The 115,343-nt window shown below is 38.3% G+C and carries 117 protein-coding genes, 1 other RNA gene, 1 pseudogene and 2 other annotated features (2 of these 121 only partly in view); of the genes and pseudogenes, 103 read left to right on the plus strand and 16 right to left on the minus strand.

Annotated elements, in window-relative coordinates:
- The 3 genes from FI644_RS16130 to FI644_RS16140 form a co-directional block, all read left to right on the plus strand.
- Positions 1-1,115, plus strand: partial view of a valine--tRNA ligase gene (locus FI644_RS16130; RefSeq protein ID WP_053477185.1) — the 3' end only. The gene continues 1,531 nt to the left of window position 1, outside the view; the window shows 1,115 of its 2,646 coding nt (coding positions 1,532-2,646); its start codon lies off the left edge, out of view; it ends in the stop codon at positions 1,113-1,115.
- 69 nt (positions 1,116-1,184) lie between these two features.
- Positions 1,185-2,492 carry a bifunctional folylpolyglutamate synthase/dihydrofolate synthase gene (locus FI644_RS16135; RefSeq protein ID WP_053477184.1) on the plus strand — a complete coding sequence of 436 codons (1,308 nt, stop codon included), beginning with the start codon at positions 1,185-1,187 and terminating at the stop codon, positions 2,490-2,492.
- Between the two features lie 99 nt (positions 2,493-2,591).
- Complete coding sequence (locus tag FI644_RS16140) at positions 2,592-4,307, plus strand: sensor domain-containing diguanylate cyclase (RefSeq protein ID WP_082620694.1); 1,716 nt, start codon at positions 2,592-2,594, stop codon at positions 4,305-4,307.
- Between the two features lie 294 nt (positions 4,308-4,601).
- Here the strand turns inward: FI644_RS16140 and FI644_RS16145 are convergent, their stop codons facing one another.
- From FI644_RS16145 to FI644_RS16155, 3 genes are read right to left on the minus strand one after another with little or no spacing between them, the layout of a single operon-like run.
- Positions 4,602-5,870 (minus strand): type II secretion system protein, encoded by a 1,269-nt coding sequence (locus FI644_RS16145; RefSeq protein ID WP_053477183.1) that lies wholly within the window; start codon positions 5,868-5,870, stop codon positions 4,602-4,604.
- A 3-nt stretch (positions 5,871-5,873) separates the two neighbouring features.
- On the minus strand, positions 5,874-6,308 hold the full coding sequence (locus tag FI644_RS16150) for a prepilin-type N-terminal cleavage/methylation domain-containing protein (protein ID WP_053477182.1): 435 nt from the start codon (positions 6,306-6,308) through the stop codon (positions 5,874-5,876).
- 10 nt (positions 6,309-6,318) lie between these two features.
- Complete coding sequence (locus FI644_RS16155) at positions 6,319-6,747, minus strand: type IV pilus modification PilV family protein (protein ID WP_053477181.1); 429 nt, start codon at positions 6,745-6,747, stop codon at positions 6,319-6,321.
- A gap of 273 nt (positions 6,748-7,020) precedes the next feature.
- Here FI644_RS16155 and FI644_RS16160 point away from each other — a divergent pair, with 273 nt between their 5' ends.
- The 28 genes from FI644_RS16160 (at position 7,021) to pheA (ending at position 32,745) form a co-directional block, all read left to right on the plus strand.
- Positions 7,021-7,992: a hypothetical protein gene (locus FI644_RS16160; RefSeq protein ID WP_142108605.1), complete on the plus strand. Its 972-nt coding sequence runs from the start codon at positions 7,021-7,023 to the stop codon at positions 7,990-7,992.
- A 5-nt stretch (positions 7,993-7,997) separates the two neighbouring features.
- Positions 7,998-9,338: a G5 domain-containing protein gene (locus FI644_RS16165; RefSeq protein ID WP_053477179.1), complete on the plus strand. Its 1,341-nt coding sequence runs from the start codon at positions 7,998-8,000 to the stop codon at positions 9,336-9,338.
- A 26-nt stretch (positions 9,339-9,364) separates the two neighbouring features.
- A complete protein-coding gene (locus FI644_RS16170) occupies positions 9,365-11,026 on the plus strand; it encodes a GspE/PulE family protein (protein WP_142109051.1) in 1,662 nt (553 codons plus the stop codon).
- 11 nt (positions 11,027-11,037) lie between these two features.
- Complete coding sequence (locus tag FI644_RS16175) at positions 11,038-12,078, plus strand: type IV pilus twitching motility protein PilT (protein ID WP_053477178.1); 1,041 nt, start codon at positions 11,038-11,040, stop codon at positions 12,076-12,078.
- A gap of 1 nt (position 12,079) precedes the next feature.
- Positions 12,080-13,285, plus strand: a complete 1,206-nt coding sequence (locus FI644_RS16180) for a type II secretion system F family protein (RefSeq protein ID WP_053477177.1) — start codon at positions 12,080-12,082, stop codon at positions 13,283-13,285.
- Positions 13,286-13,415: 130 nt separating this feature from the next.
- On the plus strand, positions 13,416-13,883 hold the full coding sequence (locus tag FI644_RS16185) for a type II secretion system protein (protein WP_053477176.1): 468 nt from the start codon (positions 13,416-13,418) through the stop codon (positions 13,881-13,883).
- Positions 13,884-13,946: 63 nt separating this feature from the next.
- A complete protein-coding gene (locus FI644_RS16190; protein WP_053477175.1) occupies positions 13,947-14,708 on the plus strand; it encodes a prepilin peptidase in 762 nt (253 codons plus the stop codon).
- Positions 14,709-14,722: 14 nt separating this feature from the next.
- On the plus strand, positions 14,723-15,712 hold the full coding sequence (gene pilM / locus FI644_RS16195; protein WP_053477174.1) for a type IV pilus biogenesis protein PilM: 990 nt from the start codon (positions 14,723-14,725) through the stop codon (positions 15,710-15,712).
- A gap of 2 nt (positions 15,713-15,714) precedes the next feature.
- Complete coding sequence (locus FI644_RS16200; protein ID WP_053477173.1) at positions 15,715-16,365, plus strand: PilN domain-containing protein; 651 nt, start codon at positions 15,715-15,717, stop codon at positions 16,363-16,365.
- Positions 16,365-17,393 (plus strand): LysM peptidoglycan-binding domain-containing protein, encoded by a 1,029-nt coding sequence (locus tag FI644_RS16205; RefSeq protein ID WP_053477172.1) that lies wholly within the window; start codon positions 16,365-16,367, stop codon positions 17,391-17,393. The genes FI644_RS16200 and FI644_RS16205 overlap by 1 nt, the downstream gene beginning before the upstream one ends.
- Positions 17,394-17,532: 139 nt before the next feature.
- Entirely contained in the window at positions 17,533-18,630 is a 1,098-nt protein-coding gene (locus tag FI644_RS16210; protein ID WP_053477171.1) for an SPOR domain-containing protein, read from the plus strand.
- Between the two features lie 293 nt (positions 18,631-18,923).
- A complete protein-coding gene (locus FI644_RS16215) occupies positions 18,924-19,496 on the plus strand; it encodes a Maf family protein (protein ID WP_053477170.1) in 573 nt (190 codons plus the stop codon).
- A gap of 52 nt (positions 19,497-19,548) precedes the next feature.
- On the plus strand, positions 19,549-20,238 hold the full coding sequence (gene radC / locus FI644_RS16220) for a RadC family protein (protein WP_053477169.1): 690 nt from the start codon (positions 19,549-19,551) through the stop codon (positions 20,236-20,238).
- 144 nt (positions 20,239-20,382) lie between these two features.
- On the plus strand, positions 20,383-21,399 hold the full coding sequence (locus tag FI644_RS16225) for a rod shape-determining protein (protein WP_053477168.1): 1,017 nt from the start codon (positions 20,383-20,385) through the stop codon (positions 21,397-21,399).
- Between the two features lie 119 nt (positions 21,400-21,518).
- Positions 21,519-22,403 (plus strand): rod shape-determining protein MreC, encoded by an 885-nt coding sequence (gene mreC / locus FI644_RS16230; protein ID WP_053477167.1) that lies wholly within the window; start codon positions 21,519-21,521, stop codon positions 22,401-22,403.
- A complete protein-coding gene (gene mreD, locus FI644_RS16235; protein ID WP_053477166.1) occupies positions 22,400-22,915 on the plus strand; it encodes a rod shape-determining protein MreD in 516 nt (171 codons plus the stop codon). The genes mreC and mreD overlap by 4 nt, the downstream gene beginning before the upstream one ends.
- 306 nt (positions 22,916-23,221) lie before the next feature.
- Positions 23,222-23,899 (plus strand): septum site-determining protein MinC, encoded by a 678-nt coding sequence (gene minC / locus FI644_RS16240; RefSeq protein WP_142108606.1) that lies wholly within the window; start codon positions 23,222-23,224, stop codon positions 23,897-23,899.
- Position 23,900: 1 nt separating this feature from the next.
- A complete protein-coding gene (gene minD / locus FI644_RS16245) occupies positions 23,901-24,704 on the plus strand; it encodes a septum site-determining protein MinD (protein ID WP_053477164.1) in 804 nt (267 codons plus the stop codon).
- A 282-nt stretch (positions 24,705-24,986) separates the two neighbouring features.
- Positions 24,987-25,769, plus strand: a complete 783-nt coding sequence (locus FI644_RS16250) for a M23 family metallopeptidase (RefSeq protein WP_053477163.1) — start codon at positions 24,987-24,989, stop codon at positions 25,767-25,769.
- Entirely contained in the window at positions 25,762-26,628 is an 867-nt protein-coding gene (locus FI644_RS16255; protein ID WP_053477162.1) for a M50 family metallopeptidase, read from the plus strand. Before FI644_RS16250 ends, FI644_RS16255 begins: the two co-directional genes overlap by 8 nt.
- Positions 26,629-26,648: 20 nt before the next feature.
- The gene (locus FI644_RS16260) at positions 26,649-28,085 is read left to right on the plus strand and encodes an Rne/Rng family ribonuclease (RefSeq protein ID WP_053477161.1); all 1,437 of its coding nucleotides are present in this window, start codon (positions 26,649-26,651) and stop codon (positions 28,083-28,085) included.
- 70 nt (positions 28,086-28,155) lie between these two features.
- Positions 28,156-28,251 (plus strand) — a sequence feature (ribosomal protein L21 leader region).
- Positions 28,252-28,264: 13 nt separating this feature from the next.
- Positions 28,265-28,573, plus strand: a complete 309-nt coding sequence (gene rplU, locus FI644_RS16265; protein ID WP_053477160.1) for a 50S ribosomal protein L21 — start codon at positions 28,265-28,267, stop codon at positions 28,571-28,573.
- Positions 28,574-28,581: 8 nt separating this feature from the next.
- Positions 28,582-28,926 carry a ribosomal-processing cysteine protease Prp gene (locus FI644_RS16270; protein ID WP_053477597.1) on the plus strand — a complete coding sequence of 115 codons (345 nt, stop codon included), beginning with the start codon at positions 28,582-28,584 and terminating at the stop codon, positions 28,924-28,926.
- Entirely contained in the window at positions 28,927-29,220 is a 294-nt protein-coding gene (gene rpmA, locus FI644_RS16275) for a 50S ribosomal protein L27 (protein WP_053477159.1), read from the plus strand.
- A 165-nt stretch (positions 29,221-29,385) separates the two neighbouring features.
- Entirely contained in the window at positions 29,386-29,919 is a 534-nt protein-coding gene (locus tag FI644_RS16280; RefSeq protein ID WP_053477158.1) for a sporulation initiation phosphotransferase B, read from the plus strand.
- Positions 29,920-29,976: 57 nt separating this feature from the next.
- Positions 29,977-31,266: a GTPase ObgE gene (obgE, locus tag FI644_RS16285; protein WP_053477157.1), complete on the plus strand. Its 1,290-nt coding sequence runs from the start codon at positions 29,977-29,979 to the stop codon at positions 31,264-31,266.
- Between the two features lie 26 nt (positions 31,267-31,292).
- Positions 31,293-31,748 carry a transcriptional regulator ThrR gene (gene thrR / locus FI644_RS16290; protein WP_053477156.1) on the plus strand — a complete coding sequence of 152 codons (456 nt, stop codon included), beginning with the start codon at positions 31,293-31,295 and terminating at the stop codon, positions 31,746-31,748.
- A gap of 115 nt (positions 31,749-31,863) precedes the next feature.
- Positions 31,864-32,745 carry a prephenate dehydratase gene (gene pheA, locus FI644_RS16295; protein ID WP_053477155.1) on the plus strand — a complete coding sequence of 294 codons (882 nt, stop codon included), beginning with the start codon at positions 31,864-31,866 and terminating at the stop codon, positions 32,743-32,745.
- Between the two features lie 115 nt (positions 32,746-32,860).
- Here the strand turns inward: pheA and FI644_RS16300 are convergent, their stop codons facing one another.
- Entirely contained in the window at positions 32,861-33,400 is a 540-nt protein-coding gene (locus tag FI644_RS16300; protein WP_053477154.1) for a transcription repressor NadR, read from the minus strand.
- A gap of 410 nt (positions 33,401-33,810) precedes the next feature.
- Between FI644_RS16300 and safA the strand changes: the two genes are divergently transcribed.
- The 4 genes from safA (at position 33,811) to FI644_RS16325 (ending at position 37,829) form a co-directional block, all read left to right on the plus strand.
- Complete coding sequence (safA, locus tag FI644_RS27250) at positions 33,811-35,301, plus strand: SafA/ExsA family spore coat assembly protein (RefSeq protein ID WP_142108607.1); 1,491 nt, start codon at positions 33,811-33,813, stop codon at positions 35,299-35,301.
- The gene (locus FI644_RS16315) at positions 35,255-36,268 is read left to right on the plus strand and encodes a phosphotransferase (RefSeq protein ID WP_245637801.1); all 1,014 of its coding nucleotides are present in this window, start codon (positions 35,255-35,257) and stop codon (positions 36,266-36,268) included. Before safA ends, FI644_RS16315 begins: the two co-directional genes overlap by 47 nt.
- 104 nt (positions 36,269-36,372) lie before the next feature.
- A complete protein-coding gene (locus tag FI644_RS16320; protein WP_053477152.1) occupies positions 36,373-37,083 on the plus strand; it encodes a YhcN/YlaJ family sporulation lipoprotein in 711 nt (236 codons plus the stop codon).
- Positions 37,084-37,235: 152 nt separating this feature from the next.
- Positions 37,236-37,829, plus strand: coding sequence for an intercompartmental signaling factor BofC (locus tag FI644_RS16325; RefSeq protein ID WP_053477151.1), 594 nt, complete (start codon positions 37,236-37,238; stop codon positions 37,827-37,829).
- 51 nt (positions 37,830-37,880) lie between these two features.
- On the opposite strand, the gene FI644_RS16330 is transcribed toward FI644_RS16325, so the two are convergent.
- On the minus strand, positions 37,881-38,396 hold the full coding sequence (locus FI644_RS16330) for a hypothetical protein (RefSeq protein ID WP_053477150.1): 516 nt from the start codon (positions 38,394-38,396) through the stop codon (positions 37,881-37,883).
- Positions 38,397-38,532: 136 nt separating this feature from the next.
- Here FI644_RS16330 and ruvA point away from each other — a divergent pair, with 136 nt between their 5' ends.
- The 5 genes from ruvA to yajC all read left to right on the plus strand — a co-directional run bounded on the left by ruvA (position 38,533) and on the right by yajC (position 42,774).
- Complete coding sequence (ruvA, locus tag FI644_RS16335; RefSeq protein WP_053477149.1) at positions 38,533-39,144, plus strand: Holliday junction branch migration protein RuvA; 612 nt, start codon at positions 38,533-38,535, stop codon at positions 39,142-39,144.
- A 34-nt stretch (positions 39,145-39,178) separates the two neighbouring features.
- Entirely contained in the window at positions 39,179-40,183 is a 1,005-nt protein-coding gene (ruvB, locus tag FI644_RS16340; RefSeq protein WP_053477148.1) for a Holliday junction branch migration DNA helicase RuvB, read from the plus strand.
- Between the two features lie 18 nt (positions 40,184-40,201).
- Positions 40,202-41,230, plus strand: coding sequence for a tRNA preQ1(34) S-adenosylmethionine ribosyltransferase-isomerase QueA (gene queA / locus FI644_RS16345; RefSeq protein WP_142108608.1), 1,029 nt, complete (start codon positions 40,202-40,204; stop codon positions 41,228-41,230).
- Between the two features lie 35 nt (positions 41,231-41,265).
- On the plus strand, positions 41,266-42,405 hold the full coding sequence (gene tgt / locus FI644_RS16350; RefSeq protein WP_053477146.1) for a tRNA guanosine(34) transglycosylase Tgt: 1,140 nt from the start codon (positions 41,266-41,268) through the stop codon (positions 42,403-42,405).
- Between the two features lie 78 nt (positions 42,406-42,483).
- Entirely contained in the window at positions 42,484-42,774 is a 291-nt protein-coding gene (yajC, locus tag FI644_RS16355; RefSeq protein WP_053477145.1) for a preprotein translocase subunit YajC, read from the plus strand.
- Between the two features lie 347 nt (positions 42,775-43,121).
- On the opposite strand, the gene FI644_RS16360 is transcribed toward yajC, so the two are convergent.
- A complete protein-coding gene (locus FI644_RS16360; RefSeq protein WP_053477144.1) occupies positions 43,122-43,514 on the minus strand; it encodes a TIGR04086 family membrane protein in 393 nt (130 codons plus the stop codon).
- A gap of 200 nt (positions 43,515-43,714) precedes the next feature.
- Here FI644_RS16360 and FI644_RS16365 point away from each other — a divergent pair, with 200 nt between their 5' ends.
- On the plus strand, positions 43,715-44,365 hold the full coding sequence (locus FI644_RS16365) for a DUF421 domain-containing protein (protein ID WP_053477143.1): 651 nt from the start codon (positions 43,715-43,717) through the stop codon (positions 44,363-44,365).
- 41 nt (positions 44,366-44,406) lie between these two features.
- Here FI644_RS16365 and spoVB read toward each other — a convergent pair whose 3' ends face one another.
- The gene (spoVB, locus tag FI644_RS16370; protein ID WP_142108609.1) at positions 44,407-45,969 is read right to left on the minus strand and encodes a stage V sporulation protein B; all 1,563 of its coding nucleotides are present in this window, start codon (positions 45,967-45,969) and stop codon (positions 44,407-44,409) included.
- Between the two features lie 168 nt (positions 45,970-46,137).
- On the opposite strand from spoVB, the gene FI644_RS16375 reads away from it, so the two are divergent.
- The 7 genes from FI644_RS16375 (at position 46,138) to dtd (ending at position 55,968) form a co-directional block, all read left to right on the plus strand.
- Entirely contained in the window at positions 46,138-46,434 is a 297-nt protein-coding gene (locus FI644_RS16375) for a post-transcriptional regulator (protein WP_053477141.1), read from the plus strand.
- A gap of 219 nt (positions 46,435-46,653) precedes the next feature.
- The gene (gene secDF, locus FI644_RS16380; RefSeq protein ID WP_142108610.1) at positions 46,654-48,915 is read left to right on the plus strand and encodes a protein translocase subunit SecDF; all 2,262 of its coding nucleotides are present in this window, start codon (positions 46,654-46,656) and stop codon (positions 48,913-48,915) included.
- 124 nt (positions 48,916-49,039) lie between these two features.
- A complete protein-coding gene (locus FI644_RS16385; protein WP_142108611.1) occupies positions 49,040-49,939 on the plus strand; it encodes a cation diffusion facilitator family transporter in 900 nt (299 codons plus the stop codon).
- A 275-nt stretch (positions 49,940-50,214) separates the two neighbouring features.
- Complete coding sequence (recJ, locus tag FI644_RS16390) at positions 50,215-52,581, plus strand: single-stranded-DNA-specific exonuclease RecJ (RefSeq protein ID WP_142108612.1); 2,367 nt, start codon at positions 50,215-50,217, stop codon at positions 52,579-52,581.
- On the plus strand, positions 52,572-53,084 hold the full coding sequence (locus FI644_RS16395) for an adenine phosphoribosyltransferase (RefSeq protein ID WP_053477137.1): 513 nt from the start codon (positions 52,572-52,574) through the stop codon (positions 53,082-53,084). Before recJ ends, FI644_RS16395 begins: the two co-directional genes overlap by 10 nt.
- Before the next feature lie 232 nt (positions 53,085-53,316).
- Positions 53,317-55,515 carry a RelA/SpoT family protein gene (locus FI644_RS16400; RefSeq protein WP_053477136.1) on the plus strand — a complete coding sequence of 733 codons (2,199 nt, stop codon included), beginning with the start codon at positions 53,317-53,319 and terminating at the stop codon, positions 55,513-55,515.
- A gap of 12 nt (positions 55,516-55,527) precedes the next feature.
- On the plus strand, positions 55,528-55,968 hold the full coding sequence (gene dtd / locus FI644_RS16405; protein ID WP_142108613.1) for a D-aminoacyl-tRNA deacylase: 441 nt from the start codon (positions 55,528-55,530) through the stop codon (positions 55,966-55,968).
- Positions 55,969-56,098: 130 nt separating this feature from the next.
- Here dtd and FI644_RS16410 read toward each other — a convergent pair whose 3' ends face one another.
- Positions 56,099-57,868, minus strand: a complete 1,770-nt coding sequence (locus tag FI644_RS16410) for an N-acetylmuramoyl-L-alanine amidase family protein (RefSeq protein ID WP_142108614.1) — start codon at positions 57,866-57,868, stop codon at positions 56,099-56,101.
- A gap of 223 nt (positions 57,869-58,091) precedes the next feature.
- Between FI644_RS16410 and FI644_RS26385 the strand changes: the two genes are divergently transcribed.
- The 4 genes from FI644_RS26385 (at position 58,092) to ssrS (ending at position 62,148) form a co-directional block, all read left to right on the plus strand.
- Positions 58,092-58,268, plus strand: a complete 177-nt coding sequence (locus FI644_RS26385) for a hypothetical protein (RefSeq protein WP_053477133.1) — start codon at positions 58,092-58,094, stop codon at positions 58,266-58,268.
- Between the two features lie 91 nt (positions 58,269-58,359).
- Positions 58,360-58,607: a binding site (T-box leader), on the plus strand.
- Positions 58,608-58,687: 80 nt separating this feature from the next.
- Complete coding sequence (gene hisS / locus FI644_RS16415; protein WP_056685867.1) at positions 58,688-59,956, plus strand: histidine--tRNA ligase; 1,269 nt, start codon at positions 58,688-58,690, stop codon at positions 59,954-59,956.
- Between the two features lie 170 nt (positions 59,957-60,126).
- Positions 60,127-61,896 carry an aspartate--tRNA ligase gene (gene aspS / locus FI644_RS16420; RefSeq protein WP_056685864.1) on the plus strand — a complete coding sequence of 590 codons (1,770 nt, stop codon included), beginning with the start codon at positions 60,127-60,129 and terminating at the stop codon, positions 61,894-61,896.
- A 67-nt stretch (positions 61,897-61,963) separates the two neighbouring features.
- A non-coding RNA gene (ssrS, locus tag FI644_RS16425) (6S RNA) lies at positions 61,964-62,148 on the plus strand.
- Between the two features lie 55 nt (positions 62,149-62,203).
- On the opposite strand, the gene FI644_RS16430 is transcribed toward ssrS, so the two are convergent.
- Positions 62,204-63,157 (minus strand): NAD(P)H-dependent flavin oxidoreductase, encoded by a 954-nt coding sequence (locus FI644_RS16430; protein ID WP_053477130.1) that lies wholly within the window; start codon positions 63,155-63,157, stop codon positions 62,204-62,206.
- Positions 63,158-63,371: 214 nt separating this feature from the next.
- Here FI644_RS16430 and FI644_RS16435 point away from each other — a divergent pair, with 214 nt between their 5' ends.
- From FI644_RS16435 to FI644_RS16460, 6 genes are all read left to right on the plus strand, one after another.
- The gene (locus tag FI644_RS16435) at positions 63,372-64,133 is read left to right on the plus strand and encodes a tRNA threonylcarbamoyladenosine dehydratase (protein ID WP_053477129.1); all 762 of its coding nucleotides are present in this window, start codon (positions 63,372-63,374) and stop codon (positions 64,131-64,133) included.
- A 165-nt stretch (positions 64,134-64,298) separates the two neighbouring features.
- Positions 64,299-65,084: a hypothetical protein gene (locus FI644_RS16440; RefSeq protein ID WP_142108615.1), complete on the plus strand. Its 786-nt coding sequence runs from the start codon at positions 64,299-64,301 to the stop codon at positions 65,082-65,084.
- A 4-nt stretch (positions 65,085-65,088) separates the two neighbouring features.
- Positions 65,089-65,463: a GntR family transcriptional regulator gene (locus FI644_RS16445; protein ID WP_053477127.1), complete on the plus strand. Its 375-nt coding sequence runs from the start codon at positions 65,089-65,091 to the stop codon at positions 65,461-65,463.
- A 1-nt stretch (position 65,464) separates the two neighbouring features.
- Positions 65,465-66,157 (plus strand): ABC transporter ATP-binding protein, encoded by a 693-nt coding sequence (locus tag FI644_RS16450; RefSeq protein ID WP_056685857.1) that lies wholly within the window; start codon positions 65,465-65,467, stop codon positions 66,155-66,157.
- Between the two features lie 14 nt (positions 66,158-66,171).
- Positions 66,172-67,098 (plus strand): ABC transporter ATP-binding protein, encoded by a 927-nt coding sequence (locus FI644_RS16455; RefSeq protein WP_142108616.1) that lies wholly within the window; start codon positions 66,172-66,174, stop codon positions 67,096-67,098.
- Positions 67,091-68,050, plus strand: coding sequence for an ABC transporter permease (locus FI644_RS16460; RefSeq protein ID WP_056685854.1), 960 nt, complete (start codon positions 67,091-67,093; stop codon positions 68,048-68,050). Before FI644_RS16455 ends, FI644_RS16460 begins: the two co-directional genes overlap by 8 nt.
- Positions 68,051-68,079: 29 nt before the next feature.
- Here FI644_RS16460 and FI644_RS16465 read toward each other — a convergent pair whose 3' ends face one another.
- Complete coding sequence (locus FI644_RS16465; protein ID WP_142108617.1) at positions 68,080-69,345, minus strand: replication-associated recombination protein A; 1,266 nt, start codon at positions 69,343-69,345, stop codon at positions 68,080-68,082.
- A 151-nt stretch (positions 69,346-69,496) separates the two neighbouring features.
- Here FI644_RS16465 and FI644_RS16470 point away from each other — a divergent pair, with 151 nt between their 5' ends.
- The 23 genes from FI644_RS16470 (at position 69,497) to FI644_RS16575 (ending at position 91,782) form a co-directional block, all read left to right on the plus strand.
- A complete protein-coding gene (locus FI644_RS16470) occupies positions 69,497-70,177 on the plus strand; it encodes a YczE/YyaS/YitT family protein (protein ID WP_142108618.1) in 681 nt (226 codons plus the stop codon).
- On the plus strand, positions 70,177-70,596 hold the full coding sequence (gene cymR, locus FI644_RS16475; RefSeq protein WP_053477122.1) for a cysteine metabolism transcriptional regulator CymR: 420 nt from the start codon (positions 70,177-70,179) through the stop codon (positions 70,594-70,596). The genes FI644_RS16470 and cymR overlap by 1 nt, the downstream gene beginning before the upstream one ends.
- 154 nt (positions 70,597-70,750) lie before the next feature.
- Positions 70,751-71,893, plus strand: a complete 1,143-nt coding sequence (locus FI644_RS16480) for a cysteine desulfurase family protein (protein WP_053477121.1) — start codon at positions 70,751-70,753, stop codon at positions 71,891-71,893.
- A gap of 31 nt (positions 71,894-71,924) precedes the next feature.
- The gene (gene mnmA, locus FI644_RS16485) at positions 71,925-73,040 is read left to right on the plus strand and encodes a tRNA 2-thiouridine(34) synthase MnmA (protein ID WP_053477120.1); all 1,116 of its coding nucleotides are present in this window, start codon (positions 71,925-71,927) and stop codon (positions 73,038-73,040) included.
- A 390-nt stretch (positions 73,041-73,430) separates the two neighbouring features.
- Positions 73,431-74,093 carry a tetratricopeptide repeat protein gene (locus FI644_RS16490; protein WP_053477119.1) on the plus strand — a complete coding sequence of 221 codons (663 nt, stop codon included), beginning with the start codon at positions 73,431-73,433 and terminating at the stop codon, positions 74,091-74,093.
- Between the two features lie 37 nt (positions 74,094-74,130).
- Complete coding sequence (recD2, locus tag FI644_RS16495; protein ID WP_053477118.1) at positions 74,131-76,539, plus strand: SF1B family DNA helicase RecD2; 2,409 nt, start codon at positions 74,131-74,133, stop codon at positions 76,537-76,539.
- Between the two features lie 50 nt (positions 76,540-76,589).
- Positions 76,590-76,757, plus strand: a complete 168-nt coding sequence (locus FI644_RS26390) for a hypothetical protein (RefSeq protein WP_172797662.1) — start codon at positions 76,590-76,592, stop codon at positions 76,755-76,757.
- A 95-nt stretch (positions 76,758-76,852) separates the two neighbouring features.
- On the plus strand, positions 76,853-77,326 hold the full coding sequence (locus tag FI644_RS16500) for a PRC-barrel domain-containing protein (protein ID WP_142108619.1): 474 nt from the start codon (positions 76,853-76,855) through the stop codon (positions 77,324-77,326).
- A 12-nt stretch (positions 77,327-77,338) separates the two neighbouring features.
- Positions 77,339-77,530: a YrzR-like zinc ribbon domain gene (locus FI644_RS16505; protein WP_053477116.1), complete on the plus strand. Its 192-nt coding sequence runs from the start codon at positions 77,339-77,341 to the stop codon at positions 77,528-77,530.
- Positions 77,531-77,555: 25 nt separating this feature from the next.
- Positions 77,556-77,690, plus strand: coding sequence for a YrzQ family protein (locus FI644_RS16510; RefSeq protein ID WP_075209195.1), 135 nt, complete (start codon positions 77,556-77,558; stop codon positions 77,688-77,690).
- Between the two features lie 85 nt (positions 77,691-77,775).
- On the plus strand, positions 77,776-78,858 hold the full coding sequence (locus FI644_RS16515; RefSeq protein WP_053477115.1) for an AI-2E family transporter: 1,083 nt from the start codon (positions 77,776-77,778) through the stop codon (positions 78,856-78,858).
- A gap of 325 nt (positions 78,859-79,183) precedes the next feature.
- Complete coding sequence (alaS, locus tag FI644_RS16520; RefSeq protein WP_142108620.1) at positions 79,184-81,817, plus strand: alanine--tRNA ligase; 2,634 nt, start codon at positions 79,184-79,186, stop codon at positions 81,815-81,817.
- A gap of 216 nt (positions 81,818-82,033) precedes the next feature.
- Positions 82,034-82,300: an IreB family regulatory phosphoprotein gene (locus tag FI644_RS16525; RefSeq protein ID WP_053477113.1), complete on the plus strand. Its 267-nt coding sequence runs from the start codon at positions 82,034-82,036 to the stop codon at positions 82,298-82,300.
- A gap of 3 nt (positions 82,301-82,303) precedes the next feature.
- Complete coding sequence (gene ruvX, locus FI644_RS16530; protein WP_053477112.1) at positions 82,304-82,720, plus strand: Holliday junction resolvase RuvX; 417 nt, start codon at positions 82,304-82,306, stop codon at positions 82,718-82,720.
- Positions 82,721-82,733: 13 nt separating this feature from the next.
- Positions 82,734-83,027 carry a DUF1292 domain-containing protein gene (locus tag FI644_RS16535; RefSeq protein WP_053477111.1) on the plus strand — a complete coding sequence of 98 codons (294 nt, stop codon included), beginning with the start codon at positions 82,734-82,736 and terminating at the stop codon, positions 83,025-83,027.
- A 183-nt stretch (positions 83,028-83,210) separates the two neighbouring features.
- Positions 83,211-84,338 carry an endolytic transglycosylase MltG gene (mltG, locus tag FI644_RS16540; protein ID WP_142108621.1) on the plus strand — a complete coding sequence of 376 codons (1,128 nt, stop codon included), beginning with the start codon at positions 83,211-83,213 and terminating at the stop codon, positions 84,336-84,338.
- Positions 84,339-84,555: 217 nt separating this feature from the next.
- Complete coding sequence (locus tag FI644_RS16545; protein WP_053477109.1) at positions 84,556-85,194, plus strand: O-methyltransferase; 639 nt, start codon at positions 84,556-84,558, stop codon at positions 85,192-85,194.
- Between the two features lie 5 nt (positions 85,195-85,199).
- The gene (locus FI644_RS16550) at positions 85,200-86,129 is read left to right on the plus strand and encodes a peptidase U32 family protein (protein ID WP_053477108.1); all 930 of its coding nucleotides are present in this window, start codon (positions 85,200-85,202) and stop codon (positions 86,127-86,129) included.
- A gap of 203 nt (positions 86,130-86,332) precedes the next feature.
- A complete protein-coding gene (locus FI644_RS16555) occupies positions 86,333-87,601 on the plus strand; it encodes a peptidase U32 family protein (protein WP_142108622.1) in 1,269 nt (422 codons plus the stop codon).
- A gap of 5 nt (positions 87,602-87,606) precedes the next feature.
- Positions 87,607-88,242 (plus strand): uridine kinase, encoded by a 636-nt coding sequence (udk, locus tag FI644_RS16560; protein WP_053477106.1) that lies wholly within the window; start codon positions 87,607-87,609, stop codon positions 88,240-88,242.
- 155 nt (positions 88,243-88,397) lie between these two features.
- Complete coding sequence (gene greA / locus FI644_RS16565; protein ID WP_053477105.1) at positions 88,398-88,874, plus strand: transcription elongation factor GreA; 477 nt, start codon at positions 88,398-88,400, stop codon at positions 88,872-88,874.
- Positions 88,875-89,119: 245 nt separating this feature from the next.
- Positions 89,120-90,883: a peptidoglycan D,D-transpeptidase FtsI family protein gene (locus FI644_RS16570; RefSeq protein WP_056685825.1), complete on the plus strand. Its 1,764-nt coding sequence runs from the start codon at positions 89,120-89,122 to the stop codon at positions 90,881-90,883.
- Between the two features lie 194 nt (positions 90,884-91,077).
- A complete protein-coding gene (locus FI644_RS16575; protein ID WP_142108623.1) occupies positions 91,078-91,782 on the plus strand; it encodes a YrrS family protein in 705 nt (234 codons plus the stop codon).
- Between the two features lie 48 nt (positions 91,783-91,830).
- Here the strand turns inward: FI644_RS16575 and FI644_RS16580 are convergent, their stop codons facing one another.
- Positions 91,831-92,037 carry a YrzA family protein gene (locus tag FI644_RS16580; protein WP_053477102.1) on the minus strand — a complete coding sequence of 69 codons (207 nt, stop codon included), beginning with the start codon at positions 92,035-92,037 and terminating at the stop codon, positions 91,831-91,833.
- A gap of 154 nt (positions 92,038-92,191) precedes the next feature.
- On the opposite strand from FI644_RS16580, the gene FI644_RS16585 reads away from it, so the two are divergent.
- The 7 genes from FI644_RS16585 (at position 92,192) to FI644_RS16615 (ending at position 98,116) form a co-directional block, all read left to right on the plus strand.
- Positions 92,192-93,058, plus strand: coding sequence for an ABC transporter permease subunit (locus FI644_RS16585; RefSeq protein WP_142108624.1), 867 nt, complete (start codon positions 92,192-92,194; stop codon positions 93,056-93,058).
- Positions 93,055-93,978 (plus strand): ABC transporter permease, encoded by a 924-nt coding sequence (locus FI644_RS16590; protein WP_142108625.1) that lies wholly within the window; start codon positions 93,055-93,057, stop codon positions 93,976-93,978. The genes FI644_RS16585 and FI644_RS16590 overlap by 4 nt, the downstream gene beginning before the upstream one ends.
- A 174-nt stretch (positions 93,979-94,152) precedes the next feature.
- A complete protein-coding gene (locus FI644_RS16595; protein WP_053477099.1) occupies positions 94,153-94,791 on the plus strand; it encodes a class I SAM-dependent methyltransferase in 639 nt (212 codons plus the stop codon).
- A gap of 16 nt (positions 94,792-94,807) precedes the next feature.
- A complete protein-coding gene (gene mtnN, locus FI644_RS16600) occupies positions 94,808-95,506 on the plus strand; it encodes a 5'-methylthioadenosine/S-adenosylhomocysteine nucleosidase (protein WP_142108626.1) in 699 nt (232 codons plus the stop codon).
- Positions 95,507-95,529: 23 nt separating this feature from the next.
- Positions 95,530-96,453, plus strand: coding sequence for a PLP-dependent cysteine synthase family protein (locus FI644_RS16605; RefSeq protein WP_142108627.1), 924 nt, complete (start codon positions 95,530-95,532; stop codon positions 96,451-96,453).
- Positions 96,454-97,590, plus strand: coding sequence for a bifunctional cystathionine gamma-lyase/homocysteine desulfhydrase (locus FI644_RS16610; protein WP_142108628.1), 1,137 nt, complete (start codon positions 96,454-96,456; stop codon positions 97,588-97,590).
- A 385-nt stretch (positions 97,591-97,975) separates the two neighbouring features.
- Positions 97,976-98,116: a YrzI family small protein gene (locus tag FI644_RS16615; RefSeq protein ID WP_142108629.1), complete on the plus strand. Its 141-nt coding sequence runs from the start codon at positions 97,976-97,978 to the stop codon at positions 98,114-98,116.
- 687 nt (positions 98,117-98,803) lie between these two features.
- On the opposite strand, the gene FI644_RS26395 is transcribed toward FI644_RS16615, so the two are convergent.
- Positions 98,804-98,965, minus strand: a complete 162-nt coding sequence (locus FI644_RS26395) for a hypothetical protein (RefSeq protein WP_156319137.1) — start codon at positions 98,963-98,965, stop codon at positions 98,804-98,806.
- 179 nt (positions 98,966-99,144) lie between these two features.
- Here FI644_RS26395 and sigK point away from each other — a divergent pair, with 179 nt between their 5' ends.
- Complete coding sequence (gene sigK, locus FI644_RS16620) at positions 99,145-99,861, plus strand: RNA polymerase sporulation sigma factor SigK (protein ID WP_053477095.1); 717 nt, start codon at positions 99,145-99,147, stop codon at positions 99,859-99,861.
- A gap of 86 nt (positions 99,862-99,947) precedes the next feature.
- Positions 99,948-100,277 carry an antibiotic biosynthesis monooxygenase family protein gene (locus FI644_RS16625; RefSeq protein WP_053477094.1) on the plus strand — a complete coding sequence of 110 codons (330 nt, stop codon included), beginning with the start codon at positions 99,948-99,950 and terminating at the stop codon, positions 100,275-100,277.
- A gap of 40 nt (positions 100,278-100,317) precedes the next feature.
- Here the strand turns inward: FI644_RS16625 and FI644_RS16630 are convergent, their stop codons facing one another.
- A complete protein-coding gene (locus FI644_RS16630) occupies positions 100,318-101,289 on the minus strand; it encodes a F510_1955 family glycosylhydrolase (RefSeq protein WP_245637800.1) in 972 nt (323 codons plus the stop codon).
- Positions 101,290-101,868: 579 nt separating this feature from the next.
- Here FI644_RS16630 and FI644_RS16635 point away from each other — a divergent pair.
- Positions 101,869-103,668 (plus strand): M3 family oligoendopeptidase, encoded by a 1,800-nt coding sequence (locus tag FI644_RS16635; RefSeq protein WP_142108630.1) that lies wholly within the window; start codon positions 101,869-101,871, stop codon positions 103,666-103,668.
- 199 nt (positions 103,669-103,867) lie between these two features.
- On the opposite strand, the gene pssA is transcribed toward FI644_RS16635, so the two are convergent.
- Positions 103,868-104,407 carry a CDP-diacylglycerol--serine O-phosphatidyltransferase gene (pssA, locus tag FI644_RS16640; protein ID WP_053477092.1) on the minus strand — a complete coding sequence of 180 codons (540 nt, stop codon included), beginning with the start codon at positions 104,405-104,407 and terminating at the stop codon, positions 103,868-103,870.
- Between the two features lie 152 nt (positions 104,408-104,559).
- Here pssA and FI644_RS16645 point away from each other — a divergent pair, with 152 nt between their 5' ends.
- The gene (locus FI644_RS16645; RefSeq protein ID WP_053477091.1) at positions 104,560-105,357 is read left to right on the plus strand and encodes a phosphatidylserine decarboxylase; all 798 of its coding nucleotides are present in this window, start codon (positions 104,560-104,562) and stop codon (positions 105,355-105,357) included.
- Between the two features lie 223 nt (positions 105,358-105,580).
- Here the strand turns inward: FI644_RS16645 and FI644_RS16650 are convergent, their stop codons facing one another.
- Complete coding sequence (locus FI644_RS16650) at positions 105,581-105,721, minus strand: sporulation histidine kinase inhibitor Sda (RefSeq protein WP_053477090.1); 141 nt, start codon at positions 105,719-105,721, stop codon at positions 105,581-105,583.
- Between the two features lie 641 nt (positions 105,722-106,362).
- Here FI644_RS16650 and FI644_RS16655 point away from each other — a divergent pair.
- The 8 genes from FI644_RS16655 to FI644_RS16690 all read left to right on the plus strand — a co-directional run bounded on the left by FI644_RS16655 (position 106,363) and on the right by FI644_RS16690 (position 111,444).
- On the plus strand, positions 106,363-106,878 hold the full coding sequence (locus tag FI644_RS16655; RefSeq protein ID WP_142108631.1) for a YqeG family HAD IIIA-type phosphatase: 516 nt from the start codon (positions 106,363-106,365) through the stop codon (positions 106,876-106,878).
- Between the two features lie 3 nt (positions 106,879-106,881).
- Entirely contained in the window at positions 106,882-107,985 is a 1,104-nt protein-coding gene (gene yqeH, locus FI644_RS16660; protein ID WP_142108632.1) for a ribosome biogenesis GTPase YqeH, read from the plus strand.
- Positions 107,986-108,058: 73 nt separating this feature from the next.
- Positions 108,059-108,889 carry a shikimate dehydrogenase gene (aroE, locus tag FI644_RS16665; protein ID WP_142108633.1) on the plus strand — a complete coding sequence of 277 codons (831 nt, stop codon included), beginning with the start codon at positions 108,059-108,061 and terminating at the stop codon, positions 108,887-108,889.
- Between the two features lie 5 nt (positions 108,890-108,894).
- The gene (gene yhbY, locus FI644_RS16670; protein ID WP_053477086.1) at positions 108,895-109,191 is read left to right on the plus strand and encodes a ribosome assembly RNA-binding protein YhbY; all 297 of its coding nucleotides are present in this window, start codon (positions 108,895-108,897) and stop codon (positions 109,189-109,191) included.
- A gap of 23 nt (positions 109,192-109,214) precedes the next feature.
- Entirely contained in the window at positions 109,215-109,784 is a 570-nt protein-coding gene (locus tag FI644_RS16675) for a nicotinate-nucleotide adenylyltransferase (protein WP_142108634.1), read from the plus strand.
- Positions 109,774-110,340, plus strand: coding sequence for a bis(5'-nucleosyl)-tetraphosphatase (symmetrical) YqeK (gene yqeK, locus FI644_RS16680; RefSeq protein WP_053477084.1), 567 nt, complete (start codon positions 109,774-109,776; stop codon positions 110,338-110,340). Before FI644_RS16675 ends, yqeK begins: the two co-directional genes overlap by 11 nt.
- 4 nt (positions 110,341-110,344) lie before the next feature.
- The gene (rsfS, locus tag FI644_RS16685; RefSeq protein WP_053477083.1) at positions 110,345-110,701 is read left to right on the plus strand and encodes a ribosome silencing factor; all 357 of its coding nucleotides are present in this window, start codon (positions 110,345-110,347) and stop codon (positions 110,699-110,701) included.
- Positions 110,698-111,444 carry a class I SAM-dependent DNA methyltransferase gene (locus FI644_RS16690; RefSeq protein WP_142108635.1) on the plus strand — a complete coding sequence of 249 codons (747 nt, stop codon included), beginning with the start codon at positions 110,698-110,700 and terminating at the stop codon, positions 111,442-111,444. The genes rsfS and FI644_RS16690 overlap by 4 nt, the downstream gene beginning before the upstream one ends.
- Positions 111,445-111,537: 93 nt before the next feature.
- Here the strand turns inward: FI644_RS16690 and comER are convergent, their stop codons facing one another.
- Complete coding sequence (gene comER, locus FI644_RS16695) at positions 111,538-112,362, minus strand: late competence protein ComER (RefSeq protein WP_053477081.1); 825 nt, start codon at positions 112,360-112,362, stop codon at positions 111,538-111,540.
- Between the two features lie 87 nt (positions 112,363-112,449).
- On the opposite strand from comER, the gene FI644_RS16700 reads away from it, so the two are divergent.
- The 3 genes and pseudogenes from FI644_RS16700 to FI644_RS16710 all read left to right on the plus strand — a co-directional run.
- Complete coding sequence (locus FI644_RS16700; RefSeq protein WP_053477080.1) at positions 112,450-113,070, plus strand: helix-hairpin-helix domain-containing protein; 621 nt, start codon at positions 112,450-112,452, stop codon at positions 113,068-113,070.
- Between the two features lie 97 nt (positions 113,071-113,167).
- Positions 113,168-113,620 (plus strand): annotated as a pseudogene (locus FI644_RS16705) (ComE operon protein 2); the annotation flags it as partial.
- Between the two features lie 93 nt (positions 113,621-113,713).
- A protein-coding gene (locus FI644_RS16710) for a DNA internalization-related competence protein ComEC/Rec2 (RefSeq protein ID WP_053477079.1) crosses the window boundary here: on the plus strand, positions 113,714-115,343 show its 5' portion. It continues 695 nt past the right edge of the window; 1,630 of the gene's 2,325 nt are visible here — the first part of the coding sequence; the start codon lies at positions 113,714-113,716; its stop codon lies off the right edge, out of view.

Below are 115,343 nucleotides of genomic sequence, written 5' to 3' on the forward strand. Positions count from 1 at the left end.
ATGTACTCATCCATGGCTTAGTTCGTGATGCAGAAGGCCGCAAAATGAGTAAGTCGCTCGGAAATGGTGTCGATCCAATGGATGTTATTGATAAATATGGAGCAGATTCTTTACGATACTTCTTATCAACAGGAAGCTCACCAGGGCAAGATTTACGATTCAGCATGGAGAAGGTTGAAGCGACATGGAACTTTGCGAATAAGATTTGGAATGCATCCCGTTTTGCGTTAATGAATATGAACGGCTTAACCTATGACGAAATTGATCTAAGCGGAGAAAAATCAGTAGCTGATAAATGGATTTTAACTCGTTTGAATGAAACAATTGAAACCGTAACGAGACTATCAGACCGCTATGAGTTCGGTGAAGTTGGCCGTATTCTTTATAACTTCATTTGGGACGATTTCTGTGACTGGTATATTGAAATGGCTAAGCTTCCTCTATACGGAGAAGACGAAGCAGCGAAGAAAACGACTCGTTCTATTTTGGCTTATGTACTAGACAATACAATGAGATTGCTGCATCCGTTTATGCCATTCATTACCGAGGAAATTTGGCAGAACCTTCCTCATTCAGGTGAATCAATTACAACAGCTTCATGGCCAGAAGTGAATCCTGAATTCACGGATGAGAAGGCTGCTGATGAAATGAAGCTATTAGTTGAAATCATCCGTTCAGTTCGCAATAGCCGTGCGGAAGTGAACACACCAATGAGTAAAAAGATTAAGATGATTTTAAAAGCAAAGGATGAAGCGATTCTGAGCACATTAGAAAGCAATCGTGGCTATATTGAGCGTTTCTGTAATCCGGAGGAACTGATCCTTGCAACGGATGTTGAAACCCCTGAAAAAGCGATGACAGCGGTTGTAACTGGTGCAGAAATCATCTTGCCGCTTGAGGGCTTAATTAATATTGAAGAGGAAATTACCCGATTAGAAAAAGAATGGGATAAACTCAACAAAGAAGTTGAGCGTGTTCAGAAGAAATTGTGCAATGAGGGCTTTGTTAAAAAGGCACCGGAAAAAGTAATAGAAGAAGAAAAAGCAAAAGAGCTTGATTATAGTGAGAAGCGAGCGGCTGTCGAAGCGCGTATTAGAGAATTAAAAGGCGAATAACAAAGTAATTTGAAGGCGAATCCAACTATATTGGATTCGTCTTCCTATGTGTAGTTAGGAGGGACTAGCATGTTTAATACATATGAAGAAGCAGTTACTTGGATACACTCTCGCTTAAGACTTGGAGTGAAGCCTGGGTTGAAAAGAATGGAATGGATGATGGAGAAGCTGGGTCATCCTGAAAGAAGAATGAAATCAATCCATATCGGTGGAACAAATGGAAAGGGTTCAACATTAACATATCTTCGCCATATTCTTCAGGAATCTGGCTGTTCAGCAGGGACTTTTACCTCTCCCTATTTCGAGCAATTTAATGAAAGAATTGCATTGAATGGTGTTCCGATTCAAGATGAGGATATTGTTCGGCTGGCAAATGATATTTACCCGCTTTCCGTGGAACTGGAAGCGACTGATCTCGGCGGTCCGACTGAATTTGAAATCATCACAGCGATGGCGATGCAATATTTTGGTCATGTACAGCCAGTGGATATTGTTCTATTTGAGGTTGGACTTGGCGGAAGGTTCGATTCCACTAATATTATCTTTCCGATTTTATCCATTATTACAAATATCGGTTTGGATCATACAGGCATACTCGGATCTACCCATGCAGAAATTGCTTTTGAAAAAGCCGGTATTATTAAACCGGGAACGAGCATCATTACGGCAGTAAAACAAGAAGAGGCTAAGAAGGTTATTGAAAATAAAGCACTTGAAATGAAGGCACCCTTGTATTCTCTTGGCAGCCAGTTTTCAATTGAAGGCCATCACTCAACAACGATCGGGGAAATATTTTCGCAAGTAACACCTTTTCGTAAATGGAGTCATTTAGAAATTTCTATGGCAGGCAGCCACCAAACAGAAAATGCCTCATTAGCGCTAATGGCCGTGGAGCTATTAAATAAATACTATTCTTTCTTAATTGAAGACGAGCATATATACTCAGGTCTGAAAAAGGCATACTGGCCTGGCCGGTTTGAAACGATTTCAATGGATCCATTGATTATTATTGATGGGGCTCATAATGAAGAAGGAATCACAGCATTAGTAAATGAATTGAATAAGCGCTATTCTGAAAAGAAAATCAGAATCATCTTTACAGCTCTTTCTGATAAAAAATTGGATAAGATGATCCTAAATTTAGATGCGGCTGCAGATAAAATCACCTTTGTAAGCTTTGATTTTCCAAGAGCAGCAAGTGCAGAATCTTTATTCAGCATAAGTCAAAATGAAAATAAGCATTACGCAACGAATTGGAAAGCAGCAATAGATGAGGAAATCCATTCTCTTCGAAGCGATGAAGTCCTCGTTATTACAGGATCTCTATACTTCCTATCCGAGGCGAAGCCATATCTGTCTGAAGCTGTAAACAGGTAAAATGAAGAAGGATTCGTGTGACATCATTTTGAAAATTTGGTAAGATAGTCATATTGTATGACAAATGACCTATAAATGTTTTGAGGAAGGGGGATATAAATGGTGAGTTTGCTTAAGAAAAGGATTACTTGGATTATTTGGTTACTAGTATTTCCGTTAGGTCTATGGGTAACTTACCAAAATTATCCTCCTCAAATCTCTGGTCTCGAATTAGATGTATTGCTATTCTTATTGCTTGCTTCATTTGTAGCAGCTACACCAATGATTATAAATAGATCTCCTGTATTTTTAATCCAATGGGTTTCCTGGGCGGTCTTTTTATCATTTGGTCTGTTTGTTGAATTAGTAATCATCCAAGTTGCACTCATTGTTTTACTTATCCGCGTTAAGCTTCCTAGTAATGAATTTTTTCGAGTTCCGTTAAACTCTCTCATGTTCTTTCTTGTTTCTCTATTGAGTGGTATTTTTTATTACTCACTTGGTGGGAAAACGGGAATCCATATAGGTGAGTTACATGATTCTTTTTGGCTTATCGTAATCTATCCTATTACTAATTACCTTTTGAATCATTTCATCATCATTATTATAAATCTACTAGTTTATAATGGTCGTAAAAATATTTTTGGAAAAGACTTTGTTTGGGAGACGGTTGCAACATTGATAACCTTTCCAATCGGTTTTGTCCTATACACGCTCTATATAGAAATCGGACTTATTGCTGTTTTGTTCGTTGGTGTACCATTTTCTAGTCTATCGATTATTTTGAATCTTTATTATTCAAGCGATAAAATTAATGGTTTTTTACAAAAGGCCACTGAAATCGGACACCAGCTAGCAGAAAAATTAATCGTAAATGAAGTTCTCGACTTATTTATTGAGAAGATAACAGAGATGCTTACCGTCGATAGCGCATACATCCTTGATGTGGTAGATGAAAAGGAATTACAGATTCTTCGTTATATAGAAAAAGGTGAAGTAATATCATCATATGCTGGCTCGCTTACAAAGAAAGAAGGAATAAGTGGACTAGTTTGGGATCAGCGTAAGCCGATGTTATTTCATAAGAAGGAAGAATGGAGCCATCTTTCCAAAGGCTATTTGCCTGATACGATTGAGAGTGTCTTAAGTGTTCCAGTGATTCGAAATAATCAAGTAACAGGGGTTTTGGTACTTGCCTCGACACAAAAAAGAGCATATGAGAAGTCCCAGCTAATGATTATCGATATCCTTTGTTCACATTTTGCAGTAGCAATCGAGAATGCTAGACATTACGAGGAAACAAAGGCACAAAGCGAGCGCTGTGCGTTAACACAGCTTTATAATTACCGTTATTTTGATAATCTATTAAGCAGAGAATTTGATCGACTTGAAACCTTTGAAAGAGAACAGTTATCACTGATTATTCTAGACATCGATCACTTTAAATCAATAAATGATACATACGGTCATCAAAGCGGCAATGAAATTCTTTGCCAGCTTGCCGATAAATTAGGGCAATTAATAGGTGATAGAGGAACGGTCGCTAGGTATGGAGGAGAGGAATTTATTATCCTTCTTCCAGATGTGACAAAAGAAGATGCACTTATAACAGCAGAAACCATCAGGCAAACGATTGCCTTACATACCTTCACACTGACACAGCATATGGAGTGGGATGGGAACCCGCTTGGTGTAAATATCACAGCCTCAATTGGTGTTGCAGCTGCCCCACATGATGCAGAAGATTCCCTTTCTCTCATCCGTCACGCTGATCGAGCTTTATATGTTGGCGCGAAGAGAGCTGGACGGAATCGGGTGGCGGAGTATGTGAGATGAAGATCCCAGTGAGCAGGGGTCTTTTTTATGGTAGAAAACCCTAGGCTATGCCCAGGGTTTAAAAAAGTTTTCAGCATGGAATTAAAAGCTCATTGTAATGTTAAATTAAATGAGGTTCGTTAAAAAGTATTAGTTTATATATCAAAACATGTGAGTAAATACAGATTAGAATTATTAATATTACACTTCTTTACGGACTACAAATTTTCTTGAATGTTACCGTTAGTCACTATAGCACGTCTAAGGTTAATGTATTTTGTAAGTCCCATTAAATAAGTGGTAGTTGATACATTATTAATATTTATAATTATAATCTGCAGTTATTGAAGGATCACCCCAAGAAATGGATGGGCCAGTATTTCTGGAGCATGCACCACCATCTTTAAATGCTTCATCACCTTTAATTACATTATTGTTGTTACTGTTCTTAGCATAAACTTTACTATTAGAGTTATTATTAAAATTATTTTCAATTTTTAAGTATCCATTGATACAGATAATAGAATTAGATCCTATATCTAATCCTTTTATTACAGCATCTGAATTAACAAAAATCTTGGAATCATTCATTCCATTTATTTGCCCGAAATTTGCTTTATATTTATCTACATAAATGGTAGATCTTAAAAGTTTCATATTATCAAAGCTGGCATTTCCTCCGATTTCTATTATTGAATCAGTTAGTCCATTTCCATTAAAATGGCCGAAATTTGCTGCTCCATTTACATGTATTTTTGACTTATTTAGGCTATTCATATTTCCAGTTGTCATACTTCCTAGTATATATAGTGTTGAATTATTCATATCCTTGTTATTCATATTCTGAAAGTGTAATGCCCCAGTAACTTTAAAAATTGATTGGTCAAACTCTAATTTATCATTTTGATAAAAGGTTTTACTTCCATTTATTTGACACACTGTATTTGTAAAGTCAGTCTGACTATTACTGCAGATTTTTAAATTTCCTGGATCAGCAATTTCATTCCCGGAGGGTAATTTTAATTCTTGGTCTCCATTATTTTCTTCACCTTTGCCATCTGATGACATTAAATTACTAAAGTCAATCGTCATTGTTGTGCCTATTGTGGTACTTTTGTCGTTCTCAGTACCTACACTATTAAAAGTAATCCTGATATCCTTTCCATTTGAATGGATATCATTTTCACTATATTGAATATTAAATTTTGCGTTTGGTTTCCCATCAATAGAAATTGATGTTTGCTTTAATTTAGATTTAAATTGTTCTATCATTAAGACTATTGCATACTGTATATATTCATCATCTGGTTTAAATATTCCATCCTTTATATCTCTGTTGCGTGCCTCTTTTACTTGGGCGATAATTGATTGGTGATTAGATTTAAAAACATTTTGAACTGCTAGTTGAAAATACGTAACACCCATTTCGGCAAGCGCAACAGACTGTGATTTGGTTTCAATAACTTTATTCTGCTTTACATTATTTGCTGCTTGTCCCATAAATGAAAAAGCAAGAATCATAAATATAGTCATTGTTAATAGAACAGCAACTAGTGCATATCCCTTTTCATTAGAAACCCGCATGGATTATCCCCCACCTTTCAAGCGGTATAGAACGGTATCTATAGAAATAGTATTATTTGAATTTTTTTCGTTAACAGTGATAGTTAATGGAGTATCATTTTTATTTGGTATTACATTATTAATAGATTGTGTAAAAAAATCTAAATGGCTATCGTCAAAAGTAATTTTATGTGTCGACCCCTTTTTATCTTCATAGTCAACAATTATGATTCCACCATTTGAATGAATGGAATAGATTTCTGCGGTTTGATGAATTTTTGTTAATTTGGAAATGATAATATTTGCCTCTTGCTGCATTTGATTTTTGGTTACAGCTATATTAGAATATTTTGTTCCTTGAAAAAAAACACCCCAAATAATTACTCCGATAATTGAAAGAATGGCTATTGCTGCTAATAATTCAACTAAAGTAATTCCGCGTTGATTTTGATTTAACATTGCTAACCTCCTAGTTAACAATAATATATCCATAAGTTTCACTGATTGTTGTTTCTCGATCGTTTTTAAGTTTAATATGAACTAAATATGCTTTTGAAGGGGTAGTATTTAAGTCAGGAGTCTTTTTAATTTTAATTTCAACATCTAATTTTCCTTTTTTATTTTTAAAATAATAGTAATTAGCATCATTATGGTAATAACCAGATAAGGCACCACTCGATGGATCTGCAAGGAATGTTTTTAAATTATCCCCTTTTTTTTGCCAATCAATTAATAATTCTTTTACATCATTCACTGCTTGCTGTTTGGTCCCATTCTGGTTGTTCAACATTCCCATCTGGGGGAAAAACTTCATTGCTGTTACAAGGATAATCGTAAGAATTACTATAGATAAAAGAATTTCTATTAGTGTCATTCCTTTTTGATTACGTAGAAGCATTATATATTTCTCCTTTATCCTCTATTTTATTAAAGAGAAAATAGAAATTCTTTGAAGATAATAAGTTTTGATTAATCCTTCATTTTTCTTCCTCTTCCCAACTTGCTAACTCTATTATACAATAACTAGTATACTAAATTTGTGAAAAATAGGATAAAAGTTATATTTTTTTGGAAAATTGCCACAATTTGTATGTGTATCAATAATTTAAAATTATATACTCTTTATATGTTTAATCAAATATAAGATTGTACATCTTTTAGGGAGGAAAAAATGGAGAATTTATTACTAGCAGTAATATCTTTAGTTATTCTAGTCCCTATTATTTATTTTTTGCCGCTCGGTCTTTCATCGAAAGGAAAAATACTCGTTATTATCATTTCCTTTTTTCTGGCAAATTTAGGGCTACTAGCTCAATTATCCTTTCCATTGTGGCAGACTAGTTTAGTTCTGTTGGTTCTAGTTTTTTTGTCTTCGATTGTGATTGATTCAAGACTGAAAAAGGTTATATATCCACCACTTTCAAAGAAAAAGGATCTTCAATTAGAAGATGTTATGACTCAAGATGTAATAGAGCGTGAGAGAGTTTTTTTTGACAATGAATTGTTTGATTCACAAAATGGATCAAAGGCTTCTAGCAGGAAAACATCGAACCTTGTTAAAATAATAGCTTCTCCTTCTGAAATGAGAACAGATGATTATCGAGAAGATGTATTAATAGATGAAATTACACCTGAAGTAAAAATAGAATCTCTAAAAAAAGAAGTTTTTCAAAAGCAATTATCATTCGAAAAAGATAATTTACCAGAAGAAGTAAAGTTAATTGAAGATAGTGGCGAAGACTTTGAAGAGGATATCTCCTTCTTATTTAATAGAGAGGAGCTATTTAAAGAAAGTTTTAATGGGTATACCCATCAAACTCAAGTGAAGGAAGAAGATTTAGGGTATATGTCGGAGATTGAAAGAATGATAGCAGAAACCGATAGCAGTGGACAAACTGAAAATATTGAACTTAATCTATTAAATTATCAGCTCGAGGAAGTTGCAGCAACAAAAGAAATTAATAATGAAACTAGTAATATAACATCACTTGATAATGACGAAATCCAAGTGTTAAAGCTCGAAAAAATAGAACCAAGACTGGAGACAGCAGATTCTATAGAAGATGATGAACCGGTTATTTGGGAAGATGTAATTGAACCAATTAAGATATTTAAAATAAATAACAGCAATCAGGGAGGGTAGTTCATATGGGAAATAAGCAGACAGTTAGATTGTTTCTTGTTATGATCTTCTCTACCGCCTATATTTTCAGTTTCTCCCATTTTGGTGTCTCAGCTTACGATGCCATAATGAATAAAAGCAATTCATTTGATAATGGTACGTTTATTGGAACGGTAGATGTCTCAGGGAAAACAAAGTCTGAAGCGATGAGAATGGTTGATGAACAATTAACGAAGTGGCTAAATGGGACCACTATTTTTCTTCATTTTAAAGAAAAGATGATTGAGTTTAACGTTCACGATATCAGCTTTGATATTGAGAAAACTGTCAATAATGCTCAGCAAGGGAAAAAAAATAAGCTAATGGTTACTACCGATGAAGTAGGGGTATTATTAGAAGAACTTTCACCAACCATTACAGCTGATGAATATAATATTGAAAAAATTAATAGTGAAATTTTAAATATAGCTAGTTCATTACAAATAGAGCAATTTAATTTTAAAATAGAAGATTTTCTCTTGGATACAGCCTCTCAAAATAAACAAGTAATTAATCAGGTAACATTGGACTTGAATACGATTGATTTTGATGAGAAATTTATGGAGCAACTGAAAGATTTTGATATTGAACCATCTTCTCAATTTTCCCTTCTTTCTCAAATGGATGAATTAGGATTAGGCGATGCCTCAATTGAAACGATGAATATCTTAGCTTCAAGTATTTATGAACTGATATTGCCAACAAACTTCTTAGTTATTGAAAGACATATCAGTGAAAACCTGCCAGCATATGCAAAACTGGGATATGAAGCTAAGGTGAATCCTGAAATGGATATGGATTTCATTTTTATGAATGAGAATGCTGGACCCTATAAAGTCTATTTTGAAAAGACGAACTCAAATTTAGTTATTTCGTTAATAGGTCCTAGTTTTTTAAATCAGTATAAAATCTTTGAGAAGGATGAGAAAACCTTTAAGCCAAAAACGATTGTTCAATTTAATCCACAACTAAGCCCAATTGAAAAGAGTGTCAAAACCAAAGGGAAAGAGGGGCGTTTCGTACGGATATATCGCGAGACATATGATGAAAAGGGCGAAAGGTTAAAGGAAGAGAAGGTATCTGAAGATTTCTATCCGCCAGTCCATCAGGTTGAGGTTCGCGGATTAATAAAAGATGAGAATACTTCCAGTACCGATAACAGTGATACAAATGGTGAATTAGAAAACCAGACAAGTCAAGCAACGAATGATGATGCGGATTTAAATCAAACAAATAATGAGGAGGAATCTGCTCATCAAGGAACACAAGAAATAAATTCTAATGATGATAATGATCTTTGGGGAAAGCCTAATGAGACATTTAAATAATGATCGTCGAAAAGCGTGGTGATAGCATGCAGCAAACCCGAAAACGGCTTGGGGATTTACTTGTTGAATCCGGCCTGTTGACCGAAAATCAATTGCAAACAACATTAAAAGAAAAAAGCCAGGGACAAAAACTTGGAGATGCATTGTTACAAAGAGGCTATATTACAGAGCAGCAATTAATTGAGGTATTAGAGTTTCAGCTCGGTATCCCTCATATTAGCTTATATCGCTATCCGTTCGATACTAAACTTTTCAATCTGGTACCAAAGGAAATAGCAAAAAGAAATCAATTAATTCCATTAAAAAAAGAAGGGGACAAGCTTTTTGTTGCAATGGCTGACCCGATGGACTTTTTTGCTATTGATGATTTACGTCTTTCGACAGGATTTCAAATTGAGACAGCGATTGCCACAAAGGATGATATTTTAAGGGCAATCAATAAGTATTACGATATTGATGAGGGCTTTGAAGAATTAATGGGAACCCTTCCTGAAACAAGATCTACTCAGGAAGAAAAAATCAACGATCAGGACTCTCCGATTGTTCGTCTAGTCAATCAGCTTCTATCTAATGCTGTAGTATTGAAAGCAAGTGATGTGCATATTGATCCGCAGGAAACTAAAGTCGTCATTCGCTATCGTATTGATGGGATTCTTAGAACGGAAAGGGTATTGCCAAAGCATATGCAAAGTTTGCTTATTGCTAGAATAAAAATTATGTCCAATCTTGACATAACAGAGCACCGGATCCCACAGGATGGCAGAATTAAGGTTAATCTAGATTTCCACCCCATTGATCTCCGTGTATCTTCTTTACCGACTGTTTTCGGTGAAAAAATAGTTATGCGGATACTAGATTTAGGAAGCTCCTTAAATGATATAAACAAACTAGGATTTAATAAATTGAATTTAAATCGATTTATGAAAATGATCGAAAAACCAACAGGGATTGTCCTCATTACTGGTCCAACAGGGTCAGGGAAATCTTCTACCTTGTATGCTGCTTTAAATAAGCTTAATAGTGAAGAAGTAAATATTATTACTGTTGAAGATCCAGTCGAATACCAAGTAGAAGGGGTTAATCAAATCCAAGTAAATCCTAACGTCGGGATGACATTTGCAACAGGGCTTCGCTCCATTCTCCGCCAAGACCCCAATATTATTATGGTCGGGGAAATTCGCGATAAAGAAACGGTGGAAGTAGCCATCCGCGCATCACTGACTGGGCATTTAGTGTTGAGTACAATTCATACAAACGACTCATTAAGTACAGTGACAAGACTCGTTGATATGGGAGTAGAACCATTCCTAGTTGCTTCCTCGTTAAGTGGGATTGTCGCACAGCGGTTAATACGGAGAGTGTGCAGAGACTGTGCTGAAGAACAGGTTCCTTCAAAGCGTGAGGTTGAAATATTTGCAAAACGTGGAATGAGAATTGATAAAATCAATCGTGGCAGAGGGTGTTCTTCCTGCAGTATGACTGGTTATAAAGGTCGGATTGCCATCCATGAGGTACTTGTCATTAATGATGAAATGAAACAAGTAATTATGAATGGAGAATCCTTTACGAAACTTCGAGAGTTAGCCATCAAAAATAAAATGATTTTTCTTATTGATGATGGTTTATTAAAGGTAAAACAAGGATTAACAACTACTGAAGAAGTATTAAGAGTGGCAATACCTGAATAGAGGTGCAAATGATGAAAGAAATGATTGACCATTTGCTTCATGCAGCCTTTGAGCTGAAAGCATCAGATATTCATTTAACGGTGGGGGTACCGCCGATTATGAGGATAAATGGGGATTTGAAGAAATATGGGAAGGAATCGCTGAAGCCGGAAGATACGGAAGGAATGGCAAGAGCGATCATTCCTGATCATATGTGGGAGCAATTTAAAGAAAAAGGTGAATTAGATTTTTCCTATGGGATTCCGAAAGTATCCAGATTTCGCGTGAATACGTATTTCCAGCGGTCATGTATTGCCCTGGCAATTAGAATCGTTCCGACAAGAATACCGACAATAGAGGAATTGGAATTGCCGAATGTATTAAAGCGAATTGCTGAAAAACCACAAGGGCTTGTGTTGGTAACAGGCCCAACCGGGAGCGGAAAATCAACAACCTTGGCATCTATGATTCAATATATGAACCATCATATGAGAAAGCATATTATTACGCTGGAAGATCCAATTGAGTATCTTCATAAACATGGAAATTCAATTATCGATCAGCGAGAAGTTGGTTTTGATACGAATAATTTTGCCAATGGACTTAGAGCATCCTTAAGACAAGATCCTGATGTCATACTTGTTGGGGAAATGAGAGATTTAGAGACGATCCAGACGGCGATCACTGCAGCCGAAACGGGGCATTTAGTTTTTGGAACCTTGCATACGTCAAGTGCGCCAGCAACAATCAACCGAATTATTGATGTTTTTCCGCCGTCTCAGCAGGCACAGGTTAGAATTCAATTGGCTTCTGTACTTGTATCCGTTATTTCGCAGCGCTTATTTCCAACGATTGATAAAAAAGGGCGGAGAGCTGCAACTGAGATTTTGATTAACAACTCGGCTGTTGCTAATTTGATTCGCAATGAAAAAATCTATCAGATTGTTAATATTATGCAGACTTCAAGGGCATCTGGCATGCATACGCTTGAAACAAGCATCAAAGAACTTGTTCAATTAGGAGTTATTTCAAAAGAAGCAGCAGAACCATTCATACAGGAGATGCTGAGTTAAAATGGCAAGATTTAAATATACTGGACGGGACAGGAAAGGAAAGCTACAAGGGGTAATAACAGCTTCTTCGAAGAGAGATGCCATGCAAAAGCTTGGGAAAAACGGGATTAAAGTATTGGAAATGGTTGAAGTTCAAGAGTCTATTTTGACAAAGGAAATTTCTATCGGTTCTCCAGTGAAGCTTGAGCATATGGTCATTTACTTGCGACAGTTTTCTACACTTCTTAAAGCAGGTGTTTCTGTTGTTGATTCAACCAATATTCTTGCAGCACAAACGGAAAGTAAAGGCTTAAAGAAAGCACTTCTCGATATTGAGCTAGAATTACGTGAAGGGAAGCCGTTATCAGATTCTGCAGCCAAGCATAGAAAAATATTTTCTTCGATGTTTGTTAATATGGTACGTGCCGGTGAAGCGGGAGGAAGTATGGATGAAACACTTGAACGTTTAGCCATTCACTACGAAAAGCAGCATACGACAAGGTCGAAAATTAAATCGGCACTTGCCTATCCGATAGTAGTCGGGATAATCGCAATAGCCGTTGTTATTTTTCTTCTTGTATCGGTTGTTCCGACATTTGTGGACATGTTTGCTGATTTCGGCGGAGAGCTCCCAGCTATTACTCAATTTGTCTTAAATGCCAGCGAATTTATGCAGCGCTTTTGGTGGCTGGTCATACTCTTGGTTGGCGGCTTAATTGGAGGGATAATTTTTATTCAACAGAATAAAAAGACAAAATATTATCTCGATTATTTCGTCCTGCGAATTCCAATATTCGGGAAAATGATGCAAAAAGCAGTATTGGCTCGGATGACGAGAACATTAAGTTCGTTGTTTACAAGTTCTGTCCCCATCCTTCAAGCGATGTCCATAGTTGAAAATGTCGTCGGAAACGAAGTCATTTCCCGAGTAATCCGTGCGTCACGGGATTCATTGGAAAGAGGAGAGTCCTTAACAGATCCAATGAGAAAGCACTGGGCATTTCCTCCACTTGTTACACAAATGATAGCGATTGGAGAAGAAACAGGCTCCTTAGATGCCATGCTTGGAAAAGTAGCTGATTTCTATGAAAGAGAAGTAGACACGAGCACAGATCGGATAAAATCTCTAATAGAACCATTAATGATTGTTGTATTAGCTGGCGTGGTTGGTGTAATTGTCTTGGCGATCATGGTACCGATGTTTGAAATTTTCAATCAAGTAGGATAGTAGATTTAGTAAATGAAAAATGCCAAAAAAAAGTAATAATTTTACTGGGGATAATGTGATATTCTTCATAGAAATATGATACAGTAAAATTGAAATAGTAAAATATAACTAGTAAAAGGGAGAGGAAAGTATGTTAAAGAATCTGAAGAAACGTTTAAAAGATCAGCGTGGATTAACATTAGTAGAATTACTTGCAGTTATTGTTATTTTGGGGATTATTGCGGCAATTGCGGTGCCAAGTATTGGGAATATTATTGCTAAATCAAAATATGATGCAGCAAAGGCGGATGCAATTCAAGTTTTAAATGCCACTAATTTGTACATTGCTTCTAGTGGCGTTAAAACAGATACAATAAAATCAACAGATTCTGTTGACACTCATAAATTAGCTGATTATCTAGAGAACGTAACACCTGATGGTCTTGAATCTTATACCGTAACTATTACTAATGGAAAAGCAACCATATCAGCAATATCTAAACATCCTGCAAAGAAGGTAGATGCCCCTACATTTAACGGTGGAATTTCCGATATTAATAAGTTAACATATGATAGCCCAGGGACTACACCAGATCCTGATTCTAACCCAAGTTCATAATAGAATATAAGATTGAATTGGATTTACTTAATTGAGTAACTTATATATTTGGGAGTGTTAGACTTGAATATCTTATTAATATTAATCCTAATTTATGGTCTGGCACTCGGCTCCTTCTACAACGTAGTCGGCCTTCGAGTCCCTGTCAAAAAATCAATCGTCAAACCACGCTCATCCTGTCCAAACTGCAATCATCAGTTAACAGTAATTGAGCTCATCCCTGTGCTATCCTATATGATTCAAAGGGGAAAATGCCGCCAATGCAAGGCGCGCATTTCTCCTATTTATCCAATGATGGAACTGATAACAGGGCTACTATTTGTTTCAGCACCGCTCGTGATAGGCTGGACTGCAGAGCTAGTTGTGGCATGGACGCTCATTTCATTATTGATTATTATTTTTGTTACTGATATTACTTATATGTTGATCCCTGATAAAATTTTAGCAGTGTTTGCAGGGATTTTTTTAATAGAGAGACTGCTGATTCCTCTCTCCCCGTGGTGGGATTCCCTTTTAGGTGCAGCAATTGGTTTTACCCTGCTGCTTGTCATAGCCATCATTAGTAAAGGTGGCATGGGTGGAGGGGATATTAAACTATTTGCTCTTATTGGTTTTATTATCGGTACAAAGGCGATGTTGCTAACTTTTTTTCTTGCTACTTTATATGGTGCCCTTTTTGGAATTGTAGGGTTATTATTGAAGAAAGTAAAAAGAGGAAAGCCAATTCCTTTTGGCCCATTTATTGCTGCAGGTACTTTAACAGCTTATTACTATTACGATGCGATAATTGAAGCGTATCTGCAATATTTATCATCAGGATTTTAATGAGGGGTTTTACTATGTCTCCTAACTTCTTTTCTCCCAAAAAACGTGTTATAAATATCATCATTAACGATCATTCCATTCGTTTTTTAGAGCTAAAGCAAGCAAATCCCCCGATTCCTTCTAAATGGGGAGAACGCTACCTACCGGCTGGGATTATTAACAATGGGAAAATTAATGATTATGAAACTCTTTCCACGATTTTAGAAGAGTGTATAAATGATTGGAAGCTTCGGAATCGACAAGTCCGTTTTTTAATCCCTGAATCATTTGTTATCATTCGAAAAGTCACCATCCCTGCTGATGTGAAGGATGACGAAATCAAAGGCCATCTATATTTAGAGCTAGGTACGAGCATCCATCTTCCATTTGATGAGCCTGTTTTCGATGCAGTTGTTTTATCTGAGGACAAAGAGAAAAAGGAAATACTAATTTTTGCTGCTCAAGAGGAAAGTGTTAAAGAATATTCTAATCTACTATCAGACAACAAATTAAAGCCAATCGAAGCTGAAATTTCACCGCTTTCGATCTATCGTCTTTTCTATCATCTAAACCAAGCAAAGAAGAATGAAGATTTACTTGTTGTTCAATTTGATTTAAACAACGTCAATATTTCTATATTTGAAAATCAATTTCCAATTTTTATGCATCATATGCCAATTGAATTTAATGATTCAAAATGGGAAAAACAGCTGAATCGGAGCGGAACATATGAAATGACTTATAATGGTGAACCGGACGATTTGGTTTATCAATTTGATGATATCTACAAAGAAATTAGCCGTCTGATGGATTTTTACCGTTATTCCTTACACAAAGGACAAAAACAAGTTTCAAGGATTTTATTAAATGGGGATTATCCATTGCTAGCAAAGATAAAAATGGACTTGGAAAATCGTTTTGAAGTTCCATTAGAAACTTTTGCTTATGATGAACTTGTACCTTTGGAACAAAAACTGCCTCCAACACATTACCTAGCACTGGGGCTCGCATTAAAAGGGGTGTAAACATGTTAGTAGAAATTAACTTATTGCCTCAAAAAGAGGAGAAAAATAAATCCCTTTTACTGCTTGTTATTATTTCCGTCATCCTCCTCCTTATTGGCGGATTTTTTGCATACTGGGTCAATCGTTCCAATAACATCAAATTAAATACATTAGATCAGCAAATTGCTGCAAATGAAGAGTTAGTAGCATATGAACAGGAAAAGAGTAAGTCCGATGAGTCTTCTACCTCTTATACAAAGCTAGAAAATACTGTAAAATGGGCGGAGGAATATCCGGCCAAAACGGTTCCGGTGCTGCAAAAATTGACTGCACTTTTACCAGAACGAGGATTTATTCAAACTTTTAATTATGTAGAGACTGGGATCATTCAAGTAGGTATTCAATTTGAATCAAGCCGAGAAGCCGCATACTATTTAAATTCCTTACAGGAATCTAATTGGGTAGAGGATTCAAAACTCCTTTCAGTGGATGCAATTACTAGTTTCTATGATAAAAAGTTTGGTGAGTCTGAAGATGAAATCGATAAAAGTAAATTGAAAAATGAAACATACCTCCCGCGATATTTAAGTCAATTTGAAATTAGCTTGGACAGAGATGTAATGAAGAACGAAGCAAATAATCATTCCTCCAATGAATTAGGAGGAGATGAATAATGAATAGACCCTTGCAAAAAAATAATATTTTGTTGATTATCTTATCGATTTTTTTATTAACTGCTTTTTTTGTAGGTATATACTTTTTCTTACTTTATCCTAAAATGGAAAAAATCAAGCTGAAGGAAATGGAATTACAATCACAGGAACAGCTTTTAGCAACTCTCAAAAATAAAGGGGAAAATACGGAAAAACATCCTGTTGAAAGCACAATCCACCTGCAAGAGCAGGTTCCTGTTAAACCAATGGCACAGCAGTTGTTGCTGGATATAGAAAAAGCTGAAGTTGTTTCAGGAAGCTTTGTAGCCAATATGACCTTCCAAGATGGCGGAGTAATTGAATTGGATGACAATAAAAACGTGGACGCTGAGAATTCTGAGGAAGCTGAAACGGATGGGACAGCAGAAGAGGAAAGTTCAACTCCACTTCCGGAAGGCGTTGAAAAGACTACTGTGAATCTAACAATAGAATCACCAAGTTATTTTGACTTCGAATCCTTTTTGCAGATACTAGAAAACTTAAATCGGATAGTTGTAGTAGAAGCTATTGATTTTACTGCAAACGAGGAAATTATCGAAGAAAGTCAAGAGAATACACCTATAACCTATCAGGTGACACTTTCCGCTTTTTATATGCCAACATTATCAGATTTAATTGATCAACTGCCAAAGATTGAGACACCAAAGCCAGCAAATAAGAAAAATCCTTTTAGCAGCTTTGGAGAATATACAAATGAAAAAGTGCAAAACAATCAATCGAAATCAATAAACTCATCGAACAATTCAAATGTTGAAATTGAAAATGGAGAAGTAGAAATAACAGATTCAAATGGTGAAAACGATATTGTAAATGATCGCGAAAATACAACTAATCATGTTGTAAAGCCTGGAGACACAATTTATAAACTAGCAATAAAATATTATAATTCAAACAATGGGATAGAGATTATTAGAGAAGCGAATCATTTAAAGGATAATAAAATTATCACTGGCCAAGTTTTAATCATTCCTCTTGCCAAAAATGAATAACCCAATATCCTTAATCTCACTAGTAAAAAATTTGACGAAAATCCCAAGTAACAAGACGACAAAAGTCTTGTTATTTTTTTTTGCCATTATGATAGGATGGAACAAAATTAGCAATTGATAGGAAAGAGAGGAGGAGGAAATGGTGGACAGACGAGAGAAGGGAAAAACCATTACAATTAAAATAAATGGCAAAAACCATACGTTCCTTGAAACGGCGAGAAAAGAGAATGAAAGATTGAAAATGGAAGATAAAAGTGAGAGATTGATAGAAGAGACTATTCAAAACAACAAGTATGACTATTCCTCTGCGATTGAAGCGGCTGCCTCAAAAGAAGCAGCGGATGAAGAAAATTTTGACTGGATTTTGCCGGATGAATCATCGGATGTAGATATGGATGTGCAGGAATACAAAATTGCCAAACAGCCAAAAAAGCAAAATCAAAAAGGCATCGGGGCGATTAGTAAAAATTTCAAGAAGAATAATCGCAATGGTTTGCTTTCTTCTGTGTTTTTGACGGTGTTTTTTGCTATTCTCTTAGGGACAAGTTTTGGCTTGCTTTTGTTAAAGCTAGTGATTACTGAAAATGAAATTCCTGTTGATCAGCCAGTGATTGCCGAACCAACCCCAGAAAAAACGGAGGATACATCTGCTAGAGAGACAGGGTCAATCGCTCTTGACCCATTATCTACATTTATTGTACAAGGCGGTGTGTTCTCGAATAAAGAGGCAGCAGATCAAATGAAGGAAGGGGCCATTCAATTGGGAGCTCCTGCACAAGTAGTAGAAATGAACGGACAAGCTATTTTATATGTAAGTGCAGCAGACAGTATCGAACATGCGAAGGAAATCGGTGCACAGTTAAAAACCAAAGGAATAGAAGTATTTGCAAAACCAATTACTCTTGAGGGCAAAACGATTAAAGACCTTCAAAAAGAAGAGAAAAAGGTAATGGAGGCAGCTGGAGTAATTTATCAATCATTAGCTGCTGGTGCTTCAGAAGCTGCTGTAAGTCAAACGATTTCTGCATCAACAATTGAAGATATTGAAAAACAAGGTTCGATCCTGAAGGATATTACTGAAGATAAGCTTAAACATGAAGGGGTTATTGCAATAAAAGCAGAGCTTGATCAAGCAATTGAGCAGCTTAGCGCGTATAAACAAAAACCAGAACCATCTATCCAAACAAAGCTTCAACAGCATTTGCTTGGTTTTCTTGCTGTTTATCAATCTCTATAGATCATTTTTTCTATAAATGACAAATCCTTTCATTTTTCGAATATTTTCTGGGAAATAACACATGTTATTGAAGTCTGTTCGATGATTTTCGACAGGCTTCTTTTCGATTGGCTAACATATTAGGGTAAGGGGAACGTTAACCAAATGAGTATTCGATGATTGCAGGCATATTCTGGCAGTATGTAAGAACTTTTTCGCTATTTGTCGGTTTAAAAATTGTTTGTCCTGCTGAATTTTGGTACGATGATGATGTATCTCCCAAATCGATACAAAAATTAAGGTAAGGTGATGAAATGCAAAACCTCATTTTAGCCTCTTCTTCTCCACGACGAAAAGAACTTCTTGAAAACCTTCATTTAACATTTGAAGTTTCCAGCAGTGATGTTGATGAAAGCTTTAATCCCGAACTAGCACCGGGAGAGATTGTCATGGAGCTTAGCAGTAGAAAAGCAAAAGCGGTGAGCAAGAAATACCCAGGCTCATATGTAATTGGAGCCGATACCGTTGTAGTTTTAGATGGGACGATATTAGGCAAGCCGCAAGATAAAGCAGAAGCATTCTCAATGCTGAGAGCTTTAGCCGGAAGAACACATGCAGTTTATACAGGGGTATCAATTATCGCTCCTGGAAAGGATAATAATTTTTACGTGAAAACGGATGTGGTGTTTTGGGAGCTTACAGATGATGAAATCAATGCTTACATTAACACCGGTGAACCGTTTGACAAAGCAGGCGCATATGGCATTCAAGGCCAAGGCAGTGTACTCGTCAAAGAAATAACAGGAGATTATTTTTCTGTTGTTGGTCTGCCTGTTTCAAGAACTGTTCGAGAATTAAGGAATTTAGAGTTTGAGATTCCTATCTGATTTTTTCTTATCTTCAGATCCCTTACGCCCGGAATAGGGAGGAATACTCTTCATGCAAACTGAATCCTTGATGATTAAGAATTTTCCACAGGATGAGCGTCCAAGGGAACGCTTTATCCAAAATGGTCCACAAAGTTTATCCACTCATGAACTTGTGGCGATTCTGCTTAGGACAGGAACGAAGGATGAATCTGTGCTGCAATTATCTAACAGGCTTATCAATCATTTTGAAGGCCTTAGGTTATTAAAGGATGCATCCTTAGATGAAATAACAGCGATAAAAGGAATTGGGAAAGCTAAGGCTATTCAGCTACTTGCTGCAGTTGAAATTGGCAGAAGAATCTCGAATCTTTCTTTTGATGATCGCTATGTCATCCGCTCACCAGAGGATGGAGCGAAATATGTAATGAATGACATGAGATTTCTTTCGCAGGAGCATTTCGTATGCCTATATTTAAATACGAAAAACCAAGTCCTGCACAAACAGACCATTTTTATTGGCAGTCTAAATTCCTCCATTGTACATCCGAGAGAGGTATTCAAAGAGGCATTTAGACGCTCAGCAGCATCAATTATTTGCCTTCATAACCACCCGAGCGGAGACCCAACACCGAGCAGAGAGGATATTGACGTAACGAAACGACTTTCTGAGTGTGGGAAAATTATTGGAATTGAAGTGCTCGATCATCTGATTATCGGGGATAATAAATTTGTGAGCCTGAAGGAAAAAGGGTATTTATAACACTTTAGTTTTGTCCGCTGATAAGCTATAATATTATCTATGCTTTTTTACGTTTAATTAAATAAAGTTAGCGTTTTTAGCTTAAAAAAAAATGGCATTTTATCTTAATTTATTGCATTTCGTATCAGAAAGGGAGATACACTTATGTTTGGAACAAAGGACCTAGGAATCGATTTGGGGACTGCTAATACACTCGTTTATATTAAAGGAAAAGGTATCGTAGTAAGGGAACCATCAGTAGTTGCTTTACAAACAGATACGAAAAATATTGTTGCTGTCGGTAATGATGCCAAAAATATGATCGGCCGAACACCAGGGAATATTGTTGCGCTTCGTCCGATGAAAGATGGCGTTATCGCTGATTATGAAACAACAGCTGTGATGATGAAATATTATATTAATCAAGCGATAAAAAATAAAGGATTATTCTCTGGAAAGCCATATGTAATGGTTTGTGTTCCTTCGGGGATTACTGCTGTTGAGCAGCGTGCAGTTATCGATGCAACACGCCAAGCTGGGGCAAGAGATGCTTATCCGATTGAAGAGCCATTTGCTGCAGCAATTGGAGCGAACCTTCCTGTGTGGGAGCCAACTGGCAGTATGGTCGTTGATATTGGCGGCGGAACGACTGAGGTTGCCATTATTTCATTAGGAGGAATTGTAACAAGTCAATCTGTCAGAGTTGCAGGGAATGAAATGGATGACGCGATTATTAATTATATTAGAAAGCACTATAACCTTTTAATCGGGGATAGAACAGCAGAAATTATTAAAATGGAGATCGGTTCTGCTGGGGAGCCTGAAGGAATTGATAATTTCGAAATCCGCGGGCGTGACCTTTTAACTGGACTTCCGAAGACGATTGAAATCACGGCAGAAGAAATTTCTCGTGCCTTACATGATACAGTGTACTCCATTGTAGAGGCGGTTAAAGTAACACTTGAAAAAACACCGCCAGAATTAGCGGCAGACATTATGGATCGAGGAATTGTACTTACTGGCGGCGGTGCATTGCTCCGTAACTTAGATCGAGTGATCAGTGAAGAAACAAGTATGCCTGTTCTGATTGCAGAAAATCCGTTAGATTGTGTTGCGATCGGTACAGGAAAGGCGCTAGATCATATTGATTTATTTAAAAACAAAGCGAAAGACTCTCGTTAATTTAAAAAATACAAATGTATGAACAAGAAGAGTATGCTCGTCCACGCAGATTTTGTGGCGAGCGCCTTTCTTGTGAATTGATATACTTAAGAGAGAAAAAATATATCGAGGTGTAGGGAATGCCACAGTTCTTTTTGAATAAACGCCTGATTATTTTGCTTGTCAGTATCATTATTCTAGTGGCATTGATTGGGTTTTCTTTAAGTGGGCGTTCAAAATTAAGCTGGCCTGAACAATTTATTAAAGATACAACCGGCTGGGTTCAAACAGCCGTTTCACGCCCAACTCATTATGTTGCGAACTTTTTTGAAAATCTGAAAGACTTGCAAAATACATATACGGAAAATAAAGAATTGAAATCAAGGTTAGATGAGCTCGCGCGGCTTGAATCAGAGGTACAAAAATTAAAGAAAGACAATGCTGAGCTTCAAGAGATTCTAGATATAAAGGATTCATTAAGTGCTTTTGAGCCAAAACAAGCAACTGTTATTGGGAGAAATCCAGATAAATGGACGGAATTGCTTATTATTAATAAAGGAACAAATGACGGAATCGAGAAAAATATGCCTGTTATTACGGCGAATGGCTTAATTGGAAAAGTGAAAAGTAGCCAGTCCTTTACTTCAACTGTTCAGTTGCTTAGTTCAATGGACCCTACGAACCGGATATCTGCAGAAATTCAAGCGGGTGGAGAAAGTATTTTTGGGTTTATTGAGGGATATGACGATGAAAAAGGTCTTCTCATGATGAAACGAATCCCATCGGATGCAAAGGTTAAGAAGGGTCAGACTGTCATTAGTTCTGGTAAAGGAGGCGTATTCCCGAAAGGTCTTCTTATTGGGAAAGTAGTGGAGGTTGCGCCGGCAGAGTATGGCCTTACACAGACAGCCTACATTGAACCAGGTGCAAATTTCGATGATATCGAGCATGTCATGGTGGCAAAAAGAGGTTCGATACAGCCTGAATTAGAAGATATGATTGATGATAAGGAGGAGGAACTGTGAGAAAATTCCTTCTTCCTATTCTATTAATGGTTTTTTTCATTGTTGAAAGTATCTTTGTCGAGTTAATGCCTCCTAAGGTGTTTGGAAATGAGTATATCCTTGTTCCGCATTTTTTAATGATTGCGATTATTTTGCTTACAGTGTATGGGCCGAAAAACTATGGAGTTCTCTATGGTTTTCTTTTTGGATTATTGTTCGATATTGTCTACACAGAAATTATGGGTATTTATTTATGTCTGTTTCCATTAGTGGCGTATATATGTTACAAATTAATGAAAATCTTACAAACGAATATTGTAATGGTGACGTTCATTTCAATTGTAGGTGTCGCTCTATTAGAGCTTGGAGCATATGAAATGAATGTATTAATTAATCGTACAGATATGACCTTTGTTTCTTATAGTATGGATCGCTTAATACCAACACTTACCCTCAATTTAATTTTTATTATTCTTACTGTTTATCCGTTTAAAAGGCATTATGAGAAGTTAGCTTTGAGCTTGGATGCATAAAAATAGTTACTAAACATTGTATTAGAGTAAACTTGCAAAAGATTCATTGATTTTATTTACGATTGGCCAAATTTTTTTGTGCAAAAAAGGATTTTTTAACGTCCATGTCGAATTGTAGTAAAATAAAGTTTAGGAGCAAGGTTATATTTAGAAACGGCTCACTGCAGCTGATTTCTATAACGAACGTTAGCCTCCTCCTTCTGAAAAAACGCGCTGCGTTTTTTCTTAGTGTTTAGCTAAAGCGTCCCACTCCTTTAAATGGGTGGCAAGACGTTTACGCATTTGCTCTGAGGTGAACAGCTTGTTATGAAGAAATTCCAAAATGTAACGATTAAAGGGACAAAAGATGGGTTGACTCTTCATCTTGACGACTCCTGTTCCTATGTAGAATTAAAGGAAGAATTAGATCGAAAGCTTTCGGAAAGCTCTCAGTCTCGTGAGGACCGGTTAATCTCTGTCCATGTTCAGGTTGGTAATAGATATTTAACAGCTGAGCAGGAAGAGGAAGTAAAAGACTTAGTGCGGCAAAAGAAAAATCTTATCGTCGATTCAATTAGCTCCAACGTAATGACGAAAGATGAAGCAGAGAAGATAAAGAGAGAAAATGAAATTGTACCTGTTGCTAGAATCGTTCGATCGGGACAGGTTCTTCAAGTGCCTGGTGATTTGCTCCTTGTTGGAGACGTGAATCCGGGAGGTACGGTTATTGCAGGCGGAAACATTTTTATAATGGGGGCATTAAAAGGAACTGCTCATGCAGGTTTTAACGGAGATAAGCAAGCGATTATCGCAGCATCCATTATGAAGCCTTCTCAAATCCGAATTAGTGATTGTATTACAAGAGCTCCTGACCATTATCAGGATGATGAAAAAAGAGAAATGGAATGTGCTTACATAAATGATTTGGATCAAATAACTGTTGATAGATTACAAGTTTTAATGCATATTAGACCGAATATTACTAGATTGGAAGGGGGATTCTAGAATGGGAGAAGCCATTGTGATTACATCCGGTAAGGGAGGGGTCGGTAAAACGACGACAAGTGCGAATGTAGGAACGGCCCTTGCTTTACAAGGGAAAAAAGTTTGCCTTGTAGATACAGATATCGGCCTTCGTAATTTAGATGTTGTCATGGGACTTGAAAATCGGATTATTTATGATCTTGTCGATGTTTTGGAAGGTCGATGCAAAATTCACCAGGCACTTGTAAAAGATAAGAGATTTGAAGATCTTTTATATCTATTGCCTGCCGCACAAACAAGTGATAAAACAGCCGTCACACCGGAGCAAATGAAGATACTAATCGATGAATTGAAGCAAGATTATGATTATGTCATCATTGATTGCCCTGCAGGGATTGAACACGGTTACAGAAATGCAGTGGCTGGTGCTGATAAAGCCATTGTTGTGACGACCCCAGAAGTTTCAGCTGTTAGAGATGCGGACCGTATTATTGGTTTGCTGGAAAAAGAGGAAAATGTAGAGTCGCCTAGACTCATAATCAACCGCATTCGTAACCAAATGATGAAAAATGGGGATATGCTTGACGTAGATGAAATTGCTACCCACTTATCGATAGATTTAATCGGTATCGTAGCTGATGATGATGAAGTCATTAGAGCTTCTAATCACGGCGAGCCAATAGCGTTAAATCCGAACAGCAAGGCATCCATTGCTTACCGAAATATTGCCCGCCGAATTTTAGGCGAGTCCATTCCCCTACAGTCGCTTGAAGAGGATAATCCAGGTGTCTTTTCAAAGCTGAAAAAGTTTTTTGGTGTGAAATAGAAAAATCAAAAAGTCAGGGATCCCCTGGCTTTTTTTCTATCCAGCCCGTCTTATGCTTGTCGGGGCTGAACAGTCGCCTCCGCTTTTCAGTGATGTCTAGCTGCAGCGGCTAGGGGCTCGAGGTCTTAAGCCATTCCGGCAAAAAGGTAAAGATCAACCTTTCTGCCGGCCTGTCTTAAGCTTGTCGCCCCTGTGCAAGCCACCTCCGCTTTTCTTTGTTGTCATACTCTTTTCGGACATGTCATAGACTTGTACAAAAGATAAGTAGGGGAATGGTGAGGGATGAGCAATAGAGCGGAGGATATTCGGAAACGGGTTGCACGAAGAAAACGTGAACGTGAAAGAATGACAAAAAATATTGATAATCGTGTTCTTTGGGCAGAAGATGAAGAACGCTATGGCTTTGATAAGCTATCTTCCTATGATGGAGGCAGTGGAGAAGGAAATCATCCTTTATTTCGAAAGGAATGGTTTTTATTTAAGCTGCTAGCTTCAGCCTGTTTATTTTTGATCGTAGCAATTATGTTTAAAAATAATGCCGTAACCTTTGATTCTGCTAGAAATTTTGTTAAAACATCGATGGAAAAGGACTTTCAGTTTGTTGCAGTTTCCAACTGGTATGAGGAGCAATTCGGAAAGCCGTTAGCTTTATTGCCTTTTAAAGAGCAAAAAAATGATGAAGGCAAAAAGAGTACCGCTTCAAATACAGAATATGCCTTACCAGCTTCTGCAAAAATTCTTGAGGAATTTAGTGTGAATGGTCAAAGAATAACGATTGAAACAGGAAAAGGCACTGCCGTTCAAGCGATGAGTGAAGGGCTAGTCAGTTTTGCTGGGAAAAAGGATGGCTTTGGAAAAACAGTGATCATCAAGCATGCGGATAATAGTGAATCATGGTATGGAAATTTGGAGGAAATAAGTGTGGAATTCATGGAATATATCGAAAGTGGAACGGAAGTAGGGATACCGACTGCAACCGAGGACGGCAACAAAGGGTCTTTTTACTTCGCGATCAAGCAGGGGGATGACTTCATCGACCCGATCCAGGTGATTCCATTTGATTAAATTGGCAGGATTGATAAAATATATTCATATTCATCCGCTCTTATGGGTAGTGATCGGTTTAGCGATTATGACTGCTCATTTTATTGAGCTATCGCTGTTTCTATTTATTATCCTTGTACATGAACTGGGACATGCAGGTGCAGCGTCTTTTTTTTCGTGGAGGATTAAAAGAATTGCTCTTTTGCCATTTGGTGGGGTTGCAGAAATGGAGGAGCATGGGAATCGGCCATTAAAAGAAGAAATGATTGTGATTTTGGCAGGGCCCTTTCAGCATCTTTGGATGATGGGGATGGGCTATATTCTATTTCAGTTTTCATTGCTGCCTGACATGATTTATCAGCATTTTATTCAATTCAACCTAATGGTACTATTATTTAATCTTCTTCCGATTTGGCCGCTTGATGGGGGGAAGCTTATATTCCTCTGGCTGTCGCTTTATCATCCATTCCCTGATGCCCATCGGAAATGTTTATTGTTTTCGGTTGGGAGCATAGCTGTTTTTATCATGATCACCTTGTTCATTTCCCCATTTAATTTAAATATATGGGTGGTTGTTTCATTTTTGCTGTTTGCTCTTTATCATGAATGGAAGCAGGGCAGATATGTGTTTATCCGCTTTCTCCTCGAACGGTACTATGGGAAGAACCGAGCTTTCCGTACATTAAAGCCGCTTGTTGTCAAAGAGGAGGAAATGGTGATTCATGTGCTCGAGAAGTTTCAGAGAGGGTATAAGCATCCAATTATTATTGAAAAAGACGGACAAGAAAAAGGATCCTTAGATGAAAATGAGCTATTGCATGCTTATTTTGCGGAAAAGATTGTGACCGCACGCATTGGGGATCTGCTATACGTGTATTAATCAAGAAGTGAGGAAGTATATTGAAGACAATAATTGTTAACCATCTTAATCGCGAAAAGCGTTACGCTGTTTTGAATGATCATGTAGTTGAAAAGCTAATTATTGATCAGCCAAAACAGCATTCTTCTGTAGGAAATATTTATTTAGGAATCGTAGAAAAGGTGCTTCCGGGAATGAATGCAGCATTTGTATCCATTGGGGAAGAAAAAAGCGGGTTTTTACATAGAGATAAGCTAGCTTCTTTTGTACAATCGGATGATGAAATGTCTGTAAAAGCTGCACGCAGCATCTCTGCCTTTGTTCATCAAGGAGAAAAAATTCTTGTTCAAGTTGAAAAGGATGCAGCTGGAACGAAGGGCCCAAGATTAACAGGCATTATTGAACTCCCTGGCAATCACCTCATCTATATGCCGCAAGGACGCTATGTGGCAGTGTCAAAGAAATTTGCAGATGAACGAATCAGAGAGGATTGGCGCAGATTTGGCCAACGAATGAAAGAAGCTGAAGAAGGACTTGTTTTTCGTACATCCTGTGAAAAACAAACAGAAGAAGAACTAATAAATGAATTGCAGAATTTACGTCTTGAATACAAAGAATTGGTAACAAAGTCTGGGCAGCTAAAGAGAGCGGGGAAGGTGCTTGAACGCAACTCTTTTGCTGAAGAGATTATGGAAGAATTAAAGAAACTTGATTCAGGTGAAGTAATTATTGACGATCTAGAAATGAAGAAGCTGTTTCAAAGTAACAGCCATCTCTCAGTCAAACATTATATAGGCAAAGAAAATATTTTTTCAGCTTATCGGTTAGAACATGAAATTGAAAAAGCTTTGAAACGAATTGTTTGGCTTGATAATGGGGCTTATTTAATTATTGATGAAGCAGAAGCTTTAACAGTTATCGATGTAAATACAGGGAAATTTGCCGGAAAGACGGATCAGCGTGAAACCATTTTAAAGACAAATAAAGCGGCAGCTGAGGAAGCGGCAAGGCAAATTCGCCTCCGTGATATCGGCGGGATGATTTTGGTTGATTTTATTGACATGAAAGAAGATAGAGATAGAAGAGCTGTTTTGAATATAATGGAAGCTGCATTGAAAAAGGATGAGCGCCGGACCAATTTGATTGGTTTTTCGCCACTCGGCATTTTACAAATGACAAGAAAGAAAACGAAGCCGGCGATCTCTGAAGCTCTGACGGTGAAATGTCCTTCGTGTGAAGGGACGGGAAGGGTTTTAAGCTCAGAAACCATTGCTTTCCGTCTAGAAAGAGAGCTTTGGGAGCATCGTGGAGCCGATTATGAGGCTGTTCACATTTATACAACTGAAGAAGTGGAAAAGATTTTTTCAGGGGAACGGGAGATACATAAAAAGCGGATAGAGGAACTGCTAGGAATGAAAATTGTTTTTACCGTGATCAATAACGAAAAACCTTTTTATGAAATTGGTCAGTTGCAATAGTTGATAGGAAAAGTATATTGACATAACTGAATATCTTATGTTAGTATTTTCATGTTATGTTTGTAGCGCACCCGTGCTACAACCGCACAGAACAGGTAATAAGATTTTGCTCGAGGCCACGTGCATGCGAGTGAAGCGCCTGAGGATGGCGAGTCTTAGTCTAAGAGGAGGTGCAGTTCATGTACGCGATTATTGAAACTGGTGGTAAGCAAGTAAAGGTAGAAGAAGGTCAAACAATCTACATTGAAAAGCTAAACGCAGAAGCAGGCGAAACAGTTACTTTTGATAAAGTTCTTTTCGTTGGCGGAGATAGTGTGAAAGTAGGAAGCCCTGTTGTTGCAGGTGCTACTGTTACAGCTAAAGTTGAAAAGCAAGGTCGTCAAAAGAAGATCATTGTTTTCAAGTATAAAGCGAAGAAAAACTATCACAAAAAGCAAGGTCATCGTCAGCCTTACACTAAAGTTGTGATTGAAAAAATCAACGCTTAAGGCATCCGATGATTGATGTTACGGTTATTCGTAATAAATCCGATAAGATTCAATCATTTGTAATAAGCGGCCATGCCTTTTTTGCCAAGCGGGGCAAGGATATCGTCTGTGCAGGCGTATCTGCTGTATCGGTTGGCGCAATTAATGCGGTGCATGCCTTAACAGGGGTGACCCCTTTGATTGAGCAGAAGGATGATGGATTTCTCAGCTGTGAGATTCCGGGCAATCTTCCGGAAGATACAATGGAGAAGATTCAGCTTCTTCTAGAAGGAATGGTTGTCTCATTGCGGACAATTGAAGAAGAATACGGACAGCATATAAAAATTACCTTCAAAAAGCAGGAGGTGGAATAAATGTTACTAAAATTAGATCTTCAGTTATTTGCTTCTAAAAAAGGAGTAGGTTCTACAAAGAACGGTCGTGATTCAATCTCTAAGCGTCTTGGCGCTAAGCGTGCGGATGGACAATTCGTAACTGGCGGTTCTATCCTTTACCGTCAGCGTGGAACAAAAATCTACCCTGGAGTAAACGTAGGTAGAGGCGGCGACGATACACTTTTCGCAAAAGTTGACGGCGTTGTTAAATTTGAACGTCTTGGCCGTGACCGTAAGCAAGTGAGCGTATACCCTGCAGCTCAAGAAGCATAAGCAATTGATGGGAAAACTCTAGCCATTAAGGTTAGAGTTTTCTTTTTGGATTTAAATAGGGAGTGAAAGTTTTCAATATTTCCTAATAAATGCTTACGATTTCTCATCTTTTTGGTATACTTACAGCAGGCAGTCTTCACAAAAAAATCGTGTAGGAGTGCATGTATGAATAAGGACTGGAATATGATCGAGGTGCTGCGCTATGCACGCCACGACTGGCTAAATAAAATCCAATTAATAAAAGGCAATCTTGCGCTTAATAAAATTGATCGGGCAAAAGAAATTATCGACGAGATCGTCGCCTGCGCCCAACAGGAAGCAAAGCTTTCTAATTTGAAAATTCCTCAATTCGCCTCGCTGATTCTTACATATAATTGGGAAAATCATATGTTTCAATTGGAATACGATGTGTTGGATGGTTCGAAATGTGATTATTTGGATGATGAATGGCTTGTTAGCTGGACAGGATCATTTTTTGATTGTTTAAATTCATCCATTAAGCAGTATTATGACAACCATTTATCTGTGACAATTGAGCCTCAAATAGAAGGTACTCGTTTCTTTTTCGATTTTAGAGGAATAATAACAAATAAGGAACAGATTGAACGTTTCTTTGAAAGAACGGTTACTGCTCCAAAAATTAATTTTCATCTTTTAACAGAACAAGAACTCTCGCTTGAATTTTTTCTACATAAGTGAAAACAATCAGTTCTTGCTGTCTTTTAGGATAAAGACAGCCAAGACAGGAGGAATAATATGTTTGTCGATCAGGTCAAAATTTATATAAAGGGCGGAGATGGAGGCAATGGAATGGTTGCCTTCCGCCGTGAAAAATATGTTCCAAATGGCGGTCCTGCAGGTGGGGATGGCGGAAAAGGAGCAGATGTTGTTTTTGAAGTGAATGAAGGCTTAAGAACATTAATGGATTTCCGCTATCAGCGTCATTTCAAAGCCCCTCGTGGGGAGCATGGAATGTCCAAGAACATGCATGGCAAAAATTCTAAGGATATGATAGTTAAAGTTCCCCCTGGTACGGTGGTCACTGATGCAGAAACACATGAAGTGATTGCTGACCTTGTTGAGCATGGACAAAGAGCGGTCATTGCTAAGGGTGGTCGAGGCGGCAGAGGAAACACTCGATTTGCCACACCTGCGAATCCAGCACCAGAATTATCTGAGCATGGGGAGCCAGGGGTTGAACGGGAAGTTATTCTTGAACTGAAGCTATTGGCTGATGCCGGGCTAGTAGGTTTCCCGAGTGTTGGAAAATCAACGCTTTTATCTGTTGTCTCTTCAGCAAGACCGAAAATTGCGGAATATCATTTCACGACCATTGCTCCAAATTTAGGAATGGTGGAAACTGAAGATGGCCGTAGCTTTGTATTGGCGGACTTGCCAGGTTTAATTGAAGGTGCCCACTCAGGAGTAGGGTTAGGTCATCAGTTTTTAAGACATATTGAACGTACAAGAGTCATTGTTCATGTAATTGATATGGCAGCAATGGAAGGCAGAGATCCATACGAGGACTATCTAACGATTAATAAAGAATTGAAAGAGTATAACTTGCGACTGACAGAAAGACCGCAAGTCATTGTTGCGAATAAAATGGAAATGCCTGGTGCGGAAGAGAATCTGGAGAAATTTAAAGAGCAGCTGGTAGACGATCACCCTATTTTTCCAATATCAGCAGTTACGCGTCAAGGGTTAAGGGATTTATTGTTTGCCATAGCTAATAAAATTGAAGAAACTCCTGAATTCCCGCTCATCCAAGAGGAAGAGGAAACAGGTGTTCATCGTGTTCTTTATAAGCACGAAGCAGAACAAACAGAATTTGTCATTACTAGAGATTCCGCAGGAGACTTCATTGTTTCAGGAGATGCGATTGAAAAGCTCTTTAAGATGACAGATTTCTCAAGAGATGAATCGGTCAGACGTTTTGCAAGACAGCTTCGTGGGATGGGTGTTGATGATGCTCTTCGCCAAAAAGGGGCAAAAGACGGCGATATCGTCAAGCTGCTTGATTATGAATTCGAGTTTATTGAGTAACCACTAGGGGCAGGTGGAGTGGAGAAATGAGACATGAGAAACTGGATAAAAAATTTTTCTTAGTCCGAGAAGATGTTTTACCAGAAGCAATGAAAAAAACATTAGATGCGAAAGAAATGATTGAAAGAGGGAAAGCAGAATCTGTTTGGGATGCAGCTCAAAAGGTAGATTTAAGCCGCAGTGCTTTTTATAAATATAGAGATACGGTCTTTCCTTTTCATACGGTCGTAAAAGAACGGTTAATTACATTATTTTTTTATTTAGAAGATCGGTCAGGTACATTATCCCATTTATTAGGTGAAGTAGCATCGTCAGGCTGCAATGTGTTGACGATTCATCAAACAATTCCACTCATGGGAAGGGCAAACGTTACGCTTTCCTTAAATACAGCAGGAATGCAAATTGAAATTGAAGAATTATTAATTAGGCTAAGAAAATTAGAGTTTGTTGAAAGAGTTGAGGTGCTTGGTTCAGGTGCATGATTAATCGTGCACCTGTGCCTATCACCTTTTTTTATTTTTACTTATGCCATGTAAAGTGGTAAAGTGTTAGTAATCAATTATACATATCGTGCTTTTTAAGGGGAGAGAAGATACTGTGAAAATAGGTTTTTTAGGTCCGAAAGCAACTTTTACAGACATTGCCGTTCGTGAAATGTTTCCTAAAGAAGAATCTGTTCCATATGCAACAATTCCAGATTGTTTTGATGCATTAAGCGAGGATGAAATTGAACTAGCAGTTGTACCTTTAGAGAATGCACTTGAAGGGTCTGTAAATATTACACTTGATTATTTAGTTCACGAAGTAAATTTACCGATTATTGCAGAGCTTACTTCCCCCATTCGCCAGCATTTTATGGTGCATCCAGACAATAAAGACAGCTGGAAGGAGACTGAAAGGATTTATAGCCACTCCCATGCCATTGCACAATGCCACAAGTTTTTACATAAAGAATTGAAAGGAGTTCCTTATACGAATACAACCTCCACAGCAGCGGCAGCACAATTTATTAAGGAACATCCGGATATGAAAGCTGGAGCGATTGCCAATGAGCTGGCAGCAAAGGAATATGGCCTTTCGATTGTTCGGAAAGATGTGCATGATATCCATTATAATCATACTCGTTTTATCGTTCTTTCAAAAAATGAAATGCCGTTATGTGAGGATGGTTCTGCGTTTAAAGGATACAAAACAACGGTGATGATCACATTGCCATCCGATCGTGCAGGTGCACTTCACCAGGTTTTATCCGCATTTGCTTGGAGAAGATTGAATCTTTCTAAAATTGAATCCAGGCCGATGAAAACTGGCTTGGGTAATTATTTTTTTATCATTGATATTGATATGAAACAGGATGATGTATTAATTCCAGGAGTTGTTGCGGAGTTAGAGGCGCTTGATTGTAAAGTAAAGATCTTAGGGAGCTATCCTTATTATCAGCTAGGTTTAGAGACTTCTAAATCGAATACTTACCTGTAAACAGAAAAGGAGCACAAATGTGTGCTCTTTTTTCATTTGAAAGAAAATATATCATTTAATGTTATATATAATCTTTGTAATGAGGCTGTCTATGTCTAGCTCCATAAGTTGTTCTTTACTCAACTAAAAAATTTGCATCCTTTAATGCTTTTTCAGCTTCATCTAGCTTTTCCTTAGTTGCTGCTGAAATTGTATGAAGATGAATGCCGCCTGTAAGCTCAGATAAATAGGAGGCATTCGTTGATTTGATTTTTTTCATAAATTGACTGACTTCTTTTCGACTAGAAACCATAACAGATGCCGTTAAATCTCCATAGACAGGATGTTCAATGCGAACATCCTTTACCGTGACCCCATAATCAACAAGTAAATTAAGTTCTTCTTCTGTTCTTTCAGGTGTATGGTTGCTAGCAATGATACGCTCTACTATGGGGGCCTGACTGCCATTTTGAATTAGAAACATATAGCCTTGGCTTGTGGCTATAATTGGTTCACCCTTTGCTTTTAAAAGGGTAATGTCGCCGACAATGACTTGTCTGCTTACGTTTGTGATCGATGCAAGCTCACTGCCTGTTATCGGCTCTCCCTTATCCTTCAAAAGCTGGAGCAGCATCTCTCTTCTCTCTTCACCGAGCACCTTTCGTTGATTCTTCATTATATAAACTCCCTCACATCCCAATAATAACTAATTTTATCATAATTATGGGCTGAAATTAACTGAATTAGCTTTGGAATGATTTTAACAAAGTGTAAGAGTGCCTGATAAATCAAATTTTTATCACCAAGGGGATCAGAGATATGAATATATTTCAAACAGTCGATCGTAAATTAATTTAATCAGCAGCAAAGAATTTTATTCTTACCTAATCAGCATTTAGAAAGAATGCTAGCATATGTCTAAAACCGCCTTCATTATGGGAGGTTTTTTTCTTCTAAAAAAACCTTTGTAACTAGTTACTCAAACATATTTCTCATAATAAAAGCATAAGTTTTTATGTAAAGTAATAGCAATTTGCCCATTTTGTCATACACTATATGGACTTATGACTAGTAGGAGGGATCAGAGTGAAGATCCATATCGTACAAAAAGGGGATACTCTTTGGAAGATCGCCAAAAAGTACGGCGTGAATTTTGAAGAGCTGAAAAAGATGAATACACAGCTCAGCAACCCTGATATGATTATGCCCGGTATGAAAATAAAAGTTCCTGGAGCAGGAGGATCAGTGAAGAAGGAAGCTCCTATTGGAGGCATGCCGGACACAAAAATTAATATGGGTGCTAAAAAAGAAATGCCAAAAGCGGAACACCCTTTAGCAAAAGAGAAACCGAAGACAATGCCTGTTGTAGAAGCGCCTAAGGAAGTGCCAGTCGCACCTGCACCGCCTAAAAAAGAAGTACCGAAAGTAACGGCACCACAGGTTGAGATACCGAAAGAAGTCCCTAAGAAACCATTTATTCCGAAAATGCCAAAACCAATTATGCCGGAAATCGATATAAATAATTATTATATGATGAATATGGCTAATCTATCTGTTCAGCAGCCGGCACCGCAATTGCCGCCAAAGCCAGTCAATATACTCCCGGAAGTAAAGCCGATAGAAAAAAAACCAATCGAATCCAAACCGATTAAACCCGTTAAACCAATAGCTGAAAAAACACCAAAGCCAAAAGCAGTTGAAAGTGAGCTATTTGCAGAAACACAACAAGGAGGTTTCGAACAGCCGATGTATCCATATTATCCAAGTCATCTTTATCCTGTTTCTCCAGTCATGCCTGGACCTGGTTTTCAAGGGGGGTATCCTCAGCAAATGGGCTTTCCACAAGTTCAAGGAGCTGCGATGCCAATGCATCAAATGCCTCAAATGCCTCACCAAAATTATGGTTTAGCAGGAGTAGAAAGTCCAGGTCATTATGAGGAATCCTCTCCATTCATGCCGATGCATCAAATGCCGCATATGAATCCGGAATATACCATGCCATCTCATGCACAGAATCCTGCACCTGTGATGGGTGCCCAGGACATTGGGCAACAACAATTGCCGCTTCAGCCAACATACACAGCTCCGGTCATGCAGCCAAATTATGGCTATCCGTGCCCGCCAAATCCGTGTCCGCCGTATCCAACTCATTTAATCCCAGTGTCTCCAGTCATGCCTGGATCTGGCTTTTGTGGTCCCGTACCATACGGCCAAATGCCATTTGGATTTCCACAAATGACTCCACAGGTGCAAGGGGTCATGGAGGAAACACCTAATATGGCACAAATGCCATTAATGCCAGCGCAAAGTCAAATGCCAATAATGCCTCCACAAAGTCAAATGCCATTAATGCCGACTGAACATGTGAAAGAAGCAGATTGTGGATGTGGAGGAGGTGCGCCACAAATGTCTCCTTATGGATTCGGTCAAGGTTTTGTTCCAGGCGTACAGCCATACGGACAGCAAATGGGATTCGCACAGCCATTCCCAATGAACCCTTATGGGCAGGGGCAAGTGGGTGGGCAAGCGTTTGGAATGCCGCGAAACTATGATGAGAGCAGTGAATTTGACGTTTAAAGGTGAAAGAGACGATTTATATCAAAATCGTCTCTTCTCCTATTTACAGAAACAACTCCATGTGCCAATTAAGGAAATATCGCAAATAAGGAAGCAAGTGTATAAAGTAAAAGCAGAAGAGTTAGATTTTATCCTAAAAGGCTTTTCTTCATATCATCAGTTCAATTTACAGAAGGATTTTTTAACAGCGTTAAAACAAGTGGGATTTCAAAAAACCTATTCATTTTACCCATTAGAGAAAGAACTCCCTCTATTATTTGAACAAACGTACTATGGATGCATTGAATGGATCGAGACATCTAAAACCGAATTTACCTTTTACAAGCAGCAAGATCGTTTAAAAGGCTTAAAGCTTCTCTCACATTTTCATGATAGGAATGAAAAATTAGTTGAACAATATACAGGGAGTATTTCAAGCTTTAACCAGGTTGAAAAATGGCAGGAAAGAACCGTTTCATTTTTGAAAAATCTCCCGGTTATCCGCTATTTTGTCCAGAAAGAAATAATTAATGAAATGCTTATTTGGGCGGATTGGTCATTAAAAGGAATAGAAAAAGAATCAGGTGTATTTGAAAACGGTAAGAAGGTTATTCTGCACGGAGATGTAGCTCATCATAATTTTTTACGAGCGAAGAATAAAGATATTTATTTAATTGACTTTGATTTAATAAGTATAGGCACCCCTCGTTCTGACTACCTGCAATATGCTAATCGCATTCTTCCATTTCTCCAATGGTCATTCCGAGATTTAGCAAATTATAAGGAAATCGCAGCTTATTTGAATGAAAAAGGATTTATATACGCCCTTGCATTTCCTACGGATATCTTCAGGGAGTGGAATCGGGCGATTCGTGAACAAACCTACTTACAGCCAATAAAAATCCAGCATTTAGTAGAAATGACTGTTGGACAATTTCACAAAAGACAAAACTTTATAAAAGAATTGAAACGGTTTCTTGTATTGTAAATTGGCGGTGCTGGTAATCATTTAAAGAATGAATCCCTTCCTTTTTTGGCAACCTACTGATGAGCATAATGCTCATTGGTTGATTAGCGAAGGAGGGTTTTCGCTTGGAAAAGAAATTACTTGTACTTCCGTTTACAGTATTGATGTCATTAGGGTTAACAGGCTGCGGTGCAAATGATGAATCTGCTGGTCAGCAGCGTTATAAGGATGGTGCTCAGCCAATTGGCTATTATTCAAATGAAAACCATCAGAATAAGGGTGGAAATGTTCAATTTCTTGATGGGGCCGATAATGATGGAGCACTAACTGAGATGATGGACCATACACTTGGTGGGGAAGGCCAAAATGGAAGAAACAATCTCCAAAACAGGAATGCAAATGAACCTGCACCCCAAAGGGTAAGTGATAATGGGGAACCCTACCTTTTTAGGCGTGATGATGCCAATTTCCATGGTCATTTGGGCTATGATAAAAGAGCAAGCAACTCCTATTATGAGGCCTATAATGGGGCTATGGTTGAAAGGATAAACCAAGCTGCAGCAGCTGTTACCAATGTAAATGATGTTCAATCAGTCGTAAATGGGAATTACGTCATCATAGCAGCGGACATTAATGATGCTGCACGAAAAAAAGCAACAATAGCAGACATTAAACAGGCCGTTCAGCCTTATTTAAATGGAAAAACAAGTAAGGTTGTTACAGATGAAAGTACATTCAACCGCTTGAAAGTGATTGATAATGATTTACGGGATGGAGGTCCAAGAGACCAGCTTTATTTAGATGTCAAAAATCTGTTCCGAAACATGACTGATTAAGTGTAAGTGAAAAGAGGCAGGGCATTAATGTCCTGTCTTTTTCTGTTCGATTAAAAACTTTAATAATTTATCCGGATAAGCTTGAAAAAAATGGTCACACTAGATACTGATATTAAACTTAGATGTCCCATTTATTTAAGAGGTGACCAAACATGAGAACCAATTGGTGGGCTTCTGGCCTCCTTTGTTTATCTGGCTTTTTATTTATTTTTTTTCAGAATAGTCTTTTATATAAAATGCACGCAGAAAATATAGTATACGCAAATAATGAGGTAACGAATCCGATCCAAAGGAATGTCGTACTGGAAAGAGTATATGTAGATGGAGAGATTAGTCAAGAATCAGTAAAAGAAACGATTGTGAATATGGAAGACTTTTGGGCTAAATATAGCGGATGGCAGCTTATTCACATGGATAATAGAAAAATTGTATTTCGAATGCAGATGGATGATATTTCGCCTTTGTTGAAAGCAAATGGATATTTTGGCATCACAGAAGAAGGGGTGCTGACCATTTTTAACGGCAGACCTCAAAAGACAAATATTATTCAATCCTTTTTTCAAATTGATTTAGGAAAACTTGAAAGCAAGACATGTGAGGAATTGAAAAAGGGGATTCCAATAAAGACGAAAGAAAACTTTGTTGAAGTGCTTGAAACGTTTAAAACTTATTCAAAAGGAGATAAAATGGAACTTCAATCAGCTAGGGTCTTACAGCCCGTTATCTATAATAAACAAGCAAAATAAAATCAAAAGCTCCAGCAACTAGAAAGAATAGGTTGCGGAGCTTTTGATTTTTTATTTTTCAATATTAGTAATTACGTATTGTCCATCCTTTAATTCCATTTGGTAAGTAACATTTTCAGTGGTTTTGAGTGTTGCCTTATTTTCGTCACCTTCAATCGTTACATCTTCTTGATTTATTTCAAGGAAGGATGGGGTGAAATAGGGTTCAGCATTGATAATCATTTGTCCTTCAGCTGTTTTTTCCTCTGAAGCATAGTGTGAATAAATGTCCTTTGCTAATTCCTTGCTATAGTATTTGGATAGGAATTCAACTGACTTCTCTTCATCTGCAAAATTAGCATTAATGACAGGTGTCGTTTCGTCAGCAGCAACTTCTTTATGGAATACTTCATTTACTTTCAATTCTGCGACTCTTACGGAATTATATATTTTTGATTTAACAGATTCTGTAAGCTCAGCAGTCTTTTTCTCTGATGTTTTTTCAGCTGGCTCTTCCGTTGATGATGAACAGCCTGCAACTGTAAAAAAGAGAGAGAAAATTGTGAATAAAGCTAATAGTTTTTTCATTAGTATGACCCCCGATGATATTTGGAAACATTTTCAATTATAATAATTCTTAGTCTCCTTTTGCAACCTTTTTTTCTACGAACGCAATTTAAAGTATGGTACAATGAGGTACAGAAAAACTCAAGGAGCGAGTATGTTGTTTGAATTCATTAAAGGTCGGGTCGAATATATCGGACCGGAATTTGTCGTGATTGAAAATAATGGGGTAGGCTTTCAAATTTCTACACCGAATCCGTTTAGTTTTAAACAAGATTATGGACAGGAAGTAAAGGTATTTACATACCATCATGTTAGGCAAGATTTCATGGCACTATACGGCTTTCACTCTCGCGAGGAAAAAACATTGTTTATAAAGCTATTAGATGTAACAGGAATCGGCCCAAAGGGAGCATTAGCCATTCTTGCGTCTGGAGAACCTGAGCAGGTCGTTCAAGCGATTGAGAATGAAGATGAAGCATTCCTTGTCAAATTCCCAGGAGTAGGAAAGAAAACAGCAAGACAAATTATTCTAGATTTAAAAGGAAAGCTGCAAAACATTGTACCAGATTTCTTTCCGGACTTATTCTCTGTTGATAAAATACAGCCTATGCAAAATGTTCATTCATCAGAGTTTGAAGAAGCAATGCTCGCATTGCAAGCGCTCGGTTATTCGGAAAAGGAAATTAAAAAGATTTCACCTGAGCTAAAAAAGGAACAGCTTACAACAGACCAATACATAAAAAAGGCGCTGCAGCGACTATTAAAATAATATAAATTGTTTGAATAAAAGGCGTGATAAACAAATGGAAGATCGGATTATTTCTGGCGAAGCAGATATTCAGGAACTATCCTTTGAGCAGAACTTACGGCCGCAGAACTTAAAGCAGTATATTGGTCAGGATAAAGTGAAGGAAAACTTGGAAATTTTCATTCAAGCTGCTAAACTTCGTCAGGAAACACTTGACCACGTATTGCTTTACGGTCCACCAGGTCTCGGAAAAACGACTCTTGCTGCAATTATTGCAAATGAAATGGGCGTAAACATTCGAACGACTGCTGGGCCCGCCATTGAAAGACCGGGTGATTTAGCAGCTATTCTTACTGCATTGGAGCCAGGGGATGTCCTGTTTATTGATGAAATTCACCGGCTTCCTCGAACAATTGAAGAAGTTCTATATCCTGCAATGGAAGACTTTTGCCTAGATATTGTCATTGGAAAAGGTCCAAGTGCCAGGTCTGTACGGCTTGACCTCCCTCCATTTACATTAGTAGGAGCGACAACAAGAGCAGGTTCTTTATCGGCACCACTAAGAGATCGGTTCGGTGTGCTTAGCAGGCTGGAATATTATAATGAGACACAGTTAACAGATATTGTTATTAGAACGGCAGAGGTATTAGATACGGAGATAGATAATCTTGCTGCGGTGGAAATAGCAAGAAGGTCTAGGGGAACCCCAAGAATTGCGAACCGGCTTTTAAGAAGAGTAAGAGACTTTGCACAAGTAAGAGGAAATGGGATCGTTGACGAACAGCTTGCGAAAGAAGCATTAGAGCTTTTGCAAGTAGACCGTTTAGGGCTGGATCATATTGACCATAAATTATTAAGAGGGATTATTGAAAAGTTCCGCGGCGGACCAGTAGGCCTAGAAACCATTTCAGCTACAATTGGTGAAGAGGCACATACAATTGAAGATGTTTACGAACCATATTTATTGCAGATTGGTTTTCTTCAGCGTACGCCAAGGGGCAGGATTGTTACAGATTTAGTGTACCGTCATTTTCAGATGGAGGTACCGAAAACAGAATAATAATAAAGTTGGTGCATCATGAAAGTAGATTTATTTGATTTCCATTTACCAGAAGAATTAATTGCCCAGACTCCTCTCATTGAGAGAACGAGCAGCAGATTAATGGTTTTGGATAAGGAGAAAGGAACGACCCGGCATACTGTTTTTAAACAGATTAAAGAACATTTGAAAGCAGGAGACTGTCTTGTTTTAAATGATACAAGGGTTCTTCCCGCTCGGCTTTTTGGGGAAAAAGAAGGAACTGGTGCTAAAATAGAAGTTCTTCTATTAAAACAGCTGGAAGGCGATTCGTGGGAGACACTCATTAAACCAGCTAAACGTGTAAAAGAAGGCACACGAATTGTATTTGGTGATGGGAAATTAAGTGCTGTGTGTACACAGACCTCTGAGCATGGCGGAAGAGTGCTTGAATTTCAATACGACGGGATTTTTTATGAGGTTCTCGAGCAATTAGGGGAAATGCCGCTGCCGCCATACATTAAAGAACAGCTGGATGATCAAGATCGTTATCAAACTGTTTTTGCCCGAGAACGCGGCTCAGCAGCTGCTCCGACTGCCGGTCTTCATTTTACAGAACAATTGCTTGAAGAAATTAAAGAATTAGGTGTCCATATTGCCTTTATTACGCTTCATGTTGGACTTGGAACATTTCGTCCTGTGAATGTCGAGGATTTAAATGAGCATGAAATGCATTCTGAATTCTATCAAATGACTGAGGGCACAGCTAGGCTATTGAACGAAGTGCGAGAGGATGGCGGAAGGATTATATCTGTTGGAACGACTTCAACAAGAACGCTTGAAACCATTGCTTCAGCCAATAATGGCCGTTTTGAAGAGGCAAGCGGCTGGACAGATATTTTTATTTATCCAGGCTATGAATTCAAGGCTATCGATGGGATGATCACTAATTTCCATTTGCCGAAATCAACGCTTATTATGCTTGTCAGTGCATTAGCGGGCAGAGAAAATGTTTTGAATGCCTATCGTGAAGCAGTTGAAGAGAAATACAGATTCTTTAGCTTTGGCGATGCAATGCTAATTATTTAAGCTGAAACAGACGAGTTGGAAGGAGAACAAATCAATTGACAGCTATTCGTTATGAATTAATTAAAACATGTAAACAAACAGGTGCAAGACTTGGCCGTGTCCATACGCCACATGGGTCTTTTGAAACCCCGGTATTTATGCCGGTTGGAACGCTTGCCACTGTGAAGACCATGTCTCCTGAAGAGCTTGTGGAGATGGGTGCAGGGATTATTTTAAGTAATACCTATCATCTATGGCTTCGTCCTGGACAGGAGATTGTAGAGGAAGCAGGCGGCCTGCATAAATTTATGAATTGGGATCGTGCGATATTAACTGATTCCGGCGGGTTTCAAGTGTTTAGTTTAAGTGAATTCCGTAAGATTGAGGAAGAAGGTGTCCATTTCCGCAATCATTTAAATGGAGACAAGCTATTTTTGTCACCAGAGAAAGCAATGGAAATTCAAAACTCGCTTGGCTCAGATATTATGATGGCATTTGATGAATGTCCACCGTATCCGGCAACCTATGAATATATGCAGAAATCAGTTGAACGAACTTCACGCTGGGCGGAGCGCTGTTTACAAGCACACAAACGTCCAAAAGATCAAGGCCTATTCGGGATTGTTCAAGGCGGTGAGTATGAAGAATTAAGAAAACAAAGTGCGAAAGATTTAGTTTCGCTTGATTTTCCAGGGTATGCTGTGGGAGGATTATCAGTAGGTGAGCCAAAGGATATTATGAATAGAGTGCTTGAATTTACAACGCCATTGCTACCTGCTAATAAACCAAGATACCTAATGGGCGTAGGATCACCAGACTCCTTAATCGATGGAGCAATACGCGGAATTGATATGTTCGATTGTGTGCTTCCGACGAGGATTGCCCGTAATGGAACATTGATGACAAGTGAAGGCCGCTTAGTCGTTAAAAATGCGAAGTTTGCAAGAGATTTTGGTCCGATTGATGAACATTGTGACTGCTATACTTGCCGTAATTATAGCCGGGCGTATATCCGCCATTTAATTCGCTGTGATGAGACATTCGGAATAAGACTTACAACTTATCATAATCTCTATTTTCTGTTAAAATTAATGGAACAGGTCAGACAAGCGATCAGAGAGGATCGTCTGGGGGACTTTAGAGAAGAATTTTTCGAAAGATATGGGTTTAATAAACCAAATGCGAAAAACTTCTAAAACATATGGATGTTCGATAATGGGACAAACCCACGATCTTTTGAACATTCGTTACTTGGTGAAAGGGGTGAAAATGATATGGAAATGATTAGTACATTAGGACCACTATTGTTAATGTTTGTTTTATTTTACTTTTTGTTAATTCGTCCGCAGCAGAAGCGCCAAAAGGCAGTTCAGCAAATGCAGAACGATTTGAAAAAGGGAGATAAAATCGTAACAATTGGAGGACTTCACGGCTTTGTCGATGCAATCGATGAGGGGAAAGTTGTCATCAAGTGTGGAGATGGAAGCCGTCTTACATACGATCGCGCAGCAATTCGCGAAGTAACAGAAGTAGCTGCTGGCGGAGATATGCTTGCTAAATCTTAATAGTGAAAGAAGCGGAATCCTTTTGGATTCCGTTTCTTTTTTTATAAGGTAGGATAATAACGTTATATCAGAGTGTTGTCTAGCTCCAGCGCCTATCGCCTATCAAACTTCAGGTCTCCTCCCTACGATAAGTCAACATCTGTTCGCTCACGCTTACCGTGTTTCCTTTATCTCAGTCATTAAAATGCGAGGCGACTGTCCAGCCCCGACAATCATAAGAAGGACCGTGGCGTGGCGTAGTTTGCCACAGAGTAGTACAGCTTATGACCTCGAGGGGCTAGAAGCCGCAGCTAGATTGCGAAGCCCCTCCAGTTTGTACGGCGATGATCAAGGCGCTTGCGCTTTTCTTATGCTGCTCTTGATTTATTATTAGACATATTCACACCTAAAATTCCGCCCATCATCGCTGTAAGGATATAACAGACATGATAGATCGTCTGCTGCAGATTAAATAAACTATCCTGGCCTAAATACTGAAAGAGAAAAATAATGAGGGAATAGCTTAACCCGGTTAATCCTCCAATCATCCATCCTTTTTGTTTGCCTTTTCCTCCAGAGATAAATCCCCCAATGAAAAGTGAAACAAAGGAAATGGCTGTAACAACAAATTGTACGGAAGACTCCTGAAGAGATGTAAAAGTTAATAATAGAGAAATGATTAAGCTGCTAATTATGGCAAGAACAAAAACTACAATTAAGCCGAAAAGAATTCCCCCGCCGACATTTTTTGAATCTTCTATTTTGCTCCTCTCCCTTCTAAGTTAAAGGATCAATCAGTACAGCCTTCCAGACTGCCTGATTCCTTAGTACAAGCATATTCACTTAAAGAAAAAATAGAATATAAAACTTAAAACAAGATGAGTAAATGAAAAAGTATATAACATAATTTCTCTTATGTTGTTCAGAATAAAAAGGAATGTCATTAAAGGAGGAATGGTGTATGGGGGAATATTCCATGATTATTTTACGGACCATTTTTTTATACATCATTATCATGGTTATATTTCGAACGATGGGAAAAAAGGAACTTGGTCAGTTAAGTACCGTAGATCTTGTTGTATCGATCATGATTGCAGAGATGGCTGTATTGGCGATTGAAAAACCAGAAAGCCCATTGTTTACAAATATATTGCCTATGTTGATATTGATGCTTATCCAAATCATTTTTTCATTTGCTACACTAAAAAGTAAGCGAATCCGTGATCTAGTGGATGGAAAGCCAACAATTATTATTAATAAGGGGAAAATTGATGAAGAGGCGATGAAAAAACATCGCTATAATTTTGATGATCTCTTGTTGCAGCTTAGAGGAAAAGATATTCGTAATATTACAGACGTAGAGTTTGCCATCCTTGAAACAACTGGGGAATTATCTGTATTGAAAAAGGAAAAAAAGAAGAAGGGGAATATGACGATTCCACTTATTCTTGATGGGATTGTTCAAGAAGAAAATCTAGGAGTTATAAATGAAACGAATTTTTGGCTTCGGCAGCAGCTAAAAAAAAGAGGGTATAACGATATGAACAAAATCTCTTTTTGCAGCTATGAAAATGGCCATTTCTATATTGATTTAAAAAATGAAAAAAAATAAGAGACACCCAATCTAGGTAAATGGTGTCTCAACTATCCACGCTATTTAAAAGCAAACTTTGATAGGTGCTCTCCAATCCAAGGAATCCGTTTTAATTCATCCTGTTTTACTAAACCCAGCAGTAAAGAAAGAATGGAATAACTAACTGTTATAAGAATAGCAATAAGTAACACCTGGATGATGAGATGCATCTGGCCAGTTAAGTTTTTAAGAACGAAATAACCAATATATCCTGATAATCCCATAACGAGAAATGTTTTTATATAATCACGAACATAAAAAGTAAAAGAAATTTTCTTCAATATAGTTGCGAAGTGCAGTAATGTGACAAGGACAAAACCAACGAGTATACCCATTGCAACACCAGTAATTCCAAACTCAGCTTGACGTGCTAATAAATAAATGACCGCTGTTTTTACAACGGCTCCAATCAAGCTATTAATCATCGCTGCTCTTGCAAGGTTCAAGGCTTGAAGTGCTGCCTGAAGTGGTCCTTGGAAATAATGGAATAAAAAGAATGGTGCCATTAACTTAATAAACTGCGTGCCACTTGATGAGTTATACATGACTTTCATTAGTTCATCAGATAGAACATATATAATGACCACGGCTAGTCCACCAGATAATAGACAGAAACGTAGTGCCTGCCGCAATCGATACTCAATTAATCGATCATTATTATTTGTGTTTGCTTCACTTATAGCGGGAACGAGAGCGGTTGAAAGAGAAAGGGTTACAAAGGAAGGCAGCATTAATAATGGCATGGCAAAACCAGTAAGCGCCCCATATTGTTTTGTAGCTTCAATTGCTGCTACGCCTGCAATAGCTAAACTATAGGATACGACGATTGGTTCAAAGAACCAGGCTAAGGAACCAATCATTCGGCTGCCTGTTGTCGGTAAGGCAATACTCATAAGTTCATTAAATGTATTTTTTCCTGTTTTAACATATTTGAAAAATTGTTTCCTTACCCGGAATTTCTTTTTAAGCTTAAAGGTTGCTAACAGATAGACTAGTGATGCTAATTCTCCTAAAACAGAAGCAAACATAGCACCTGCAGCAGCATATTCGATCCCGTATGGAAGAAATGCTTTCGTTAAGGCGGCAATTAAAGTGATTCTCACGATTTGCTCAAGCATTTGAGAAATAGCTGCTGGTTTCATATTTTGTCTGCCTTGAAAATAGCCCCGAATGACAGACGAAATCGCAATTATAGGTACGATCGGTGCAATAACAAGCAGCGGAAGTTTTATACGCGGATCCGTGAATAATGTTTCAGAAAGGATTGGCGCGAGCAAGATTAATGCGGGTGTAAAAATAGCTGAAAGTGTAATCGTGATGGCTAGTGAAACGACCAATATTTTCTTAACCTTTGCTGCGTCCCCTTGCGCTTCGGCTTCTGCTACATTTTTTGAGATGGCAACAGGCAGCCCAAGCTGTGTAATCGTAACAACAAGAATTAATGTTGGAAAGGCCATCATATAAAGCCCGACGCCTTCCTCTCCGGTAAATCGTGCAATAACTATTCTGTTTATAAATCCAAGCACCCTTGTGACAAGTCCGGCTGCCAGTAGGATCATTGTACCTTTTAAAAACTTAGACATTGCTTTCCCTGCCTTCTCAAAATAGGTGTTATCATATACAATTAACTATATGCAAGAACAAGGACAAAGCATGACAAGCAATCATTATTTTTTCAATGTAATTATTCATTGTGAGTGGATTGGGAAATGAAATATTTTCGTTAACAGTTAATCAAAGGGGGTTCTAATGTGAAGGCGAGCCATAAATATGATTCTTTTCGTTATCAAGTTCAGCCGGCAATCAAAAGTAAATTAGATGAGTTTTTTTTATTAGGGTACGGTCATGTGAAGGAACAGGAGCTTTGGGATTTTTTAACAACGAAGAAATGGCGGAAGACTGCCCAGGACAAACGAATTGCTGAGATTGTTGACGATATCCTCTCTGTAAAAGTAGGGGATTACTTTAATTTTGCAACAATCGAAGCTTTTAAAGAAGCAGAGTTTGCATTTGATAATGAAGATGAACTTCGAGAGTTATTGAAATAGGAAATTTACATCTTACAAATATCTAACAAATACATCTGACATTAGACTTCTGCGAAAATTGACAGCTTTTATAAACTGTTTCATAATGAAAATATTGATATTACCGGCCGACTTATCTATTTTAATGTTGGATGCTGTCATAGCGTTCAATACAGATGGCATTGCCGGTTTACGCTAAGGAGCCGTTGTAGGCTTGTATTTAAGGAGGACAATTACATAATGGTAAAGCGCGGTCGCATTGTTGCCTTCTTCCTGATTGTTTTATTAATAGGAAGTTTGATAGGAACAACAACAAATGGCATTACAAAAAACATTAAACTTGGGCTGGATCTACAAGGGGGCTTTGAGGTCCTATATAAAGTAACTACCTTAGACGGTAAAAAGGTTGACAAAGCTGCCTTAGCCAGTACAGCCAAAGCACTTGATAAGCGGATTAATGTTCTAGGTGTCAGTGAGCCTAGTATTCAAATTGAAGGGGAAGATAGAATTCGCGTACAGCTAGCTGGCGTCACGGATCAAAATAAAGCCCGTGAAATGTTATCAACACAAGCTAATCTATCCTTCAGAGATGTTAACGATGTGAAATTAATGGATGGTTCGGATCTTGCAGAAGGCGGAGCGAAACAAACCTTCGATGAAAATGGTAATCCGAGTGTTTCACTTAAGCTGACTAGTGCAAGTAAATTTAAAGATGTAACGCAAAAAATTGTTAATATGGGCGCACCAAATAATTTACTTGTTATTTGGCTAGATTTTGAAGAAGGGGACTCCTTTAAAGCGGAGGCAGCTAAAGAAAATCCGGCTTATTTATCTGCTCCACAGGTAAGTCAGGTGTTTAACCAGGACACTGTTTCGATTACCGGCAGTTTTACTATGGAAGAGGCAAATACTTTAGCTGACCTTTTAAATGCAGGTTCACTACCAGTAAAATTAGATGAAGTCTATTCAACATCAGTAGGAGCTCAGTTTGGAGAGCAAGCATTGCAAAAAACAGTTCTTGGAGGAATTGTTGGAATTGCAATCATTTATCTATTTATGCTTTTCTTCTACCGATTCCCTGGTTTAATTGCAACGATTACGTTATCTATTTATATTTTCCTCATTCTTCTCATATTTGATTGGATGAATGCCGTATTAACTCTGCCTGCTATTGCAGCACTTGTGCTTGGGGTGGGGATGGCTGTTGATGCTAATATTATCACCTATGAAAGAATAAAAGAAGAAATGAAGGTTGGAAGAACAGTTAAGTCAGCCTTCAAAGCGGGAAATCAAAACTCATTTGCATCTATTTTTGATGCCAATATTACAACTCTTCTTGCAGCAGGTGTCTTATTTGTATATGGTACAAGCTCGATAAAGGGCTTTGCAACAATGCTAATCATTAGTATTCTTGTCAGCTTTTTAACAGCTGTTTATGGTTCAAGGCTATTGCTTGGTCTATGGGTAAACAGTAATCTATTTAATAAAAAACCTAGTTGGTTTGGTGTGAAAAAAAGCGAAATTAGAAATATTTCTGAGAATGTAGATACACATGATTTACCGACCATATATGATAAAATCGATTTTGTGCATACCCGGAAAATATATTATATTATTTCTGGTGCTTTAATGGCTTTAGGGATTATTTTAGTGTCTGTCTTCGGTTTAAATCTAGGAATTGACTTCTCGAGCGGGACGCGAATTGATATTCAATCAACGCATGCCTTGACGAAGGAAGAAGTGAAATCAGAATTATTGAAGCTTGATATCGATACTGACAATATTGTTATTTCTGGAGACGAAAAAAATATTGGGGTTGCAAGGTTAAAAGGTGTTTTAACGAAGGAAGAGATCGCAACCTTAAAAACGGAATTCCATAAAACATATGGAGCGGACCCAACAGTTAGTACGGTTTCACCGACAGTTGGAAAAGAGCTAGCGAAAAATGGCATAAAGTCATTAATCATTGCCGCAATTGGAATCATTATTTATGTATCGATCCGTTTTGAAATGAAAATGGCAGTACCAGCTGTAGTAGCATTGTTACATGATGCATTCTTAATTGTTGTTTTCTTTAGTATCACGAGATTAGAGGTTGATATTACTTTTATCGCTGCGATCTTGACGGTTATTGGATATTCCATTAATGATACGATTGTAACGTTTGATAGAATGCGTGAAAATATGCAAAAGAAAAAGCGTTTAAAGACAAAAGAAGATATTGCTGATGTAGTAAATAGGGCATTACGCCAAGTGATGACGAGGTCAATCAACACTGTTTTAACGGTTATTATCGCTATTCTGGGATTACTCATCTTTGGTAGTGAGTCCATTCGAAACTTCTCTATTGCCTTACTTGTCGGTACGGTGATAGGAGTGTATTCTTCCATATTCCTAGCTGCACAATGGTGGTATGACTGGAAAGTGAAGGAACTAAAGCAAAAAGGTGTAATAAAAACGGTTAAAGAAAAGCGGAAAACAAGCGATGAACCTCAAGTATAAATAAGCGTTGGTATTAATAGAACGAAACCTCAGGAATCTCCTGAGGTTTTTACTTTCTCTAACGGTATTATTGCGGCAAATGGGTTAAACTAATAGTAAGATTATGGGAGGAAGGAAGTTTCTAGTGAGTAATCAAGATCGTTTTAAGAAAGCCGAATTTGCTGCTATGCTTGGGATCATTATAAATATTGTTCTTGCTATCGTTAAATGGGGAATTGGGGTTTATGCTGGAAGCCGTGCATTAGTAGCAGATGCGGTTCACTCTGCTTCAGACGTAGCTGGATCTTTTGCCGTTTATTTAGGTTTGAAGGCTGCGAAACAACCACCTGATGAAGATCACCCATATGGCCATGGAAAAGCAGAGTCCATTGCTGCCATTATTGTTGCCGTTCTTTTATTATTAGTAGGAATTGAAATTGGAAAGTCATCCTTTGAAGCATTTTTTCAGCCGATTGAGCCACCTAAAACAATTGCGATCGCTGCAGTGATCCTATCAATAATTGTAAAAGAAATCTTATTCCGCTATAAGTATAAATTAGGCCGTGAATTAAATAGCGATGCATTAATTGTGAATGCTTATGAGCACCGTTCGGATGTCTATTCATCCATTGCTGCTTTAGCAGGGATTGGCAGTGCCATTATTGGAGGCAAGCTTGGAATTGAATGGCTTGAGTATGCAGATCCAGTCGCAGGAATTATCGTATCATTGATGGTTCTTAAAATGGCCTGGTCACTTGGGAAAGAATCGATACATAATACACTTGACCATGTTCTACATGAAGAAGATACGGTTGAATTGCGGCGTGCCGTTGAAGAATTTGAAGAAGTGAAGCAAATTGATGAATTACATGCAAGAGAGCATGGCCATTATGTGATCATTGATTTAAAAATATCAGTAGATCCATATATGACCGTAGAAGAAGGTCATCGAGTTGGAAAAAAGGTAAAGAAAAGGTTACTAGAAATGGACAATGTCCAAAATGTCTTTGTTCATATTAACCCATATAATGATGGGGAGCATTGAGGTAGAGTAAAGATCTTTTTATCATCTAGCTTTGAAACGGCGTGCTTCACGCTGTTTTTATTATTTTTATGACTTTATTTAAGATGAATGTTTGTTAATTTTCATCTTCGTTGTTTGTAGAGGAGGCTCACAGCCCCCCCGCGGAAAACGAGTGCCTGCAGCGAAAATCAACAGCAATGTTAAACATTGCCTAAAAATAAATGATTTGGTACCTTTTTCTCTCATTGAATCAATAGGGTGCCTCCTGTATAATTAAACAGTTGAGGGGTGAACAGATGTTACATTCAAAAACACGATGGATTGTTCGGAATTCAGATGAAGAAAAGGAAAATCTGCTTGTACAAGAATTAAATATAACGCCTCTCGTGGCTTCGCTCCTTGTTAATCGTGGATTAGAAACTCCGGAATTAGCACGGCATTTTTTATTTGATCAAAAGCATGAATTTCACGATCCTTTTTTATTAACAGATATGAATGCTGCGGTATCAAGAATAAAAGAGGCAATCGAGAATCAGGAAGCTATATTAATATTCGGTGATTATGACGCAGATGGTGTAACAAGTACGACTGTGATGATGAAGACTCTTCAAGAGCTTGGTGCGAATGTAGAATTTTACATACCAAACCGCTTTACAGAAGGGTATGGACCAAATATACCAGCTTTTCAGCATGCAGCAGAAGCAGGTATTAAACTGATTATTACCGTTGATACAGGCATAGCTGCTGTAAATGAGGCGAAGGCCGCCAAAGAGCTTGGGCTTGATCTTATTATTACTGACCATCATGAACCAGGTCCTGAGTTGCCTGAAGCATTGGCAATCATTCACCCGAAACTTGAAAATAGCGAATATCCTTTCCGTGATTTAGCTGGTGTAGGTGTAGCATTTAAATTAGCCCATGCTCTGTTAGGCAGGGTGCCTGAACATTTGCTTGAAATTGCTGCAATCGGAACAATTGCAGATCTTGTATCTCTAAAAGGAGAAAATCGCTTAATTGTTAAAAAAGGGATTAAAAAGCTTCAATTGACTTCAAATGTCGGTTTAAAAGCATTATTAAAATTAAATAAAGTAGAACCCGATTCAATAAATGAAGAAACAATTGGTTTTCTAATTGCTCCTCGCTTGAATGCGGCAGGAAGATTGGAAAGTGCTGACCCTGCAGTTGATTTGCTGTTAACGGAAGATAGTCTTGAAGCTGAAGTAATTGCAGAAGAAATTGAGCAATTAAATAAGGATCGAAAGTCTTTAGTCAATGAAATTACAGAGCAGGCCATTCGTGAAGTTGAAGAAAAATATCCAGTGACTGATAATGCTGTTCTTGTCATTGGAAAAGAAGGCTGGAATGCTGGGGTAATTGGAATTGTCGCTTCAAAGCTCGTAGATAAATTCTATCGGCCTGCCATTGTACTAAGCTATGATGTAGAAAAGGGTCTTGCTAAAGGATCTGCTAGGAGTATAGCAGGTTTTGACCTTTTTAAAAATCTGTCAGATTGCAGAGAGATTTTGCCTCATTTTGGCGGACATCCGATGGCAGCAGGGATGACATTGAAACTTGATGATGTGAATGAGCTTCGGAGCAGACTCAATACTGCTGCAAAAGATCAGTTATCAGAGGAGGATTTTATTCCTGTAACCCAACTGGATGGGGAAATCGCATTACATGATATTCATTTGTCTTCTTTAGAAGAACTGCAAATGCTCTCTCCATATGGAATGGATAACCCAAAACCAAAAATAATGATTAAAAATGCCAATATATCTGCAATGCGTAAGATTGGTTCGGATCAGAATCATTTGAAAATGACGATTGAAAATGATGGTCACACATTAGATGGAGTCGGTTTTGGACTTGGTTCATTATTCGAACATATTTCTCCAAGTTCGCAAATTTCGGTTATCGGGGAATTATCGATTAATGAATGGAATAATATTCGCAAACCGCAAATGTTTCTCCAAGATATAGCTATTGATGCATGGCAGCTATTTGATGTTAGGGGAGTAAAGCGCCTTGAAAGTTTAGTCGAGCTCATCCCGAAGGATCGTTCGAAATGGATTGTATTTAATCAAGAGAATATGAGTAAATTTCAAAGATATACAAACGATCATTTAATAACGGTAAGTTCAGAGGAGGAAGCCTCTGCACTATTCATAGAGAAAGAAAATGTGATTTTGATCGATCTTCCTGACTCTAAGGAAATATTGGCTGCAGTATTTGCCGGAAAAAAGCCAGCTAGAGTGTATGCGCATTTTTATAATGAAAAGGATGCGTATTTTAGTACGATTCCAACTAGAGATCATTTCAAATGGTTCTATGCCTTATTAGTAAAGAAAGGACCTTTTGATCTTAGAAAATATGGAGATGACATTGCTAAATTTAAGGGCTGGAGCAGACAAACAATTGACTTCATGTCAAAGGTGTTTTTTGAACTCGATTTTGTTAAAATAGAAAATGGATTCATTTCAGTTAATAAAGCTACACAAAAACGTGATTTAACTGATTCATTAACATACCAGAAGGTGCTGGCACAGTATACACTTGAAAGGGATATGGTGTATTCTTCCTATCAGCAATTAAAAAGATGGTTTGACGAAGTGATCCAAGGTTCTGTGAAATATGAGGAGGAAATGAAAGAATGGACTTAAAACAATATATTACAATTGTCCAAGACTGGCCAAAACCAGGTATTCAATTCAAGGATATAACGACATTAATGGATAATGGCGATGCATATCGCTATGCAACAGACAAAATCGTGGAATATGCACGAGAAAAACATATTGACCTTGTAGTTGGTCCTGAAGCAAGAGGCTTTATTATCGGTTGTCCGGTTGCTTATTCACTTGGAGTAGGTTTTGCCCCTGTAAGAAAGGAAGGCAAGCTTCCCCGTGAAACAATTAAGGTTGATTACGGTCTTGAATATGGGAAAGCTGTTCTTACGATCCATAAAGATGCAATCAAACCTGGACAGCGTGTCTTAATTACTGATGATTTGCTGGCAACAGGGGGAACGATTGAAGCAACGATTCAATTAGTTGAAGAACTAGGCGGAATCGTAGCTGGAATTGCCTTCTTGATTGAATTATCGTATTTAAAAGGTCGCGATAAGCTTGAAAAATATGATATACTTACTTTAATGGAATTTTAATTTTCATGAGAGCGCTAAAAAGAGCGCTCTTTTTATATTTTGATTTAATCAAATAAAAGAATTTATATAGCAAACATACAAAATTCGACAGAATTTTTGTTTTTCCTTTAAAAATAACCTCCTAACCCTTTACATCTTCGTTTTTTTTTTCGATAATAGTAACAATCATAATTTTTTAAAATAAATGTAAACGGAAATTTAGATAAAACTACTATTAGATAAAGGTGATCCCATGGCGAACGATCATGTTCTGACCGCTGAACAAGTCATCGACAGGACAAAAGTATATTTAAATGATGAGCATGCGGCACTAGTGAAGAAGGCATATGATTTTGCAAGGCATGCACATCGTGAACAATATCGAAAATCGGGTGAGCCTTATATCATCCACCCCATTCAAGTTGCGGGAATATTAGCTGATTTGGAGATGGATCCTTCCACAGTTGCAGCCGGTTTTCTTCATGATGTTGTAGAGGATACTGATGTCACACTTGCAGATATTAAAGAAGCCTTTAATGAGGAAGTGGCGATGCTCGTAGATGGCGTTACGAAGCTAGGAAAGATTAAATACAAATCGAAGGAAGAACAACAAGCCGAAAACCATCGGAAAATGTTCGTAGCAATGGCACAGGATATTCGAGTCATACTGATAAAACTAGCTGATAGACTTCACAATATGCGTACATTGAAGCATCTCCCTGCTGAAAAACAGCGCAGAATTTCAAATGAAACACTTGAAATATTCGCACCTCTTGCCCATCGACTAGGAATTTCAAAAATCAAATGGGAGCTTGAAGATACTGCTTTAAGATATTTAAATCCGCAGCAATACTATCGGATTGTCAACCTTATGAAAAAGAAGAGGGCTGAACGGGAGCAATATCTTGAAGATGTCATCGATGTGATGCGGACGAGGATGGAAGATGTATCGATTAAGTCCGAGATTTCAGGCCGCCCGAAGCATATTTACAGCATTTATCGGAAAATGGCTTTGCAAAATAAGCAATTTAGTGAAATATATGATTTGCTTGCAGTAAGAATTGTTGTTAATAGTATTAAAGATTGCTACGCAGTGCTAGGAATCATTCATACGTGCTGGAAGCCAATGCCAGGGCGTTTTAAGGATTATATTGCTATGCCGAAGCAAAACATGTATCAATCTCTTCATACGACTGTCATAGGTCCAAAGGGAGACCCGCTTGAGGTGCAGATTCGTACATTTGATATGCACCGAATCGCTGAGTTCGGGATTGCCGCTCACTGGGCTTATAAAGAAGGAAAAAAGGTCAATGAAGGAGCCCCCTCAATTGAAGACAAGCTGACATGGTTCCGTGAAATATTGGAGTTTCAGGATGATACGGTGAATGCAGAGGAATTCATGGAATCCCTGAAAATTGATCTGTTCTCTGATATGGTTTTTGTATTTACGCCTAAAGGAGATGTGATTGAGCTTCCTTCAGGTTCGGTTCCAATAGATTTTGCCTATCGGATTCACTCGGAAATCGGCAATAAAACAATTGGTTCAAAAGTAAATGGAAAAATGGTAACGTTGGATTATAAACTGAAAACGGGGGATATTATTGAAATATTAACGTCCAAGCATTCTTATGGACCAAGTAAGGACTGGCTAAAGCTTGCCCAAACCTCGCAGGCCAAAAATAAAATCCGGCAGTTCTTTAAAAAGCAAAGACGTGATGAGAATGTTGAGAAGGGCAAAGAATTAGTTGAAAAAGAAATCCGTAATATGGATTTTGATTTAAAAGAAATCTTAACGAATGAAAATGTTAAAAGAGTCATAGAAAAGTTTAATTTTACAAATGAAGAAGATATGTATGCGGCTGTTGGCTATAATGGTGTAACAGCTTTACAAGTTGCTAACAGGCTGACGGAAAAGTGGCGCAAAAAGCGCGATATGGAGCAAGCAGATATTATTACGAATGCAGTCTCTGAATTAAAATCATTCCCATCTACCAAAAAACGAGAATCGGGCGTCCGGGTTGCAGGAATCGATAATTTACTTATTCGTCTGTCACGCTGCTGTAATCCAGTGCCAGGAGATGAAATTGTCGGTTTCATTACGAAGGGGCGTGGCGTCTCTGTCCATCGAGCCGATTGTACGAATATTGTCACAGAGGATGCGAAAGCTAGATTGATTCCCGTAGAATGGGAAACAGCCTTAAATGATCGGAAAGAATATAGTGTTGAGATTGAGATCACTGGATATGATAGACGTGGATTATTAAATGAGGTTCTTCAAGCGGTAAATGAGACAAAGACGAATATTTCTGCAGTAACAGGCCGTTCGGATCGCAATAAATCAGCAACCATTAATATGACAATAGCTATCCATAATGTCAGCCATTTACAAAAAGTTGTCGACCGGATTAAACAAATTCCGGATGTATATGCTGTTCGCAGGATTATGAATTAAGGAGTATTTGTTATGCGTGTTGTTGTACAGCGAAGCAAGGAAGCAAGTGTAACCGTTGACGGAGAAATTGTCGGAAGCATTACAAAGGGGTTTGTATTGCTTGTCGGTGTCACACATGAAGATACAATCGAAGATGCGCAGTTTTTAGCTGAGAAAATCGCCAATCTGCGTGTCTTCGAAGATGATGCTGGAAAAATGAACCTTTCCATTCTAGACCAAGGCGGAGAGATTTTATCTGTTTCGCAATTTACTTTATACGGAGATTGTCGCAAAGGGCGCAGACCAAACTTTATGGAGGCAGCAAGACCAGAGCATGCAGTAAAAATATATGAAGCTTTAAATACTTGCCTTGAGGATAAAGGGATTAAGGTAGCGACCGGCATATTCGGAGCAATGATGGACGTTCAATTAATCAATGACGGACCGGTAACATTAATTGTTGATAGTAAATAGAAAAAGGGCGAGATGATACTCACCCTTTTAAAATTGCCCTGTGTGGGATACGGGCAGAATGTTGATCCGTCCTTTGGATCACTTTCTGTACGTGTACCACACAGTTTTTTTATATTCTGTAAGCTGTTGCTTAATTAAAATGCTTTGCCAGCCCTTGATAAATACCAGTCGTCACCATCTCCTGGTATTGACCTGAAGTAACAATCATTTCTTCTGTTGGATTACTTAAGTAACCAAGCTCCAACAGAATCGCATTGCGTTTATTTTCCCTTAATACATAATAGTCGCCAAATCGATAGTCGCGATTTTTTAAACTAGAATTAGAGGCAACAGAAGAATGAACATCAGCCGCAAGTCCTTTTTGATAGGAGTGATAGTAGTATGTAGTCATTCCTCTTACACTGCGATCTGCAATACTATCATAATGGATGCTAATAAATGCATCCGCATTATGATATTGTGCTGTGTATACCCTTGAGGACAAGGGAATAAATGTATCGGTATTTCTCGTAAGAATCACATTGGCGCCAGCTGCTTTTAATTTATCATATAATAGCTTTGCGGTTTTTAATGTCACTGTCTTCTCTATTGTTCCACTAACACCGGTCGTTCCATTATCTCTGCCTCCGTGACCAGGATCAATAACAATCTTCTTATTTTTTAAACTTGTTGTAGATCCCGGTTTTTGAACAACAGGTGCTGGACCGTTTACAGATACAATCCAACCTGCTATAAACCCGCTTTTTCCATTTGCCAGACGTACTTCATACCAATCATTTTGTATACTTATGACATCATAGGTTGCCCCTTGATCTGCTCTTTCAACAATCGCGGAAGATGGATCGGCGCTTTTTCTAATATTTGAACCATTATGAAGGATCGTAATGGTACTTTCCTGAACAGTCTGTTTGCTAGGTTCAGTTCCTTTATGATCAGGTTTTTCCAAGTACCAGTTTGCAACCCATCCATAGGAACCTTTTTTAAATTCAATTTTTACCCAATTATTTGCTTCCTCTAAGATTGTAAAGGTTTGTCCCATCGAAACAGAACCAATCGCTTTCCCGTTAAGTGAGCCTTTGCTTCTTACAGTTAAGGTGGTTGCGGTAACTGTGCCTGTCCCAGGCTTACTTGATTTTGAAGATTCTTGCGGTGTTTGCTCTTTTATTTCCGCATTCCCTCCGTCCACTTCAACATAATGACTGCTGACCCAGGCATGGTTACCTGAATAGGAGATTTCTGTCCATCCATTTTTTTGAGATAAAATTTTTACATTATCCCCTGCATTCAATTTTCCAATAATTGAACCATTCAATGACGGTTCACTACGAATATTAAGTGAATTAGAGGTGATTTTCCCACTTATCGTTTTTGAGGGCGTGCTATTAACAGAATTACTTTTGAATTGGACAAATTCACTTGAAACCCAACCTGCTCCATTTGGTGTATCAAGCTGAATCCAATCTCCATCTGTTGCAAGAACCTGAAAATTTTTCCCTTTGTTAATCGTCCCGATTACTTGATAGTTTGTGCCTGGACCTTTTCTAACTCTAAGTCCGTCAGCAATTATAGTTGCATGATTGTTCTTAGACTGTGAAACAGAAGTGCTGTTGATTTCACCGCTCTCCAATGTTACTAGCCAGTCAGCTGCCCAGCCCTTTTTTCCATCTTTTAATTGAATTTCAATCCAATCTTTCTTCTCGGAAAGATACGTGTAGCTTTCCCCTTTATTCACTTGCGCAACAACAGGATAGCTTAATCCGGGGCCCTCTCGAATATTTAAGCGATCAATCCCGATCTTGACGTTTTGTCCTGCAGCACTCGCAGGTGACAAATGTATAGGTGAAATTCCGATTAAAAGTATGAAACAAAAAAATAGGATTGCTTTTTTCTTTCTATGCATGTGCACACTCCTCTCCTTGATAGATTAACCGTTCCTCATCTTATTAGAAAAACAAAATTGCTTCAGTCAGTCAAGTCTTTCACGAGAATTGCCCTACTATAATTTCTCCTTTTGCTATCGATTTCCTTCTAAAAGTTTCATTCGACAAGCAATTAGATTAAAGAATAGTTTATTCACATTCATGGGAATACTAGAAAAGAATAAGTGAACGAGGGTGATAGAAATGAGATTTGGTGACAAGGGAATGTCTGTTCAATTAGGGGAAAATCAGCTTTTTGGCGTGGATTTTCATGATTTTATTCAGAAGGAGCAAGGTTCAAATATGGTTGAATTAGCTTCAGAATTTGGATTATCCGTTAAGGATGTCCGGAAATTGAAAAAACATTTAGAACGATCTTAACAAATCACTATTGACAATGCTCTTGATGATACGTATTATTATATAAATATTAAGAGAAGTTTCTCGCTGACAACGCGCACTTGGCGCAATAATACTACCGTTTGATGAAGAAGAGTAATTAAACCCCACATGAAAAGAGAAGAAATGTCATGGGCTGAAAGCATTTCTGCATGATGATTTAATGAATGAACACTTCGTAGGTTTCTCTCTGAAAGAAGCAATTGCTTTTAGTAGGAGTTGAACGTTAACAGGCGTTAACTGTAAAAGAGGAAGATCGTCAAGTTTGGCGGCTTCAACTAGGGTGGCACCACGGGAATCTCAGAAGCTCTCGTCCCTTGTATTTATATACAAGGAGGCGGGGGCTTTTTTATATTTAATAAACTTTTACACAATAATTTATTAGTAGGGGGAGACATACAATGTCTATTCGTTTACCAAGAGGAACTCAGGATATTCTCCCAGGTGAGATTGAAAAGTGGCACCTGATTGAAGAAAAGGCGAGAGAGCTTTGTGCAAAATTCCAGTATCGTGAAATTAGAACACCAATTTTTGAACATACAGAGCTGTTTCTCCGAAGTGTAGGGGATACAACGGATATTGTTCAAAAGGAAATGTATACTTTCGAGGATCGCGGTGAACGGAGCTTAACATTGCGACCAGAAGGCACGGCTGCTGTTGTTCGATCATTTGTTGAGCATAAAATGTTCGGTGATGCGAATCAGCCAGTCAAGCTTTATTATATGGGACCAATGTTCCGATATGAACGCCCGCAGGCTGGCCGCTACCGCCAATTTGTTCAATTTGGTGTGGAGGCAATTGGCAGTGCTGATCCGGCTATTGATGCGGAAGTGATTGCTGTAGCCATGTCACTTTACCAATCACTAGGCTTGAAAAAGCTGAAGCTAGTCATTAATAGTCTTGGAGATAAAGAAAGCAGAGCCGCACATCGAGATGCGTTAATCAATCACTTCAAACCGAGAATTGGTGAGTTTTGTAATGATTGTCAAAACCGTCTTGAAAAAAATCCGATGCGCATCCTTGATTGTAAGCAGGATAGGGATCATAAGCTAATGGCAACTGCTCCATCAATCATCGATTACTTAAACGAGGATTCGAAGCACTATTTTGAAAAAGTTCAACAATATTTAAGAGATCTTAATATTGCTTTCGAGGTTGACTCGAATCTTGTTCGCGGACTAGATTATTACAATCACACTGCCTTTGAAATCATGAGTGATGCAGAAGGCTTTGGAGCAATTACCACTCTTTGCGGGGGCGGCCGCTACAATGGGCTTACCGAGGAAATTGGCGGACCAGAGGCACCAGGAATCGGCTTTGCGATGAGCATTGAACGCTTTATTGCCGCATTAGAAGCTGAAAAAGTAGAGCTTCCAATTGATAAAGCAATTGATTGCTACCTTGTTTCATTAGGAGAGGAAGCGAAGGATTATACAGTCGGGCTGCTTCACAAGCTCCGTCTAGCAGGCTTTTCTGCTGAGAGAGACTATCTCGATCGAAAAATAAAAGCTCAATTTAAAGCAGCAGATCGTGCAAAGGCGAAGTATGTAGCTGTTCTTGGTGAGGATGAGCTGAAAGCTAATAAAATCAACCTGAAGTCAATGGATACAGGTGAACAAACAGAGTTTGACCTTGAAACCTTTGTAGAAAAATTTGCTGAATTACTATAAAAATAATGTATATTTGCGAAATCTAATATTATTTTGCGAAAATCTAGATTTAATTGCAAAATCCTAATTTTATATGCAAAATCAAAGATTTATTTGCAAAAAAACATTTATAATTGCAAATCCAATTATTACTCATAAAAATTACTGTCTAAATAATAGGAGGAATCATCATGTTTGGGAGATCGTATTACTGCGGAGAAATAACAGAGGCGGCAATTGGTGAAAAAGTAATTTTAAAAGGATGGGTGCAAAAAAGACGTGATCTAGGCGGATTGATTTTCATTGATCTGCGTGACCGAACGGGAATCGTGCAAGTTGTATTTAATCCGGAAACATCTCCTGAGGCTTTAGTTTCAGCGGAGCGAGTAAGAAATGAGTTTGTACTCGATATCGAAGGTGTCGTAGTTGCTAGGGAAGAAGGAACAGTAAACCCGAACTTAAAAACAGGTCATATCGAAATTAAAGCAGAAAAAATTACCATATTAAATGAAGCAAAAACACCGCCATTTATGCTGGATGACAAAACGGATGTTTCAGAGGATGTCCGCCTTAAATATCGTTATCTTGATTTAAGAAGACCAGTCATGTTTGAAACATTAAAAATGCGCCATCAAGTAACGAAGGCGATGAGAGAGTTTCTTGATGGGGAAGGCTTCCTTGACATTGAAACACCTATTCTAACAAAGAGTACTCCTGAAGGAGCACGTGACTACTTAGTTCCGAGCCGCGTTCATCCTGGTGAATTCTATGCACTCCCACAATCACCGCAAATTTTTAAACAGCTGTTAATGGTTGGCGGCTTCGAACGCTACTATCAAATTGCCCGCTGTTTCCGTGATGAGGATTTACGTGCTGACCGCCAGCCGGAATTTACACAAGTCGATATGGAAATGAGCTTCATGAGTCAAGCTGATATTATCCATTTAATGGAGAATATGATGAGCAAAATTATGAAAGAGGTCAAAGGAATTGACGTTCAAATCCCATTCCCGCAAATGACTTATCAAGAGGCAATGGACCGCTATGGTTCGGATAAGCCTGATACACGTTTTGAAATGGAATTAACGGACCTATCTGAAATTGTTAAGGACTCAAGCTTTAAGGTATTTGCGGGTGCTGTTTCTTCTGGAGGCCAAGTAAAGGCGATCAACGTGAAGAATGGAGCAGGCAAGTACTCTAGAAAAGATATTGATGCGTTAACAGAGTTTGTCTCCGTCTATGGAGCAAAGGGGCTCGCATGGTTAAAAGCGGAGGAAGATGGACTAAAAGGGCCGATTTCTAAATTTGTTACAGAAGAAGAGCAAAACGCAATTAAAACTGCGCTTTCTGTTGAAGCAGGTGACCTTCTCTTATTTGTAGCCGATAAGACAAGTGTTGTAGCGGATGCTTTAGGTGCACTTCGTATCAAGATAGGAAAAGAGCTTGAACTAATTGATCAAAGCAAGTTCAACTTCCTTTGGGTAACGGATTGGCCATTGCTTGAGTATGCTGAAGAGGAAGGCCGCTATTATGCAGCGCATCATCCATTTACCATGCCTGCGAGGGAAGACCTAGCTCTTCTTGATTCTGACCCATCGCAAGTAAGAGCTCAAGCCTATGACCTTGTATTAAATGGCTATGAGCTTGGAGGGGGATCTCTTCGAATTTTTGAAAGAGAAGTGCAGGAAAAAATGTTTAATGTCCTTGGCTTTTCAAAAGAGGAAGCGTATGAGCAGTTTGGCTTCTTAATGGATGCGTTTGAATATGGAACTCCTCCACATGGAGGGATTGCTTTAGGACTTGACAGACTTGTCATGATTTTGGCTGGAAGAACCAATCTTCGTGACACGATTGCCTTCCCGAAAACGGCTAGTGCAAGCTGTGTCTTAACAGAAGCACCTGGTGAAGTAAGTGAATCACAATTAGATGATTTACACTTAAAGTTAAATTTAAAAAAATGAGAATTGACCTATTTGTGAGTGCTTGAAAGAGCAAATTGGATATGATAAAATACAGGTAATCAAATAAAGAGTCCTGATGTGTTCGTTGTGTAACCTAAAATTTTGACCAACATTATTTCTTCGGGAGATCGGGTTTTCCAGCCGCGTAAATGCCTTATGGATGAGGACTTACAAAAGCGGAAACAGGTCACCCACCTGCTGAGTGCGGGTTCAAAACGAAGGCATCAAGGCGACGGCACGATTGGGACTCTTTACGTACATATGAATAATAAAATCCATGTCAATTGCGACATGGATTTATTTTTTGTTACCAGGCAGCTCTATACTCTGATGTAATTGTATTGATAATATCCCGTACTGACATGATTTTTTTAATTTCTGCTACTCTTGATCCGGCAAATACTAAGCCGTTTTCAACATCTCCTCCAACTGATTTCAGCAGAGAATCTAAAGTACAAAAGCGGTAAGAGCAATTTTTTAAACAATCATGACATTTTTCAATTTTTAATTTACCAGAGCCTGAAATTAATTCCGTAAATTTATTTTTTATCGCTCTCCCCTGTAGTCCAACGGTTGTTTTGACTAGAATGGTATCCTCTTCTTTGGCATGAACATATTTCTCTTTAAATACAAGTGGAGCATCGCATTCTTCACTGGCAACAAATCTAGTCCCCATTTGGACACCTGATGCCCCTAATCGAATAGCCTTAGCTAAATCCAGCCCTGTTAATATCCCTCCGGCTGCTATCACTGGAATTTTTACTGCTTCCACAACTTCAGGCAGAATCTCAAATAGCGGTCGGTCTGTTCCAAGATGTCCTCCAGCTTCATGTCCTTCCACGACAACGGCAGCTGCACCTAATCTTTCAGATAGCTTAGCAAGTTTTGCTGAGGATACGATCGATATAACAGGAACACAAAATTCCTTTCCCCAAGCGTACATATCGCGAGAAATTCCTGCACCAGAAATGATAAAATCTACCTTCTCTTCAAGCGCAGCCTTCATTTTTTCTGCAAAATCGTTCATAGCAAATAGAACATTCACACCGATATAGCCGGTATCATTTATAAGCTCCTTTGCCCTTCTTATGTGGAAACGCAATTCTTCTGTAGAGATCCCTGTACCTGAAATAATTCCGATCCCGCCTGCATTGGCAACAGCTGAAGCCAGCCCGCTGAGCGATATGCCAACTCCCATCCCTCCTTGAAGGATTGGAACTTTTGGCTCCATATGTCCAATTTTTAATTGCGGTAAGCTCATACGATTTCCCCATTTCTTCCCATATTTTTCATCCCCGCCTAAGCGTATCACCCGAAGAAAAAATATAATAGTGACAACTGTCATCTGGTCATAACAGTTAGTATAAAAATTTTTTGGTTAGTGTAGATGCTTATTTTTTTCAAAAAGTATGATATATTCATTATCGGGAAAAAAATAAGGGAGTATCATTTTAAAAGTTATGGAGTTGAGATAGATGTTGCATCAATTTTCACGAAATGAATTGGCTTTTGGCAAGGAAGGCCTTGAAATAATGAAAAATAGTACGGTAGCTGTTCTTGGTGTTGGCGGAGTAGGGACCTTTGCAGCTGAAGCATTAGCTCGTTCTGGGGTTGGCCGATTAGTTCTTGTTGATAAGGACGATGTAGATATTACGAATGTGAATCGGCAAATCATTGCCTTACTTTCAACCATTGGGCAGCCAAAGGTTGATTTAATGAAAGAAAGAATTAAAGATATTAATCCAGAATGTGAAGTTATTGCACTGAAAATGTTTTACACTGAAGAAACATATGAACAGTTTTTCGAGCATGGTCTCGATTTTGTCATTGATGCGTCAGATACAATATCCTATAAAATCCATTTAATGAAGGAATGCTTAAAGCGAAACATCCCAATTATTTCAAGTATGGGTGCTGCAAATAAAATAGATCCAACGCGATTCCAAATTGCGGATATTTCCAAAACGCATACAGATCCAATTGCAAAAGTTATTCGCACCCGCTTGAGAAAAGAAGGAATTAGAAAAGGCATTCCAGTTGTTTTCTCTGATGAAAGTCCGATTGTCATTCGGGAAGATGTTCGGAAGGTTGTAGGAAAGGAAGATGCAGAAATCCGCAAAGCCAAAATGCCGCCTGCATCTAACGCTTTCTGCCCGTCAACAGCAGGTTTGATTATGGCAAGCTATGTGACTAGAAAGCTGTTAAAGGATATTAAAATTTATCGTGTGAATGATTAATAATCGATTGAACGAGCCTGGCTAGTGAATAGTCAGGCTTTTTTGTCTTAAAAAGATAGTGCGATAATAAATAACTAAAAATGTAGAATTCTAATTGACGAATGATTATGTATCAGTGTACTATGTAACTAGAACACTAAAACACCGATACGGAGGTCGGAACATGTGGAATTTTTTAAAGGTCTGATCTATAAAGAATTAAAACTAACGAAAAATTGGTTTGTGGTCGGAATTGCTTTATTAATTTTGGGTGTAGTGGCCGGATTAGGCCTAACAAAATATTTCAATGAGCCGAATATTTTTGCTGTAGTAGCAGTCACGATCTTAGTAGGACATGGTTTTTATCTTCCAGCATACCTTCTTCATTCTCTTAATATAGAGGCCCAAACACAGCTTTGGCTTCATAATCCAAATAGCGGAGCCATTCTCTTTCTTGCTAAATTAACAGCTGGGTTTATTTTATATGTAGTTTCTTTTTTTATAGCATTTGTAATTGCGATATGGGGATTAACTCATGCTGTGAATGGGGAAAGCTTATTTAATTTAACTGGTGAACCAGTTCTTAATATCACTTTAATAGGACTGGGGATTACGCTTGGAACACTTTTTTTGGGAGTCTGGGTTTTATTTTATTGGTCCTTATTTCATTCACTAAAAAAGGTTCCATTTCTGCACTCTATCCGCTGGCCGATTGTTATTGGCACTTGGATTCTGCTTACTGCTATAGGCAATTATGTGAACAATCTTCCTATTTATCAAAAACTTAAAAACATAGGAATAATTAAACTCGATGCATACTCAATTGAGTTTTTGGTAGGGAAGTCTTCTGCTTCAGCTGGTTTTGTAGATAATGCTGAACTTTCAATAATGAATGGAGCTATTTATACAATTCTTGTTATTTTTGTTTTTTCTGCTTCTGTATGGCTGTTAGAGCGGAAAGTTGAGGTGTGACGCCATGGTTGAGGAATTCCAAGCATCAAAGCCAATTTATATGCAAATTGCTGACAAAATTAATCAGCAGATTATCAGAGGGGATTTATTGCCGGGAAACAAACTCCCTTCCGTTCGTGAAATGGCAGTACAGACGGGAGTTAATCCAAATACGATTCAACGAACATACAGTGAATTGGAGAGGATGGAGATCGTGGAAACGAAGCGAGGACAAGGAACGTTTGTAACAGAGAATGAAGGGATGATTCATCAATTAAAGCTCGGTATGCAAATGGACATTATTGAATCGTTTGTCAAAAATATGAAGGAACTTGGACTTACAGAAGAGGATATGATCTCTGGCTTAAAAAGATTTTTTAATGGGAAGCGGGAGATGTAAGATGATTGAGTTTAAGAATATATCAAAAAAATATGGCCGGTATTCTGGATTAGAGGATGTTTCCTTCACGCTGGAAAAAGGAAAAATTTACGGATTAATTGGCCCGAACGGAAGCGGGAAATCAACAACATTAAAAATAATAGCTGGACTGGTGCATCCATCAAAGGGGACAGTTCTTGTTAAAGGAACAGAAGTCAATAGAAGAATCGCCAAAGAAGTTGCGTATTTATCGGAACTAGATATATTTTATCAGCCTTTTAAAGTGAAGGATATGATTGACTTTTATGCCTCTCAGTTTGAGGATTTTCGAATAGAGCGTGCAAATGAATTGCTTACATTTATGAAACTGGATCCCGACAAGAAGCTAAAGCAATTGTCAAAAGGAAATCGGGGCAGATTAAAACTTGTGCTTGCATTGGCGAGAGAGACATCCGTTTTGCTTTTAGATGAGCCTTTTTCAGGTCTTGACCCAATGGTAAGAGATTCGATTGTAAAAGGTTTACTATCCTATATCGATTTTGAAAATCAGACAGTTGTTATCGCGACTCATGAAATAGATGAGATCGAGCCGCTTTTGGATGAGGTACTTGCCATTAAAGATGGAAAAGTAATTGATTGGCAAAATGTCGAGAATTTAAGAGAAACTAAAGGTTTATCGATTATTCAGTGGATGAAGGAGACTTTTAAAGAATGAGAGGAGAAAAAACTATGGATACCCTCGTGGAAATTCAAAATGTAACTAAAACTATAAAGGGCAGAACGATTATTGATTCTCTGAGCTTTAATGTCAATAAAGGGGAAGTATTTGGCTTCCTAGGCCCAAATGGAGCAGGAAAAACAACAACGATTCGAATGATTGTCGGCTTGATTGGCATGACTTCCGGTGATATTAAAATCCTCGGTCACAGTATTAAAACAGATTTTGAGCAGGCAATTAAACATGTTGGAGGCATCGTTGAAAATCCGGAAATGTATAAATTCATGAGCGGTTATCAAAATCTTGTTCATTTTGCCAGGATGTCTCAAGGGGTTACAAAAGAAAAAATTGCTGAAACAGTAGAGTTCGTGGGTCTGACAGATCGAATCCATGACAAGGTAAAAACGTATTCACTTGGCATGAGGCAGCGTCTTGGTTTAGCTCAGTGTCTTTTGCATGATCCGAAAATTTTAATTCTGGATGAGCCGACGAATGGTTTGGATCCTGCAGGAATTCGTGAAATCAGGGATCATGTTAGAAAGCTGGCAAAAGAAAAGGATATGGCTGTTATCGTATCAAGCCATTTGCTATCAGAAATGGAAATGATGTGCGATCGAATTGGAATTATTCAACAAGGAAAGCTTATTGATGTTCAGCTTATGACTGATTTTGTTCAGGGAAATGAGAAAATTTATGAAATTGAGGTAGAAGGAAAAGAGAAGGCCGGTCGAATTGTAAAAGAGATGTATCCCGATTTGAGAGTTCAATTAACTGAAATTGGTGTTGCTCTGCCGCTTAAAAGAGAGAATATTCCTGAGGTAATAAAACACCTTGTTAATCAAGACATTCATATTTTTGGAGTGAAGGAAGTAACGAAGACATTAGAAGATCGTTTCCTTGAAGTTACTTCACAAAAGGGGGAACTTGTTCATGATTAAATTGATTCAAAATGAATGGATGAAAATATTTAGAAGGACGGGAACGTATGTTATGATCGGGCTGCTCCTTTTTGTATTAATCGTTATGGGCGGCTTTATAAAATACCAGGATAGCAAAGGAAGTGTTCCGGACAATTCGGAGTGGAAAAAGGGACTTCAAGTTCAGAATGAAAGCTATCAAAAAGAATTAACTGAAATGGGAGATGCCATTCCTCCAGAAGTAAAACTTAGCTATGAAAGAGAAATCGCCATAAACGAATATAGAATTGAAAATGATTTATCGCCAAATGAAGAGTATTCTGTTTGGGGATTTCTAACAGATACATCGCAGATGATTGAATTTGCAGGTCTATTCACTATCATCATTGCGGCAGGAATTGTTGCCAGTGAATTTAACTGGGGAACAATCAAGCTCCTTTTAATAAGACCGATTAAACGAGGAAAAATATTAGCGGCAAAGTATTTGACAGTCTTGCTATTTGGCTTATTCATGCTTTTCATTCTGTTTGCATTTTCAGCTATTTTAGGAATGGCTCTCTTTGGTTTCCCTAATGAAGCTGTACCATATTTGAACTATTATGATGGTTCTGTAACGGAGCAGAGTATGCTTCTGCATCTAATCAATTATTTCGGACTGAAATCGATTAATATGATTATGCTAGCAACCATGGCATTCATGATATCTGCAGCATTCAGAAATAGCTCATTAGCAATCGGCTTGTCCCTTTTCCTTATGTTCATGGGAGGCCAACTGACAAGACTAATTGCAATCAAATACGAATGGGCGAAATATATCCTTTTTGCAAACACAGATCTTCTTCAATATTTTGAGGGAGCTCCAATGGTGGAAGGAATGACAATCGGCTTTTCGATTACAATGATCATTGTTTACTTCCTTCTGTTTCAAGCTATTGCGTTTTACGTATTTAAGAAGAGGGATGTTGCTGCATAGAAAGAGGGATGGCGCCTGCCATCCCTTTCTTATTTCATTATCTTACTATAAATTGTTGCCAATGCCTGTTCAAATTTCCCTGTCTTCTTCGGCTCATAGTAGGTTTTATTTTTTAAACGGTCAGGCAAATATTGCTGTTTTACCCAGCCGCCTTCGTAATCATGCGGGTATTTGTATTCAATTCCCCGGCCTAGCTCTTTAGCTCCTTTATAATGAGCATCCTTTAAGTGATCAGGCACTTCTCCGCTTCTGCCAGCTCTTATATCTGCTAAGGCTGCATCAATGGCAATGATAGCTGAATTGGATTTTGGCGACAAACATAATTCAATGACAGCATTTGCAAGCGGAATCCTTGCTTCAGGAAATCCGATTCGTTCAGCTGTTTCAATAGCAGCGAGTGTTCTTGCTCCAGCCTGCGGCGAAGCAAGTCCAATATCTTCATAGGCAATCACGATTAATCTTCTGGAGATGCTTTGCAGATCTCCTACTTCAATTAATCGTCCTAAATAGTGTAATGCGGCATTTACATCACTGCCGCGAATCGATTTCTGGAAGGCTGACAGCACATCATAATGTGCGTCCCCGTCTTTGTCATGTGACAGACTCTTTCGCTGCATACATTCCTCGGCAGATTGCAAATCAATGTGGATAATGCCAGAATCATCAGACTCTGTAGATAAAACAGCTAGCTCTAATGCATTTAAAGAGCTTCGGACATCTCCGTTAGAAGCAGTTGCAAAGTGTGTTAGCGCATCTTCACTAATATTGACATGTTTTTCACCTAATCCATATTCACTATCTCCAAGTGCTCTTAGTAGCGCCTCTTTAATATTTTCTACTGATAAAGGCTTTAATTCGAAAATTTGACAGCGGCTTCTGATCGCCGGATTGATAGCATGATATGGATTGCTTGTCGTTGCCCCAATTAATGTAATCATTCCATTTTCTAAATAAGGAAGCAGAAAATCTTGTTTTCCTTTATCCAGCCGGTGAACCTCATCAAGAAGAAGAATGACCTTTCCAGACATTTTTGCTTCTGCTGCAACGACTTCCATATCCTTTTTGTTGTTTGTTACTGCGTTAAGCGTGCGAAAAGCATAGCTTGTACTTCCAGCGATGGCACTTGCAATGGAGGTTTTGCCGATTCCAGGGGGACCGTATAGGATCATCGAGGATAGCTGTTTTGCCTTTACCATCCGATGAATGATTTTGCCTTCAGCTACAAGATGCTCCTGACCAATGATCTCTTCAATGGACCTCGGCCGCATTCGAAAGGCCAACGGTTTAATACTCATTTCTATCACTCCAAAACGTTCAAAAGTTATTAAAATAAACATACCATATTCCATGTTCCGGCAAAATGATAAAGCTGATTAAATATGTTATAATGACAAAAGTCTATCTAATTACTAAGAATAAACCTTTCATGGCGGGGAGATAAAAGCAATGAATGCGAAAAAAAGCGGTCAAATAGGTGCGAGATTTATTGTGTATTTAACCGGTCTCCTCGTTATGAGCCTAGGGATTGTATTATTAATAGTTGCTGATTTAGGCGCAACGCCATGGGATGTTCTGCATGTCGGCCTGTATTATCAGTTAGGGCTGACAATTGGAAGCTGGTCAGTAATTGTTGGGATTGTGATATTGACCGTTGCCTCACTTATCTCAAAAGAGTTCCCGAAAATGGGTGCTTTTTTAAATATGGTTTTGATTGGTGTTTTTATTGATCTTTATTTATTGCTGCCATTTATGCAGACTCCCTCCTCCTTAGCTGGCCAGATCGTAATGTTTCTGTTCGGGATTATTATCTATTGTTATGGAATGGGCATCTATATTTCAGCACAGTTTGGAGCAGGTCCAAGGGATAGTCTAATGATTGCCTTAACATCGAAGACAGGCTGGAAGGTTGGCCGTGTTCGAAGCTGCATGGAGGTGGTCGTTCTAATGATTGGCTGGCAGCTTGGTGGCCCAGTATTTTGGGGAACAGTGATCATTGGTTTAGCAATCGGACCACTGGCAGGGAAGGCATTGCCACAATGTCAGATGGCAACAGACCGATTTTTAGCAAGTTTGAAAAAGCAAGTATACACAACAATTGATAAAGAGAAGGATAGAGGTGTAAGTTGATGAAAATATCGACAAAAGGACGATATGGGTTAACGATTATGATTGAATTAGCAAAAAAACATGGAGAAGGTCCGATCTCATTGAAATCAATTGCACAGACGAATAATTTATCTGAGCATTATCTAGAACAGCTCATTGCCCCTTTAAGAAATGCCGGTTTAGTAAAAAGTATTCGTGGTGCATACGGTGGCTATGTTCTTGGAGATGTCCCAGCAAATATTACAGCCGGCGATATTATTCGAGTGCTGGAAGGACCAATTAGTCCTGTTGAAGGAATTGAAGATGAGGAACCAGCTAAAAAACATCTATGGATGCGTATTCGTGATGCTGTGAAAGATGTTTTGGACAGTACAACAGTTGAAGATTTAGCTAACTATAACGATGATGGCGGATCTGATGGATATATGTTCTATATTTAATTAGGCCGAGGAATTTGAAAGGGACAATCGACCGGAAAAATGGCATTTTTGACCGGAATACTAATAAAATCGACCGGAAAAACAATAAAATAGCCGGAATATCCGAAAATTGACCGGAAAGTTAAAAAGAGTACCATAGAAGAAGGTGAATAAATTGGAACGGATTTACGTTGACCATGCGGCTACTTCGCCTATGCATCCAAAAGTATTCGACAAAATGATAGAGGTAATGGGTGCGGAATTTGGCAATCCGTCAAGCATCCACCATTTCGGCCGCAGGGCCCGTCATATTATTGATGAAGCTCGTGCCGAATTAGCGAAAAGCATTGGTGCTGAAGCGAATGAAATTATTTTTACAAGTGGTGGAACGGAAGCGGATAATCATGCCGTTTTTGGCGTGGCAGAATCGTACGGAGAGCTTGGAAAGCATATTATTACAACGCAAATGGAGCACCATGCGGTTTTGCATGCATGTCAGCAATTGGAAAATCTAGGGTTTGAAGTTACTTATCTGCCAGTTGACAAAGAAGGAAGGGTCCAGGCGGCAGATGTTGAGAAAGCATTAAGAGATGATACAATCCTTGTGACAATCATGTATGGCAATAATGAGGTTGGAACGATACAGCCGATTAAAGAAATCGGACAAATTCTCGCTGAACATCCTGCTATTTTCCATACAGATGCTGTCCAGGCGTATGGATTGGAAAAAATAAACGTAAAAGAATCTGGAATCGATTTATTATCAGTTTCCGCTCATAAAATAAATGGACCTAAAGGAATCGGATTTTTATATGCAAGCAAAGATGTGAAGCTTTCTCCCCGTTTATTTGGCGGCGAACAGGAAAGAAAGAGACGTGCAGGGACAGAAAACGTTCCTTCCATTGCGGGTTTTCTTGAGGCTGTTCGGATTAGTCAGCAAGAGATGGAAAGCAAGGGAAAAGAGTATCGAGGGTTTAAGTCAGCTTTTTTAAAAAAACTAACTGAAAATCAAATTGAATTCAGTCAAAACGGATCACTTGATTATTCATTGCCTCATGTTTTAAACTTAAGCTTTCCTGGAACAAATGTGGAGGCCATGCTTGTGAATTTAGATTTAGCAGGTATTGCTGCATCAAGCGGGTCTGCATGTACAGCGGGCTCAATTGATCCATCGCATGTGCTTGTTGCCATGTTTGGTCAAGGAGATGAACGCCTGCAAAATTCAATTCGCTTTAGTTTTGGTCTTTTCAATACATTAGAGCAGGTTGAAAAAGCAGCAGAAGAAACGAGCAAAATTGTTAAGCGATTATCTAAATAGATTATTTTAATGGGAAACGTGGTGAAATGAAATGACTAAAGCACCGAAGGATACCCGCGTTGTTGTAGGGATGTCCGGTGGAGTCGATTCCTCGGTTGCCGCACTTCTTCTTAAGGAGCAAGGCTATGATGTGATCGGCATTTTTATGAAAAATTGGGATGATACCGATGAAAACGGAGTATGTACAGCAACAGAGGATTATGAAGATGTGATTCGTGTTTGTAATCAAATTGGGATTCCTTACTATGCAGTTAATTTCGAAAAGCAATATTGGGACAAGGTGTTTACTTATTTCCTTGATGAGTATAAAGCAGGAAGAACGCCAAACCCTGATGTAATGTGTAATAAAGAAATTAAGTTTAAGGCATTTCTTGAGCATGCAATGAATCTGGGTGCAGATTATTTAGCAACCGGCCATTATGCAAGAGTAGAGCATCGCGATGGTGAGGTTAAAATGCTTCGTGGGATCGATGAAAATAAGGATCAAACGTATTTCTTAAACCAATTAAGCCAAGAACAGCTCGAAAAGGTGATGTTTCCAATTGGAAACATTGAAAAATCTAAAGTACGGGAGCTAGCAGCAGCTGCTGACCTTGCAACGGCAACGAAGAAGGACAGTACAGGTATTTGTTTTATTGGCGAACGGAATTTCAAAGAATTTTTGGGCAACTATTTGCCTGCTCAGCCTGGGAATATGGAAACCTTCGATGGGAAAGTAATGGGCAAGCATGATGGGCTCATGTACTATACGATCGGTCAGCGTCATGGATTGGGAATTGGCGGATCTGGAGAACCTTGGTTTGCGATTGGGAAGGATTTAAAGAGAAATATCCTTTATGTCGGACAAGGCTTCCACAATGAAAAACTATATTCACATTCCATTACAGCGGTGAATGTAAGGTGGGTTTCAAATGATGAGAAGCCAAAAACATTTGAATGTACAGCAAAATTTAGATACCGCCAGCCAGATAATAAAGTAACTGTTGAGCAATTGGATGACAATAAAGTGAGAGTCATCTTTGATGAACCAATTCGTGCAATTACACCTGGTCAAGCAGTCGTTTTCTACAATGGGGATGAGTGTCTTGGCGGCGGAACGATTGATGAAGTATATAAGGACGGGAAACGTTTAGATTATGTTGGATAATTTGGCTGCCTCAATTCTATCAATTAGAGTTGGGGCTTCTTCATGATTCAGAATTTATATCCTTTGCACTTTGAAAAGTGTCTAGCTACAGCGCCTATGTCCTATCAAACTTCGGGTCTCCTCCGTAACGATTGCGTCAACCACGGCTCGCACTCGCTCACCGTGGTTCCTTTATCTCAGTCATTAAAAGGCGGGGCGACTGTTTATCCCCGACAAGCATAAGATGAACTGCGGCGTGGCGTATTTTGCCACAGAGCAGTTCAGCTAGACCAAAGAGGGGCTAGGAGGCGCAGCTAGATTGCGGAGACCCTCTGCGTTTGTACGGCGAATAGCAAGGCGCTTCCGCTTTTCTTATGCTATAATTTTGACAGAAGAATGGAGTGAACTTAGATGGATCGTAACCAATTAGGTATTCAATATATGCAAGAAGGAAAATGGGAAGAAGCAGCAAAGACTTTTATGGAAGCAATTGAACAGAATCCAACAGATCCCGTTTCCTATATAAACTTTGGCAATGTTCTTTCCGCAGTCGGTGAGGTTGAAAAATCGCTCAAGTTTTACGAAAAAGCGATTGAATTGGATGAAAATGCGGCAGCTGCCTATTATAGTGCCGGTAATTTATATTATGAGCTTGAAAAGTTTGAACAAGCAAAAAATATGTTTGAGACAGCAATGAAAAAAGGTTTAGAGTCAGGTGATAATTACTTTATGCTTGGTTTGACTTTAGTTGCCCTTGAACAAGGAAAATTAGCACTTCCTTATCTTCAAAGAAGCACTGAGCTTAATCCAAATGATGCGGAGGCATTTTTTCAATATGGATTATGTTTAGCACAGCTTAATTTTGTGGATGAATCTATTTTGCAGTTTGAGCAATGTATTCATATTGATTCTAAGCATGCAGATGCCTTTTATAATCTCGGAGTTGCATATGGTTTTAAAGAAGAAGTAGAAAAAGCACTTGAATATTTCAATCAGGCACTCGAGATTCAACCGGACCATTTACTTGCCGGATACGGAAAGAAGTTAATTGAAAAAGGGGATTCTGACGTCTGATCATTAATAGATATCATGAGGGAAAGGAGGAAAAATGATGGAGAAACAGGACTCCTTAGACTTGTTTTCCGAACAAGGAAAATACATAAAGGGAAAGCATCTTGTAACCATCTTTCATAATGAGCAAAACCTATACACCGTTTTGCGTATTCGGGTAGAGGAAACGAATGATCAGTATGAGGATAAGGAAGCAGTGGTAACTGGATATTTTCCGAAGATGCATGAACAGGAAACGTATATTTTTTATGGGGAATTGAAAGATCACCCGAAATTTGGAGTCCAGTTTCAGGCCAATCATTTTCGTAAGGATATCCCTCAGACGAAACAAGGTGTTGTCAATTATTTATCAAGCGAGCTGTTTAAAGGTATTGGAAAAAAGACGGCTGAAAGCATCGTTGAAACATTAGGGGAAAATGCGATATCAAGAATTCTAAACCAGCCATCCTTGCTTGATCAAATTCCAAAACTTGCTCCGGAAAAAGCAAAAACCTTATATGATACATTAATGGAGCATCAAGGCCTTGAACAGGCAATGATCGCTTTAAATCAATATGGGTTTGGTCCACAGCTTTCCATGAAGATTTATCAAGCTTATAAAGATCAAACGGTTGAGGTTGTTCAAAATAATCCGTATAAGCTCGTCGAGGATATTGAAGGAATTGGTTTTGGCAGAGCGGATGAACTAGGCTATCAGCTTGGGATTTCAGGGAGCCATCCAGATCGCATTAGAGCGGCTTGCTTATACATACTTGAAACGGAAAGCATGCAGGCCGGGCATGTGTACACAGAGGCAAGAGTGCTATTGCCTAGTGTAAAAAGGCTTCTTGAAGAAAATAAACGTGATGGTATTGAGTTCGAAAGCATTTCTAATGAAATTGTAAAGCTTGGGGAAGAAGGAAAAATAATGATCGAAGAGCAACGATTGTATGTGCCTTCCCTTTATTTTTCTGAAAAAGGACTAGTAACCAACATAAAGCGGGTATTAAGGCAAACACAATATGAAGATCAGTTTCCTGAGTCAGAATTTCTGCTTGCATTAGGAAAACTAGAAGAGCGATTGAAGGTACAGTATGCGCCGACTCAAAAAGATGCCATCCAAACGGCTTTAATGTCGCCTATGCTAATATTAACAGGTGGTCCAGGTACAGGAAAGACAACAGTTATTAAAGGGATTGTTGAGTTATATGCGGACTTGCATGGCTGCTCATTAGACCCGAAGGATTATAAAAAGGAAGAACCTTTTCCGTTTATCTTAGCAGCTCCGACTGGTCGAGCCGCCAAAAGAATGACGGAGTCAACAGGCTTGCCTGCCTTAACGATTCATAGACTTCTTGGATGGAATGGGACAGAAGGATTTGATCGGCACGAAGAAAATCCATTAGAGGGTAAAATTATCATTGTTGATGAAACATCCATGGTTGATATTTGGCTTGCCAATCAGCTCTTTAAAGCAATTCCGGAAAATATGCAAGTCATTTTAGTAGGGGATGAGGATCAGCTGCCTTCAGTTGGTCCTGGGCAGGTGTTAAAGGACTTACTTAGTTCAGAACGAATCCCAACGGTTAAATTAACGGATATTTACAGGCAGGCAGAAGGTTCATCCATTATTGAGCTTGCACATGAAATGAAAAAAGGCAGGCTCCCAGCGAATATTTCTGCCCAGCAGGCTGATCGTTCCTTTATTCAATGCAATCCTGGACAAATAGCAGCTGCGATCGAAAAAGTAGTTTTAAATGCAAAGAAAAAGGGTTATACAGCAAAGGATATTCAAGTGCTAGCACCGATGTATAAGGGACCTGCTGGAATTGATCGTTTAAATGAAATCATCCAGGAAATTTTTAATCCAAATGACGGATCGCGAAAAGAATTAGCTTTCGGTGACGTAAAATACCGAATTGGTGATAAAGTTCTTCAACTAGTGAATCAGCCAGAAAATCATGTTTTTAATGGCGATATGGGTGAAATTGTTTCGATTTTTTATGCGAAAGAGAACACGGAGAAACAAGACATGGTTGTCGTGTCTTTTGACGGTGCCGAAGCAACCTATACTCGTCAGGATTTAACTCAAATTACCCACGCGTATTGCTGCTCTGTACATAAATCGCAGGGAAGTGAATTCCCTATTGTGATTCTTCCCGTTGTGAAGAGTTATTTTCGAATGCTGCGAAGAAACTTGCTTTATACCGCCATCACACGCAGTAAGCAGTTTCTTATCCTATGTGGGGAAGAAGAAGCATTGAGGATAGGTGTCGAAAGAGCAGACGAGCAATCCCGATTAACAAGTCTTACTGATAAACTTAAAGAAGCGATTTCAGAACAAATTCCCGCAGAAAAAGAATTTGATGGTGAATCTTTAACTTATGAAGAGGAAATAATGAATGTTGACCCGTTAATCGGGATGGAAAATATAACGCCGTATGATTTTATGGAAATAGATAATACCTAAAAAGGACAGCCAATGAAGGCTGTTTTTTTAAAAAGAAAAGAGGTATTTAAATGAGAAAATGGAATCAAGAAGCAGCTCCTAATAATAATTTAACCTCTGTGCAAATTCAAACATCCAATCTGATCAGTAAGAAGCAGGAACATGAGTTTTCCGAAGAGCTTTCTGATGGTGGTGAAAGGAACGAGAGGTTCAACAAACCGAGATACAATAAACGTTAATCGTTTTTTTTACTGGTGAGAATGGAAAGCGTTTCACGTCATTTTTTATCATAGATGAAGCAAACTAAGAATGTTCCGGGAAGGTGGGACCAACTTTGCGGACATTTTCTTTATTAAAAGGACTCCCAGTAATTGAATTAAATAGCGGTGCCAAAATTGGCGAGGTTTGTGATATTTGTATATCTGGCAGTGGGGTTGTTAGAGGCTTGCTTGTCCGAAAAGGAGCCTTGCTGAAAAAAACGTTTCATTTGAATGTTAAAGATGTGTCTTCCTTCGGCTGGGACGGAGTCATGATTGAGAATCAAGCGATTCTGACCCCAATTAAAAAGCCACATGAATTTACATTTGAAGGAAGAAATCGTTTAACTGGCAAAACGATTATGACCAGCGAGGGCGAGCGGCTTGGCTTATTAGAAGATGTATATTTTCAGGAAGAAGTGGGGACAATTGTAGGGTATGAATTATCGAATGGGTTCTTTTCAGATATGCTGGAAGGAAAACGCGTAATCAAAACCGAATTGCCTCCAGCAATTGGAAAGGACACCATCATCGTAAACGTTAAAGAGTGAGGTGTCTTTTCCATGCTGAAATGTCCCAACTGCCAGAGTAAGGATATCGGAAAAATTGGAATAAGCCAATATTATTGCTGGAGCTGCTTTATCGAGCTTTCTTTATCTAAAGGTGTAATTAATACACATCAGGTGGAAGAAGACGGAACATTAAGTTCACTTGATGATTTGTTTGAAGAAGACGAACGTCGCTACCTTTTATAATTTATAAAAAATCGAGGTGAGACAAATGAATCGAGTGTTAACCTCAGCGCTTGTTTTTGGTGCAGGAATGGCCGCATACGGCCTAGCACAAAAAAATAACCTAATGTCGGAACGGCAAAGAAAGAAAATTCAAAAGCGAATAACAAAAGCTCTGTTTTAAAAATAGGGGCTGACATCTAGAGATGTCAGCCCTTTTTGCATAAATCCAAATGTATACACTCACAATAAGAGGAGGAGGGTACAGTGTGGATATTCGATTAAAATGGTATTATCGATTGGGATTTCTCCTTTTATTATTTATTGTCTTATTTGTTTTTCTAAAGCTTCAGCAACTGTGGATGCCTGTATTAAAAATTATTTTGGCTGTCTTTTTTCCATTTATTATTGCAGCCTTCATAACCTATTTACTTCATCCGATTGTCAAGAAGTTGCATGAAAGTGGATTACATAAAGGAGTAGCCGTTTTTTGCATTTATATTCTTTTTTTCGGCGGGGCAGGTTTTGCACTTTATAAAGGAATTCCAGCTTTTATTCATCAATTAAGAGATTTAACAGAAAATGCCCCGCAATTTGCAAATCAATACAGAGAGTGGATCGAAATCATTCAGCATAAAACCTCCACTTGGCCGGATGGATTGCAAACTAGAATTGATGATGGAATACTGGCCATGGAATCGGCTTTAGATAAGCTCCTATCTAAAAGTGTAAACATATTATTAAGTATTATAAATTACTCTTTAATCATCGCCATCATTCCTTTTATTTCTTTTTACATGCTTAAGGATTATGAATTAATGAAACGAACCGTATGGTATGTAACACCAAGAAAGTGGAGACAGGAAGGTATTCTCTTTCTGCGTGATGTTGATAAATCATTAGGAAGCTATATTAGAGGCCAGCTTTTAGTTTGTGTGATCATCGGAGCCATTTCAGCCTTGCTATTTTGGATTGTTGGGATGAAATATCCACTGCTCCTTGGCATGCTAATTGGCGTGACGAATGTTATCCCTTATTTTGGACCCATTTTTGGAGCTATCCCAGCTGTGATCATCGCTTCCACAATATCTGTAAAAATGATTATCATCTCAATTGTTATCGTTTTTGTTCTCCAATTTGTTGAAGGAAATATTTTGTCTCCATTCATTGTTGGGAAAAGCCTTCATATGCACCCGCTTTTAATTATGCTGGCACTCCTTGCTGGAGGAGAAGCAGGTGGAGTGATTGGGCTAATTATTGCAGTCCCTATTTTAGCGGTGATAAAGGTAAGTCTAATTCATGCAAGATCCCATTTTGTGAAAGGACCAAACCCGAAATTCACCCGTTCTTGACAAATCTATTTTGAACTCGATATAATTCGACTATAATCAAAAGTATAAGTGTAACATGAAGAAGGAATGAGTATGTTATTGCCCATCTCAAGAGAAGGAATTCCTAGGCTGGAAGAATTCCTAGATGAAGGATAACAGAACGCTAATCCGGAGTGCAGCTAATTCCTGCCGTCTATCCGCGTTAAGGATTTGAGAGATGAATAGAAGGCAGATATTTTTTGAAGCTTTTCTATTCAAATCAGGGTGGTACCACGAGATAGCTCTTCGTCCCTGTCCGGGAGGAGGGCTTTTTTTGTTGATAAAAATAACTTTAGGAGGCATATACATGAAACAATTATCTGGATCAGAAATTCGACGTTTATTTTTAGAGTTTTTTAAAGAAAAAGGGCATGCAATTGAACCAAGTGCTTCACTTGTTCCGCATGAAGATCCTTCTTTGCTTTGGATCAATAGCGGTGTGGCGACCTTAAAGAAGTATTTTGACGGTCGTGTGATTCCTGAAAATCCAAGAATTACGAATGCCCAAAAGTCTATCCGGACAAATGACATTGAAAATGTAGGTAAAACAGCACGCCATCATACTTTTTTTGAAATGCTTGGCAACTTTTCAATTGGCGATTACTTTAAAGTAGAGGCAATTGAATGGGCATGGGAATTTCTAACGGATGAGAAATGGATTGGTTTTGATGAGGAAAAATTATCTGTTACTATCCATCCAGAGGATAATGAGGCTTTTGATATTTGGCGTCAAAAAATTGGTGTGCCTGAGGAAAGAATCATTCGACTTGAAGGAAACTTCTGGGATATCGGGGAAGGTCCAAGTGGTCCGAATACAGAGATCTTCTATGATCGCGGACCTGAATATGGAAATGACGTAAATGATCCAGAATTATATCCTGGCGGTGAAAATGATCGATATTTAGAAGTTTGGAACCTTGTGTTCTCTGAATTCAACCATAATCCTGATGGCACATATACTCCGCTTCCAAAGAAAAACATTGATACGGGTATGGGCCTTGAACGAATGGCTTCTGTCGTTCAAAATGTGCCGACAAACTTTGATACAGATTTATTTATGCCAATTATCCGTGGAACAGAAGAGATTTCAGGAGAAAAATACGGTGTGAATAAAGAAATAGATGTAGCATTTAAGGTTATTGCTGACCATATTCGTACTGTAGCTTTTGCAGTAGGTGATGGGGCGCTTCCATCTAATGAAGGACGTGGCTATGTATTGCGCCGATTACTGCGCAGAGCTGTACGTTATGCTAAGCAGATTAATATTAATCGTCCATTTATGTACGAACTAGTCCCAGTTGTAGGCGAGATCATGAATGACTTTTACCCAGAGGTTAAAGCAAAAATAGAATTCATTCAGAAAGTAATTAAAAATGAAGAAGAACGTTTCCATGAAACATTACATGACGGCTTAGCGATTCTTTCATCTGTTATTAAAAAGGAAAAAGCAGCTGGAAATGATACGATTCAAGGAGAAGATGTTTTCCGTTTATATGATACGTATGGTTTCCCTGTTGAACTAACAGAAGAATATGCAGAAGAAGAAGGTATGAAAATTGATCATGAAGGCTTCGAAAGAGAGATGGAGCTTCAGCGCGAACGAGCTCGTGCTGCTAGACAGGACGTTGATTCCATGCAAGTCCAAGGCGGAGTGCTCGGAGAGATTAAAGTTGAAAGCAAGTTTGTCGGCTATGATTCACTTGTAACTGAATCAAAAGTAGTGGCACTTATTAAAGATGGTCAATCAATCAATTCAGCAAAAGCTGGAGAAGAAGTACAGCTGATTTTGGATATCACACCATTCTATGCTGAAAGCGGCGGACAAATTGCTGACCAAGGTTTATTAGAGTCAGAAGGACTAAGAGTAGCTATTAAGGATGTTCAAAAGGCGCCAAACGGGCAGAACCTTCACCGTGCAATTGTAGAAACTGGAAACTTAAAAATAGACCATCAAGTAAAAGCTACAGTGAATGAATCAATCCGCTCTAAAGTAATTAAAAACCATACTGCCACACATTTGCTTCATCAAGCATTAAAGGATGTGCTTGGAACGCATGTAAATCAGGCAGGATCACTTGTTGAACAAGATCGTTTACGTTTCGACTTCTCTCATTTCGGTCAGATTACTTCAGAGGAATTAGAGAAAATTGAAAGCATTGTGAATGAAAAAATTTGGCACAGTATTGACGTGGAAATTGACTTTAAAAATATTGAAGAAGCAAAAGCAATGGGTGCGATGGCATTGTTCGGTGAAAAGTATGGGAAGATCGTCCGTGTTGTTCAAGTTGGCGACTATAGCCTAGAGCTTTGCGGCGGATGTCATGTACCTAATACTTCGACAATAGGATTATTTAAAATTTTATCTGAGAGTGGAATTGGAGCAGGTACTCGTCGAATTGAAGCGGTTACTGGAGAAGCTGCTTATCAATTATTAAATGATCAGATTAGCATTCTTAAAGAAGCTGCAGCGAAATTAAAAGCGAACCCGAAGGAATTGGCTTCAAGAATTGAGACTTTACTCGGAGAAATGAAGCAGCTTCAGCGTGAAAATGAATCATTAGCAGCAAAATTGGGTAATATTGAAGCTAGCAGCCTTGTCTCAAATACGAAAGAGGTAAATGGAGTAACCGTGTTATCCGCACAAGTTGCAGCGACAGATATGAATAACCTGCGCAATATGGCAGATGATTTAAAGAATAAGCTCGGCTCAGCAGTCGTTGTTCTCGGCAGTGTGAATGAAGGCAAAGTAAATATAATTGCCGGTGTCACAAATGATCTGATTGATAAAGGATACCATGCAGGGAAAATTGTAAAGGAAGTAGCTACACGATGCGGCGGAGGCGGTGGAGGCCGTCCAGATATGGCGCAAGCTGGCGGAAAAGACCCGGAAAAGCTCGAAAGTGCATTGAATTTTGTTGAAGAATGGGTCAAATCCGTTTGATAACGCAACAAAGTAGTGTAGAATGAAAGAAAAGCGTAGGTGGCTTGCTTAGGGGCGACAAGCATAAGACAGATCGGCAGGAAGGTTGTACTTTAACCTTCTTGCCGAGATGGCTTATGACCTCGGGCCCCTAGCCACCGAAGCTGGACAAAGAAAAGCGGAATCGGCTTGCTCTAGCTCCCCGCTTAACGCTCAATCAAAAAAGAGGTGTAAAGTATGAGCTCATTTGATAAAACAATGAGGTTTAATTTTCCTGAAGAGCCAATCGAGCATGATGTGAATCAAGTGCTATTCCAAGTATACGAGGCTCTTCAAGATAAAGGGTATAACCCAATCAACCAAATTGTTGGTTACCTTCTTTCTGGGGATCCTGCGTACATCCCCCGTCATAAGGATGCACGTAACATTATCCGCAAACTTGAAAGGGACGAAATCATCGAAGAGCTTGTTAAATCATACTTGAAGCAGCAGCGAAAGGGATAATGTATGCGTACGATGGGATTGGATGTCGGCTCGAAAACAGTCGGCGTAGCGCTTAGCGATGCATTTGGCTGGACAGCGCAAGGATTAGAAACCATAAAGATTAACGAAGAAGAAAATGAATTTGGTTTCGAGCAAATAGGAAAAATTATTAAAGAGCATGAAGTAAGTAAAATCGTTGTAGGTTTGCCAAAGAATATGAATGGATCAATTGGTCCGCGCGGAGAAGCCAATCAAAAGTATGCTGCGGAGCTTGAAAGGCTCTATCACTTACCTGTCATATTATGGGATGAGCGTTTGACAACAGTGGCTGCTGAAAGGGTTTTACTTGAAGCGGATGTCAGCCGCAAAAAAAGAAAAAAGGTTATTGATAAGATGGCTGCCGTCATGATTTTACAAGGCTTTTTAGATAGCAAAAATTAATGAGGTGAAGAAAATGGAACATGGAGAAAAAAATATTACAGTAGTAGATGAAGAGGGTAACGAGCAATTATGTGAAGTGCTTTTTACATTTGATTCAGAGGAATTCGGTAAATCATATGTCCTTTATTATCCAATTGGTGCGGAAGAAGATGAAGATGGAGAAATTGATATTCATGCATCTGCATTTATTCCAAGTGATGATAATCAAGACGGTGAACTTATTCCGATTGAACCAGATGCGGATGAAGAGTGGGAAATGATTGAAGAGATGCTAAACGCATTTCTTGCTGAAGAGGAAGAGGAATAATAAAGTGATTAAACTGGCTTGCCTATGGACAAGCCAGTTTTTTGTTTGTTTTCTTTGATTTTTGTATTATTTTGCGACTGCTAAAAGAAATATAGTATAATAAGCGAGATGTAAAAAAAGAAAGTTGACAAGACAGGTTTAAGCTGAAAATGTGAAGTTTGCAGCTTGATTGGAGGGGAAACAGTGTCTCAAGAAAATAAAAGAGATAAAAGAGATATCATTCGGCAAAAGATGATCGAGCGCCAAAGCGAAGCAAGATTAGTCCGAAAAATTGTTTTGATTATCGCCATTATTTTAGTTATTACAGTTGGTGCTATTGCAGGCGGCGGCTATTTTTATATTAAATCTGCCATCCAGCCGGTAGACCCGGATAATAAAAAAGAGAAAAAAATTGAGATACCAATTGGGTCATCATCCACGGGTATTGGTAAAATTCTAGAGAAGAATGGAATTATTAAGGATGCCAGAGTATTTAAATATTATGTTAAGTTTAAGAATGAAACAGGATTTATGGCTGGTGAATATACATTAAATCCTTCTATGACTATTCCTGAGATAATTAACAGCCTCAAAACTGGAATGCTACAGGAAGAATTAGTTTTTAAATTAACTATTCCTGAAGGAAAGCAACTAGAACAAATTGCAGGGATTATTGCTGAAAAAACAAATCGAAGTGCAAATGAAGTAATGAAGCAGCTTAATGACCCATCCTTGATTAAGTTAGTAATGGAGAAATACCCTAACCTTCTAACAGAGGATATCCTTGATAAAGATATAAAATACCCGTTAGAGGGATATTTATTTCCTGCAACTTATTCGTTTTATAAAGAGAATCCAACAATTGAAGAAATTATAACACCTATGCTGGACAAAACGGTTGATGTTCTCGATGAATACCAGATTGCCATGGAAGAGCATGGATTCTCGGTACATGAACTATTAACGATTTCATCATTAATTGAGGAAGAAGCAACTGAAAAAGTAGATCGCAATAAAATTGCCAGTGTGTTTTATAATCGAATGGAAACGGGGATGCCATTACAAACAGACCCGACTGTATTATATGCACAAGGAGAACATAAAGATAAAGTTCTTTATAAAGATCTGGAGATTGATTCACCGTACAATACTTATAAATATCCAGGTCTGACACCTGGACCGATTGCTAATGCAGGTGTAGTCTCGATTGAAGCCGCTTTAGTACCAGATGAATCTGATTTTCTATATTTCTTAGCAACTTCAACAGGTGAAGTTCTATTTTCAAAAACACTAGAGGAACATAATCAAAAGAAAGCTAAACATATTCAATAATAATTGAAAGGGGAATGGATGAAAAGTTAGCATTCCCCTTTTATTTATGTTAAAATAGTTCAAGTGTTTTATATTTTTTACGATAGCGTGACCCACGGTCGAGTAAGGATGACAGCTTTAAAAAAGCTGATATTATGCAAAAGGTCTTTGCATTACTAATTATCCTCTTTCGTGAACGCTATTTTTTTCATGTCTAAATGATTGAGGTGATGGCAGCTTGGAAAATGAAAAGCTGCATGCTTATATAGAGGGAATTATACCTGCAAGGCTTGAATTATTTCAAAGAATGGAGTCATATGCCAAAGATCATGGTGTACCGATTATGGAGCTTGTAGGAATTGAAGCGATGCTTCAGCTTTTGCGAATCCAACAGCCAAAAAATATTCTAGAGGTTGGAACAGCAATCGGGTATTCTGCTCTTCGAATGGCTGATGCACTCCCAAACTGTAAAATAGTAACCATTGAAAGAGATGCAGAGCGTTACGAGCTAGCTGAGCAATATATTTTAGAGGCTGGCAAGGAAACCCAAATCCTAATCATTAAAGGGGATGCACTTGAAGCTGAACCGCAGGTAAAAGAGCATGGTCCTTTTCAGGCAATCTTTATCGATGCAGCAAAAGGTCAATATCAGCGTTTTTTTGAAATGTATTCTCAGTATCTTGATGATTATGGGGTCATTATTACAGATAATGTTCTTTTTAAAGGACTAGTATGTGAGGAAGAAATCGAAAATAAACGTACACGCAATCTTGTGAAAAAAATTGATTCTTTTAATAGATGGCTGATGAATCATCCTGACTTCTACACGGTAATTTTGCCGGTAGGTGACGGGGTTGCGATTAGTAAAAAGAGGTGAATGAAATGTCAAAACCAGAATTGTTAGTTACACCCATTCATGTGGAAGATATCAATCCATTAGCAGATGCAGGAGCAGATGCTTTTGTATTAGGTGAACAGCGTTACGGTTTACGTCTTGCAGGTGAATTTTCAAGGGATGAAGTTAAAGAGGCGATCGAGCTTGCCCATGAAAAAGGGAAGAAAGTATATGTCGCTATGAATGCGATTTTTCATAATGAAAAGATTGAGGAACTATCTGATTATATTGCATTCTTGCAGGAAGCAAATGCTGATGCAGTCATCTTTGGCGATCCTGCCGTGCTAATGGCAGCTCGTGAAGCGGCACCTAATATGAAATTGCATTGGAGTACGGAAACAACGGGAACAAATTGGTATACATGTAATTATTGGGGCAGAAAAGGGGCAAAGCGAGCGATTCTAGCCCGTGAAATGAATATGGATGCCATTGTTGAAATGAAAGAGAATGCGGAAGTAGAGATTGAGGTTCAAGTTCATGGGATGATGACAATGTTCCAATCTAAGCGTTCACTTTTAGGCAATTATTATGAATATCAAGGAAAAGTTATGGAAGTAGAAAATCGTAAGCAAGAACATAATATGTTTCTGCATGATAAAGAGCGGGGTAACAAATATCCGATCTTTGAAGATGAGAATGGAACTCATATAATGAGTCCAAATGATATTTGTATCATTGACGAGCTTCAAGAAATGATTGAGGCAAATATTGACTCATTTAAAATCGATGGGATCTTGAAAAGTCCAGAATATATCCTTGAAGTAACGAAGCTATATCGGAAAGCGATTGATCTTTGTGTGGAAGATCCAGATCAATATGAAGATGTGAAGGACGAGCTATTAAACGAGATAGAAGAAATTCAGCCTGCCAATCGTCCATTGGACACAGGGTTTTTCTTTAAAGAAACGGTTTATTAAAAATATCTAGCGCAAGCAGCCTAGCCCCTCGATGGTCATAAGCCAATCCTCCCAAAAAGGTAAAGAGCACCTTTCTGTGAGGCTTGTCTTATGCTTGTCGGGGCTGAGCACCAAGGAAAGCTCCTTTAAGCAATCCTCGCAGGAACAATCTGCATTTTGATTGTTCCGAAGGCGCTTACGCTTTTAAATTAGGAGGATTACCTATGACAGTAGTGGAAGATAAAATTTCCCAAATTGTGGACGGCAAAAGGGTAATCGTGAAGAAACCCGAATTGCTAGCACCAGCAGGGAACTTAGAAAAACTGAAAATTGCCGTTCATTATGGAGCGGATGCTGTATTTATTGGTGGTCAAGAATATGGCTTACGTTCAAATGCAGATAATTTTACATTTGAGGAAATGAAAGAGGGCGTGGAATTCGCCAAAAAATACGGTGCGAAAATATACGTAACAACAAATATTTATGCTCATAATGAAAACATTGATGGACTAGAAGAGTATATGCTTGGGCTAAAAGAAGCAGGAATCGCAGGGATTATCGTAGCAGACCCGTTAATTATTGAGACTTGCCGCAAAGTTGCACCTGAAATCGAGGTGCATTTAAGTACACAGCAATCTTTATCGAACTGGAAGGCTGTACAGTTTTGGAAAGAAGAAGGATTAGAGCGTGTCGTACTTGCTCGTGAAACAAGTGCCGAAGAAATCCGTGAAATGAAAGAGAAGGTAGATATTGAAATTGAGACCTTTGTTCATGGTGCGATGTGTATAGCTTATTCAGGTCGCTGTACGCTAAGTAACCATATGACAGCTCGTGACTCGAATCGTGGGGGCTGCTGCCAGTCATGCCGCTGGGATTATGATCTCTACCAATTAGAAGGGGAAAATGAGGTTCCTTTCTTTAATGAAGGAGATTCCCCTTTTGCTATGAGCCCGAAGGATCTCAATTTAATTCAATCCATACCACAAATGATTGAGCTTGGAATTGACAGCTTAAAAATTGAAGGACGGATGAAATCTATTCATTATATTGCAACAGTTGTTAGCGTGTATCGTAAAGTAATCGACGCATATTGCGCAGATCCAGCGAACTTTGAAATTAAGCAGGAATGGCTAGAAGAATTAGCGAAATGTGCCAACCGTGAAACAGCGCCAGCATTTTTTGAAGGTGTTCCAGGGTATAAGGAGCAAATGTTTGGAAATCATAGCAAAAAGACGAATTTTGATTTCGTTGGCTTGGTTCTAGACTATAATCCTGAAACGCAAATCGTCACACTTCAGCAGCGTAATCATTTTAAACCGGGGCAGGAAGTAGAGTTTTTCGGACCAGAAATTGAGAACTTTACTCATGTAATTGATAAAATTTGGGATGAAGATGGAAACGAGCTGGACGCAGCGCGGCACCCGCTCCAAATTGTTCAATTTAAGCTTGATAAACCTGTATTCCCGAACAACATGATGCGAAAGGAGATTTAACCCCTATGGAACGCAAACCTGTTGTCATCGGTGTGACCGGCGGCTCTGGTTCAGGAAAGACGAGTGTGACGAAATCAATTTATGAATTTTTTAAAGGACACTCGATTCTGATGCTAGAGCAGGATTACTATTATAAGGATCAAGCACACTTGCCTTTTGAAGAACGATTGAAAACAAATTATGATCATCCCCTTGCGTTTGATAATGATTTATTAATTGAACATATTCAAAAGCTGCTAAGGCACGAGGAAATTAACAAGCCTGTATATGATTATGCGATGCATACGAGATCAGATGAAGTGATTACAGTTGAACCAAAAGATGTAATAATTTTAGAAGGAATTCTAGTCTTAGAGGATGAGCGTCTTCGTGATTTAATGGATATCAAACTTTTTGTAGATACAGATGCTGATCTCCGCATTATTCGCCGTTTGTCTAGAGATATTAATGAACGCGGCAGAACAATGGATTCTGTTATTGATCAATATGTTAATGTTGTGCGCCCAATGCATAATCAATTCATTGAACCGACAAAACGTTATGCGGATATCATTATTCCTGAAGGCGGACATAATCATGTGGCTATTGACTTAATGGTCACAAAAATTCAAACAATTCTTGAACAAAAGTCTTTTTTATGACACAATAGCATAGAAAATATATAATAAGTCCTGTAGTAGACAATTCAATGCGCGTCCTTTAGCGAAGGACGCGCTCCTATGCATTTTTCTTCTTACATAAAAAAGAAAGAACACAATCACGATGTGAGCTGTGAAAATTTGAAGGAGTGAAGGTTTTGGCAATGGAAAAAGTTTTCCCTATGACACAAGCTGGAAAAGAAAAGCTTGAACAGGAATTAGAATATTTAAAATCAGTTAAGCGTAAAGAAGTAGTTGAACGAATTAAAATTGCCCGTAGCTTCGGAGACTTATCAGAAAACTCTGAGTACGATTCAGCAAAAGAAGAGCAGGCATTCGTGGAAGGTCGTATTACTACAATTGAAAATATGATCCGTAATGCAAAAATCATTTCAGAAGATGAAATGAGCGGAGATACAGTCGGATTAGGCCGCTCTGTTACATTTATTGAGCTTCCTGATGGAGAAGAAGAAACTTATACAATTGTTGGAAGTGCTGAAGCAGATCCATTTGATGGCAAGATTTCTAATGATTCTCCAATTGCAAAAAGCTTAATCGGCCATAAAGTAGGCGAAGAAGTTAAAGTGCAAACACCTGGTGGAGAAATGGACGTACGAATCATAACGATTAAGTAAAAAAAATAGTTAGACGAAAGGAGAAGGGTTAACCTTCTCCTTTCATCATGTACGTGCCCATATTTTGGGAAAAAGAACAAAATGGAAGAAATGACCTAATTCGGTCACAAAAGAAGAATTTATGTGTCCATAAATACAAATACAAAGCAAACACGGTCACATAAAATATTCTCGCCTCTCAATAATCAGCTAATAAATAGTTTGAAAAGTCGAATCCTCGTCAAAACTTTTGACGAGGTGTTTTTATGTGGAAAAAACGAGCAATTATGTGGTTATGTATATGTTTAGCTGGATTAATGATTTTGCTTGCTAGGCTGACACAGCTTCAATTAGTGGAGACAGAACATTTTACAAAAAGGGGGATCAATCTATTGGAGGCAAGTGTGAGTCAGCGCTCTCAGGAGATGATCCTTGATACAGGCAGAGGAAATTTTCTTTACAGAGATGGAACACCTATTACTCACCAAAGCAAACCAGTACTTATCCTTTTCCCTTTTTTGAAAAAAATGGACTGGGACAGTAAGCGTATATCTGAAATCATTGGTGCATCAGAATATGCACTTGAGCATGCAGTGGAAAAGGCAAAGAAGCCGTTTGCATATGGCGAGCCTAATCCAATTGAATTGACTGAACCCCAAATGGAGAAAATCAATGCTCTGCAAATCCCTGGTGTGTTTGCCGTTGAAAAAAAATATCATTTAACACAAAACCCAGCTGAGCATTTAATTGGTATTACAGGAGAAAATGAAACATTGCTTCGTAATCGTTACCCGGATAAAGAACTTTCCTCCAAAACGATGGTAGGACTTACTGGAATGGAGAAAAGCTTTGATGAATTTCTATTGCCGGATGGAAAATCAAAGCTCGTCTATCATGTTGATGCAACAGGAGGGCCTTTATTTGGGATAAATGTGAAATATGTTGAACCAGCTAACCCATTTTATCCTGTAAATATAAAAACGACATTAGATCCTGATTTACAGGCGTTGGTTGAGCAATTGGTCGATCAGCATGAAATTGATCGTGGCGGTGCAGTGCTTCTTGATATAGAAACGAACACTGTATTAGCGATGGTATCCCGTCCGGCAATCAACCAAAATGATCCCTTTAATAAAGAGAATGGGGGTACGGAAAACCTCATGCTAAAGGAGCAAATTATCGGATCTGTTTTTAAAACGGTAGTAACAGCAGCGGCAATTGATCACGAGCTTACAAATCCATCCCGTCGATTTGATTGCAGCAAGACTATTACAGGAGATCCAGACCCTTTATTTCAATATGGAATGCTTGATTTTCCTGCAAGCTTTGCTAGAAGCTGCAATAATACGTTTGCTACGATAGCGAAAGAATTAAAGGAAATAGATCCTAATATTCTTGAAAATTATGCTGGAAAGTTATCATTAACTGGATCTGTTGGTTGGATGGGAGATATTTATCATTTTGAAGATTTCAAACAGCTGCAAGAAGATAAAGGAAGAATCTTCTTATCTGAGGAGGCGAAGAAGGATAATAATTTTGTTGCGCTTACAGGTATTGGTCAGCATGAGGTTCGTGCAACGCCGTTAGCCGTTGCTAATATGATGGCAACGATTGCAAGGGGCGGAAATAAAGAAATGGTTCGTGTGGCATCAAAAATTGAATATAAGAACAGTACCTCATTGCTTGATTTTAAAGAGAAAGAGCTTGAAGGTGAGACCATATCTCCTTATACTGCTATGAAGCTTCAGAAACTTCTCCGTGAAGTAGTAGTCAATAAGAATGGAACTGGAAGGAGTTTACAAGACCTTCCATATGAAGTAGCAGGAAAATCTGGTACAGGGGAAACGGGGAGAATGAGCGGGGGGAAGCCGCTTTATAATAAATGGTTTGCGGGTTATTTTCCATTTGATAAACCGAAATATGCACTTGTTACTGTAAGGCTAGGAGCTACAGGGAACGCAAGCAGTACCAATCCCCTATTCGCTGATATTGTAAAAGAAATCTATAACAATGATCATGAACAAAATTAAATCATTAGCCTCTTTTCTCTTTGTAAGGATCATGTTAAAGTGAAACTTTCCTTGCCGATTTTCCGTCTGGTATGGAGAGGATTAATCAGAGGTTATAAACAGAGATATTTTTCAATGTTTAGTTAGTCATGTTAAAATATTGAAAGAATATATTACAAAGTAGATTGAAAAAAATGGGAAGGAGAATCTTTCTTATGAACCGCAATTACGATTCATCAAGTCGGGAATCACGATCCGAATTGAGGGGAAAACGCAGAAAAACCAATTTAGTTTTAAATATGCTCATCGGGCTTGTCATACTGCTAATTATTTTTGTTTCTGTAAAAATTTTTTTTGGAGGCAATGATGAAAATGCATCGGAAAAAGAACAGAAGATAGAGTCAAAACAAGATGAGAAAGATATAGATACAGAAGAAAATAAGAATTCTGCTATTGATGAGAATAAAGATGAAAAGCAAACTGAGTCTGAAACAGAAAACACAGATGAAAGCGAAGAAAATTCTGCAGATACAGAAGCTGACGATGAGATAGATCCAATTCCGGCCAATGAAGAAGAGGCGGTTGTTACTGAAGGCGGCAGTAATGAAAATGTGAAAAAGACCATTGAAAATCCAAGCTGGAACCCAATTGGAACTACGCAGACTGGGGAACATTATGCTGTTTACGATAAAGAATCTGTAGACTGGGCAGAAATGCTTCAGGCAATATCTTATGCAACTGGTGTTGATCAAAGCAATATGAATGTTTGGTTCCTTGGAAACAACGGATTTAATAAATCAGTTGGAACAATTACAACGAAGGACCAAAAGCAAATATATCGCGTCTATATTGACTGGGTCGATGGTCAAGGATGGAAACCAACGAAAGTAGAAGAATTAAATGAAGTAGAAAAGAAGTAGAAAAGAAGTAAGAAATGAAAAAAGATGAGGACAGCTATTTAGCTTTCCTCATCTTTTTGCCTTAAAATGCACAACAGCCGAATAATGCTTTCTCCCATTTTCATCCAAGCTCATCTGATGTGAAACATGATGTACAGAGAGCAATATAGCTTTATTGTTTTCAATTTGCATTTGAATATTTTTCTCTAATGTTTTTAAATCATAAGCTTCATAAAATTCGATCTTATCCTCAATTAAATCTAGCTGAAAGTTCATCTCTCAAAATCCTCCTATATCTATTTCTGTTGATTATTTTAATACATTTTACGTATAAACCGCTATATAGTATTCCCTTTTGTGCAAGATTCACGTTTTTAATGGTAGAAAATTCTGATAAAATAAAAGTAACATTAATTTTCTTGGAGGAACAATGACCGCTATATATCGTCACTTATTGAATCTTTTTTTATTACTTATCCTCGCTGCTCTCCCTTTAGGTTTATTGAATATGGTTGAAAAAGTATCAATCGATTTAGATGGAATGGTTACAGTCATTAAAGAATTTTTTAGGGGACTTTTTTCCGGAGAGGCTTGGTATTATTCTCAAGGCGGACGAGCTCGTTTGATTCTTAGTGACTTAGTTTCCTATTTTTTATCATCTTATTTATATTTAATCATCTCAGCAATCATCGTTATGATTATTTCAATCTCCTTAGGAATTTTCCTTTGGAAAAAAACAAATCGCTGGATAAATGCAAGCTTAGGATTCATAGGAATGGTTCCTGATTTTCTTTTGGTACTTATGTTGCAAATGGCTGTCGTTTATATAAATAAAAGTTTAGGAGTAAAGACTTTTAAAGTAGCCTCTTCTTCTATTGATGATCCGGCAATTTTTCTACCCATCCTTACATTAATCCTCATCCCCGCGATCTATTTAGTAAGAAGTTTATCTGAAGCAACATCGGAAATAACGACTGAGGACTACATCCTATTGGCAAAGTCAAAAGGACTCGGTAAAAAATATATTTATTTATACCATGTGACAACAAATGTTCTTCCTTTTTTGAAGGCTGATTTACATAAAGTTATAAGTATTATGATTGGCAATCTCTTCATTGTGGAGTACTTATATAATACTCGTGGACTAACATCGTTCATATTTGTTCATTCAAGTAAATTTGGGTATCAATATAATCTTGTGATCATTTGCCTTCTATCCTTATTTGTCCTTTATATGTTCTGTTATTATTCACTAAGATTATTATTGGCGGCTGCTGAAAGGTGGTTAGCCAAATGAGACGAAAACCCAATATATTACTGATTATAGGAATCGTTCTCTTATCCTTTTTTGTCATTATTTCCATAATTGGACCATATGTAGCACCCTATGATTTAGAGTATTCCAAAAAAATAGGGTATATAGAGAATGATGATGGAAAACAGCAACTGAAAGGTTCCCCTTTTCCGCCTTCCAAAGAACATGTATTTGGGACTGACAAATGGGGGTATGATATTCTTACTCTATTGCTTTATGGGGCAAAATACACTGTTTTTACAGTGCTGATTGTAGCTGTTATCAGACTGATTATAGGAACAGCTTTCGGTAACTTAAATGGGGTAATATCCCTGGCCGATCAGAGAAGAAATAAACAAGTATCGCTATTTAGCGGCATTCCGATTTTTATAATTATTTATTTTATTATGGTCGGAATAAATGTCGAGCCGACTCTTCCACCAACTATTTTAGTTTTCATTCAGGGTTTTTTAATGACGATATTAGGGATACCTGGGGTTTACAACGTCATTTTTAATTTAACGATTGAAATAAAGAAAAATGCCTATGTAGAAGCTGCGAAGACACTTGGAGGAAGTAATCGCCACATTTCCAGTAAACATATATATCCTGCTTTGAAAGGCAATCTGCTTGCTTTGTTTGTAAATGAATGCATACAAGTATTACATATCATCGGACAGCTAGGAATCTTTAATCTTTTTCTAGGAGGAACAGAAAAACAGTATTTTCCCACAATCTATCTTTCAATAACAAATGAATGGTCAGGGCTAATCGGTCAGTCCCGATCCTTTTTATACCACTCCCAATGGATCATCCTATATCCATTAATCGCTTATATGCTCTTGCTATTTTCATTTTATCTTCTTTCATCTGGTTTAAATGCCTCATTGAAAAATAAAGCTAGAAGGACTAGTCACCTATAATTATTAAGATTATAACACCCAAAATTTTAAAAAATGGGTGTTTTTTTATTGAAAACTGACTAGCTTCCATTGTTGAATGTTTTACACACTTATGCTAAATTAAGAACATGTTTTTGTTTAATTCATACTATACTCATAGGAATTATAAGTGTATAATATAGAGGAGTGAGTGAGATGGGGAAGGAGTTTATCGAGCTATTTGAAAAGTGGGCTGACACCTACGATGAAAGTGTAACTGGACACGATATAGAATATAAGGAAGTGTTTAAACATTATGATCAATTATTGCAGAAAGTTGCCAATCGCTCTTTTGGACACGTCCTTGAATTTGGACCTGGTACGGGAAATTTAACAGCAAAGATGATTGAAAAAGGGTTGAAGGTAACGGGAGTGGAGCCATCTCCTTCGATGAGAAAAATAGCTAAGCAAAAGCTGGCAAATAAGACTGAGATTGTAGATGGCGATTTTCTAAGCTTTCCTGTTGATCAACCAATCGATACATTTGTAAGTTCTTATGCTTTTCACCATTTAACCGATGAGGAAAAAGAAACAGCTATTGCCAAGTATGGAAACCTACTTGCTTCTGGTGGTAAAATAGTCTTTGCGGATACAATGTATGAGTCTGCTAAAAGCTATAAGAGAGCAATAGAAAAAGCAATGGAAAACGGCTTTCATAATCTTGCAGAAGATTTGCAGCGAGAATACTATACGACAATCCCACTCTTAAAAGGATTGTTAGAACAGAATGGTTTTACACCAAGATTCGAGCAGTGCAATGATTTCGTGTGGATTATGGAAGGAGTGAAAAAATAAGAAAGAGGTTTTGATAATGAAAATAGCAATCATCGGAGCAATGGAAGAAGAAGTAACACTTTTAAGAGAAAAAATTGAAGATAAAACACAAGAAGTGGTCGCGGGCTGCGAGTATACAAGCGGCAAAATGGATGGAGTAAACGTTGTGCTTTTGCGCTCAGGAATTGGCAAAGTAAATGCAGCATTATCAACTGCTATTCTTCTTGAAAGGTACAAACCCGATTACGTCATAAATACAGGGTCTGCTGGAGGCTTTAATCCACAGTTAAATGTAGGGGATGTTGTTATTTCTACTGAAGTAAGACATCACGATGTCGATGTAACAGTATTTGGTTATGAATATGGTCAGGTTCCGCAGCTGCCGCCAGCCTTTGAAGCAAACAGCCGATTAATCCATGTTGCGGAGGAATGTGCGAAAGAAATTAAAGATATTCAAGTTGTGCGCGGTTTGATTGCTACAGGGGATTCATTTATGAATGATCCTGCTCGAGTAGAGTTCATTCGTGACAAATTTACAGATCTTCAAGCTGTTGAAATGGAAGCTGCGGCAATTGCACAAGTGTCCTATCAGTTTGGAACACCATTTGTCGTTATCCGCTCACTTTCAGATATTGCAGGAAAGGAATCAGATGTCTCATTTGATCAATTCCTTGAAAAGGCTGCATTACATTCAGCTGATTTGGTCATGAAGATCGTAGCAGCGATGAAACAATAACTCCGAACGAAGGAGGGATATGTTTGAACATCGTTAAAAGTGTTCATCAATTAATTGGGAATACACCCATTCTGGAGTTAAATCAATTTGCTCTTCCAGCAGGTGTTCGCTTATTTGCTAAGCTTGAGTTTTTAAACCCAGGAGGAAGTGTGAAAGACCGTCTGGGGCAGGAGCTTTTAAAGGATGCAATGGAGAGCGGGAAGCTGAAGGAAGGCGGAACTGTCATTGAACCGACAGCAGGAAATACAGGTATAGGTTTAGCACTTGCTGCTTTAAATAAAGGGATTAAAGTGATTGTGTGTATGCCAGAAAAATTTAGTTTGGAAAAACAAGTCATTATGAAGGCGCTAGGAGCTGAAATTGTCCATACACCTACAAGTGAAGGGATGGCAGGCGCAATTGCAAAGGCGAAGGAGCTGCTTGATGAAATTCCGAATTCCTTTTGTCCGCAGCAATTTGCGAATCCTGCGAATCCACATACTTACTATAAAACGCTAGGTCCTGAACTTTGGGAACAGATGGATGGACATATTGATATTTTTGTTGCTGGAGCGGGATCTGGTGGCACCTTTATGGGCACTTCCCGCTTTTTAAAAGAAAAGAATCCTAAGATAAAAACTGTGATTGTGGAGCCAGAAGGATCAATCCTTAATGGCGGTGAATCTGGTCCGCATAAAACAGAAGGGATTGGAATGGAGTTCCTGCCTGAATTTATCGAACCTTCTTATTTCAATGCAATCCATACGGTCCTTGATCAGAACGCTTTTCGCTTAGTTCAGGAATTAGCATTAAAGGAAGGATTATTGGTTGGAAGCTCTTCTGGTGCAGCTCTTTATGCTGCAATAGAAGAAGCGAAGAAGGCAAAGGAAGGAACAAATATTGTTACAATTTTTCCTGATGGCAGTGACCGATATATTAGCAAAAAAATTTATGAAGGCGGTATATAAATGAGAAGAAAAACAAAACTCATTCATGGCGGAATTTCAGGAGATCCAAACACAGGTGCGGTATCAGTGCCTATTTACCAAGTGAGCACATACAAACAAGAAAGTGTAGGGAAGCATAGTGGATTTGAATACTCACGGACGGGCAACCCGACACGACATGCGCTGGAAGAATTAATTAAAGATTTAGAAGGCGGAAAAGCAGGATTTGCCTTTGGTTCAGGGATGGCAGCTATTACTGCGGTTATGATGCTGTTTAATAGCGGTGATCATGTAATCATGACAGATGATGTATATGGTGGTTCATATCGCGTGATGACAAAGGTGTTGAACCGTTTTGGCATCGAGTCAACCTTTGTTGATACGAGTAAGCTTGAAAATATTAAGGCTGAGATCAGACCAAATACGAAAGCTCTTTACTTAGAATCGCCGACTAACCCGCTATTAAAAATTACGGATATTGCTGAGGCGGCAAAAGTAGCAAAGGAACATCAATTGCTGACAATTGTTGATAATACATTCTCGACACCTTACTGGCAAACACCGATTGAGCTGGGGGCAGACATTGTCCTCCATAGTGCAACGAAATATATTGGCGGACATAGTGATGTTGTTGCTGGATTAGTAGTTGTGAATAGTGATGAACTAGCTACAGATATGCATTTTGTACAAAACTCAACAGGCGGTGTGCTTGGTCCTCAAGATTCATGGCTTCTAATGAGAGGAATAAAAACACTGGGTATTCGTATGGAAGAAACAGAGAGCAATACGAGAGCAATCGTTGAGTTTCTGCAGAGCCATCCATCTGTAACGAAGGTTTATTATCCAGGTCTTGAAACACATCCAAATCATGACATTGCTAAAAAGCAAGCGAGAGGCTTTGGCGGAATGATTTCCTTTGATGTAGGCAGTGAAAAAAATGCAGATATTCTTCTGGAGAAAATAAAGTATTTTACATTAGCAGAAAGTCTCGGAGCTGTAGAAAGCTTGATTTCTGTTCCAGCTCGAATGACACATGCTTCCATTCCGCAGGAGCGTCGTGCAGAGCTTGGAATAACGGATGGATTGGTACGTATTTCCGTTGGGCTTGAAGATGTAGAAGATTTAATGGAAGACTTACAACAGGCATTGGAAAATTAATACTATTGTTAAACGCCCTTATGAGGGCGTTTTTTGTCGAGCGATATAAATGGGAAAATTAAAAATTTAGGCAAATAAGTGTTTACAAACCGATCGGATGTGGCTATAATTACCAATGTAAGTGAAAAAATTTCTGAAAAAGGAGGTCGAATGAAATGATGATGAACTTATTAGCAATTGAAAAATTAAATGCAGTTTTATATTTTACGAATTCGACCTACAGGGAATGGATCGCTTAATTTATTTTTACTTAGCATATCCATGCCGCAGGGAGAATCGTGTTCCTGCGGCTTTTTTGTGCCCAAAATTAAGACGCCGCAGGAGCTATGTCTCTTTGCGGTTTTTTTGTCCCTAAAAGGACTATTTAAAGGAGGTGAAACCCATCATGACATTAAACATATTGTTTTTTACAATTACCATTAAGAAACGCAATATTTCAGTTGAAGAAGTACTTCATAATCAAATGGTTAAAAAAATTCACGAAGAAAACCGTAATCGTCAATTCTCAATGTATCGTCACTTTTAATTCACCTAAAAATAAACAATGAAAGGTGGTAGTTTAAGATGAATCTTTTAATGCAATGCCGTCAAGCAATCTTATGGGTGGAGAAAGATTCCACCTAGCTTATGTTAGAGGAGGAGATCTGATGTCGCTTCATGTACTGCTGCTGACTCTTGAATTCAGAAAAAAGAAGCGTAAAGCCTTGACTCATTTATATTTTCCTTCCTTAACAGAATGTTCATATTTGTTTTAAATATACTCGTTGTGTTTATGGTAAATTTAAAATGAATAAGGGAGTTTAAAGGGAGGCTATATCATGTTCACAATTGTGATGGGGCTAGTACTTTGCACAACTATAGGATTAATTATTTACTCAGAAGTGAGTGTTGTTGAATAAACGAGAAAAAGGGATTAACCGAATGGTTAATCCCTTTTTTAATAGATAAATAAATGGTGCTTTTTGGAAATATTATCAGGTTCGGACAAAAATTCACTCGAATAAGTCAAAACAGTCCGTAGTAGGCTCAAGTTCGGACAAGATTTCACTCGAATCAGCTAAAGCAGTCCGAAGTAGCCTCAGGTTCGGACAAGATTTCTCTTGAAAAAGCTAAATTAGTCCGAAGTAGCCTCAGGTTCGGACAAGATTTCAACTCGAACAAGTCAAGGTAGTCCGCAGAACCCTCAAATTCATACAAAGATTAAATGGAGGGACTAATCCCTATTTTTCGGACTCATCCACAAAAATGCAATAAGTATAATAGTAGCGATTAATAAGAGAATTGTTTTTAATGAAAAGCCTTCAAAAATAATTTCTGCAAGACTTGCTACTACAACGATAAAAAAAACGAGTACTAAAACTACACGATTAATCAAGTTTTTCCCACCTCAAAATATACTCCTTATATCTTAGCGAAAGGGAGTAAGTATTGTCCATTAAAATAGTGTTTGGAAATAATTCCCCTATAAAATATATAGGTGGACAGACAAAAACAACTCCTTTGCTACATAGGAATTATGTATAGGCAAAAGGCCGAAAAAGCGGGGGTGGAAAAATGTCTGGGATTTTAACTGCACTTGGTTATTTAGTTAAGGAGATTGTCTTTCTTGTTTCTTATGTAAAGAACAATGCATTTCCTCAACCGTTATCTGCTGCTGATGAAAAAAGGTATTTGCAGCTAATGGCTGCTGGCGATTCACATGCACGCAACATGCTGATTGAACACAATTTGCGATTAGTTGCTCATATTGTCAAAAAATTTGAAAATACGGGTGAGGATGCGGAAGATCTCATCTCCATCGGCACAATAGGGTTAATAAAGGCGATAGAGAGTTATTCAGAAGGCAAGGGTACAAAGCTTGCGACTTATGCAGCTCGTTGTATTGAAAACGAGATTCTCATGCATTTGAGAGCGTTGAAAAAGACGAAGAAAGATGTCTCACTTCATGACCCGATAGGTCAAGATAAAGAAGGGAATGAAATATCACTAATTGATGTTCTCAAATCGGATTCAGAGGATGTCATTAATACGATCCAATTAAATATGGAGCTAGAAAAAGTAAAGGAATACATCACTGTGCTTGATGACAGGGAAAAGGAAGTTATAGTTGGGCGTTTTGGACTTGATTTAAAAAAGGAAAAAACACAAAGAGAAATCGCCAAAGAGCTGGGTATATCCAGAAGCTATGTGTCGCGAATTGAAAAGCGGGCATTGATGAAGATGTTTCACGAGTTTTACCGGGCGGAGAAGGAGAAGAGGAAGAATAGTTAGTATCATCATTGAAAATGATTAAAAGTTGACACTGAAAATCATTATCAATTACTATAGATGTATCACTAGTAATTGGAGATGATTTCATGTTTGTCCAAATGAAAAAAATTGTTGTAACTGAAGGAAATGCAGAGCAAGTGGTTAACCGCTTTAGCGGTCAAGGAATTATTGAAAAACAAGAAGGCTTTATTGATTCAACGGTAATGGTGAAGAAGAGCCGTCGTGGGGATGAAGAGGTTATTGTGATGATCCGCTGGGAGTCTGAGGAGTTTTGGAAGAAGTGGGAGAAGAGTGAAGAGCATATCGCTGGCCACAAGGCTAATTTAGGTAAGCCAAAGCCAGAATATATTGTTAGTTCTGAAGGCGGATTATATGAAGTAAAAGCGGTGAAAAATGCAGTTCAGCAGCAAATATAAAAAAAATCTCAGGCTAAATTTACTTGCCTGAGATTTTTTTCTATTCTATTTTCCCATTCTTTAATACTAAGTCCCAATTTTTCCCGTCATCATTCGACTCATACACATCGTTTAAATACGTTGCAAAGGCAATTGTGGCGTTATTCTTGTGATTCACAGCAATAAATGTAACGGGGTTATCATAATTTAAGAATGGAATTTCTAGCTGAACAGCTTTTTTCGTATGTATATCCATTCGATAAAAAAGTACTTTGTTTTCCTCGACCGCTGAATAGTAGAGGTTTTCTTCCGAAAATGCTAGAGCTGTCGTCATGACCGGAGCGGTTGCCCTTTCCATATTTGCCCCTTTATCTTTGGACAAAAAAATGCCGCTTCTAGTAGACATTGCCATCTTGTTGCTATTCGTAGGATGTGCTGCAATCATACCTAACGTATCCGCTTCAAACCCTTTTAATGCAACTGGGCTCCATGATTTTCCTTCATCATCTGAAAGATAGACCCCTGGCTCTAGCATCGAATTTTCCTCTTGATTGATCATATATATCGTATTTGTCCCGTAGCCTTTTGATAAAAACTGAAAATTGCTTTCACCGTAAAAAGCGAGTTTCTTTAGCGTAGCCCCTTTGTCCGTACTTTTTACTAACCCAAGCGGTGATTTTAAATCGGAGCTTTCTTCTGGAATGCCGCTCGCATAGAAGCCATCTTCACTTGCCTGAAAACCCATGTATTCATGTTTTTGGGTGGATCCCTCAAGCCAGCCCTTATCAGTGAAAACCTTTATTCCTTGATGTGAAGCAATATATAACCCCTCATCATTTCCTGGATACCCTAACCCATTAATGCGTTCAAGACGTTGGGGAGATGCCTTTTTGATTTCAAATTTGCTCACCTGAACAGGTTCACTTTTTTTGCTGGGCTGTTCTTTTTCCGTTTGCTCTCCGTTTGAACAGCCAGCCATGAATAGGGAAAATCCAATCATACATGGCAGAAATAACTTTTTTAATCCATTCATTCTTTTCACTCCAACTGCTAATTAGTCATATTTGTCTTCCCCAATAGTAACGGAAAATAGGAGACAGAAGCAAAGGATTCATCCTAAAAAAGGATGAAAATACACATAAGCCTATACAAGTTCCCAATGACACACATAATTTATTAATACAAGAAGGGAGGCAGAAGTTTATGCCATATGGATATCCATACACATACAGTTGTCCGCCACCCCCCTGTCCAGCTCGCTATTACGGTGGAGGCGGTTTCTGGTTAGCCCTCGCAGTAGTGCTCTTAATTTTACTCCTCGTCTTTGGTGGCTGGTTTTATTACTGAGGGAATTGCTAGTGAAAGCTTATGCTCTTCTTGCATAAGCTTTTTGTTTGTTCAAGAATCAGAGGACTTTTCTCCCTCTCCTACGATAAGTCAAGCACGTATGCGCTTTCGCTCTTCGTGTTCCCTTTATCTAGTCGGGAAAGGTCCAGTCCATACGGAGCTGAGAAATGCGGCTTGCACTTCTAGTTGTTATTGATAGAAATTTCCGAAAAGTTACCTTATAATATAGCTGTAATTAGAATAGAAGGAAAGAGGAGGAAGATGCATGACAGCAACTACATATTCACCAGTATGGGATTTGGATGTTTTTTTTAAAGGTGGAAGTTCTTCCGAAGCATTTCTTGCACATTTAAGAGAAACAAAAGAAAAAATAAATGATTTCGAAACAAGCGTACATAACTGTGAACAAACGAATTCCATTTCTGATCAGACAGAAATCGAAAGCTTAATGGGAAAATTTCAATCTGTTACAAAAAAGCTGCGTGAAGCAGGGGCATTTGTTAGTTGTTTACAGGCTCAGGATACAGACGATAAGAAAGCGGCTGAACATCGTGCAGCCATTACACAATTAAGCGCATCCTTCCTGTCAGTTCTTACACTTTTTGATGAAAAGCTTACAAGCTATGATTCTGATGTGTGGGCTGAATTAGTAGAAACATCGGGTCTAAAAGAATTGGCTTTTGTTCTTACCGAACGTCGAAAGACAGCTTCTGAAAAACTATCTAAAGAGGAAGAAAGCCTAATCAATGCACTTGGGGTTGATGGGTATCATAGCTGGAGCCAGCTTTATGATTTAGTTGTTGGCAATATAAAAATTCCTTTTATAGAGAATGGAGAAGAAAAGAGTTTATCTGTCGGTCAAGCTGCCAATACATTTTCAAACCCTGATAGAAGCGTTCGAAAAGAGATGTTTGCTAAGTGGGAAGAGGCATGGAAGGGTCAATCAGATTACTTATCAAAGGCGCTCAACCACTTAGCTGGCTTTAGACTGAATGTCTATAAACAGCGCGGCTGGGAGGATGTATTAAAAGAGCCGCTTAATATTAATCGGATGTCAAAAGATACGCTAACTGCAATGTGGGATGTTATTTCGAAAAATAAACAACCGCTCGTAAAGTTTTTAAATAGAAAGGCAGAGCTTCTCGGACTTGAAAAGTTAAGCTGGTATGATTTAGATGCGCCCATTGATCATACAGAATCAAAGGTATCCTATCAAGAAGGAGCAGAATTTATTTTAGAGCAGTTTTCTCACTTCGGTGATGAAATGACATCATTTGCTAAAATGGCTTTTGAGGAAAAATGGATTGAAGCAGAAGATCGGCCAGGGAAATCACCTGGGGGCTTTCATACGTATTTCCCTGAGAGCAGTCAATCAAGGATTTTTATGACCTATTCTGGAACACCATCTAACATTTCGACATTAGCTCACGAGCTTGGTCATGGTTTCCATACGTATGCGATGAGGGATCTTCACCTCTTAAATCGCAATTATGCGATGAATGTTGCGGAAACTGCATCTACTTTGGCAGAAATGATTGTATCTGATGCTTCAGTGAAAAATGCGAAAACCGAGCAGGAGAAAATAACGCTTCTTGAAGATAAGGTACAACGTTCTGTTGCCCTGTTAATGAACATACACGCTCGATTCTTATTTGAAACCCGGTTTTATGAAGAGAGGAAAAACGGGACTGTTAGTACGGAAAAATTGAATCTATTGATGGAGGAAGCCCAGAAAGAAGCTTACGGAAATGCACTTGATGAATATCATCCATTATTCTGGGGCTCTAAAATGCATTTCTATATAACAGGTGTGGCATTTTATAACTTTCCATATACTTTCGGCTACCTTTTCTCGCTCGGTATTTATGCAAAAGCTTTAGAAGAAGGAAAAGGGTACGAAGAAAAGTATATTGCGCTGTTAAAGGATACAGCTTCAATGACTGTAGAGGATCTCGCGATGAAGCATTTACATGTTGATTTAACAAAGCCGGATTTCTGGGAAAAGGCAGTACAATTATGTATGGATGATGTAGAGGAGTTTTTACTGCTGACAGAAAAAAAATAAATAAAAGCCGTACCCAATAAATAAACTGGGTGCGGCTTTTATCATTTTATCGCAGATTAACGGGCTGTAAGATCCCCACTTCAAGAAGTAGAGAGAACAAAAAATTCTATGTGGGGGATCAACAGCCTGTAAATGCCCGATTAGTTCAACTAACAATCAATGGGGGATGAAGAAAACCCCCACTGATTGAAGTTTTACTTTATACTTTCCTTAACTTAAACGGACTGACCATTAAAAAAGAAAGAATAATCATCATAAATAAGAAAAATTGTGCTGGAAAGTAAGGAATTGCAAGATAACTTAGAGTAGCAAGACACCCTGCAGCAGTTATCGGAAGACCTGTAAAATACCCATTGTTCTCACTAATATTAAAGCGAGCAAGACGGAAAGCGCCGCAGCCAATGTAAAAAATAGTGAAAAATGCGCCAGGATCACCAAATTCAAATAAAATTCCTTGATATATTAATAGTGCAGGGGCAACACCAAATGATATAATATCACTCATGGAATCTAATTGCTTGCCCAGCTCCGATTCAATATTAAGCTTGCGTGCTATCATGCCATCAAACCGATCAGCTAAAGCAGCAATAAAAATAAGCAGCAAGCTTAATTCAAGATTCCCTTTTAAGGTGAAAATAATCGCAAAGCCGCCAAGTGATAAGTTTGCTAAAGTTAATACATTTGCTGTTTGTGCTTTTAATTTCTTAATCGTTTGATCAAGTACATCGGATAAAAACATTCACGGAACACCTCATTTGTTTAAAAGAACACATACTATAAATAAGTTCATTAAAGGGTATTTATTTGTTGATATAATTAATAGTATTTAATTTTATAGCTTTTATGACTATACGTAAAGAGTAAATTTACACTTAAATGGAGGCGGGATTTTTGATTCAATCCTTTTATCGACTGATGATTGAACTGACAAATGGAAAATGGACTTCAAGCATTTTAAAAAGATTTGCCCTGTCAAAGGCAAGCCGGTTTTTCATTCCTTCTTTTGCTAAATTGTATCAAATCAATGAAAGTGAAATGGAAAAAAACCTGAAAGACTATCATACTTTACATGACTTTTTTACCCGCAAGCTTAAAGCTGGGGCAAGAACGCCAGATCAGAACCCACAATCGGTTAGCAGTCCAGTGGATGCTGTGATAGAAGACGTGGGCATCATTGAGCCGAGTCACATCATCACTGTGAAAGGAAAGGATTATTCGATTAAAGAAATGTTAGGAGATGATCGGAAGGTCGAAAAGTATTCAGGTGGACATTATATGATCTTCTATCTTAGTCCAAGTCATTATCATCGAATTCATAGCCCGGTGTCAGGAAAAGTTGTTGATCAATGGACACTTGGCGGAAAATCCTATCCAGTTAATAAGTACGGATTAAAATACGGAAAAGATTCATTATCAAAAAATTATCGAAAAATTACAGAGGTAAAACAAGATGAGGGCGGATTTATATCGATTGTGAAAGTTGGGGCCATGTTTGTTAATTCGATTGAAGTCATTCACGAAGGGGATGAATTAGTGAAGGGAAATGAAATGGCCTACTTTTCCTTTGGTTCAACAGTAGTGCTTCTTTTTGAAAACAATAGCTTCGAGCCGTTGCCTTCCATTCATGTACCTTTTGATGTGAACGTAGGAGACTGTATCGGATACATTTCGTCGGTTAGATCTAACTAAGAAAAGCGCAAATGCCTTGGTCATCGCCGTACAAACGCAGAAGGGCCGGTTCTTTCGATAAAGGAGACACAATGAGTGGAGCGAATTGATGTCGACTTATCGTAGGGAGTGGGACCTGAAGTTTAATAGGCGATAGGACGCTTGCGCTAGACAATTCTCTAACTCCCAAGTTATACTTTCTTATTTTATAAAAAGAAAAAAGCCCTGATTGGGCTTGTATATTTTATGAAGAGACTTTTATTCTATGGGATAATGAGCGTCTGTGAATTTCTGTTTCTATAAGGCGGATGAAATCGGGACTCAGTTTCAGCTCTCTTGCTTTTTGATATGATTCGATTAATAATTCGTCTGATAGCTTGCGCATGTCCATTCACCTCCATAAAGAATATAAGAGTTTGATTCTATTTACGCTTCTTCATACATATAATGTAGTTTCTATGTTGTACCCTTACTCTAGCAAAAATAAACGGTTAGAACAACCGTTCTGTTATCCACAGTATTTAGTGGATAACTTGTGGTTAAGTTGTTTATAAAATTTAGAAAAGTATATAAATGAGTGTGTTTTATGTGTATAAAGTTATCCACAGGTAAGAGGATAAAGAATATTGTCGAAAAATATTTCCATTAAAAAGGATATACTATTCTTATTAGGCGCTTCCGCTTTTCGTTTGTCTAGCTGCGGTGCCTAGGGGCTCGAGGTCATAAGCCAATCCGCCTAGAAGGTTAAGAACAACCTTCCATCCGGCTTGTCTTATGCTTGTCGCCCCTGACCAAGGCGCTTCCGCTTTTCGTTTGTCTAGCTGCAGCGCCTAGGGGCTCGAGGTTATAAGCCAATCCGCCTAGAAGGTTAAAGGACAACCTTCCATCCGGCTTGTCTTATGCTTGTCGCCCCTGACCAAGGCGCTTCCGCTTTTCGTATTTGATAGAAAGCTTTATATTGGTTATGATTGTTAAGAAAAATAGACGATTGATTTTAATTTCGAAAGGTAACTGAGGTGTGATATAGTGTTAAAGCAATTTTTGCCGGATCAGCATGCTAAAAGCATTTTTGAAATAACCCCTGAAGTTTTAAAGGAAAAAGGTATTAAAGGAATCATTACTGATTTAGATAATACGCTGGTTGAATGGGATCGGCCAAATGCAACGCCACGTTTAATTAAATGGTTTGAAGAAATGAAACATAGCAATGTGAAGATTACGATTGTTTCTAATAATAATGAGGACCGTGTAAGATCATTTTCGGATCCGCTAAATATCCCGTTTATCCCTGCAGCAAGGAAGCCATTAGGACGAGCATTTAATCGTGCACTAATGGAGATGGGGCTTGCAAAGGAAGAGACGGTTGTGATTGGCGATCAATTATTAACTGACGTGCTTGGAGGGAATCGAAGTGGATTCCGGACAATTCTTGTTGTTCCAGTTGCACAAACAGATGGATTTATAACCCGTTTTAATCGAAAAGTTGAAAGACAAATATTAAATTGGTTCCGAAAAAAAGGAATGATCCAATGGGAGGATTAATTAGTGAGTGAACAATATTCATGCATCGGATGCGGTGTGAAGATTCAAACAGAAGACAGGGAAGCAATCGGCTATGCACCAACATCGGCTCTTGATAAAGAAGAAGTTATTTGCCAGCGCTGCTTTCGCTTGAAGCATTATAATGAAGTACAGGACGTTCATTTAACGGATGACGACTTTCTGAAAATATTAAATGAAATCGGAAAAAGTGATGCATTAATCGTTAAAATTGTTGATATTTTTGATTTTAACGGCAGCTGGCTTCCAGGACTGCATCGATTCGTTGGGAACAATAAAATTCTTCTTGTTGGGAATAAAGTAGATTTGCTCCCGAAATCTGTGAAACCGAACAAACTAATCAACTGGATGAAGCAGGAAGCAAAAGAGCTTGGCTTAAGACCAGAGGAAGTCTTTCTTGTAAGTGCAGCGAAAGGACAGTTTATTAATGAAGTAGCTGCAGCTATTGATGAATATCGTGAAGGAAAAGACGTATATGTCGTCGGATGTACAAATGTGGGGAAATCAACATTTATTAACCGCATATTAAAAGAAGTGACAGGAGAAGGTGATGTCATTACGACATCTCATTTCCCAGGAACCACTCTAGATATTATTGAAATTCCATTATCTGATGGAAAAGCACTTGTTGATACACCTGGAATCATTAATCATCACCAGATGGCCCATTACGTTGATAAACGTGATTTGAAAATCATTACACCAAAAAAAGAAATCAAGCCAAAGGTATATCAGCTAAACGAAGGACAAACGCTTTTCTTTGGTGGCCTTGCTCGATTTGATTACTTATCAGGTGGGCGCAGGTCCTTCGTCTGCCATTTCTCAAATGATATCAATATTCACCGTACGAAATTAGAAAAAGCGGATGAGTTATATAGTAATCATGCCGGGGAATTACTGACTCCACCGAGAATCGAAGATATGGAGACTTTCCCTGAATTAGTTAAGCATGAATTTACAATTAAGGAAGGAAAAACAGATATTGTTTTTTCAGGTCTTGGCTGGATTACAATCAATGACCCTGGTGCAAAAGTGGCCGCTTTTGTGCCAAAAGGCGTTCATGCACTTGTGAGAAAATCCTTAATCTAAAGACAAAGAAAAGATATTGTGTGAAATCGGAGTTTCTCCTAATAAATAGATCGTATAAATAGGGGGATGGAACATGAAGAAGCTTTTTGCTGTAATAGGGGATCCAATCGCTCATTCGATGTCGCCTGCTATGCATAATGATTTATTTCAAGCTTATGGCATAGATGCTCATTACCAGCCACTAAATGTGAAAAGAGAGAACCTGAAGGAAGCTGTGATTGGTTTAAAAGCCATTGGAATAGCTGGATTTAATATTACCATCCCGCATAAAGAAACAATTATCCCATTTTTGGACAAACTGGACCCGCTTGCAGAAGCCATTGGAGCAGTGAACACGGTTGTGAATGAGGATGGAAAGTTTGTCGGCTATAATACAGATGGCAGCGGGTATTTACAAGGTTTATTAACGCTGCTGCCGGAGATAACAGAGAAAAACATTCTGATTATCGGAGCAGGCGGTGCAGCAAGAGCTCTCTATTTCACATTGGCTCAAGCTGGAGTAAACAGATTAGACATATATAATCGAACGACACAAAAGGCAAAAGCGCTGATTAATGATTGCCCATTTCGTGTTCCTTCAGCCGCCATTGGAAAAGAAGAAGCAGAAAAAAACCTTGCTGATTACCAATTGCTCATTCAAACTACATCGATAGGGATGGCTCCGAATATAGAAAGTCTTCCGCTTTCATTACATAATCTAAAGACTGATGCACTTGTAAGTGATATAATATATAATCCGCTTGAATCAAAGTTTTTGCGGGAAGCTAAAAACAAAGGTGCAAAAATACAAAATGGGTTAGATATGTTTGTTTATCAAGGAGCACTTGCTTTTGAAAAATGGACAGGCATTTTTCCAAATATCGAACGCATGAAAAATATTGTACTCAACCAACTGGGAGGATAAGGAAAATGTTAACAGGAAAACAAAAGCGTTTTTTACGCTCAATGGCTCACAGCCTGAACCCGATTTTTCAAGTCGGTAAAGGCGGGGTCAATGATAATATGATTAAACAAATTAGTGAAGCGCTAGAAGCGCGTGAGCTTATGAAAATTAGTATTTTGCAAAACTGTGATGAGGACAAGCATACAGTTGCAGAACAATTAGCAAAAGGAACAAGAGCGGAGCTCGTACAAATTATTGGGAACATCATTGTCCTCTATAAACAATCGAGAGAAAATAAACAAATCGTTTTACCTAAGAGGTAACAGAGGGAGCAGGAGGAGAGCACTTGAAGAAAATCGGCATATTGGGAGGCACTTTTGATCCGCCGCATCTCGGCCATTTAATTATTGCAAATGAAGTTTTGCATGCGCATAAGTTAAATGAAATATGGTTTATGCCTAATCAAGAGCCTCCGCATAAAAAAAAGACAAATGCAGTTAAAGATGAAGATCGGGTGAATATGCTCAAGTTGGCTACTGAAGGGCATCCTCATTTTAAAATTGAATTGATTGAGTTAGAAAGAAAAGGACCTTCATATACGTTTGATACAATGAAAATCCTTAAGGAAGACCATCCAGATAACCAATTCTATTTTATTATTGGTGCAGATATGATTGAGTATTTGCCAAAATGGAAAAATATTAATCAGCTAGTTGATATTGTTCAATTTATCGGTGTAAGAAGACCTTCTTATCGCCATGAAAGCCTATATCCCATTCTTTACGCGGAAGTACCCGAAATGGGCATTTCATCCAGTTTTATCCGCGGCCGTTTAAAGGAAAATAAAACGATATGTTACCTTGTTCCCGAAGCAATAAGGAGATATATTAAGGAGAATCATTTATATGGAGCGTAACCTTGCCTTATTAAAAGTGAAGGAACAATTAACAGAACATCGCTATAACCATACAATTGGTGTCATGGAAACAGCGATTATACTTGCGAAAAAATATGGCGCGAATGAAAAAAAAGCGGAGCTTGCTGCGATTTTTCATGATTATGCCAAGTTTCGCCCGAAAGAGGAAATGAAACAAATCATTATGGATCAGAAGATGGATGCCAGACTCCTGCAATTCAATAGTGAACTTTGGCATGCTCCAGTAGGAGCTTTTCTTGTTCATAAAGAAGCAGGGATTGAAGATGAGGAAATACTGGATGCAATCAGATTTCATACCTCTGGCAGAGTAGGAATGACTTTATTAGAGAAGGTTATTTATTTAGCTGATTATATTGAACCAGGCAGGCATTTTCCAGGTGTAGAAGAAGTAAGGGAATTAGCTGAGAAAAGCTTGAATGATGCATTAAAAAAATCCATTTCAAATACGATATTTTTTTTAATGAAAAAGGGTCAGCCGGTTTTTCCGGCAACAATTCACACATATAATGACCTAATTATGAATTCGGAGGATTGATTGAATGAGTGAAAGAGATTTATTATTAACCACTGTAAAGGCAGCGGATGACAAAAGAGCAGAACAAATAGTTGCATTAAATATGAAAGGAATTTCTCTAATTGCAGATTATTTTCTTATTTGCCACGGAAATTCCGACAAGCAGGTTCAAGCAATCGCCAAGGAAATGAAGGAGAAGGCTGAGGAATTAGGCTATTTTGTTAAGAGGATGGAAGGCTATGATGAAGCAAGATGGATTCTTGTTGATTTTGGCGATGTTGTTGCCCATATATTCCATCGGGATGAAAGAGGCTATTATAATTTAGAACGCCTATGGGGCGATGCGCCGATTGAAAGTTTTCAGAGCGAGCTTAACCAATGACCTATGGAAAGTTTGCTTATCTTTACGATGAATTAATGAAGGATGTCCCCTATGATAAATGGGTGGAACTCGTAAAGGAATATGTAAGTAAATATAATACTAATGGAAAAAAGCTCCTTGACCTTGCTTGCGGAACAGGAGAGCTCTCCGTTAAATTTGCTGAAGAAGGCTTTGAAGTAACTGGCGCTGACCTTTCTGAGGATATGCTGATGGTTGCTCAAGGAAAGGCTGCAGACAAGGCAATGAACGTGCATTTTTACCAGCAAAACATGGCTGAACTTGAAGGGCTTGGTCGATTCGATGTAATCGGTATTTTTTGCGATTCTCTAAATTATCTGCAGTCAGAGCAAGAGGTTTTTGATACTTTTTCGCGTGTTCATGAGCATTTGGATGACAATGGGCTCTTTATCTTTGATGTTCATTCGATCCATAAGATTATGCAAATATTTATGAATCAGACTTTTGCATTAAATGATGAAGAGATCAGCTATATTTGGCATAGCTATCAGGGGGAGCATCCGAACAGTGTGGAGCATGATTTAAGTTTCTTTGTTCTTGATCAAGGGTCAGGTCAATATGAGCGCTATGATGAACTTCATTTCCAGCGAACGTTTCCAATTGATGTGTATGTGAATTGGCTTAAGGAGACTGGGTTTGAAGTACTTGAAGTGACTGCTGACTTTGAAGCAGTGTCTCCGCAAACACATTCAGAACGGATTTTCTTTATTTGCCGGAAAGTATAGTTCAGAAAAAAGGCAAGGTCAGCTTAAAGAGCTGTCTTGCCTTTTCTAATTTATTTTAAAAATAAGAAGGATTGAGTCGATGTTTGTAGAATATTATGACTGAATGGTGTAGTGTTTTTTTACTTGTTCAAGATCTTCTTTAAATTTGGCATGGGTTGCCTGAAAAACATGCTCGAATATATCCCCTAGTTCATTTTCGAGCACCTTAATTCCTTCACCCGTAATTCCTCCTTTTACACATACCTTTTCCTGCAATGTTGGCAACGTATAAAAGCCTTTTTTCATTAGTTCTCCCATTCCCATCAGCATTTCCTCAGCAAGTGTTGTTGCTGTGTCTTGGTCGATTTCTGTCTCTTTTACTGCTGCAAGAATAAAACGCTGTGTTAAATAGCTAAAAAATGCTGGTCCACAGCTCACGATATCAGAGGCTACCCGGGTAATGTTCTCTTCAATTTCGATCGGTTTTGAAATCCGATCAAACAAACTGTGTATTTGTTTTTTCCAATAATCACTGCATTCACCAAACGATAGTAATGAAACGCCGGTAAGGGCCCGATTCGTAATACTAGGAATGACTCTAGCAACAGAACAATCGGCAATGGATTCTAATTGTTTGACACTTATCGGACTAGTAATAGAAACAATACATTTTTCCTTCGTTAGGAAAGGTGAAATCTCTTTAATCACACTATGAACATCATGAGGCTTCACGCAAACAAAGATAAGTGAAGAGCGTTCCGCCACATCTCTTCCGTTTTCTCCTACATAAATTTCCTCGTATATTTTCTTTATTTCTGCTGCTTTTGATATTGTTCGATTTGTAATCGCCATGGATAAAGGGGAAACGGCTTTTCCATCAAGTAATGCTTCTGCCAATATTCTCCCCATATTCCCTGTACCAATGATTCCAACGTTCATGCTCATCCCCCCTTCACAAGCAAACTTACTCATATACGATATGAAATTCCCATGCAGTTTATGCTAAAAAAAGAAAGGATGATATAGATGATTGAATGGATAAAAACCAATAAACTTGTTGTATTAGGTGGAATTTTTATTATCCTTGCAGGAGCTTATTTTTTACTTGAACCAGCATCAGAAGAAAGTAATGTGCTTGATAATGAGGAGGAATGGCTAACTAGTGAAAGGACTGTAAACGAAAATATAGTGGAACACGAAGAAGAAGTAATTGTCATTGTCGATGTGAAAGGTGCTGTAAATAACCCAGGTGTGTATGAAGCTGAAAGTGAAGATCGAGTGATTGACATGATTAATATGGCTGGCGGATTGAAGGAATCAGCAGATGAGGCGAAGATTAATTTTGCTACACGAGTAGAGGATGAAATGGTTATTTATGTCCCTGAAATAGGAGAGGAGATGGAGCAGGAAGGCGGGATGATGACAGTGATGGGAGGAACCGATCAAAAAGATGGGAAGGTAAATATTAATACGGCAGATGACACCGAACTGCAAACATTAACTGGCATAGGACCAGCAAAGGCAGCTGCTATTATCGATTATCGGGAAAAAAATGGTCCATTTAAAGTAATAGAAGATTTGAAGTTAATAAGTGGAATTGGAGAAAAAAGCTTTGAAAAATTAAAAGAGCAAATAAAAGTAAAATGAAGAATCCATTGACCCATTTTTCATAGGGGCTTACACTTGATGGTAAGGTGGAATTTTACGAGAATTTGTCGAAAGAGAAATGGGAGAGTGGGATGAAATGGAAAGAATATCTTGGAATCAGTATTTTATTGCTCAAAGTCATCTGCTTGCATTAAGAAGCACATGTACAAGGTTATCTGTTGGAGCAACGATCGTAAGAGATAAGAGAATCATAGCTGGCGGATACAATGGTTCCATAGCTGGTGGGGAGCATTGTATCGATGAAGGATGCTATGTGATTGATAACCATTGTGTCCGAACAATCCACGCGGAAATGAATGCAATTCTTCAATGTGCGAAGTTTGGGGTACCAACAAGTGGAGCAGATTTATATGTCACGCATTTTCCTTGCCTTCAATGCTGTAAAGCAATTATTCAAGCAGGAATTAAAACCGTGTTCTATTCAAAGGATTATAAAAATCATCCATATGCAATGAATCTTTTTGAAATGGCAGGGGTAAAGGTCGAACAAGTAGAAGGAAATGAGATCTCAATCGAATTTCATTCACAAGGAAGCGATAAGTAGAGAATAATAATAGTGGGGATCATCGCCTTGGATGATGGTTCTCACAAGACCTCTTGAGGAAAAAGGAGAATCGTAGATGTGAAAGGAAGCTGGATTTATTTCACTGCCACCGCACTCGCAGGTATTCTAGCAGCTTTTGTCCATTTTGTTGTCTTTATCATGGTGTTCTTTTTTCTGCTTCTATTTCTATGTAAAATAAAGGGTTTTTCGAAAAAAAATCTTTTCATTATTAGTATAATTTTTTTCTTTTTTCTAATAAGGAGTGAACTAGTTGAAAAGGCAAATAATACAGAATTTGCCGCTAATGAGACTAATTTTTATATTTTGTTTCAGAAGGATATAAAAGTAGATGGAGACCGTCTGTCAGCCGTTAGTAAAGAACTGATTCGTAAAGAAAAAATCGTTATTTCCTATCAAATAAAATCAGAAAAAGAGAAAAAATGGATTGTTGAAAATCTAAAAACAGGGATAGCTTGTAAGGTAACAGGCACCCTTTCAGAACCAAGTACGGCAACAAATGTAAATGCCTTTAACTACAAGGAGTATTTACGAAGAAATCAAATTTTTTGGATTTTAAAAGCGGATCAAGTAAATATGTCTCAATGTACCTCTCAAAAGAAAACCCCCTTCTCCTTCTTCCAGTCTGTTAGGGAAAATGGCATTCAATATGTACAGGACCATTTTCCAAGCGAATCAGCTCCATTAGCAATCGCTCTCCTCTTTGGAGAACGGGATTATATTGACACCAATGTATTAGAAACATATGAGAAACTTGGTATTGTGCATTTATTGGCAATCTCAGGTCTTCATGTCGGTATGCTGGCAGGAATGATTTACTATTTAGGAATTCGCATCGGGATAACAAGAGAACGAATGACAATCGGATTATTACTTTTCTTACCTTGTTATGCATTACTGACAGGTGCAGCCCCTTCAGTAATTCGTGCTGTATCCATGATGGTTCTCTTCTTATCCTTGAGAAAATGGAGCATACACGCTATAAATACAATCGATATTATTAGCATTGTTTTTCTCGTGTATACTTTTCTTACCCCGTATGTCATTTATGATGTAGGGTTTCAGCTTTCATTCAGTGTAAGCTTTGCTCTCATACTTTCTGCGCCAATCCTCTTAAAAAGATTCCACCAGGCTATCCCCCTTCTGCTTGCAACATCGATGATTTGTCAATTAGCAGCAGTTCCTATCATGCTTTATTACTTTTATGAAGTTTCCCTTATTTCTATCGTAGCCAACGCGATCTATATTCCGTTATTTTCATTGATTATATTGCCGGCCATCTTTCTTTTATTTTTTCTTCATTTGCTGCTCGGAACAACGATAGGGGTCCTAATTCAGCCATTAAATTTGCTCATCATGGGAATGAATGACCTCGCACTTCAGCTATCCCTTGTTCCCTTTGCTATGCTTACTTTTGGCAGACCCTCTATGTTTGTCATGTTCTTGTATTTATGGAGCATTCCGTCGTTTTTCTCATTATGGGAGCGGATAAAAGGAGCCAAACGTTTTGTGCAAGCTTTGCTTCTTCCACTTAGTATCATGTGCATTCATTTGTTGGGAAATGCCTTATCCCCATACGGAGAAATTACTTTTATTGATGTTGGGCAAGGCGACAGCATCTTAATCAAACTGCCTTTTGGAAGGGGAACTTACTTAATTGATACAGGAGGGACCATTCAATTCAATAGTG

The sequence above is a fragment of the Cytobacillus solani genome (assembly GCF_006704205.1).
GTDB lineage: Bacteria > Bacillota > Bacilli > Bacillales > Cytobacillaceae > Cytobacillus > Cytobacillus solani.

Bases quoted from the DNA above. Each gene is read 5' to 3' on its own strand.
- FI644_RS16135 (WP_053477184.1), top strand. From the start codon at position 1,185: ATGTTTAATACATATGAAGAAGCAGTTACTTGGATACACTCTCGCTTA.
- FI644_RS16140 (WP_082620694.1), top strand. From the start codon at position 2,592: ATGGTGAGTTTGCTTAAGAAAAGGATTACTTGGATTATTTGGTTACTA.
- FI644_RS16145 (WP_053477183.1), bottom strand. From the start codon at position 5,870: ATGCGGGTTTCTAATGAAAAGGGATATGCACTAGTTGCTGTTCTATTA.
- FI644_RS16150 (WP_053477182.1), bottom strand. From the start codon at position 6,308: ATGTTAAATCAAAATCAACGCGGAATTACTTTAGTTGAATTATTAGCA.
- FI644_RS16155 (WP_053477181.1), bottom strand. From the start codon at position 6,747: ATGCTTCTACGTAATCAAAAAGGAATGACACTAATAGAAATTCTTTTA.
- FI644_RS16160 (WP_142108605.1), top strand. From the start codon at position 7,021: ATGGAGAATTTATTACTAGCAGTAATATCTTTAGTTATTCTAGTCCCT.
- FI644_RS16165 (WP_053477179.1), top strand. From the start codon at position 7,998: ATGGGAAATAAGCAGACAGTTAGATTGTTTCTTGTTATGATCTTCTCT.
- FI644_RS16170 (WP_142109051.1), top strand. From the start codon at position 9,365: ATGCAGCAAACCCGAAAACGGCTTGGGGATTTACTTGTTGAATCCGGC.
- FI644_RS16175 (WP_053477178.1), top strand. From the start codon at position 11,038: ATGAAAGAAATGATTGACCATTTGCTTCATGCAGCCTTTGAGCTGAAA.
- FI644_RS16180 (WP_053477177.1), top strand. From the start codon at position 12,080: ATGGCAAGATTTAAATATACTGGACGGGACAGGAAAGGAAAGCTACAA.
- FI644_RS16185 (WP_053477176.1), top strand. From the start codon at position 13,416: ATGTTAAAGAATCTGAAGAAACGTTTAAAAGATCAGCGTGGATTAACA.
- pilM (WP_053477174.1), top strand. From the start codon at position 14,723: ATGTCTCCTAACTTCTTTTCTCCCAAAAAACGTGTTATAAATATCATC.
- FI644_RS16200 (WP_053477173.1), top strand. From the start codon at position 15,715: ATGTTAGTAGAAATTAACTTATTGCCTCAAAAAGAGGAGAAAAATAAA.
- FI644_RS16205 (WP_053477172.1), top strand. From the start codon at position 16,365: ATGAATAGACCCTTGCAAAAAAATAATATTTTGTTGATTATCTTATCG.
- FI644_RS16210 (WP_053477171.1), top strand. From the start codon at position 17,533: ATGGTGGACAGACGAGAGAAGGGAAAAACCATTACAATTAAAATAAAT.
- FI644_RS16215 (WP_053477170.1), top strand. From the start codon at position 18,924: ATGCAAAACCTCATTTTAGCCTCTTCTTCTCCACGACGAAAAGAACTT.
- radC (WP_053477169.1), top strand. From the start codon at position 19,549: ATGCAAACTGAATCCTTGATGATTAAGAATTTTCCACAGGATGAGCGT.
- FI644_RS16225 (WP_053477168.1), top strand. From the start codon at position 20,383: ATGTTTGGAACAAAGGACCTAGGAATCGATTTGGGGACTGCTAATACA.
- mreC (WP_053477167.1), top strand. From the start codon at position 21,519: ATGCCACAGTTCTTTTTGAATAAACGCCTGATTATTTTGCTTGTCAGT.
- minC (WP_142108606.1), top strand. From the start codon at position 23,222: ATGAAGAAATTCCAAAATGTAACGATTAAAGGGACAAAAGATGGGTTG.
- minD (WP_053477164.1), top strand. From the start codon at position 23,901: ATGGGAGAAGCCATTGTGATTACATCCGGTAAGGGAGGGGTCGGTAAA.
- FI644_RS16250 (WP_053477163.1), top strand. From the start codon at position 24,987: ATGAGCAATAGAGCGGAGGATATTCGGAAACGGGTTGCACGAAGAAAA.
- rplU (WP_053477160.1), top strand. From the start codon at position 28,265: ATGTACGCGATTATTGAAACTGGTGGTAAGCAAGTAAAGGTAGAAGAA.
- FI644_RS16270 (WP_053477597.1), top strand. From the start codon at position 28,582: ATGATTGATGTTACGGTTATTCGTAATAAATCCGATAAGATTCAATCA.
- rpmA (WP_053477159.1), top strand. From the start codon at position 28,927: ATGTTACTAAAATTAGATCTTCAGTTATTTGCTTCTAAAAAAGGAGTA.
- FI644_RS16280 (WP_053477158.1), top strand. From the start codon at position 29,386: ATGAATAAGGACTGGAATATGATCGAGGTGCTGCGCTATGCACGCCAC.
- obgE (WP_053477157.1), top strand. From the start codon at position 29,977: ATGTTTGTCGATCAGGTCAAAATTTATATAAAGGGCGGAGATGGAGGC.
- thrR (WP_053477156.1), top strand. From the start codon at position 31,293: ATGAGACATGAGAAACTGGATAAAAAATTTTTCTTAGTCCGAGAAGAT.
- FI644_RS16300 (WP_053477154.1), bottom strand. From the start codon at position 33,400: ATGAAGAATCAACGAAAGGTGCTCGGTGAAGAGAGAAGAGAGATGCTG.
- FI644_RS16325 (WP_053477151.1), top strand. From the start codon at position 37,236: ATGAGAACCAATTGGTGGGCTTCTGGCCTCCTTTGTTTATCTGGCTTT.
- FI644_RS16330 (WP_053477150.1), bottom strand. From the start codon at position 38,396: ATGAAAAAACTATTAGCTTTATTCACAATTTTCTCTCTCTTTTTTACA.
- ruvB (WP_053477148.1), top strand. From the start codon at position 39,179: ATGGAAGATCGGATTATTTCTGGCGAAGCAGATATTCAGGAACTATCC.
- queA (WP_142108608.1), top strand. From the start codon at position 40,202: ATGAAAGTAGATTTATTTGATTTCCATTTACCAGAAGAATTAATTGCC.
- yajC (WP_053477145.1), top strand. From the start codon at position 42,484: ATGGAAATGATTAGTACATTAGGACCACTATTGTTAATGTTTGTTTTA.
- FI644_RS16365 (WP_053477143.1), top strand. From the start codon at position 43,715: ATGGGGGAATATTCCATGATTATTTTACGGACCATTTTTTTATACATC.
- spoVB (WP_142108609.1), bottom strand. From the start codon at position 45,969: ATGTCTAAGTTTTTAAAAGGTACAATGATCCTACTGGCAGCCGGACTT.
- secDF (WP_142108610.1), top strand. From the start codon at position 46,654: ATGGTAAAGCGCGGTCGCATTGTTGCCTTCTTCCTGATTGTTTTATTA.
- recJ (WP_142108612.1), top strand. From the start codon at position 50,215: ATGTTACATTCAAAAACACGATGGATTGTTCGGAATTCAGATGAAGAA.
- FI644_RS16395 (WP_053477137.1), top strand. From the start codon at position 52,572: ATGGACTTAAAACAATATATTACAATTGTCCAAGACTGGCCAAAACCA.
- FI644_RS16400 (WP_053477136.1), top strand. From the start codon at position 53,317: ATGGCGAACGATCATGTTCTGACCGCTGAACAAGTCATCGACAGGACA.
- dtd (WP_142108613.1), top strand. From the start codon at position 55,528: ATGCGTGTTGTTGTACAGCGAAGCAAGGAAGCAAGTGTAACCGTTGAC.
- FI644_RS16410 (WP_142108614.1), bottom strand. From the start codon at position 57,868: ATGCATAGAAAGAAAAAAGCAATCCTATTTTTTTGTTTCATACTTTTA.
- FI644_RS26385 (WP_053477133.1), top strand. From the start codon at position 58,092: ATGAGATTTGGTGACAAGGGAATGTCTGTTCAATTAGGGGAAAATCAG.
- hisS (WP_056685867.1), top strand. From the start codon at position 58,688: ATGTCTATTCGTTTACCAAGAGGAACTCAGGATATTCTCCCAGGTGAG.
- aspS (WP_056685864.1), top strand. From the start codon at position 60,127: ATGTTTGGGAGATCGTATTACTGCGGAGAAATAACAGAGGCGGCAATT.
- FI644_RS16430 (WP_053477130.1), bottom strand. From the start codon at position 63,157: ATGAGCTTACCGCAATTAAAAATTGGACATATGGAGCCAAAAGTTCCA.
- FI644_RS16435 (WP_053477129.1), top strand. From the start codon at position 63,372: ATGTTGCATCAATTTTCACGAAATGAATTGGCTTTTGGCAAGGAAGGC.
- FI644_RS16445 (WP_053477127.1), top strand. From the start codon at position 65,089: ATGGTTGAGGAATTCCAAGCATCAAAGCCAATTTATATGCAAATTGCT.
- FI644_RS16450 (WP_056685857.1), top strand. From the start codon at position 65,465: ATGATTGAGTTTAAGAATATATCAAAAAAATATGGCCGGTATTCTGGA.
- FI644_RS16455 (WP_142108616.1), top strand. From the start codon at position 66,172: ATGGATACCCTCGTGGAAATTCAAAATGTAACTAAAACTATAAAGGGC.
- FI644_RS16460 (WP_056685854.1), top strand. From the start codon at position 67,091: ATGATTAAATTGATTCAAAATGAATGGATGAAAATATTTAGAAGGACG.
- FI644_RS16465 (WP_142108617.1), bottom strand. From the start codon at position 69,345: ATGAGTATTAAACCGTTGGCCTTTCGAATGCGGCCGAGGTCCATTGAA.
- FI644_RS16470 (WP_142108618.1), top strand. From the start codon at position 69,497: ATGAATGCGAAAAAAAGCGGTCAAATAGGTGCGAGATTTATTGTGTAT.
- cymR (WP_053477122.1), top strand. From the start codon at position 70,177: ATGAAAATATCGACAAAAGGACGATATGGGTTAACGATTATGATTGAA.
- mnmA (WP_053477120.1), top strand. From the start codon at position 71,925: ATGACTAAAGCACCGAAGGATACCCGCGTTGTTGTAGGGATGTCCGGT.
- FI644_RS16490 (WP_053477119.1), top strand. From the start codon at position 73,431: ATGGATCGTAACCAATTAGGTATTCAATATATGCAAGAAGGAAAATGG.
- recD2 (WP_053477118.1), top strand. From the start codon at position 74,131: ATGGAGAAACAGGACTCCTTAGACTTGTTTTCCGAACAAGGAAAATAC.
- FI644_RS26390 (WP_172797662.1), top strand. From the start codon at position 76,590: ATGAGAAAATGGAATCAAGAAGCAGCTCCTAATAATAATTTAACCTCT.
- FI644_RS16505 (WP_053477116.1), top strand. From the start codon at position 77,339: ATGCTGAAATGTCCCAACTGCCAGAGTAAGGATATCGGAAAAATTGGA.
- FI644_RS16510 (WP_075209195.1), top strand. From the start codon at position 77,556: ATGAATCGAGTGTTAACCTCAGCGCTTGTTTTTGGTGCAGGAATGGCC.
- alaS (WP_142108620.1), top strand. From the start codon at position 79,184: ATGAAACAATTATCTGGATCAGAAATTCGACGTTTATTTTTAGAGTTT.
- FI644_RS16525 (WP_053477113.1), top strand. From the start codon at position 82,034: ATGAGCTCATTTGATAAAACAATGAGGTTTAATTTTCCTGAAGAGCCA.
- ruvX (WP_053477112.1), top strand. From the start codon at position 82,304: ATGCGTACGATGGGATTGGATGTCGGCTCGAAAACAGTCGGCGTAGCG.
- FI644_RS16535 (WP_053477111.1), top strand. From the start codon at position 82,734: ATGGAACATGGAGAAAAAAATATTACAGTAGTAGATGAAGAGGGTAAC.
- FI644_RS16550 (WP_053477108.1), top strand. From the start codon at position 85,200: ATGTCAAAACCAGAATTGTTAGTTACACCCATTCATGTGGAAGATATC.
- FI644_RS16555 (WP_142108622.1), top strand. From the start codon at position 86,333: ATGACAGTAGTGGAAGATAAAATTTCCCAAATTGTGGACGGCAAAAGG.
- udk (WP_053477106.1), top strand. From the start codon at position 87,607: ATGGAACGCAAACCTGTTGTCATCGGTGTGACCGGCGGCTCTGGTTCA.
- FI644_RS16570 (WP_056685825.1), top strand. From the start codon at position 89,120: ATGTGGAAAAAACGAGCAATTATGTGGTTATGTATATGTTTAGCTGGA.
- FI644_RS16575 (WP_142108623.1), top strand. From the start codon at position 91,078: ATGAACCGCAATTACGATTCATCAAGTCGGGAATCACGATCCGAATTG.
- FI644_RS16580 (WP_053477102.1), bottom strand. From the start codon at position 92,037: ATGAACTTTCAGCTAGATTTAATTGAGGATAAGATCGAATTTTATGAA.
- FI644_RS16585 (WP_142108624.1), top strand. From the start codon at position 92,192: ATGACCGCTATATATCGTCACTTATTGAATCTTTTTTTATTACTTATC.
- FI644_RS16590 (WP_142108625.1), top strand. From the start codon at position 93,055: ATGAGACGAAAACCCAATATATTACTGATTATAGGAATCGTTCTCTTA.
- FI644_RS16595 (WP_053477099.1), top strand. From the start codon at position 94,153: ATGGGGAAGGAGTTTATCGAGCTATTTGAAAAGTGGGCTGACACCTAC.
- mtnN (WP_142108626.1), top strand. From the start codon at position 94,808: ATGAAAATAGCAATCATCGGAGCAATGGAAGAAGAAGTAACACTTTTA.
- FI644_RS16610 (WP_142108628.1), top strand. From the start codon at position 96,454: ATGAGAAGAAAAACAAAACTCATTCATGGCGGAATTTCAGGAGATCCA.
- FI644_RS16615 (WP_142108629.1), top strand. From the start codon at position 97,976: ATGACATTAAACATATTGTTTTTTACAATTACCATTAAGAAACGCAAT.
- sigK (WP_053477095.1), top strand. From the start codon at position 99,145: ATGTCTGGGATTTTAACTGCACTTGGTTATTTAGTTAAGGAGATTGTC.
- FI644_RS16625 (WP_053477094.1), top strand. From the start codon at position 99,948: ATGTTTGTCCAAATGAAAAAAATTGTTGTAACTGAAGGAAATGCAGAG.
- FI644_RS16630 (WP_245637800.1), bottom strand. From the start codon at position 101,289: ATGAATGGATTAAAAAAGTTATTTCTGCCATGTATGATTGGATTTTCC.
- FI644_RS16635 (WP_142108630.1), top strand. From the start codon at position 101,869: ATGACAGCAACTACATATTCACCAGTATGGGATTTGGATGTTTTTTTT.
- pssA (WP_053477092.1), bottom strand. From the start codon at position 104,407: ATGTTTTTATCCGATGTACTTGATCAAACGATTAAGAAATTAAAAGCA.
- FI644_RS16650 (WP_053477090.1), bottom strand. From the start codon at position 105,721: ATGCGCAAGCTATCAGACGAATTATTAATCGAATCATATCAAAAAGCA.
- aroE (WP_142108633.1), top strand. From the start codon at position 108,059: ATGAAGAAGCTTTTTGCTGTAATAGGGGATCCAATCGCTCATTCGATG.
- yhbY (WP_053477086.1), top strand. From the start codon at position 108,895: ATGTTAACAGGAAAACAAAAGCGTTTTTTACGCTCAATGGCTCACAGC.
- yqeK (WP_053477084.1), top strand. From the start codon at position 109,774: ATGGAGCGTAACCTTGCCTTATTAAAAGTGAAGGAACAATTAACAGAA.
- rsfS (WP_053477083.1), top strand. From the start codon at position 110,345: ATGAGTGAAAGAGATTTATTATTAACCACTGTAAAGGCAGCGGATGAC.
- FI644_RS16690 (WP_142108635.1), top strand. From the start codon at position 110,698: ATGACCTATGGAAAGTTTGCTTATCTTTACGATGAATTAATGAAGGAT.
- comER (WP_053477081.1), bottom strand. From the start codon at position 112,362: ATGAACGTTGGAATCATTGGTACAGGGAATATGGGGAGAATATTGGCA.
- FI644_RS16700 (WP_053477080.1), top strand. From the start codon at position 112,450: ATGATTGAATGGATAAAAACCAATAAACTTGTTGTATTAGGTGGAATT.